Origin of the sequence: Phycicoccus sp. Soil803 (assembly GCF_001429685.1) — a bacterium.
Taxonomy (GTDB): Bacteria; Actinomycetota; Actinomycetes; order Actinomycetales; family Dermatophilaceae; genus Pedococcus.
Genome location: NZ_LMST01000001.1, coordinates 2,809,745 through 2,922,863, shown reverse-complemented (window position 1 = coordinate 2,922,863; position 113,119 = coordinate 2,809,745). Strand labels below are relative to the sequence as shown.

At 70.8% G+C, this 113,119-nt stretch carries 104 protein-coding genes, 1 pseudogene and 2 riboswitches (1 of these 107 only partly in view); of the genes and pseudogenes, 66 read left to right on the top strand and 39 right to left on the bottom strand.

Annotated features, from left to right (window positions below):
- Both ASG95_RS21395 and ASG95_RS21390 read left to right on the top strand, forming a co-directional pair.
- Positions 1-908, top strand: partial view of a patatin-like phospholipase family protein gene (locus ASG95_RS21395; RefSeq protein ID WP_157582074.1) — the 3' portion only. It extends 385 nt beyond the left edge of the window; the window shows 908 of its 1,293 coding nt (coding positions 386-1,293); the start codon falls outside the window, past its left edge; its stop codon occupies positions 906-908.
- 31 nt (positions 909-939) lie between these two features.
- Positions 940-1,782, top strand: coding sequence for an NAD-dependent protein deacetylase (locus tag ASG95_RS21390; RefSeq protein ID WP_057377794.1), 843 nt, complete (start codon positions 940-942; stop codon positions 1,780-1,782).
- A 25-nt stretch (positions 1,783-1,807) separates the two neighbouring features.
- On the opposite strand, the gene ASG95_RS13415 is transcribed toward ASG95_RS21390, so the two are convergent.
- Both ASG95_RS13415 and ASG95_RS13410 read right to left on the bottom strand, forming a co-directional pair.
- A complete protein-coding gene (locus ASG95_RS13415; RefSeq protein ID WP_057377793.1) occupies positions 1,808-2,566 on the bottom strand; it encodes a hypothetical protein in 759 nt (252 codons plus the stop codon).
- Between the two features lie 299 nt (positions 2,567-2,865).
- The gene (locus ASG95_RS13410; protein WP_082592615.1) at positions 2,866-3,528 is read right to left on the bottom strand and encodes a bifunctional 2-polyprenyl-6-hydroxyphenol methylase/3-demethylubiquinol 3-O-methyltransferase UbiG; all 663 of its coding nucleotides are present in this window, start codon (positions 3,526-3,528) and stop codon (positions 2,866-2,868) included.
- An 18-nt stretch (positions 3,529-3,546) separates the two neighbouring features.
- Here ASG95_RS13410 and ASG95_RS13405 point away from each other — a divergent pair, with 18 nt between their 5' ends.
- On the top strand, positions 3,547-4,080 hold the full coding sequence (locus ASG95_RS13405) for a GNAT family N-acetyltransferase (protein WP_235543868.1): 534 nt from the start codon (positions 3,547-3,549) through the stop codon (positions 4,078-4,080).
- Positions 4,081-4,152: 72 nt separating this feature from the next.
- On the top strand, positions 4,153-4,566 hold the full coding sequence (locus tag ASG95_RS13400) for a DUF4259 domain-containing protein (protein WP_056922687.1): 414 nt from the start codon (positions 4,153-4,155) through the stop codon (positions 4,564-4,566).
- Positions 4,567-4,668: 102 nt separating this feature from the next.
- On the opposite strand, the gene lexA is transcribed toward ASG95_RS13400, so the two are convergent.
- Entirely contained in the window at positions 4,669-5,394 is a 726-nt protein-coding gene (lexA, locus tag ASG95_RS13395) for a transcriptional repressor LexA (RefSeq protein ID WP_057377792.1), read from the bottom strand.
- 270 nt (positions 5,395-5,664) lie between these two features.
- On the opposite strand from lexA, the gene ASG95_RS13390 reads away from it, so the two are divergent.
- Positions 5,665-6,111 (top strand): LysM peptidoglycan-binding domain-containing protein, encoded by a 447-nt coding sequence (locus ASG95_RS13390; protein ID WP_162259406.1) that lies wholly within the window; start codon positions 5,665-5,667, stop codon positions 6,109-6,111.
- Positions 6,112-6,142: 31 nt separating this feature from the next.
- Here the strand turns inward: ASG95_RS13390 and ASG95_RS13385 are convergent, their stop codons facing one another.
- Both ASG95_RS13385 and ASG95_RS13380 read right to left on the bottom strand, forming a co-directional pair.
- Positions 6,143-7,387, bottom strand: coding sequence for a CHAP domain-containing protein (locus tag ASG95_RS13385; protein ID WP_057377790.1), 1,245 nt, complete (start codon positions 7,385-7,387; stop codon positions 6,143-6,145).
- A gap of 222 nt (positions 7,388-7,609) precedes the next feature.
- Positions 7,610-8,761 (bottom strand): winged helix DNA-binding domain-containing protein, encoded by a 1,152-nt coding sequence (locus ASG95_RS13380; protein ID WP_057377789.1) that lies wholly within the window; start codon positions 8,759-8,761, stop codon positions 7,610-7,612.
- 47 nt (positions 8,762-8,808) lie between these two features.
- On the opposite strand from ASG95_RS13380, the gene ASG95_RS13375 reads away from it, so the two are divergent.
- On the top strand, positions 8,809-9,234 hold the full coding sequence (locus ASG95_RS13375) for an SRPBCC family protein (RefSeq protein WP_057377788.1): 426 nt from the start codon (positions 8,809-8,811) through the stop codon (positions 9,232-9,234).
- A 78-nt stretch (positions 9,235-9,312) separates the two neighbouring features.
- A complete protein-coding gene (locus ASG95_RS13370) occupies positions 9,313-9,927 on the top strand; it encodes a dihydrofolate reductase family protein (RefSeq protein WP_057377787.1) in 615 nt (204 codons plus the stop codon).
- Between the two features lie 101 nt (positions 9,928-10,028).
- Here the strand turns inward: ASG95_RS13370 and ASG95_RS13365 are convergent, their stop codons facing one another.
- A complete protein-coding gene (locus tag ASG95_RS13365; RefSeq protein ID WP_157582068.1) occupies positions 10,029-10,730 on the bottom strand; it encodes a hypothetical protein in 702 nt (233 codons plus the stop codon).
- Between the two features lie 192 nt (positions 10,731-10,922).
- Between ASG95_RS13365 and ASG95_RS13360 the strand changes: the two genes are divergently transcribed.
- The 3 genes from ASG95_RS13360 (at position 10,923) to ASG95_RS13350 (ending at position 14,484) form a co-directional block, all read left to right on the top strand.
- On the top strand, positions 10,923-12,032 hold the full coding sequence (locus tag ASG95_RS13360; RefSeq protein ID WP_057377785.1) for an NAD(P)/FAD-dependent oxidoreductase: 1,110 nt from the start codon (positions 10,923-10,925) through the stop codon (positions 12,030-12,032).
- Between the two features lie 13 nt (positions 12,033-12,045).
- Positions 12,046-12,732, top strand: a complete 687-nt coding sequence (locus ASG95_RS13355; RefSeq protein WP_082592614.1) for a DUF998 domain-containing protein — start codon at positions 12,046-12,048, stop codon at positions 12,730-12,732.
- 126 nt (positions 12,733-12,858) lie between these two features.
- The gene (locus tag ASG95_RS13350; RefSeq protein ID WP_057377784.1) at positions 12,859-14,484 is read left to right on the top strand and encodes a helix-turn-helix transcriptional regulator; all 1,626 of its coding nucleotides are present in this window, start codon (positions 12,859-12,861) and stop codon (positions 14,482-14,484) included.
- Between the two features lie 432 nt (positions 14,485-14,916).
- Here ASG95_RS13350 and ASG95_RS22445 read toward each other — a convergent pair whose 3' ends face one another.
- Positions 14,917-15,522 carry a GNAT family N-acetyltransferase gene (locus ASG95_RS22445; protein ID WP_057377783.1) on the bottom strand — a complete coding sequence of 202 codons (606 nt, stop codon included), beginning with the start codon at positions 15,520-15,522 and terminating at the stop codon, positions 14,917-14,919.
- 121 nt (positions 15,523-15,643) lie between these two features.
- Complete coding sequence (locus ASG95_RS13340) at positions 15,644-17,626, bottom strand: hypothetical protein (RefSeq protein WP_157582065.1); 1,983 nt, start codon at positions 17,624-17,626, stop codon at positions 15,644-15,646.
- Positions 17,627-18,073: 447 nt separating this feature from the next.
- Between ASG95_RS13340 and nrdR the strand changes: the two genes are divergently transcribed.
- Together nrdR and ASG95_RS13330 are read left to right on the top strand one after the other, a co-directional pair.
- Complete coding sequence (gene nrdR / locus ASG95_RS13335) at positions 18,074-18,586, top strand: transcriptional regulator NrdR (protein ID WP_057377781.1); 513 nt, start codon at positions 18,074-18,076, stop codon at positions 18,584-18,586.
- 141 nt (positions 18,587-18,727) lie between these two features.
- Entirely contained in the window at positions 18,728-21,667 is a 2,940-nt protein-coding gene (locus tag ASG95_RS13330; RefSeq protein WP_057377780.1) for a vitamin B12-dependent ribonucleotide reductase, read from the top strand.
- Positions 21,668-21,841: 174 nt separating this feature from the next.
- Here the strand turns inward: ASG95_RS13330 and ASG95_RS13325 are convergent, their stop codons facing one another.
- From ASG95_RS13325 to ASG95_RS13305, 5 genes are all read right to left on the bottom strand, one after another.
- On the bottom strand, positions 21,842-23,080 hold the full coding sequence (locus tag ASG95_RS13325) for a helix-turn-helix domain-containing protein (RefSeq protein ID WP_057377779.1): 1,239 nt from the start codon (positions 23,078-23,080) through the stop codon (positions 21,842-21,844).
- Between the two features lie 36 nt (positions 23,081-23,116).
- On the bottom strand, positions 23,117-23,617 hold the full coding sequence (locus ASG95_RS13320; protein WP_157582062.1) for a hypothetical protein: 501 nt from the start codon (positions 23,615-23,617) through the stop codon (positions 23,117-23,119).
- A 97-nt stretch (positions 23,618-23,714) separates the two neighbouring features.
- On the bottom strand, positions 23,715-24,611 hold the full coding sequence (locus ASG95_RS13315) for an HNH endonuclease (protein WP_057377777.1): 897 nt from the start codon (positions 24,609-24,611) through the stop codon (positions 23,715-23,717).
- A gap of 72 nt (positions 24,612-24,683) precedes the next feature.
- Positions 24,684-25,778 (bottom strand): hypothetical protein, encoded by a 1,095-nt coding sequence (locus tag ASG95_RS13310; protein ID WP_157582059.1) that lies wholly within the window; start codon positions 25,776-25,778, stop codon positions 24,684-24,686.
- A complete protein-coding gene (locus ASG95_RS13305) occupies positions 25,742-28,027 on the bottom strand; it encodes an FG-GAP-like repeat-containing protein (protein ID WP_157582057.1) in 2,286 nt (761 codons plus the stop codon). The genes ASG95_RS13310 and ASG95_RS13305 overlap by 37 nt, the downstream gene beginning before the upstream one ends.
- A gap of 355 nt (positions 28,028-28,382) precedes the next feature.
- Between ASG95_RS13305 and ASG95_RS13300 the strand changes: the two genes are divergently transcribed.
- Positions 28,383-29,147 carry a DUF4352 domain-containing protein gene (locus tag ASG95_RS13300; protein ID WP_057377774.1) on the top strand — a complete coding sequence of 255 codons (765 nt, stop codon included), beginning with the start codon at positions 28,383-28,385 and terminating at the stop codon, positions 29,145-29,147.
- Positions 29,148-29,425: 278 nt separating this feature from the next.
- Here the strand turns inward: ASG95_RS13300 and ASG95_RS13295 are convergent, their stop codons facing one another.
- The gene (locus ASG95_RS13295; RefSeq protein WP_057378914.1) at positions 29,426-30,172 is read right to left on the bottom strand and encodes a DUF5995 family protein; all 747 of its coding nucleotides are present in this window, start codon (positions 30,170-30,172) and stop codon (positions 29,426-29,428) included.
- A 136-nt stretch (positions 30,173-30,308) separates the two neighbouring features.
- On the opposite strand from ASG95_RS13295, the gene ASG95_RS13290 reads away from it, so the two are divergent.
- Both ASG95_RS13290 and ASG95_RS13285 read left to right on the top strand, forming a co-directional pair.
- A complete protein-coding gene (locus ASG95_RS13290) occupies positions 30,309-30,866 on the top strand; it encodes a hypothetical protein (RefSeq protein ID WP_235543864.1) in 558 nt (185 codons plus the stop codon).
- Positions 30,863-31,363: a hypothetical protein gene (locus tag ASG95_RS13285; protein ID WP_157582054.1), complete on the top strand. Its 501-nt coding sequence runs from the start codon at positions 30,863-30,865 to the stop codon at positions 31,361-31,363. Before ASG95_RS13290 ends, ASG95_RS13285 begins: the two co-directional genes overlap by 4 nt.
- Positions 31,364-31,453: 90 nt before the next feature.
- Here ASG95_RS13285 and ASG95_RS21385 read toward each other — a convergent pair whose 3' ends face one another.
- Positions 31,454-32,251: a hypothetical protein gene (locus ASG95_RS21385; RefSeq protein ID WP_157582052.1), complete on the bottom strand. Its 798-nt coding sequence runs from the start codon at positions 32,249-32,251 to the stop codon at positions 31,454-31,456.
- Positions 32,252-32,544: 293 nt separating this feature from the next.
- Between ASG95_RS21385 and ASG95_RS13275 the strand changes: the two genes are divergently transcribed.
- The 3 genes from ASG95_RS13275 (at position 32,545) to ASG95_RS13265 (ending at position 37,856) form a co-directional block, all read left to right on the top strand.
- The gene (locus ASG95_RS13275; protein WP_235543862.1) at positions 32,545-34,689 is read left to right on the top strand and encodes an MMPL family transporter; all 2,145 of its coding nucleotides are present in this window, start codon (positions 32,545-32,547) and stop codon (positions 34,687-34,689) included.
- Positions 34,690-34,763: 74 nt separating this feature from the next.
- The gene (locus ASG95_RS13270) at positions 34,764-35,774 is read left to right on the top strand and encodes an aldo/keto reductase family protein (RefSeq protein ID WP_057377770.1); all 1,011 of its coding nucleotides are present in this window, start codon (positions 34,764-34,766) and stop codon (positions 35,772-35,774) included.
- A 177-nt stretch (positions 35,775-35,951) separates the two neighbouring features.
- Positions 35,952-37,856 (top strand): S8 family serine peptidase, encoded by a 1,905-nt coding sequence (locus ASG95_RS13265; RefSeq protein ID WP_057377769.1) that lies wholly within the window; start codon positions 35,952-35,954, stop codon positions 37,854-37,856.
- Positions 37,857-37,965: 109 nt separating this feature from the next.
- Here the strand turns inward: ASG95_RS13265 and ASG95_RS13260 are convergent, their stop codons facing one another.
- The 3 genes from ASG95_RS13260 to ASG95_RS13250 form a co-directional block, all read right to left on the bottom strand.
- On the bottom strand, positions 37,966-38,301 hold the full coding sequence (locus ASG95_RS13260) for a hypothetical protein (protein WP_057377768.1): 336 nt from the start codon (positions 38,299-38,301) through the stop codon (positions 37,966-37,968).
- 119 nt (positions 38,302-38,420) lie between these two features.
- Positions 38,421-39,395, bottom strand: a complete 975-nt coding sequence (locus ASG95_RS13255) for a TIGR03086 family metal-binding protein (RefSeq protein ID WP_057377767.1) — start codon at positions 39,393-39,395, stop codon at positions 38,421-38,423.
- Positions 39,392-39,697 (bottom strand): helix-turn-helix transcriptional regulator, encoded by a 306-nt coding sequence (locus ASG95_RS13250; RefSeq protein ID WP_056920631.1) that lies wholly within the window; start codon positions 39,695-39,697, stop codon positions 39,392-39,394. Before ASG95_RS13250 ends, ASG95_RS13255 begins: the two co-directional genes overlap by 4 nt.
- 299 nt (positions 39,698-39,996) lie before the next feature.
- On the opposite strand from ASG95_RS13250, the gene ASG95_RS13245 reads away from it, so the two are divergent.
- The 3 genes from ASG95_RS13245 to ASG95_RS22440 all read left to right on the top strand — a co-directional run bounded on the left by ASG95_RS13245 (position 39,997) and on the right by ASG95_RS22440 (position 43,020).
- A complete protein-coding gene (locus ASG95_RS13245) occupies positions 39,997-41,397 on the top strand; it encodes an HNH endonuclease signature motif containing protein (RefSeq protein WP_057377766.1) in 1,401 nt (466 codons plus the stop codon).
- Positions 41,398-41,535: 138 nt separating this feature from the next.
- Complete coding sequence (locus tag ASG95_RS13240) at positions 41,536-42,858, top strand: nuclease-related domain-containing protein (RefSeq protein WP_057377765.1); 1,323 nt, start codon at positions 41,536-41,538, stop codon at positions 42,856-42,858.
- A gap of 90 nt (positions 42,859-42,948) precedes the next feature.
- On the top strand, positions 42,949-43,020 hold the full coding sequence (locus tag ASG95_RS22440) for an excalibur calcium-binding domain-containing protein (RefSeq protein ID WP_082593203.1): 72 nt from the start codon (positions 42,949-42,951) through the stop codon (positions 43,018-43,020).
- 154 nt (positions 43,021-43,174) lie between these two features.
- Here the strand turns inward: ASG95_RS22440 and sigJ are convergent, their stop codons facing one another.
- The 3 genes from sigJ to ASG95_RS13225 form a co-directional block, all read right to left on the bottom strand.
- A complete protein-coding gene (gene sigJ, locus ASG95_RS13235; protein WP_235543860.1) occupies positions 43,175-44,116 on the bottom strand; it encodes an RNA polymerase sigma factor SigJ in 942 nt (313 codons plus the stop codon).
- Positions 44,113-45,066 carry an NAD(P)-dependent oxidoreductase gene (locus tag ASG95_RS13230; RefSeq protein ID WP_057377764.1) on the bottom strand — a complete coding sequence of 318 codons (954 nt, stop codon included), beginning with the start codon at positions 45,064-45,066 and terminating at the stop codon, positions 44,113-44,115. Before ASG95_RS13230 ends, sigJ begins: the two co-directional genes overlap by 4 nt.
- 86 nt (positions 45,067-45,152) lie before the next feature.
- Entirely contained in the window at positions 45,153-45,500 is a 348-nt protein-coding gene (locus ASG95_RS13225; protein WP_057377763.1) for a MerR family transcriptional regulator, read from the bottom strand.
- Positions 45,501-45,626: 126 nt separating this feature from the next.
- Between ASG95_RS13225 and ASG95_RS13220 the strand changes: the two genes are divergently transcribed.
- Entirely contained in the window at positions 45,627-46,049 is a 423-nt protein-coding gene (locus tag ASG95_RS13220) for an Hsp20/alpha crystallin family protein (RefSeq protein ID WP_057377762.1), read from the top strand.
- A 201-nt stretch (positions 46,050-46,250) separates the two neighbouring features.
- Here the strand turns inward: ASG95_RS13220 and ASG95_RS13215 are convergent, their stop codons facing one another.
- A complete protein-coding gene (locus ASG95_RS13215) occupies positions 46,251-47,603 on the bottom strand; it encodes an MFS transporter (RefSeq protein WP_057377761.1) in 1,353 nt (450 codons plus the stop codon).
- A gap of 198 nt (positions 47,604-47,801) precedes the next feature.
- Between ASG95_RS13215 and ASG95_RS13210 the strand changes: the two genes are divergently transcribed.
- The 4 genes from ASG95_RS13210 to ASG95_RS13195 all read left to right on the top strand — a co-directional run bounded on the left by ASG95_RS13210 (position 47,802) and on the right by ASG95_RS13195 (position 50,287).
- Entirely contained in the window at positions 47,802-48,677 is an 876-nt protein-coding gene (locus tag ASG95_RS13210) for a LysR substrate-binding domain-containing protein (protein ID WP_057377760.1), read from the top strand.
- Positions 48,678-48,853: 176 nt separating this feature from the next.
- Complete coding sequence (locus ASG95_RS13205) at positions 48,854-49,372, top strand: hypothetical protein (RefSeq protein WP_056920638.1); 519 nt, start codon at positions 48,854-48,856, stop codon at positions 49,370-49,372.
- Between the two features lie 135 nt (positions 49,373-49,507).
- Entirely contained in the window at positions 49,508-49,933 is a 426-nt protein-coding gene (locus ASG95_RS13200) for an SRPBCC domain-containing protein (protein ID WP_057377759.1), read from the top strand.
- A gap of 75 nt (positions 49,934-50,008) precedes the next feature.
- Complete coding sequence (locus ASG95_RS13195; protein WP_057377758.1) at positions 50,009-50,287, top strand: hypothetical protein; 279 nt, start codon at positions 50,009-50,011, stop codon at positions 50,285-50,287.
- Between the two features lie 42 nt (positions 50,288-50,329).
- Here the strand turns inward: ASG95_RS13195 and ASG95_RS13190 are convergent, their stop codons facing one another.
- Together ASG95_RS13190 and ASG95_RS13185 are read right to left on the bottom strand one after the other, a co-directional pair.
- The gene (locus tag ASG95_RS13190) at positions 50,330-51,328 is read right to left on the bottom strand and encodes a hypothetical protein (protein ID WP_057377757.1); all 999 of its coding nucleotides are present in this window, start codon (positions 51,326-51,328) and stop codon (positions 50,330-50,332) included.
- Between the two features lie 169 nt (positions 51,329-51,497).
- On the bottom strand, positions 51,498-51,830 hold the full coding sequence (locus tag ASG95_RS13185; protein ID WP_057377756.1) for a TfoX/Sxy family protein: 333 nt from the start codon (positions 51,828-51,830) through the stop codon (positions 51,498-51,500).
- 121 nt (positions 51,831-51,951) lie between these two features.
- Between ASG95_RS13185 and ASG95_RS22080 the strand changes: the two genes are divergently transcribed.
- Complete coding sequence (locus ASG95_RS22080; RefSeq protein ID WP_157582046.1) at positions 51,952-52,560, top strand: DUF6318 family protein; 609 nt, start codon at positions 51,952-51,954, stop codon at positions 52,558-52,560.
- Between the two features lie 314 nt (positions 52,561-52,874).
- On the top strand, positions 52,875-53,432 hold the full coding sequence (locus tag ASG95_RS13175; protein ID WP_157582043.1) for a hypothetical protein: 558 nt from the start codon (positions 52,875-52,877) through the stop codon (positions 53,430-53,432).
- Positions 53,433-53,471: 39 nt separating this feature from the next.
- On the opposite strand, the gene ASG95_RS13170 is transcribed toward ASG95_RS13175, so the two are convergent.
- Positions 53,472-53,696: a hypothetical protein gene (locus ASG95_RS13170; RefSeq protein WP_057377753.1), complete on the bottom strand. Its 225-nt coding sequence runs from the start codon at positions 53,694-53,696 to the stop codon at positions 53,472-53,474.
- Between the two features lie 151 nt (positions 53,697-53,847).
- Positions 53,848-54,147 carry a hypothetical protein gene (locus ASG95_RS13165; protein ID WP_057377752.1) on the bottom strand — a complete coding sequence of 100 codons (300 nt, stop codon included), beginning with the start codon at positions 54,145-54,147 and terminating at the stop codon, positions 53,848-53,850.
- 147 nt (positions 54,148-54,294) lie between these two features.
- Between ASG95_RS13165 and ASG95_RS13160 the strand changes: the two genes are divergently transcribed.
- Positions 54,295-54,723: a hypothetical protein gene (locus ASG95_RS13160; RefSeq protein WP_057377751.1), complete on the top strand. Its 429-nt coding sequence runs from the start codon at positions 54,295-54,297 to the stop codon at positions 54,721-54,723.
- A gap of 67 nt (positions 54,724-54,790) precedes the next feature.
- A complete protein-coding gene (locus ASG95_RS13155; RefSeq protein ID WP_057377750.1) occupies positions 54,791-54,994 on the top strand; it encodes a DUF4177 domain-containing protein in 204 nt (67 codons plus the stop codon).
- 56 nt (positions 54,995-55,050) lie between these two features.
- On the opposite strand, the gene ASG95_RS13150 is transcribed toward ASG95_RS13155, so the two are convergent.
- The gene (locus tag ASG95_RS13150) at positions 55,051-55,866 is read right to left on the bottom strand and encodes a TetR/AcrR family transcriptional regulator (protein ID WP_057377749.1); all 816 of its coding nucleotides are present in this window, start codon (positions 55,864-55,866) and stop codon (positions 55,051-55,053) included.
- Positions 55,867-56,034: 168 nt separating this feature from the next.
- Here ASG95_RS13150 and ASG95_RS13145 point away from each other — a divergent pair, with 168 nt between their 5' ends.
- The 5 genes from ASG95_RS13145 to ASG95_RS13125 all read left to right on the top strand — a co-directional run bounded on the left by ASG95_RS13145 (position 56,035) and on the right by ASG95_RS13125 (position 61,474).
- The gene (locus ASG95_RS13145) at positions 56,035-58,266 is read left to right on the top strand and encodes an efflux RND transporter permease subunit (protein WP_057378911.1); all 2,232 of its coding nucleotides are present in this window, start codon (positions 56,035-56,037) and stop codon (positions 58,264-58,266) included.
- A gap of 166 nt (positions 58,267-58,432) precedes the next feature.
- A complete protein-coding gene (locus ASG95_RS13140) occupies positions 58,433-60,007 on the top strand; it encodes a hypothetical protein (protein ID WP_057377748.1) in 1,575 nt (524 codons plus the stop codon).
- Positions 60,008-60,191: 184 nt separating this feature from the next.
- Positions 60,192-60,590, top strand: coding sequence for a hypothetical protein (locus ASG95_RS13135; RefSeq protein WP_057377747.1), 399 nt, complete (start codon positions 60,192-60,194; stop codon positions 60,588-60,590).
- Between the two features lie 64 nt (positions 60,591-60,654).
- Positions 60,655-61,020, top strand: a complete 366-nt coding sequence (locus ASG95_RS13130) for a hypothetical protein (RefSeq protein WP_057377746.1) — start codon at positions 60,655-60,657, stop codon at positions 61,018-61,020.
- 85 nt (positions 61,021-61,105) lie between these two features.
- Complete coding sequence (locus tag ASG95_RS13125) at positions 61,106-61,474, top strand: hypothetical protein (protein ID WP_057378910.1); 369 nt, start codon at positions 61,106-61,108, stop codon at positions 61,472-61,474.
- Here ASG95_RS13125 and ASG95_RS13120 read toward each other — a convergent pair whose 3' ends face one another.
- A complete protein-coding gene (locus ASG95_RS13120) occupies positions 61,475-61,912 on the bottom strand; it encodes a nitroreductase family deazaflavin-dependent oxidoreductase (RefSeq protein WP_057377745.1) in 438 nt (145 codons plus the stop codon).
- A 112-nt stretch (positions 61,913-62,024) separates the two neighbouring features.
- On the opposite strand from ASG95_RS13120, the gene ASG95_RS13115 reads away from it, so the two are divergent.
- The 3 genes from ASG95_RS13115 (at position 62,025) to ASG95_RS13105 (ending at position 65,203) form a co-directional block, all read left to right on the top strand.
- Positions 62,025-62,318: a hypothetical protein gene (locus ASG95_RS13115; RefSeq protein ID WP_057377744.1), complete on the top strand. Its 294-nt coding sequence runs from the start codon at positions 62,025-62,027 to the stop codon at positions 62,316-62,318.
- Positions 62,318-63,565 (top strand): hypothetical protein, encoded by a 1,248-nt coding sequence (locus ASG95_RS13110; RefSeq protein ID WP_057377743.1) that lies wholly within the window; start codon positions 62,318-62,320, stop codon positions 63,563-63,565. The genes ASG95_RS13115 and ASG95_RS13110 overlap by 1 nt, the downstream gene beginning before the upstream one ends.
- A 48-nt stretch (positions 63,566-63,613) precedes the next feature.
- Positions 63,614-63,729: riboswitch (SAM riboswitch) on the top strand.
- Positions 63,730-63,883: 154 nt separating this feature from the next.
- Complete coding sequence (locus ASG95_RS13105; protein ID WP_057377742.1) at positions 63,884-65,203, top strand: bifunctional o-acetylhomoserine/o-acetylserine sulfhydrylase; 1,320 nt, start codon at positions 63,884-63,886, stop codon at positions 65,201-65,203.
- Between the two features lie 74 nt (positions 65,204-65,277).
- Here ASG95_RS13105 and ASG95_RS13100 read toward each other — a convergent pair whose 3' ends face one another.
- Entirely contained in the window at positions 65,278-66,585 is a 1,308-nt protein-coding gene (locus ASG95_RS13100; protein WP_056920657.1) for a hypothetical protein, read from the bottom strand.
- A gap of 4 nt (positions 66,586-66,589) precedes the next feature.
- On the bottom strand, positions 66,590-67,249 hold the full coding sequence (locus ASG95_RS13095) for a bifunctional 2-polyprenyl-6-hydroxyphenol methylase/3-demethylubiquinol 3-O-methyltransferase UbiG (protein ID WP_056920658.1): 660 nt from the start codon (positions 67,247-67,249) through the stop codon (positions 66,590-66,592).
- Positions 67,250-67,377: 128 nt separating this feature from the next.
- Between ASG95_RS13095 and hrpA the strand changes: the two genes are divergently transcribed.
- Positions 67,378-71,340, top strand: a complete 3,963-nt coding sequence (gene hrpA / locus ASG95_RS13090; protein WP_082592604.1) for an ATP-dependent RNA helicase HrpA — start codon at positions 67,378-67,380, stop codon at positions 71,338-71,340.
- Between the two features lie 77 nt (positions 71,341-71,417).
- Here hrpA and ASG95_RS13085 read toward each other — a convergent pair whose 3' ends face one another.
- Positions 71,418-72,971, bottom strand: a complete 1,554-nt coding sequence (locus tag ASG95_RS13085) for an MFS transporter (protein ID WP_056920659.1) — start codon at positions 72,969-72,971, stop codon at positions 71,418-71,420.
- Positions 72,972-73,021: 50 nt separating this feature from the next.
- Entirely contained in the window at positions 73,022-73,666 is a 645-nt protein-coding gene (locus ASG95_RS13080; RefSeq protein WP_056920660.1) for a TetR-like C-terminal domain-containing protein, read from the bottom strand.
- A 225-nt stretch (positions 73,667-73,891) separates the two neighbouring features.
- Here ASG95_RS13080 and ASG95_RS13075 point away from each other — a divergent pair, with 225 nt between their 5' ends.
- Positions 73,892-74,857: a PAC2 family protein gene (locus ASG95_RS13075; protein WP_235543858.1), complete on the top strand. Its 966-nt coding sequence runs from the start codon at positions 73,892-73,894 to the stop codon at positions 74,855-74,857.
- 101 nt (positions 74,858-74,958) lie between these two features.
- On the opposite strand, the gene ASG95_RS13070 is transcribed toward ASG95_RS13075, so the two are convergent.
- On the bottom strand, positions 74,959-75,759 hold the full coding sequence (locus tag ASG95_RS13070) for a DUF1206 domain-containing protein (protein ID WP_056920661.1): 801 nt from the start codon (positions 75,757-75,759) through the stop codon (positions 74,959-74,961).
- Positions 75,760-75,828: 69 nt separating this feature from the next.
- Positions 75,829-77,547, bottom strand: coding sequence for a DNA polymerase (locus ASG95_RS13065; RefSeq protein ID WP_057378907.1), 1,719 nt, complete (start codon positions 77,545-77,547; stop codon positions 75,829-75,831).
- A gap of 159 nt (positions 77,548-77,706) precedes the next feature.
- On the opposite strand from ASG95_RS13065, the gene ASG95_RS13060 reads away from it, so the two are divergent.
- Positions 77,707-79,278, top strand: coding sequence for a S8 family serine peptidase (locus ASG95_RS13060; protein ID WP_057377741.1), 1,572 nt, complete (start codon positions 77,707-77,709; stop codon positions 79,276-79,278).
- Between the two features lie 135 nt (positions 79,279-79,413).
- Here the strand turns inward: ASG95_RS13060 and ASG95_RS13055 are convergent, their stop codons facing one another.
- Both ASG95_RS13055 and ASG95_RS13050 read right to left on the bottom strand, forming a co-directional pair.
- Positions 79,414-79,848, bottom strand: a complete 435-nt coding sequence (locus ASG95_RS13055) for a SufE family protein (RefSeq protein ID WP_056921185.1) — start codon at positions 79,846-79,848, stop codon at positions 79,414-79,416.
- Positions 79,849-79,894: 46 nt separating this feature from the next.
- Entirely contained in the window at positions 79,895-80,800 is a 906-nt protein-coding gene (locus tag ASG95_RS13050) for a sulfurtransferase (RefSeq protein WP_057377740.1), read from the bottom strand.
- A 123-nt stretch (positions 80,801-80,923) separates the two neighbouring features.
- On the opposite strand from ASG95_RS13050, the gene ASG95_RS13045 reads away from it, so the two are divergent.
- From ASG95_RS13045 to ASG95_RS13020, 7 genes and pseudogenes are all read left to right on the top strand, one after another.
- Complete coding sequence (locus tag ASG95_RS13045) at positions 80,924-81,640, top strand: EcsC family protein (protein ID WP_056920663.1); 717 nt, start codon at positions 80,924-80,926, stop codon at positions 81,638-81,640.
- A 94-nt stretch (positions 81,641-81,734) separates the two neighbouring features.
- On the top strand, positions 81,735-82,118 hold the full coding sequence (locus tag ASG95_RS13040; protein ID WP_056920664.1) for a YkvA family protein: 384 nt from the start codon (positions 81,735-81,737) through the stop codon (positions 82,116-82,118).
- Positions 82,119-82,284: 166 nt separating this feature from the next.
- Positions 82,285-82,830: pseudogene (locus ASG95_RS22435) on the top strand (DUF4192 domain-containing protein); the annotation flags it as partial.
- Positions 82,718-83,470 (top strand): DUF4192 family protein, encoded by a 753-nt coding sequence (locus tag ASG95_RS20930; RefSeq protein ID WP_157582040.1) that lies wholly within the window; start codon positions 82,718-82,720, stop codon positions 83,468-83,470. The pseudogene ASG95_RS22435 and the gene ASG95_RS20930, both read left to right, overlap by 113 nt.
- An 88-nt stretch (positions 83,471-83,558) precedes the next feature.
- Positions 83,559-83,669: riboswitch (SAM riboswitch) on the top strand.
- Between the two features lie 17 nt (positions 83,670-83,686).
- Positions 83,687-84,823 carry a homoserine O-acetyltransferase gene (locus ASG95_RS13030; RefSeq protein ID WP_056920666.1) on the top strand — a complete coding sequence of 379 codons (1,137 nt, stop codon included), beginning with the start codon at positions 83,687-83,689 and terminating at the stop codon, positions 84,821-84,823.
- Between the two features lie 128 nt (positions 84,824-84,951).
- Positions 84,952-85,353 (top strand): universal stress protein, encoded by a 402-nt coding sequence (locus ASG95_RS13025; protein WP_056920667.1) that lies wholly within the window; start codon positions 84,952-84,954, stop codon positions 85,351-85,353.
- Positions 85,354-85,610: 257 nt separating this feature from the next.
- On the top strand, positions 85,611-87,251 hold the full coding sequence (locus ASG95_RS13020) for an RNA polymerase sigma factor (RefSeq protein WP_057377738.1): 1,641 nt from the start codon (positions 85,611-85,613) through the stop codon (positions 87,249-87,251).
- Positions 87,252-87,370: 119 nt separating this feature from the next.
- Here the strand turns inward: ASG95_RS13020 and ASG95_RS13015 are convergent, their stop codons facing one another.
- The 3 genes from ASG95_RS13015 to ASG95_RS13005 are packed head-to-tail and all read right to left on the bottom strand — an operon-like array spanning position 87,371 to position 92,082.
- Positions 87,371-89,758 carry a transglutaminaseTgpA domain-containing protein gene (locus ASG95_RS13015; RefSeq protein ID WP_057377737.1) on the bottom strand — a complete coding sequence of 796 codons (2,388 nt, stop codon included), beginning with the start codon at positions 89,756-89,758 and terminating at the stop codon, positions 87,371-87,373.
- Positions 89,755-91,017 carry a DUF58 domain-containing protein gene (locus ASG95_RS13010; RefSeq protein ID WP_056920670.1) on the bottom strand — a complete coding sequence of 421 codons (1,263 nt, stop codon included), beginning with the start codon at positions 91,015-91,017 and terminating at the stop codon, positions 89,755-89,757. Before ASG95_RS13010 ends, ASG95_RS13015 begins: the two co-directional genes overlap by 4 nt.
- Positions 91,018-91,026: 9 nt before the next feature.
- Complete coding sequence (locus ASG95_RS13005; protein ID WP_369820381.1) at positions 91,027-92,082, bottom strand: AAA family ATPase; 1,056 nt, start codon at positions 92,080-92,082, stop codon at positions 91,027-91,029.
- Between the two features lie 401 nt (positions 92,083-92,483).
- Here ASG95_RS13005 and mraZ point away from each other — a divergent pair, with 401 nt between their 5' ends.
- The 18 genes from mraZ (at position 92,484) to ASG95_RS22275 (ending at position 112,661) form a co-directional block, all read left to right on the top strand.
- Positions 92,484-92,915: a division/cell wall cluster transcriptional repressor MraZ gene (mraZ, locus tag ASG95_RS13000; protein WP_056921187.1), complete on the top strand. Its 432-nt coding sequence runs from the start codon at positions 92,484-92,486 to the stop codon at positions 92,913-92,915.
- A 255-nt stretch (positions 92,916-93,170) separates the two neighbouring features.
- Complete coding sequence (rsmH, locus tag ASG95_RS12995; RefSeq protein ID WP_082592596.1) at positions 93,171-94,181, top strand: 16S rRNA (cytosine(1402)-N(4))-methyltransferase RsmH; 1,011 nt, start codon at positions 93,171-93,173, stop codon at positions 94,179-94,181.
- Positions 94,178-94,825 (top strand): hypothetical protein, encoded by a 648-nt coding sequence (locus ASG95_RS12990; protein WP_057377736.1) that lies wholly within the window; start codon positions 94,178-94,180, stop codon positions 94,823-94,825. The genes rsmH and ASG95_RS12990 overlap by 4 nt, the downstream gene beginning before the upstream one ends.
- 76 nt (positions 94,826-94,901) lie before the next feature.
- Positions 94,902-97,034: a penicillin-binding protein 2 gene (locus tag ASG95_RS12985; protein WP_235543856.1), complete on the top strand. Its 2,133-nt coding sequence runs from the start codon at positions 94,902-94,904 to the stop codon at positions 97,032-97,034.
- A 17-nt stretch (positions 97,035-97,051) separates the two neighbouring features.
- On the top strand, positions 97,052-98,635 hold the full coding sequence (locus tag ASG95_RS12980; RefSeq protein ID WP_056920674.1) for a UDP-N-acetylmuramoyl-L-alanyl-D-glutamate--2,6-diaminopimelate ligase: 1,584 nt from the start codon (positions 97,052-97,054) through the stop codon (positions 98,633-98,635).
- Entirely contained in the window at positions 98,632-100,080 is a 1,449-nt protein-coding gene (gene murF / locus ASG95_RS12975) for a UDP-N-acetylmuramoyl-tripeptide--D-alanyl-D-alanine ligase (RefSeq protein ID WP_056920675.1), read from the top strand. Before ASG95_RS12980 ends, murF begins: the two co-directional genes overlap by 4 nt.
- Positions 100,077-101,159, top strand: coding sequence for a phospho-N-acetylmuramoyl-pentapeptide-transferase (mraY, locus tag ASG95_RS12970; protein ID WP_056920676.1), 1,083 nt, complete (start codon positions 100,077-100,079; stop codon positions 101,157-101,159). Before murF ends, mraY begins: the two co-directional genes overlap by 4 nt.
- Positions 101,156-102,640, top strand: a complete 1,485-nt coding sequence (gene murD / locus ASG95_RS12965) for a UDP-N-acetylmuramoyl-L-alanine--D-glutamate ligase (RefSeq protein WP_235543854.1) — start codon at positions 101,156-101,158, stop codon at positions 102,638-102,640. The genes mraY and murD overlap by 4 nt, the downstream gene beginning before the upstream one ends.
- Before the next feature lie 2 nt (positions 102,641-102,642).
- A complete protein-coding gene (gene ftsW, locus ASG95_RS12960; RefSeq protein ID WP_056920678.1) occupies positions 102,643-103,923 on the top strand; it encodes a putative lipid II flippase FtsW in 1,281 nt (426 codons plus the stop codon).
- Positions 103,923-105,038 carry an undecaprenyldiphospho-muramoylpentapeptide beta-N-acetylglucosaminyltransferase gene (murG, locus tag ASG95_RS12955; RefSeq protein WP_056920679.1) on the top strand — a complete coding sequence of 372 codons (1,116 nt, stop codon included), beginning with the start codon at positions 103,923-103,925 and terminating at the stop codon, positions 105,036-105,038. Before ftsW ends, murG begins: the two co-directional genes overlap by 1 nt.
- Positions 105,035-106,471, top strand: a complete 1,437-nt coding sequence (gene murC / locus ASG95_RS12950; protein WP_057377734.1) for a UDP-N-acetylmuramate--L-alanine ligase — start codon at positions 105,035-105,037, stop codon at positions 106,469-106,471. Before murG ends, murC begins: the two co-directional genes overlap by 4 nt.
- Positions 106,468-107,235 (top strand): cell division protein FtsQ/DivIB, encoded by a 768-nt coding sequence (locus tag ASG95_RS12945; protein ID WP_057377733.1) that lies wholly within the window; start codon positions 106,468-106,470, stop codon positions 107,233-107,235. Before murC ends, ASG95_RS12945 begins: the two co-directional genes overlap by 4 nt.
- Before the next feature lie 342 nt (positions 107,236-107,577).
- Positions 107,578-108,828: a cell division protein FtsZ gene (gene ftsZ, locus ASG95_RS12940; RefSeq protein WP_057377732.1), complete on the top strand. Its 1,251-nt coding sequence runs from the start codon at positions 107,578-107,580 to the stop codon at positions 108,826-108,828.
- 115 nt (positions 108,829-108,943) lie between these two features.
- Positions 108,944-109,669 (top strand): peptidoglycan editing factor PgeF, encoded by a 726-nt coding sequence (gene pgeF / locus ASG95_RS12935; protein ID WP_057377731.1) that lies wholly within the window; start codon positions 108,944-108,946, stop codon positions 109,667-109,669.
- Positions 109,666-110,373: a YggS family pyridoxal phosphate-dependent enzyme gene (locus ASG95_RS12930; protein ID WP_057377730.1), complete on the top strand. Its 708-nt coding sequence runs from the start codon at positions 109,666-109,668 to the stop codon at positions 110,371-110,373. The genes pgeF and ASG95_RS12930 overlap by 4 nt, the downstream gene beginning before the upstream one ends.
- Positions 110,374-110,467: 94 nt before the next feature.
- Positions 110,468-110,947 (top strand): cell division protein SepF, encoded by a 480-nt coding sequence (locus tag ASG95_RS12925; protein WP_056920685.1) that lies wholly within the window; start codon positions 110,468-110,470, stop codon positions 110,945-110,947.
- Positions 110,948-110,989: 42 nt separating this feature from the next.
- Positions 110,990-111,280, top strand: coding sequence for a YggT family protein (locus ASG95_RS12920; RefSeq protein ID WP_056920686.1), 291 nt, complete (start codon positions 110,990-110,992; stop codon positions 111,278-111,280).
- An 85-nt stretch (positions 111,281-111,365) separates the two neighbouring features.
- On the top strand, positions 111,366-112,661 hold the full coding sequence (locus tag ASG95_RS22275; protein ID WP_057377729.1) for a DivIVA domain-containing protein: 1,296 nt from the start codon (positions 111,366-111,368) through the stop codon (positions 112,659-112,661).
- The last annotated feature ends 458 nt before the right edge of the window (positions 112,662-113,119 follow it).

Genomic DNA, 113,119 nt, shown 5'->3' with positions numbered 1-113,119 from the left:
TGCTGGCCAAGGTCAAGCCGTGGAACTGGACGGCCCGCGACGCCGCCATCCGGGCGCTGGCCGATGAGCTGGCCGACGCAGTGACCTGGTGGTCGACGCCGTTGCGCGACAACGCCGGCGCGGGTCCGGCGGTGGTCACCTGCGCGACCGAGATCGGCTACGGCGTCGACTGGGTCTTCGAGGACGCGACCGCCCACCGTCCCCACGGGCGGGTCGGCGACTACCGCCTCGGGTATGCCGCGCCGCCGGCCGACCTGCGGCTGGCCGACGTCGTGGCGGCGTCCTGCGCCTTCCCCCCGTTCTTCGCCCCGATGGTCCTCGACGGGGTGGCCATGCACCTCACCGGCGGGAAGAAGGGCCTCGAGTCCGACGACGAGCGCGCCGCGATCCTGCGCCGCGTCCGGCTCACCGACGGCGGCGTCTACGACAACCTGGGCCTCGAGCCGGTCTGGAAGCGCCACGCCACCGTCCTGGTCAGCGACGGGGGTGGGGTGTTCCGAGCCCGCACCGAACGCACGGTCGTCGGCCGCACGCTGCGCATCCTCGGGATCGCCACCAACGGCGGCCAGTCGGTCCGCAGCCGCTGGCTCCACGCCGGCTACGCCCGCGGCGCCCTGCACGGCACGTCGTGGGCGCTCGACACCGTCGTCGACGGGTCCTATCCGCGCGGGACGACCGAGCTGGTCAACGCGGTCCGCACCGACCTCGACGTCTTCAGCAGCCAGGAGCAACACGTCCTGGAGCGCCACGGCTACCTCATCGCCGACGCCCAGGTCAGGGCACACTGCCCCGAGCTGGTCACCGAGGACGCCCCGGCGGCCCCACCCCACGACGACGTCGCCGACCCCGCGGTGGCGTCGGCCGCGCTCGTCGACTCGGCCAAGCGCCGGCTGCTCGGTCGGTCCTGACCTCCGCGACAGCTCGACGTACCCTTTCCCCGTGACCACGACCGCCGCCGCGAGCACCCAGCTGGACGCCGTCGCGGCGCTCCTCGAGCGCGGCGACGTGCTCGTCCTCACCGGTGCGGGCATCTCTACCGACTCGGGCATCCCCGACTACCGGGGCCCGGACGGCACCCGTCGGGTCACGCCCATGCAGTACGCCGAGTTCCTCGGGTCGTCGCAGGCGCGCCAGCGCTACTGGGCCCGCAGCTACGTCGGGTGGCAGCGGTTCAACCTGGCCAAACCGAACTCCGGGCACGAGGCGGTGGCCCGCCTCCAGCGCTGCGGGCTGGTCGGACCCGTCATCACCCAGAACGTCGACGGCCTCCACCAGCAGGCCGGTGCCATCGACGTCGAGGAGCTGCACGGCTCCCTCGCCCGGGTGGTCTGCCTGACCTGCGGCGACCGCTCTTCTCGGTGGGACCTCGACGACCGGATGCGCGAAGCCAACCCGACCTTCACCGTGACCAGCGACGAGATCAGGCCGGACGGCGACATCGTCCTCAACGAGCTCGATGTCGACGCGTTCCGCACGCCGCTGTGCCTCGTCTGCGGTCACGACACCCTCAAGCCCGATGTCGTGTTCTTCGGGGAGTCGGTGCCGAAACCGTTGGTGGAGAAGTGTTTCCGGCTCACCGAGGAGGCCCGTGCCCTCGTCGTGCTGGGATCGAGCCTCAAGGTCATGAGCGGCTACCGCTTCGTCCGCCGAGCCGCTGCGCTCGACATCCCCGTCGCGATCATCACCCGCGGGCCCACGAGGGGTGACGAGCAGGCCTCGGTGCAGGTCGACGCGCCCCTTGGCCCGACCCTCGCCGCCCTGCTCGACCGCGTGGCCGCCTAGCCTGGGCGACCGTCCCAGGCCCGGCTCAGCCCAGGCCCATGGCCTTGGCCACCGCCGGCCAGATCGCCGCCGCCCACTCCCGGTGCCCGAGCACGGAGGGGTGACCGAGGTCGTTGCCCAGCTCCTCCAGCCGTTCGGCGTGGTGGCGGGCCAGGGCGCCGCCGTCGGTGTGGCACTGGGGAATCCCCGCACAGGCCCGGCCGAGCTCCGCCTCGTACGCCTCCATGATCGACGTCAGCCGCTTCACCTCAGCAGTGTTGATCTTCTTGTTGGCCGAGAACATCGCGCACGGCTCGTGCCCCACGAGGTCCACCGGCGTGGTGGGGAGGGTGGCCATCGCCTTGGCGTAGTCGGCTGGGCGACCGGCTCCGGTCGCCAGCACGACCGTCACCTTGGGGGAGGCCTCGACGATGGACTGGACGGCAGACCTGACCTGCGTCCGGAACTCCGGGAGGTGTGCGGGATCGGTTCCGTCGCACCGGATGTCGTTGTCCATGATCATGATGAGCGCCAGCGAAGGTGTCGGGACGATGGCCAGCGCGGCTGGCACCTGGAACTCCAGCCCGTCGGCCTTCTCCCCGTTGCGCGATACGTTGGCCACCAGGCCCTGCGTCTTGGGACGGACCGCGACCAGCCTCTCGTAGACGCTGTTGACCTCGGGGTTGCTGCCCGTGGCCCACGAGTTGTCGACGACGTTCTCACCGGGGTGTTCGGGATCGGACTGGAAGCCGGTCATTCCCGAGTGGCCCAGGGCGATGACCCCCTCGGGGTGGTCCGCGTCCACGCCGGAAGGGGCGCCGGTCGCCAAGGTGGTGGCCGTCGTCCCCGAGTGATCGACACTCGCCCCGGTCGGAGTAGCCCCACCGCTGCACGAGCAGAGCGCGAGGGCTGCCGCCACCGCCGCCGCTGAGGATGACGATCGCAGGTGCATGGATCCCTCCTCGAGGACGACCCTGCGTTCCACGGTAGGGCCGTGGCTCGCGGCAGCCCTCCCGCACCTGGCGTAGATCCGCGCCTCGTGACCTCGTGACCGCGGGACCGCGGGACCGCGTGACCTCCCAGCCGCTGACCGGTAGGCGACGGTCAGGTCGGCCGTCGGGCGACCAGAACCACGTCGATCGCGTCGCCGTGCTCGGTCGGGCGCAGGTACTCCTCGCAGCGCTCGATGGCCAGGTCGCCCGCGGCCGCGCGCAGCTGCTCGGGGGAGTGCAGGAGTGCGGGGTCGGACGGGCCACCGACGCCCTCCGTGAGGTTGCGCAGGCCGTGCCCGACCACGACCAGCGCACCACCGGGCGCCAGCCAGCTGCGGGTGCGCGACACGACGTCGGACGGCAGGTGCAGGTAGGAGACCAGCACCAGGTCGTAGAGGACCTGCGGCGCGGGGTGCCACGACCGGGCGTCCGCGACGACCCAGTCGATCCGGTGGCCCAGGCGCGACGCCTCCTTCTCGCCCTTCGTCAGCCCGACCGAGGAAAAGTCGACAGCCGTCACCCGCCAGCCGAGCGAGGCGAGCCACACGGAGTGGCGACCCTCGCCGGCCCCGAGGTCGAGCGCCCGGCCCGGCGGCCACCCACCCACGATCCGCTCGACCTCGGCGTTGGGGGTCGCGCTCCAGACGTGCTCGTGCGCGGCATACCGCTCGTCCCACAGCGCTTGACGGGTCGTGGGGGTGCCGCGGTCGGGGTCGGGCAGGTCCCCTCCACCGGTCGCGCCGTGCCTGTCGGAGTGCTGGTGCCCGTCGCTCATCCCCCTAGCATCGCCGATATGAGCAGCATCGTCCCCGCGGGAGACCCGACGATCGTGGTCCGCGACGCCACCCCTGCCGACCTGCCGGCGATGGCGGCCGTCTACGACGACCAGGTGCGCACCTCGCTGGCGACCTTCGACACCGAGCCGCGCGGCGCGGCATACCTGGGCGAGAAGCTCGTCGCCGCCGACGAGGGCAACGTGGTCCTGGTCGCCTGCACGGCGCAGGACGAGCTCCTCGGCTACGCCTTCTCCGGACCCTTCCGCCCGCGCCCCGCCTACGCGGGCACCAAGGAGGTCTCGGTCTACCTCGCCGAGACCGCACGCGGTCGGGGCCTCGGCCGCACCCTGTATGCCGCGTTGCTGGCGCGGCTCGACGCCGCACCGGGCGTGCACACCCAGGTGGCCGTGGTCGCCCTCCCCAACGACGCGAGCGTGGCGTTGCACCTGGCGGCCGGCTTCGAACGGGTGGGGGTCCTGCGGGAGGTGGGGCACAAGTTCGGTCGTTACGTCGACACCGCGTGGTACCAACGGATGAGCCCGACGGATTAGGGCTGGCGTGTCGCGCCCGCGCGCGGCACTCTCGGAAGCGAACCCGTAGTTGCAGGCTGTGGAGGTTTCGAGATGGGCGCCATCGGAGCTGGGCCGTTCGAGAACGACGACGCACTGGACTTCCTCGACGAGCTCGAGGAGTCGGAGCAGGACGTGCGCCGCCGCAAGGTGGAGACCGCCCTCGCCCGGGTGGTCCGCGCCTCCGGCTACATCGAGGCGCCCACCATGTCGGAGGCCGTGGCGGCGGCGGCGGTGGTGGCAGCCTGCGACGACTTCGAGGCCGTGATCGGGGAGCGGAACGTGCCGCGCTGGATCGACGAGGACCCGATCGAGGTCGACGAGCGGCTCGAGGAGCTCGCGACGCAGGCCCTGCACCGCGCGCTGAAGTCCGACGACAACGAGCTCTGGGAGCTGTGGGCCGACGGGGACGGTGGCGAGCGGTTCGCGACCAAGGTCACCCACCTGCTCGACGCGCTGGGCGACTGACCGGCCCCCACACGCACAACGGCAGTTGCGTCGCCTGACCCGCAACAACAGCTGCCGGGTTGACGACGCAACTGCCGTATGGCGCGCGCCTAAGGGTCGAGGTCAGATGCGGCGCAGCACCGCGGTGACCTTGCCGAGGATGGTGGCGTGGTCTCCGTCGATGGGGTCGAACGCGGCATTGTGCGGCATCAGCCACACCTTGCCGTCTTTGCGCTTGAAGGTCTTGACCGTGGCCTCGTTGTCGAGCATCGCGGCCACGATGTCGCCGTTGTCGGCGCTGGGCTGCTGCCGCACGACGACCCAGTCGCCGTCGCAGATCGCGGCCTCGATCATCGAGTCGCCGACGACCTGGAGCAGGAAGAGCTGGCCCTCGCCCACGATCTGGCGGGGGAGCGGGAAGACGTCCTCGACGGTCTCCTCGGCCAGGATCGGCACCCCGGCGGCGATCCGACCGAGCACCGGGACGTAGGACGCCTCGGGCCGCTGGTCGTTGACCCCGGTCTCGTCGTAGGTGGCGGTCTCGTCCTCGACGCTGGCGCCGCCGCGGTAGCCGCGCATGTCAGCGGGCGAGTCGGGCGAGACGACCTCGATGGCGCGCGGCCGGTTGGGGTCGCGACGCAGGAAGCCTTTGCGCTCGAGCGTGGAGAGCTGGTGGGCCACCGAGCTGGGGGAGGTGAGCCCCACGGCCTCGCCGATCTCGCGCAGGCTCGGCGGGTAGCCACGCCGGTCGACCGAGTTGCGGATCACCTCGAGCACCCGCCGCTGCCGGACGGTGAGTCCGTCGCCGCGATCGCGGTCGGGCAGTTCCTTGACGTTGTCGTCGCTCATGCCGCTTCCTCACTTGAGCAGTGCCGGGTGCTGGTGCTTGTCCACGTGCTGGTGCAGGTCAGGTGTCGTGCGCCGGGCGGGCCAGAGGTGATCTGTGACAGGTGCGCCTGCTGTTCAGGAAGCGTTGTCAGTGGCCTCTGGTGTGCTTGGGGCATGAACACAGCGTATGGCCTTCGAACGTCTGTGCCAAACATGTGTTCGACGCGTGTCTTGATTGGTTCGAACATGCGTGCTAGAAATCACCCAGGCAGTTCTTCGCACACCCGTTCGATGGACGCAACCACGAGCCCCCGGCTCACCGCCCCGATGGAGGACCAGATGAGTGCAGCAGTCGCGTGGGACGTCGCCCCCGCACCAGTGCGGGTCCCCGTTCGCCCGGCTCGCCCGCAGCTGGTCTCCCTGCCCACCGGGACGGCCGTGCCCGAGGTGCCGGCCGCGCCGCTGCGGATCACCCGGGCCGGTCGGTTGGCGCTCACCCTCACCGTCGTCGTGGCGGCGGTCGCCCTGGCGGTCGCGCTGTTCTCCGGCGGCGCCTCGGCCACCGTCATCGACCACTCCACCACGGTGGGCACGGGCCAGACGCTCTCGGAGATCGCCACGCAGCAGCTCCCGCAGTTGCCGATGGCCGAGGCCGTGGCCCAGCTCCAGATCGCGAACGACCTCACCGGTAGCGACATCCACGCGGGTCAGACGCTGCTCATCCCGCGGGTTGGCTGAGGTCGCTGACCAGTCGGTAGGTCCGACGTTGTCAGTTGGCCTTGGCCAGGTGCGTCCAGCGGATCGCCGAGGTGTCGCCGGCCTTCGCAATGGCGACCTGGTCGACGCCCACGGCCGAGGCCGTCGTGGTGGTCCGGATCGGCACCCCGGCGGTGACCTTGTAGGACGCCGTCCCCGGCAGCGCCTTGATGAGGGTGCCGTCCTTGGGGTGGAAGCGCAGATGGTTGAACTTCACGCCTGACCCGGCCTGGTCGACCGCCAGCTGGTCGACGTAGATGGGCGTCCGGTAGCCGCCGACGTTGGCCCAGGAGCTGATCGCGATCGGCGCCCCGCCGCTCATCCGGTAGGCCTCGAGCCGCTGTCCGGTCTTGATAAAGGTCCCGTCGGCGGGCACCGCGTTGAGGTGGTTCCACACCCCGCCGGTGCCGGCCTTGTCGATCGCGTTCTGGTCGACCACGACGGTCGGCTTGGTGCCGCCGAAGACCGCCCACGAGGTCACGATGACCGGAGCGCCACCGGCGATGCGGTAGGCCTCCTTGCGCTGGGCGCCCTTGATGAAGGTGCCCTCGGCCGGTCGCACCGGCAGCGTGGCCAGCGAGGTGCTGGAGACCAGGTAGGTCGGCTGGGTGCCGCCGAAGGCCGCCCAGGTGGAGACGTAGACCGGGGCCTTGCCAACGAGGCGGAAGGCCTGCGAGGTCTCGCGCACCTTGATGAAGCTGCCCGAGGGCGGGGGCTGGTAGGCCTTGTCCTTGAAGTGGATGAAGTTCGTGGGCCAGTTGCGGTCACCACGGGGCACCCGCCAGCGCGAGGAGTAGCCGCCGCCGTAGGACGAGTCGGAGATGACGATGTAGGCGGACGTCACCTCCTCCACGTAGCCGACGTGGCCGTAGCTGGGGGCGTAGGCGCTGCCGTAGCCCCACTGGGCCACCGAGCCCACGGTGGCGGTCTTGTCGACCCTGAAGCCCCGCTTGGTGGCGTTGGCCGCCCAGCTGCCGCCGTTGCCCATCGCGCTCTGCTGCGCGACGCCGTTGCGGGAGAGTCGGTAGGCCACGTAGTTGACGCAGTTGTTGCCCGAGGTGCTGACCGGGTAGCCCCAGATCGGCTTCCCGGCGTACCCGGAGAAGGCGATGCACGAGACGTTCGACGCCTTGCACTCCCGGACCATCGTCTCGGCGTGCGCCGGCGCTGCCACGGTGCCGGTGAAGGCGACTGCTGCGCTGGCGGTGAGGGCGAGCGCGGCGAGGCGTGCGGCAGCGCGGCGGAGGTGACGTCGCATGACTTCCCGGGGGTAGGGGGGACCGGGCGGGGGTGCCGGATGGTGCTCGGCGCCAAGGGGCCCGGTCGGGGCCTTGGACAGGGTGCCCTACCTCGGATCGTCTTGTCCCATTTGCCCGGAGAACACCGCCGGTGTAATTCGACGGCTCGTGCTCAGGAGGGCCGGACCGCATCGGCCGAACGGGCTAGGCGGCTGGAGCGGTGGTTGTCCGACCTGGTCGGCTCAGCGGTCCGCCCTGCGCGGTCGCCGGGCCGGGTGCCCCAGCTCACCGCCCCACAGGTGCGGGGTGCCTTCGTTCTCGACGTAGGAGAGGTCGCGCCCCAGGAAGTGCGCGAGCCGCTGGGCTGCCACGCGTACCTGTGTGCGGCCGTCCTTGGTGACCCCCGGAGCCAGCCGCACCTCCACCTCGACCACGTCGGGGCGCACGGTCCGCTTCCACAGGCCGACGTTGACCGAGTCGAGCACGACCCAGGCCCAGAACGGGTCGTTGTGCTCGGCGTACGGATGGTCGGGCAGCGACGGGAAGTTCACCTGCGGATAGCTCAGCACCACCTCGTCATAGGTGGGGAAGAGGTATGCCGCGGGGGCGGCCGGGCTGCGCCGGCGCACCTGGGTGGGATCGAACCAGTGCGGGAGACCGTCGACCTCGACCTCCTCCAGGTCGTCGCCGATCTCGGCCAGCGCCGCCTTGGTGTCGCTGATGGTCAGGGTCGCCCAGCGGGTGAAGTCCTTGATGGTGGTCGGGCCGTGCCCGGCGACGTAGCGCCGGACCAGCTCGACCATGGCCTCCTCACGGGTGCGCGGGGGAGTGGGCGGCACGACCTCGTCGACGAGGGCGTAGGAGTGGTGCACGCCCTTCATCGGCCCCGAGCAGATCAGGCCCTGCAGCTCGGCGACGAGCAGCAGGTGGCCGAGCTGCTCGCCCGGCTTGATGGGCGACCGACGGTTGGTGAACTCGTCGTTGAGCTCGGGGCGGGTGCGAAAGATCTTGTCCTGCAACAGCTTGCACAGCAGGTCGAGGCCGTCGGAGATGCGCCGCGGGTCGTCGAGCCCGAGCTGTCGGTGCCGCGCGGCCATGCTCGACAGCACTCTCGGCGAGGTCAGCTCGAGGATCCACCGCAGGTCCTCGGGCGCGACGAAGTGCCACGTCGGCCGCAGGATGTGCGTGCGCAGGAAGGCGCCGGAGTCGAACTCACGCTGCACCGCGGCATACGTGCCCTTGCGCGAGCGCAGGCCGAGCGAGAAGAAGGCGTGGTCGCGCTCCTGGCTCTGGACGCAGGTGAGCAGCCGCACGACGTCGGCCGCCTTGGCGGCGGGCGCCGACGACAGCCGCTGCGTGGCGAGGCGCTGGGCGAGGACGCGGGAGGAGTCCATGGCGCCATCCTCTCGAAGACCGCCGACAGGTGCGCGACCATGGGGTGATGGAGCAGAGCACGACCATCGAGATCGCCGCACCGCCCGAGCGCGTCTGGGAGGTGATGGTCGACGTCGAGCGCTGGTCGGACTGGACCGACACGGTCACCTGGGTGCGCCGGCTCGACGATGGTCCGCTGCGCCCCGGGTCGCGGGCCAAGATCAACCAGCCGAAGGTCCCGGAGACCGAGTACGTCGTCACCGAGCTCGAGCCGGGGCGGTCGTTCACGTGGGTGGCCACCGGTCCGGGCGTGCTGACCACCGCTCGGCACACCATCGAGGCGCTCTCCGGCGGCGGCTCCCGGGTGCGGCTGTCCGTCGAGCAGGCGGGCTGGCTCGGGTCGTTGATGGGGCGGTTCTACCGGGGGCTGACCGACCGCTACCTCGCGACCGAGGCGGCCGGTCTGAAGGCCCGGTGCGAAGGGCACCGATGAGTTCGGGCGGTCGCGTGGGTCGGTACGGCTGACAGCACCTGACGGCGACACCACGTCCCACGACAGCAGGAGGCAGACATGACCAAGGTGTGCGCGAGCATCACGACCTCGGTGGACGGCTACGTCACCGGGCCCGACGACGGCCCCGGCAAGGGGCTCGGGGAGGGCGGCGAGCGGCTGCACTACTGGGTGTTCGGCGGGCCGTGGTCCTACGACGCCGAGCCTGCAGGAGCACCGGGCGACGGTCTGGGCGGGGTCGAGAAGGAGTACCTGGACGCCGCCTTCGCACGGCTCGGTGCCTCCGTGGCCGGCCGGAACATGTACGAGGCGGCGGGGCACTGGGGCGACCAGAACCCCTGGGGCGTCCCGACCTTCATCGTCACGCACCGTCCGGAGGAGCAGCCCGAAGGCGACGCCTTCATCTTCGTCGACGGAGTGGAGGAGGCCATCGAGCGGGCCAAGGCCGCCGCCGGCGACAAGGACGTCAGTCTGAGCGGGGGAGCGGACGTCATCCGCCAGGCCCTCGCTGCCGGCCTGGTGGATGAGCTCAGCATCATCGTGGCGCCGGTGATCCTCGGCCGTGGCAAGCTCCTGTTCGAGGGCTTCGACCACGACATCGAGCTCATGCCGAAGGGCGTCCGGCAGTCCCCGCTGGCCACCTTCATCGACTACGAGGTCGTCACCAAGCGCTGACCCGACCACGACCCTCCCCGACTTCTGGCCACCGGTGTGGCAGGGGACCCCCGGAACGGGGCTCGCACCCAGCAAAGGTGGCCAGAAGTGCCGAGTCGGCGCTAGCCGACCTTCGCGGCGTAGCGGCAGGTGGCCCACGGGTTCATCGCCGCCAGCACCCCGTCGGGGTTGTTCTTCCAGACCCAGGCGTGCAGGGCGTAGAACGCGGACAGGTCGTAGCGGTTCGGCGCCGCGACGTACATGAACTCCTGGCCGAACAGCTGCGGTGCCGGGCGGGTGCCGTGGGTACCCCAGTCGGCCTCGAAGACGACGTACTCGAGTGCGACCAGCTCGAGCTGCCCGTTGCGCTTCGGCTCGTAGACCAGCACCTCGGGCTTGCGGACGTCGACGGTGCCGTCGAGCAGCCCGCCGTTGACCCAGTGGATGCCCATCGCCGGTTTGTCGTCCTGGTCGTCGAGGTCGACGTCCGCGTCGATGCACTCATGCAAGGGCGCGGGCGCGGGCAGGCGGGAGTAGCCGGCGGCCTCGGCGGTGCCCACGCCGTGGAACTGCGCGGTGGCGGCTCGGGCGGCGGACAGGCCGCGGAACTGAGCGTGGCCGTGGCTGTGGCTCGCGTGGTCGTCCCCCACCGCAGCCGAGGTCTGGTGAGACACCGAGGTCCGGTGGGTCACCGAGCCCTGGTCAGGCGTGAGGGCGGACGCCGCCGCGACCGTGCCCACGGCCGGGAGGAGGGCCGTGGCTCCCAGAGCCACCGCGGCGGCGGCGGCCCTCATGACGCTTCTTCGCTCAGCTGGTCTGGGCATGTCGTGCTCCTCTGCGTGTGCGCACTGGTGTCAGTGCAGTTGGCTGATGCCAGAACGCTAGGAACGCCGGTGCACCCCGGACATCGGCAGCGACTGCCCATGTGCCGTGGGTCGATCTGCCCATCCCGCCCGCCGCAGGGATGGGCGGTTCGGCCGACGCGGGCAACCCGCCCCGGTTCCTAGCGTCGAGGCATGAACACTCACCTCGAAACCATCGTGATCGGCGCCGGGCAGGCTGGGCTCGCCACGGCATACCAGCTGAAGCAGTCGGGGCACGACTGCCTGGTCCTCGACGCCGGCGCCCGCGTGGGCGACGGGTGGCGGCACCAGTGGGACTCGCTGCGGCTCTACAGTCCCGCGAAGCACGACTCGCTGCCCGGCATGGCCTTCCCCGCAGACCCGTGGCACTTCCCGGGCAAGGACGAGGTGGCCGACTACCTGGAGACCTACTCGCGCGAGTTCGCCCTGCCGGTGCGACTGGAGACTCGGGTGAGCCGGCTGGCTGCGGCGTCGACCGGCGGGTTCCGCGTCGAGACCGACCGCGGCGACTACCTGGCCGACCACGTCGTCGTCGCCACGGGCACCTTCGGGCGCAAGCCGCACGTGCCCGACTTCGCCGGCGAGCTCGACCCGGGGATCCTCCAGCTGCACTCCAGCGCGTACCGACGTCCGTCGCAGCTGCCGGACGGACCCGTGCTCGTCGTCGGCGCCTCGCACTCCGGCTTCGACGTCGCCTACGAGGTGGCGCCCGACCACCCGACGATCCTCGCCGGCATGGGGCACGGGGAGATCCCGGTGCCGCACGGCTCGCGTCGGTTCCGGATGGCCATGCCGGTGCTGTGGTTCGTCTGGGGCCACGTCATCAACCGGCGAACCCCGGTGGGGCGCAAGGAGATGCAGGAGATCCGGTTCCACGGTGGGCCGGCTCTGAGGGTCAAGGTGGCCGACCTCGAAGGGCGCGGCGTGGAACGCGTGGAGGAGCGCGTGACCGGCGTCGAGGGTGGCCGTCCGGTGCTCGCCAGCGGCCGGGTCCTGGACGTGGCGACCGTGGTGTGGGCGACCGGGTTCACCCAGGACTTCGGCTGGATCGACGTCCCGGGCGTGATCGGCGAGGACGGCTGGCCGCGCGAGCTGCGGGGTGTGGTGCCGGACGCGCCCGGTCTGTACTTCTGCGGGCTGTCGATGCAGAGCTCGTTCCGCTCGATGCTCATCGGCGGCGTGGGAGCGGACGCGGCCTTCGTCGCCCAGGAGATCGCGGCACGGTCGTCTCGAGGGCTGCGGCCCGCGCGGGCCGCTGCGTGAGTGGGGGCGTGCGATGAACACCACGAGCACCACGGCGCTGGCCCCCACGTCGACGGCCCTCAGCAACGGGTCCCTGCGCTGGCTGGCCCGGGCCGGCATGACCGGCCCGATCCTGTTCACTGCCACCTTCGTGGCCCAGCAATGGCTCCGGCGCGACACCTACGACTGGGTCGCCGAGCCGGTCAGCAACCTGGAAGCAGGACCGCAGGGCTGGGTCCAGCAGGCCAACTTCGTGGTCTTCGGGTTGCTCATGGCCGCCTTCGCGGTGGGCATGGCGCGCGAGGTGTCCGGGCGCCGGCTCGGCCGGTCCGGCCCCGCGCTCCTCGGACTGTCCAGTGCCGGGCTGTTTCTCGCCGCGGTCTTTCCGCTGGAGCAGGACGCGCAGGGTGTTGCCTACGATCCCGGCCTGCACTTCGTGGCCGGGGTGACCTTCTTCCTCAGCTCCGGGCTGGCACTGCTCGCACTGTCGCGCAGCTTGGCTGGGGACGCCCGGTGGGGCCGGCTCCCGGCCTACGCGCTGGTCGCCGGGTTGCTCGCCTTCGCCGGGTTCGTGGTGATGGGAAGGCTGGCGATCCCCGACGGGGCGGCCTTGCACCCGTATGCCGGACTGGCCCAGCGCGTGGTCATCGTCGGCGTCACGTTCCCGTGCCTGGTCCTGCTCGCGGCGCGGCTGCACCGCCTCGCTGACGCGGGCGGCTGACGAAACCGGGCCCGGCTGCACCGAGTCGCTGACGCGGGCGGCTGAGGAAACCGGGCCCCGGCGTCGTCCGACAGGCTGATCCGCGGTCGACCCGTCGCGCGTATCCTCCGAGGTGGAGGTACCGCGATGGGCGTCGTGGATGAGCTGGTCCGGGCGCGGGAGACCTACGAGCGCGGCGACTGGGTCGCCGCGTTCCAGACCTGGTCCGACGTCGAACCCGAGGCGCTCGACGCTGCCGACCAGACCCGGCTGGCCTACACGGCCTACCTGCTCGGGCGCCGCGGGGACTGCGTCGCCGCGCTGCAGCGGGCGTTCAAGACGCACCTGGACGCGGGCGACTCAGCGGCAGCGGCCCACTCGGCCCTGTGGCTGGCGATGGTGCACGCGCGGGCGGGGGAGCTGTCGGTCGGCGGCGGGTGGGCGATGCGGGCGCAGGGCCTCCTCGCCGAGGCGGGTGACGTGGTGGAGCGCGGCTACCTGGCCAACCTCCAGATGCACCGCCACATCGAGCAGCACGAGTGGCCGCAGGCGCTGGCCTGCGCGCAGGAGACGACCGCCGTCGGGCGCCGGTTCGGCGATGCCGACCTCATCGCGCTGGGGCTGTCCGCGCAGGGTCGGCTCACGCTCATGTCGGGCGCGGTGCCGCAGGGGCTGGTGCTGTTCGACGAGGCGATGACCGGGGTGGCGTCGGGTGAGGTGTCGCCGGTGTGGGCGGGTGACATCTACTGCCTGATGATCGAGGGCTGCCAGGAGGTGTCGGACTTCGGGCGGGCCGCGGAGTGGACCGATGCGCTCACCCTGTGGTGCGACCGCCAGCCCGGGCTCGTGCCGTGGGCCGGCCAGTGCGCCGTGCACCGTGGCCAGATCATGGCGCTGCGCGGGGCCTGGACCGAAGCCCTGGAGGAGCTCGAGCTGGCCCTGCAGCGCTACGTGCGTGCCGAGGCGACCGAGGCGAGCGGGTTGGCGCTCGCCGAGCGCGGCGACGTGCTGCGACTGCAGGGGGAGTATGCCGCCGCTGACGCCGCCTACACCGAGGCCGGCACCTTCGGCTTCGAGCCGCAGCCCGGGCTGGCGCTGCTGTGGTTGGCCCAGGGCCGCCAGGAGGTGGCGCACGCTGCGGTGGTGCGCCTGCTCGCCGAGACGGAGGGGCCGGTCGGGAGGGCGAGGTTGTTGCCGGCCGCGGTGCAGGTGCTGCTCGCGGTGGGCGAGGTCGACCGTGCCCTCGAGTGCGCCACGGAGCTGGCAGCGATCGCGCAGGGCTTCGGCTGCGCGGCTGTCACGGCGGAGTCGCGGGACGCAGTCGGCTTGCTGCGTCTCGCCGTGGGCGACCCCGCGGGTGCGCTGCCCCACCTGCGGGCGGCCCGCAGCGGGTGGTCGCAGCTGGGCTGCCCCTACCGGGTCGCCCGCACCCAGGGGCAGCTCGGCCGGTGCCTCGCCGAGCTCGGCGACGCCGAGTCCGCGACCCGCGAGCTCCGGGCCGCGCTGTCGACGCTGACCGGTCTGGGGGCAGGGCCCGACGCGGAGTCGGTGCGCCGGCTGCTGGCGCCCTCGCAGCTGCCCGGTGGGCTCACCGAGCGCGAGGCGCAGGTGCTGCGGCTGCTCGCCTCGGGTCGCAGCAACGCCGAGATCGCCGCCGAGCTGGTGCTCAGCCACAAGACCGTGGCCAGGCACCTGAGCAACATCTACACCAAGCTCGACGTGACCACTCGGACCGCTGCTGCGGCCTACGCGTTCGAGCACGAGCTGGCCTGAGACCGCCACCGGTCACCGCGCACCGCTCACGGCGCTCCGGCGACGCGGTCGGCCCACGACGCTGGGTAGATCGACCCACGGCCTCGTCACACGAGATGGGGCGACGCACCGATGAGGTCTCGCGACCCGCGCACCTACCGTCGAAGGCATGCACACCACGCTGCCACTGCTCGCGGGAATGGTCTCGACGACCATCTTCGCCGGCAGCGTGCTGCCCATGCTGGTCAAGGCGGTTCGCAGCCGCGACCTGTCGTCCTACAGCCTGGGCAACCTCGCGCTCGCCAACGTCGGCAACGTCGTCCACTCGGTCTACGTCTTCAGCCTGCCTGCCGGGCCGCTGTGGGTGCTGCACTCCTTCTACCTGCTGAGCACCGCCCTGATGCTCGGGTGGTACCTGCGCTGGGGTCGCGGGGCAGAGCGCTCGCCGAACCCTCAGGACGTGAGGTCGCGACGCATCACCAGTCGGGGCAGCTTGCTGGCCACCGCAGCGGTCGTCCCCACCACCGAGAACCCGTTCCGCTCGAACATCGCCCTGGTCCCCACGAACGCCATGGTGAGGTCCATCCGCTGATCACCGGGGTCGACCGGGTGGGCCTCGACGGCGGGCGCGCCGTGGGCCGCGGCATACTCCACCGCACCCTCGATGAGGTGGGCGGTGACGCCGCGCCTGCGGAAGCCGGACCGCACCACGACGCAGACGATGCTCCAGACCGGCACGTCGTCGACCGGCAGCATCAGCTTCGACTGCGCGAGCCGCGGGATCTCCGCGCGCGGGCCGATGTTGCACCAGCCGACAGGCTCGCCGTCGAGGTAGGTGACGACTCCGGGCGGGTGCTCGCGCTCGCAGAGGGAGCGCATGGCCTTCTCCCGGGCGTCCCTGCCGGTGCCGCCGAGCTCGGTGATCTCCTTGGCCTGGAGGCGGTGCGACAGGCACCAGCAGTGGGTGGGGCGACGGTTCTTGTTGATGACGTCGGCGAAGTCCTCGAACCGGTCGGGCGTCACCGGGTGCGTCTCCCAGCTCGGCTCAATCACGCTCATGCCCCCACCTTGGCAGCCCTTCCGGACACCCGCTGTCCGGTATGCCGCGGGGCGGCACCGCTACTGGCCGTCGAGTGAGCGCCAACCCACTCTCAGGCCTCCGTCGAAAGTCGGTTGGCGCTCACTCGGCCATGGCGGAATCGGCCGGTTCGGGGGCAGCCGGCTGGGAGTCGACTACCGGGACGGCGGGCGCTGCCTTGCGACGCGTGCGGCGCCGGACCACCAGCGCCACACCGGCGCCCGCGAGGAGCAGGACGAGGAGGATCGCCGCCCCGGCCCGGGTCGACCACGAGCTGCGCGACGTGGCCGTCTCCAGCGCCCGGTCGGCAGCCTTGGTGTCGCCCTTGACGACCGCCGCGCGGGCGTCCGCCAGGGGTTCGGCGGGGCGCAGGACCAGTGCCCCCAAGCGAGCGAGCGGGTTGGGGGAGTCGGTGTCTGCGCGCAGCTGGGCGTAGCGGCTGGCCTGGCTGGTGAAGGCGGTCAGCTGGGCGGCGACCACCTTGTAGTCGTCCACATCAGCCGCGAGCTCGTAGGCGTGCCGCACTCCGGTGACGGGGAGTCCGGACCGGGTGGCTGCCTGTTGCGCCGCAACGGCTTTCGCGGCGAGCTCTCCGGTCCGCGCCAGCTCGCGCGTGGCGTCGGCAAAGCTCCACTCGTACATCGCGGACCGCACCCCGCGCGGAGGTGCCCAGTCGCCATCGGCACGGTCGCGTGCGGCATACGCGGTGCGCGTGGTGCTGCGCAGCGCGATGGCGGAGGCGTCGCCCTTGCCCAACACCCACGTGGTCATGGACGCCTTGGTCGCGCGGTTGCCGCCCTCGACCTCGAAGGCGTCGTAGGCCTGCTTCCAGCTGCTCGCGTGGGTCGCCACGCTGCGGTCGCCCGCGGCGTCGTAGACGGAGTGGCTGGAGGTGAGCATCCGGACGACGTCGGGTCGCTGGGCGGCCGGGACGCCGGCCATCAGCTCGTGGACCGCTCGCCAGGACGCGGGGTAGCCGTAGGCCTCGGCGGCGGTCGCGGAGGACGAGTCCCAGGCCCAGTCGTTGAGGGCGAAGGCGCCCTTCTGGGTCGGGCGGACGGTGGGGCGCGGGGAGTCCTTGGCCTTGAGCGCTTTGGTGGTCTGGGTGGCCAGCTCCTGGGCGAGGCCCTCGAGCAGCCAGCGCTCGTCGAGGTGCTCGGTGTCGGCCCAGGCGTGCGCCAGCTCGTGGGCCAGCAGGGCGTGGTCGAGGGTCTCGTTGACGGTGATGCCGGTGGTGGTGAACTGGCCGTCCCAGCCGTAGACCTGGGCGCTGTAGTCCTCGGTGATGATCGTCCGGGCCTGCGGCCACTGCTGTCCGGTGAGCTTCTCGAGCGTGGTGACCGTGGTGGGCAGCCGGTCGGCGACGAAGGTCTGCCAGGCCCGGTCGCCGGGGAAGGCCTGGACGGTGAAGGTCGCCTTGCCGACGGTGACCTTGCGGGACGTCGACTGGGAGATGTCGCGCATCGAGACGGCGGACATCAGCCCGCCGGTGCCGCCGCCGGTGATGGTGGCGACGCGGGTGTCGCCGTTGGTCACCTCGGTGAACTTCTCGCCCACGTCGAGGGTCAGCCACCGCGGCGACTCGAGGTCGATGGTGGCCTGGCCGGCGTCGCCCGGGGCGTAGGTGTCGATGGCGACGAAGCCGGGGCCGACCCGACCGGAGGCCTTGGAGCGGGGAGGGGCGCCCTTGACGCTGTAGGTCACCGTGATCGTGCGGCTCTGGCCGTAGAGCAGCTGGCTGGGGAAGTCGATCTCCGCGAACGTGAGACCACGCCGGGTCGCGACCTTGGCCGGCAGGGTGCTGCCCCGCGAGACCGCCTTGAGCCCGGTCGCGCCGTTCGGGAGCCACAGCGCGTAGCCGGTCCAGTAGGAGTAGCGGCCACCGGACGGCGGCACCTGGTTGGTCACCGTCACGGTCGTCGTCACCCGGACGGGAGTGCCCTTGTCGGAGACGACGTAGCGGCTGTGCCCCTTCTCGCCCAGACCGTTGTCGGCAGCGGCCGGCGTGGCGGTGGCCAGGACTGCGGCGCAGCCCAGGGCCGTGGATGTGAGCACAGCGGCATGGAGCCGTCCCCCCGTTTTCATGCCGTGCAGTATTCCCGGGCGAGCCGACAGGCGCGTACAGAACCGGACGAAACGTCCGGGAAAACTGCCGGTTCGCGCGTCGTCCGGCGTCCACACCACATGTGGGGGAGGCAACGTTGGACAAACCCCAGATGTGGGCGCCTCTGACGTCACATCAGTCACAGCAGCACCAGTTTGAACGTCGCTGCGGCGTGTCGCGCCGCGCCCTCACAGGCCGCTGACCTGCGGCGATGCAGACTCAGCCAGCAGTTTCGGTGAACCGCTTGCGTCCTAGGTCACAGCGAGGCAGACTATCCCTACATCTAGTGGTTACACCGCTGTAGTTCGTCCACATGTAGTGCACAGGGCGAGGCGGGTTACCCACACGTTGTCCCCAGATCGTCCACACCGCAGTCCACAAGCACGGCGTCCCCAGCACGGGAAAACGCACGAGGGAGGAGAGCCAGCATGCACTGTCCGTTCTGCCGGCACACCGACTCCCGCGTGATGGACTCGCGCACCACCGACGACGGCAGCTCGATCCGCCGGCGTCGCCAGTGCCCCGAGTGCGGGCGCCGCTTCACCACCATCGAGACGGCCAGCCTGACGGTCACGAAGCGCTCCGGCGCGAGCGAGCCGTTCAGCCGCAGCAAGGTCCTCGTCGGGGTCCGCAAGGCCTGCCAGGGCCGCCCGGTCACCGAGGACGACCTCGCCCTCCTGGCCCAGCGGGTCGAGGAGTGCATCCGCCAGCAGGGCCAGGCCGAGGTCGACGCCCACGAGGTCGGGCTCGCCATCCTGGGGCCCCTGCGGGAGCTCGACGAGGTGGCCTACCTGCGCTTCGCGAGCGTCTACCAGGCGTTCGAGAGCCTCGAGGACTTCGAGGGCGCCATCACCCTGCTCCGCGCCGAGCGCGAAGCCACCGGCACCGAGCCTGAACACCGTGCTCGACCACAAACCCAGGCCGGTATGCCGCCGGGCTGAGCCCCCCGGCATACCCACCGTCCGCATCGCCCGCGTCCGCAGCCCGCGATGACAGCGGACCACCGCACGACCGCGGCACTGTCAGTGCCGCACGAGACAATCATCAAGAAGAAACACCAGGGGCTAGGGAGGCCACCAGAAATGACTGAAACCGCAGGGGCACGTGCAGGTGCCCGGAAGACGTCCGGCAAGGGCGTCAAGGTAGAGCGGATCTACACCACCCCTGGTGTGCACCCGTACGACGAGGTGACGTGGGAGAAGCGCGACGTCGTCCAGCAGAACTGGAAGACCGGCGAGACGATCTTCGAGCAGCGCGGGGTGGAGTTCCCCGACTTCTGGAGCGTCAACGCCTCCACGATCGTCACCACGAAGTACTTCCGCGGCGCGCTCGGCACCGACAAGCGGGAGACCGGGCTCAAGCAGCTCATCGACCGCGTCGTGCTGACGTACGTCAAGGCGGGCAAGGACCACGGCTACTTCGCCAACGCGGAGGACGCCGAGGTCTTCGAGCACGAGCTGACCTACGCCCTGCTGCACCAGGTGTTCAGCTTCAACTCGCCCGTGTGGTTCAACGTCGGCACGCAGAGCCCGCAGCAGGTCAGCGCCTGCTTCATCCTGGCCGTCGACGACTCGATGGACTCGATCCTCAACTGGTACAAGGAAGAGGGCTTCATCTTCAAGGGCGGCTCCGGCGCCGGTCTCAACCTCTCCCGGATCCGCTCCTCCAAGGAGCTGCTGTCCTCGGGTGGCACGGCCTCCGGCCCGGTCTCCTTCATGCGTGGCGCCGACGCGTCCGCAGGGACGATCAAGTCCGGTGGCGCGACCCGTCGCGCGGCCAAGATGGTCGTCCTCGACGTCGACCACCCCGACATCGTGGAGTTCGTCGAGACCAAGGCGCGCGAGGAGGACAAGATCCGCGCGCTGCGTGACGCCGGCTTCGACATGGACCTCGGCGGCAAGGACATCGTCAGCGTCCAGTACCAGAACGCCAACAACTCGGTCCGCGTCAGCGACGAGTTCATGAAGGCGGTCGAGGACGGCACCGAGTTCGGGCTGCGCGCCCGCGACACCGGTGAGGTCATCGAGAAGATCGACGCCCGCGAGCTGTTCACCAAGATGGCGCAGGCCGCGTGGGAGTGCGCCGACCCGGGCATCCAGTACGACGACGTCATCAACGACTGGCACACCAACCCCGAGACCGGCCGGATCACCGCGTCCAACCCGTGCTCGGAGTACATGTCGCTCGACAACTCCTCGTGCAACCTGGCGTCGCTCAACCTGCTGAAGTTCCTCAAGGACGACGACACGTTCGACGCCAAGACCTTCCAGAAGGTCGCCGAGCTGGTCATCACCGCGATGGACATCTCGATCTGCTTCGCCGACTTCCCGACCGAGGCGATCGGCGAGACCACCCGTGACTACCGCCAGCTGGGCATCGGCTACGCCAACCTCGGCGCCCTGCTCATGGCGACCGGTCACGGCTACGACTCCGAGGGTGGCCGCTCGCTCGCTGCCGCCATCACGTCGCTGCTCACCGGTGCCGCCTACAAGCGCTCCGCCGAGATCGCCGGTGTCGTCGGCCCGTATGCCGGGTACGCCCGCAACGCGGACGCCCACAAGCGGGTGATGCGCAAGCACCAGAGCGCCAACGACGCGATCCGTCCGCTCGACACCATGGACACCGCGATCCACCGTGCGGCCACGAAGGCCTGGGACGACGTGGTCAAGGTCGGCGAGAAGAACGGCTACCGCAACGCGCAGGCCTCGGTGCTCGCGCCGACCGGCACCATCGGCTTCATGATGGACTGCGACACCACCGGCATCGAGCCCGACTTCTCCCTGGTGAAGTTCAAGAAGCTCGTCGGCGGCGGGTCGATGCAGATCGTCAACCTGACCATCCCGCGTGCGCTCAAGAAGCTGGGCTACACGGGCGAGACCATTGAGGCGATCGTCGAGTTCATCGCCGACAAGGGTCACGTCATCGACGCTCCCGGCCTCAAGCCCGAGCACTACGAGATCTTCGACACCGCCATGGGCGCCCGGTCGATCTCGGCCATGGGTCACGTGCGGATGATGGCGGCGGTCCAGCCGTTCCTGTCCGGCGCGATCTCCAAGACGGTCAACCTGCCTGAGAACGCCACGGTCGAGGAGATCGAGGACGTCCACATGCAGGGCTGGAAGATGGGCCTCAAGGCGATCGCGGTCTACCGCGACAACTGCAAGGTCGGCCAGCCGCTGTCCGATGGTGGCTCGACTGCCAAGGACGCTGCGGCGGACAAGCTCACCGCGGCCGCCGAGGCCAAGGTCGAGAAGGTCATCGAGTACCGTCCGGTGCGCAAGCGCCTGCCGAAGCGCCGGACCTCGCAGACCACGTCGTTCGCGGTCGGTGGCGCCGAGGGTTACCTCACGGCCGGCACCTATGAGTCGGGCGACCTGGGCGAGATCTTCCTCAAGTTCGGCAAGCAGGGCTCGACGCTGGCCGGCGTGATGGACGCCTTCTCGATCGCGGTCTCGATCGGCCTGCAGTACGGCGTGCCGCTGGAGACCTTCGTCGAGAAGTTCACCAACCTGCGGTTCGAGCCGGCTGGTCTGACCGACGACCCGGACGTGCGGATGGCGCAGTCGATCATGGACTACGTGTTCCGTCGCCTGGCGCTGGACCACATGGACTTCGACACCCGGTCGTTCATGGGCATCCACACCGCTGCCGAGCGCGCTCGCCAGCTGGAGACCGGTTCCTACCAGGACACCGACACCGACTCCGAGTCGGCCGAGGAGCTCGAGGACGAGCTGGAGAACTTCAGCCAGTCCGCTCCGGTCACCAAGCCGGCCGCTGTTGCCTCGACCTCGACCGCCACGGTCGAGGGCAAGGCACTCGACGCCGACTCGGTGAAGTCCGGTGCCGGTGCAGCCAGCGCCCGCGAGGTCTCGGTCGAGGTCCACTCGTCCGCAGAGCTCCTGGAGAAGTTCCAAGGCATCTCCGCCGACGCCCCGATGTGCATGACCTGCGGCACCAAGATGCGTCCCGCCGGCTCCTGCTACGTCTGCGAAGGCTGCGGAAGCACCAGCGGCTGCAGCTGATGTCAGTTCTCATCTGAGTGGCACGGGAATCTCACGGAACTGGCACGGTTGCTCACGAAACTGGCACAGATTCTCACGAGAGTGTCACAAGGGTGAGGTCCTGGCAGGGGCCACAAACGCCAAGGGCGGGAACCGAAACCGGTTCCCGCCCTTGGCGTTTGTGTATTGGGTCAGTCAGACGTCAACCATGGACGCCCGAATGTCCCTGGTGCCGATATCCAGGATGCCGCCCTGGTTGACGAGGTCTGTTGCGATTTCTCGCAAGGCGCTGAGGATCGCTTCGTCTCCTGAGGTTGGCTCGATGGCTCCGTCCACGGGGATGAAGCGAGGGATCGGGGCGAGTTGGTCTAGCGGTACGGGGCGTCCTTGCCTGTCCAGCGAACGAACGTAGATCGCATCAGGAGAGTCTGTGAACATCGTGAGGCGCAGTACATACCCGCTGTCCAGTTGCAGAGCCCGTGCGGTGGCAACGAGGAGCGAAACCAGGTTCGACGCGAATAGCAGCACCTCGCTCATCCCGATGTGATTGTTCTTGAACCCGTCTCTACCGCCCGATGCCCAGTTGTAATCGGCGATACCGACGCCCCCATCGTCGTGTACTTCGATCACCCGTTCTGCTCTACCTGCCAAAGCCTCGTACGCGCGCCATCTCCTCAGCCCCCGGCGCGGGTTGATCGAGAACGAGCCCGCTGACGGCCGTTCCGCGCTGTAAGGACTTCCTGTCTCATACGTGGTCAGCAAGTCGACGATCACGTTCCGCTCCACGCGTCCTTGGTGAAGTGGGCGGGGTTGAAGCGGGACGGCTGAACCGATCATCCAGACTCGGTCTGGGCCGCTGACCACCTGGCGTAGTTGTTCGATGCGTTCGTCGAGGGTGGCGTCGAGCCCGGCATAGGAGTCGAACCGCGCCCGGTATGCGCGTTCGATTTCGCGCTCCCTCATGAACTCAGTTTGGGCGCCGTATCGGATTGGAGCGGTGAATCCGGTCCCAGTCCAGACCAGATGAGGGCTGTCGGCGCTGCCGGGGATGCTGAGCGCGACGACTTGCGAGTGTTCATGTTGGAGCAGTCGGAACGTTAGGCCGTGCACAGGTGGCTGGATGCCGCTGTAGGCGATCTGGCGCAGCCGTCGTTCTTCCCCGTCGTCCCACTGCTCGATGCCAGTGACGGCGGCGGCTGCTGAGGAACCGCCACCTTGCTCCTGCACGCCGTACACGATCATGCCGCCACCGCTGTTGGCCATGGCGGCCACGTCCTTGGCGAACTCGGTGCGGGCCTCCTTGGCGGGGAGGGCGGATTTCCAGTCGAGGGCGTCTGTTTCTTCGAGCCGCGTGTCGATGGCTTCCTGAACGAGTTCCCAGGTCAGGTCGCTGGGTTCGCGGCCGAGGGCGAGGTGAAGTGGTGTGGTGGGCATGACTCTCATCATGTGGCTTGTTGGCGCCGTCTTGCGCTACTCGGGGATGTCGAATGCGAACGTGGCGGACTCGCTGAGGGCGTACCTGGTCTGGCCGACTCCGCCGAAGGTGATGGCGTCGCGGCGGCGGAGGGCTGCGAGTTGGACGCGGTGGTCGTTCTTGGTCTCCTGGGCGGACAGGGTTCCCGCGTACGCCGCATATAGGACGCGGGCCATGCCTTGGTGGATGCCGTCTTCCGCGTCGCGGTAGGCCTCCAGCCGGGTGGTGGCTTCGTCGGCGGCGGTGTCGGCTGGCCGGACGGCAATGCCCATGCTGTTCTCGTGCAGCCGTAGCCCCAGCGGTGCTAGTTGTCCGTCCAGGACCCGTTTTGCGGCGTGCAGGCGGTCCATGGTCCAGCCGAGTGCCATAGCGAGGCGCTCTTGCAGATGCATCCGCTTCTGACTGATCAGGACCTTGGCGAGGGTTTGTGCGTCCTCGTTGACCGTTCTCACCAAAGTGACAGTTGGAATGACAATTGGATAAGAACTGACAGCCATGCTGCGAGTGTGCCATCGCGATGACAACGCCTGTCCGGCGTAGGGCAACGAGACTTCCGATGGGGTGCGTCAGCCAACTCTGAGATCGCTTGCGAATCTAAACGGCAATGAACGCATTGAACCGCGTCGAGAGGCGTCCCGGGTCTGGGCGGTCCGCCTCCACGCGAGGAAGGGTTAGCGCCCGACCATGCATCTCTTGCAGACCGTGTCGAAGCATCGGGCCGTCGATCTCGTTGAGAAGACGCTGGTTGATCCGGACCTCGTAGTCGGGCGTAATTCCCAGCAGTGACCGGTCATAGGCGGCGTGATGGATCTTGCAGAGGCTCAGGCCATTCGTCACGACCGGATCGCCGCCCTCATTCCCGTCTTCGATGATGTGGGCAGCATCCAGCAGCTCTGGGTGCTTCAACGTGCACACCGCACAAGTGCCTTCGTAGGCCAGCATCACTCGCGCTCGGAAGGCAGGCTGATGGACCCGCTGACTGACGAGCCGCTGCGCATAGGCCTTCTCGATGGGGGAGAGCGGTTGTGAGCTGGGGAGTGCGCGCAGCACCTCGTCCAGAGTCAGCGTGAACTCTCGCGCGATGGGGTTGTCGCCTACGACGAAGACCGGATAGATCAGCTGGTACGTCGCCTTGGCGATCTTGTCGAAGCGAAGAACCGGGAGACGGTGCTCCATCGCCGCGCGGAGTTTCAGGTTCTTTCCGCCGTCAGGTCCAGATTGGTAGCTGTACGTGAGGAAGCCGTCCGTCTCGCGGTCGGCGTAGGGACCGTCGGGGGATGTGAGGATGCTCAGCGTCGCGACGAGGTCCTTCGGGTTCCAGATGCCACCACGGCCAGGGTCGACTAAGCGCACACTGGTGCCGTCGGGCAATGGGAAGTCGGTGAGTTCGGTCCACGGAAGGTACCCGCCCAGGTCATCCGCTCGCCGCTGGACTGCGGCGGCTATGACCTCACGACGCAATCGTTCCTCGGCTATCCGGTCCCCTGCCATGGGGCGAGCTTAGAGCGCACAGGCCGCCGGGAGGGACCAATGTGCCGTGGCGTGTGAGCCAGTTGCCGGGGATCAGAAGCAGGGTCCGGCGCCAAGACGGCGGAGGCCTTCGCGATCGCCGGGACCGAAGTCGGTGATGCCGGAGTCGTTGTCTCCGTCCATCAGTTCGGCGTCCGAGTCGACGTGGGCCAGGCCCACCATGTGTCCGAGCTCGTGCATGACGATGGCCCGGCTCTGGGCCCAGCCGTTCTTGCGCAACAGGATCTGCGAGATCGACGGGCCATCCAGGTAGACGATGCCGCTGACGAAGTGCCGGCGAGTGGGATAACCCGCAGGACCCTCCCGAGGACCCCCGATACCGGCGACCTTGTCCTTCAGTGCCGGAACGGCTTCTGGTGTCGTCCAGGCGATCAGGGCCGGAGCCCAGAGGCCCTTGAGCGGGTTGCGGCTCTGCGCTGGACGGTTGGGGATGGGTTCTTCGTCGGTCTCGCCATCGACCACGAAGGTGAGGCCGCTCAACTCAGACACCCGGTCGAGCGACTCTTGCAGCAGCCGGTCTGCCTGTGGGGGAGCGGAGGCCTTATTCACCACGACGTGGATGGGGTCGCAGGAGCTCCACGCCACAGGGTCCTTGCTGTCGACCCCCTTCGTCTGCATGAACGCGAAGTGCGTCGAGTCAGAGCCTTGCGGAATCTGACGCTCGAGGCCACGGGTGGTTGCACCCGGGAGCTGGCTGATGCCGAAGGCGCGGAGGATGGAGTCATGGCCGAGCACCACGTTGTCGGCGTACACCAGGCCCACCAGGATGGCGAGGGTCAGCAGCAGTGTCACTGTCGTGCGCGGCGATCGCGACCGGCGCTGGCGCCCCGACGACGAGCGGCCTCGTGCGCGCCGGGCCGGGCTAGCGACCCTGATCAGGGTGACTGCCGGCGTTGCCGTGACCCGTCGACGCGGCGACGCGCGACCAACCTTGCGGTCGGCCAGACACCAGAGGCAGATCACCCTGGAGGTCACCGGGTCCCAGCCGGCGCGCTCGCCCGGCGACAGCCGCTCCCCGCAGGTGCAGGTCGCGCAGTCGGGGACAGTCCTCAGCGAGAACTGGTCGTCGTCATCCAAGCCAGACACGCGACTCAGCGCACTCCCACAATCCGGGTGGTGGCGCCCCACGGGGCGGTGAAACGCTTGGGTGCGGCGAAGGTTCCCTTGCCGGTGCCGGCGTATACGTAGTCGACGTTGGCCGGCGTGCGGCCGATGAGGTCGGCCTTGCCGTCGCCGGTGAGGTCCGCGGTGGAGAAGACCGTGTTGTAGGTCTGCCAGCCGGTCGAGACGAAGACCCCGGGCAGGTAGCCGGTAGCGGTGGCGGTGCCGATGCCGGTGCCGCGGTAGAGGTAGAGCTTGCCGGTCGGGGTGCGTCCCAGCAGGTCGGCCTGGCCATCCCCGGTGACGTCGCCGGGCGTGATGACCTGGGCGAGCGTCTGCCAGTTGGTGCCGATGCGGGTCCAGGTGCCGGTGAAGCCGCTCTTGCCGTCGCCGACGATCATCCAGAGCTCGCCGTTGGCCTTGCGCGCCAACAGGTCTGGCTTGTGGTCGCCGGTCCAGTCTCCGGGCGTGAGCAAGTCGGTGTAGGCCTTCCACGACTGGGACAGCAGGATGCGGGTGCCCATGACGCCACCCTTGCCGTTGCCCTTGTAGAGGTAGGCCCAGCCCTCCGGGGTGACGGCGACGATGTCGGCGAGTCGGTCGCCGGACAGGTCACCGGGGGAGACGACCTGGCTGTAGATGTTCCAACCGGTGCCGATCCGCGTGGGAGTGCCGATGCCGCCGATCTTGGTCGGGTAGAAGTAGAGGTCGCCGGCCGCCGTGCGACCGATGACGTCGCCGCGCCCGTCGGCGTTGAACCCGACGATGGGCAGCGCCGGCACGACCGGCGTGGGCGCCGGGACCGTGGGCACAGGCGGGGGAGGCGGGGGAGCGCCGGTCTTCGTGTAGGTGAGGCCTGACAGCGCGCGCCAGTCGTTGGCCGCGACCTTCCCGGTGACCGTGAGCACGGCGGCCTTCTGAAAGCGCTGCACGGCGCCAGCCGTGCCGGTGCCGAACGCGCCGTCTGCAGTGCCCGCGGCATACCCACGGCGGTTGAGCTCGAGCTGGAGGTCACGCACCGCCCAGCCCTTGGAACCGGTGGCCAGGGTGAGGGTGCCGTAGGTGGCGAACAGCTTCGACGTCGGGACCGGGGTCGGGGGTGGCGGCACCGAGGTCTTCGCGTAGGCGGTGGCCTTGCTGCGGATGGTCGCCATGAGCGGGTAGAGGTACTGGCCTGGGCACAGCGTGTAGGACGTGTTCTGGTGGGCGTTGAGGGTCTGGAGGGTGGCGACGACGCCGGCGGCGTACTTGGTGCCGGTGCCGCCCGCGGAGGTCAGCTTTGTCGTGGCGGAGGGGTCGACGCCGTACTGCGAGAGCTTCCAGCCGGCGACCTTGGCGAGTGAGTCGACCATGACGGCCGGGGGCTTGGCGGTCTGGTAGTTGCCGAGTGCGGCGACGCCCATCGTGTTGGTGTTGAAGCCCATCGCGTGGGCGCCGCGCACCGCCGAGGTGATCGAGCCGGCGCGACCCTCGTAGATCCGGCCGAACTTGTCGACGAGGAAGTTGTAGGCGATGTCAGACCAGCCGAGGCCCTTGGTGTCGTAGGCGTAGATGCCGCGGATCTGGGCGGCGGCGGTCGCCTCGGTGTAGTCGTTCGAGCTGGCGGTGTGGTGGATCGTGATCGCCTTGACGGTGGTGTTGTAGGTCGTTGACCCACGAAGCGACTCGTCGGCGCCCCACTGCTTGCGGGTGATGATCGTGGGCATCGCCGCGGCGGCTGAGGCGGACGCGGCGGGCGTCTTCGGGGTGAGGTCGTCGTCGGCGGACGAGGTGCCCGGGTTGATCGTCGTGACGCGGACGTCGGGGAGCGGCTGACCGTTCGGGGTATCGACTCGCACCTGGATCGCCGTGGCGCCGTCGGTGACGAGGGGGTTCGTGCCGAGGCGTGCGGTGACGGACTCGCCGGTCCCGCTCTGGGGGCCCTCGTCGGTCACGCCGGGCGTCTCCCAGGCGCTCCAACCGGAGTCCTCACGCACACGCAGCTGCACGATGACGTCGTCGTTGGTGAGCCCGGTGCTGCGTGACCACGAGACACCCGCCACGGTGAACCGCGACCGCTCCTGCACCGGCGTCAGGGTGCTGATGGCACGGCCGGGCACGACTCGGAGAGTCCAGAGCTGGCCCTTGGCGACTGCGTCCACACCGTGGATCGCGGTCGACTGCACGCGCGGGGCAACTGGATGGGCCGTGTCCGTGGAGGCGAACGACACCGTAGGGAGGGCCACGAAGACGGGGGTGATGGCCAGGACTGCGAGGGAAGCGGGGAGAAGGCGCACGAGTTACGTCCGGGGGGATCGTGGGAGGCGGGGGGCTGGCGTGACGACAGTGAAGAGTGGCATCCGCAACGATCTGGCGCCCCATTGATCCCGGAAAGATGGCCGTTCGGACGATCCGGCTTCCGCGTGTCGCTGGCGTGTCGGCACGACTCGCCGCGAGTCGACGCAGTGAGCCGCAAACGGAAGGGTGCTCGTCCGTTCGGCTGACCCGCCGATCGGCTGAAAGCGCTTCCTAAGCCACTAACCACGCCTTTGGGACTGAGGTGCGTGATTCTGTGCAAGACCCGCAAATCGGGCATACGCATTGGCCGCTTCCGCAAACAGTCGGCCGCCCTAGTCCTGGAGGAAAGACGACATGAGCACGCCCGCGGGCTGGTACCCGCAGAACGACGGTCAGCAGCGCTACTGGGATGGTCAGCAGTGGACGGAGCACTTCGCTCCGGGAAACCAAGAGGCTGCTGCTCCCGCCGCCGCAGCGACCCAGAAGCCGGCCCGCGCCTGGTACACGAAGAAGCGCGTCCTGATCCCCGCCGGAGTCGTCGTGCTGGCCATGATCGGCGGCGCCATGGGTGGCGGCGATGACCCGACCACGCCAGTCTCGGCGTCGAGCCCCACCTCGTCGGCGGCCAAGGCAGCGGCTCCCGCTGCGACCAAGGCAGCTGCGCCCGCGCCCTCGGCAGCCAAGGCGGCGGCACCGAAGCCGGCGCCCAAGCCGGCACCTCTGGGATCGCAGATCGGCAAGCCGTTCCGCGACGGCAAGTTCAAGTTCACCGTGCGCAGCGTCAAGTGCGGCATCGCCAAGGTCGGCGACTCGGTCTACCTCCAGAAGAAGGCCCAGGGCCAGTTCTGCGCGGTCACCATGTCCATCTCAAACATCGGCGACGAGGCCCAGTCGATGTTTGCCGACAACCAGGTTGCCTTCGACAGCAAAGGCCGCAAGTTCTCTGCCGACAGCGAGGCGTCCATCTACGACGGCAGCTCCGAGGTCCTGTGGGAGGAGATCAACCCCGGCAACAGCGTGAAGGGGAAGGTCTACTTCGACATCCCCAAGGGCGCGAAGCTCACCAGCCTCGAGCTGCACGACTCGATGTTCTCCGGGGGCGTGAAGGTCCGCCTCTGAGCTCTCTGAAGTAGCGGTGCGCTGGATGGGCTGAGCCTGTCCGGCGCATCGCGCTTTCAGGAGGCTGCCGGGGGAGGGCGACGCCGAAACCGGGCCCGGCCGCTCCCGACTTGTTGCCACTGATGCCCCACGAGAGGGCCGAATCGGCCAGTCGGTTAGGTGCAGGTGGCAACAAGTCGTGGGGGTGGCCGACTTGTTGCCACTGGTGCCTCACGAGGGGCCCGGATCGGTGGGTCCGTGAGGGACAGGTGGCAACTAGTCGGGGAGGGGGGCGACCCTCAGGCTGATGGCGGCAGGGTGACGCCGAAACCGGCCACGGCCAGCCGCAGCAGCACCTGACCCGGCGCCAGCAGGTCGGCGATGCGGGCGGCGCTGAGCACTTCGAGCTCGGCCAGCCGCGCGGCATACGCCTCGGGCCCGGCGACGCGCGCCTGCTGGAGCTCGATGGTGTTGTGCCACACCTTCTGTCGCGCTTCGCGCAGGAACCGCTTGCTGCTCAGGCGGTTCAGCGGTTGGAGCACCCGGTCCACGAGCGATCGCGCTGACAGGGCGCCGAGCTCGTCGTCCTCGTCGGCGACACGGGCCGAGAGCACGCCGTCGATGCGTTCGTGGTCGCGCTGCCTGCGGTCCAGCACCACCGGGTCCCCGAACTCCGCGTCGCTGATCACCGCCAGCAGCGCCTGGGGCAGGTCGTAGTTGATGTGCGCGTTGATGCCGAGCAGCACGTGCCGCAACGCCGGCAGGGACTCCGGCGCGTCGAAGGCGAGCCGCCACGGTCGCGGCACCTCATGGCTGCCGACGAGGTCGAGCTCGAGCGCGGCCAGGTAGAGATCGGCGAACGCCACGTCCCAATACTCGACCCACTCGGGATCCTCGAACTGCGCGTCCGCGATCGCCTTGCCGACGGCGATGGTCGTGCGTCGGTAGGTGTCGAGGAAGACGCGTTGGGCGGTGCGTTCGGGAGGCATCCGGTCAAGCCGGGCATCCATGGCAGCAACGACCGTGGCGATGTCGCGCGTGGGCATCTGCACCCCCTGACCGGCTGGGCCTGCGCGACTAGTATCCGACCGAGGACCCGCGTTGTCAGCGGCCCGGAGGCGGAGAGTCAGGTGCGCCGTGACCAGGATGTGTAGCCACAGCCCCCGAAACTTCGATCCGGTCGTGCTCGGGCAACACGAGACCCTTGCCTGGGCCAGCTACTACCGGCGCGAGTGGTGGCCGGCGCTGCGCTCGTTCGTCGGGATGATCGACCAGGGCTTCGGGCTCGGACCACGCCGCACCCTCATCGGCGCGTGGCACGTGCTGAAGGCCAACAAGGCGTGGGCGCCGGTGCCCACCAACGATCCTGACGCCGCGCGTGCCTCGATGCGCCGGTTCTACGAGCTCGTCCTCGCGCACTCCGACCTCGACTTCGACCCGGTCCGCGCCTCGGAGCTCGAGGTCGAGTGGTGGCGGGTCCACCGGGCGCACCAGCGCGACGACGCAGCCACCAGACCGGAGCTCGAGCGCGCCCTCGTCGACCTCTACTCCTATGTCTACTCGGCGCCGCCCGAGTCGATGCACGAAGCCGCCCGCTGGCGTGCCGAGGCGATGGACCTGTCGGATGCCTGGGTCGACGCCGGCTGCGACGTCGACGACCCACGCCTGGCCGCCGAGCGCCGCGCGTTGGTCGCCTCCTACGCCGCGTTGCTCGACTCGGTCTCCCGGGTGCCGCCATGAGGCGCGACGACCGAGTGCTCACTGCTACCAAGGCACTCTCCGCGTTCATCGCGCCCTTCCTGCTCGTGGCGTTCGTGATCCTCTACGGCTTCCCGGGCGAGACCGCGCGCCTGTGGTCGTGGCAGATCCAGTCGCACATGACCTCGATGCTGCTGGCCTCCGCCTACCTCGGCGGCTGCTACTTCTTCCTCCGCGTCCTCCTGGTGGAGCGGCGGTGGGCCGAGGTGCGCGCCGGTTTCGTGTCGGTCGCGCTGTTCGCCAGCCTGCTGGGCATCGCCGGCAAACCCACTGCGGCGACACGGTGGCGGGGTCGCCTGCGAGTAACAGGCTCAGGGCTCAAGCGATGTCGGACCCCGGTGGGCTCTGCGCCATCGAGCCCACGCCAGTCGTCCGACGGACGTTGCAATCCACCCCATGCTGAGCAAGCCCATCGCCCACCATGTGGGAAGGTCAACCTCCATGACCATCGCTCCAACAACCCACAACGGCAGGAGTAGTGAGAGCTCCAGCATCGCCAGCTCAATGGTTCCGCGCAGGGTGACGGGATCGTTGCCTTTCAGCGCTTGTAGAAGCATGCAGTGCTCCCTCTAGCAGGTCACGTAGTAAGAATCGTAGGCAGGAAGGGCTATTGCGCCACCCAATGCGGGCAGACGCACCTTGTAACACTTTCCGGCAGCGATCGCCCGGTTGACCGTGTCGATGATGTCCGCGCGGACCAAGATGAAGATGGCCTGGCAAGTCGTCCTACCAACCGTCGTCGGCACGAAGTTGCAAATGAGAGCCGCAGCGAGCGTCCTGTTGTCGTCGATGTAGTTCTTGAGCTTCCACGTGCCCGACCAGTCGTACTTGAGGTAGTACACGGGCGTCGTGAACCACCATCCCGTCGTCACCGTCGGGTCCATGACTATGGGATAGGCAGCGTGTCTCGTGTCCACGGTTTGCTCCAGGTCATTCCCTGCCGGGGTGTATTGCGTCTTGAGGGCCCGGTGGTCGGAGTCCAGAGCCCAGGGTGGCTCGACGTGGCCTTGGACTCGGCCATCTTGATCGTGGATCGCTAGCGAACCGTCAGCTTGAGCCTCGAAGTGCCAACCTTCCGGAATCACGTCTTCAAAGGTTCCTTTGGATTGTCCTTCATCAAGCTCGGCCACCAGACGGATGCGGCTGCTGTCACGCTGAAGCCACGTGCGCAGGCCGCGCGCTGGCTTGATGGGTATGCCACCGCGACTGGAGCCCCCGGGCGGAACAACCTCACCCAAGGAGCCGGTCTTGGCTGTGATCAGGCGCTCGGCAGGATCCAGGCCGTCGGCAAAACCCGCCTGACCTCCGACGACCAACATCGCGAGGGTTGTCACAGCGGCAACAACTGCTCTCTTCGTGAACTTCACATGTCCCCCTAAGTCGTGGCCATCTCTGCCACAGAACATGCCATAAAGGCAGCCAAGTAACAAACTATAAAGCTAGTCAGTCGGGTGCTCGACGCAGGGTCCCGCGTCCAGTGCTGAGCTGCGCGGCATACGCCCTGATTTGCCCGAACCCTCCTCAGGGTCACCCCTGAACGACCCCTGAACCCGCGCCCAACTCGCGCGAAATTCGTTGTCCGTCAAAGCAACCGCGGCCTACGGTGGATGACAACGTCGCCGGGCAGGAGGTGCGACCAACTCGAGGTGAGGGACAGACGATGGCACAGACACGCATGGCAGACGTGGGGCGCTTCGCCTGGTTCCCGTCGAGCAAGGTCACCAAGTGGTTCGTCGTCGTGTTCTGGCTGGCGATCCTCGCCGCGGCGTTCAGCCCGGCCGGCAAGCTGCAGGGCGTCCTCAACAACGAGGCCGTCGCCTGGCTGCCCGCTGACGCGCAGTCGACCCAGGTGGTCAAGCAGATCGAGGCGTTCCAGAGCAAGAACGAGTTCCCGGCGGTCATCGTCTACGAGCGCCCGGCCGGCGTCACGCAGCAGGACCAGCAGGCCGTCGCCGCGCAGGTCGCGAAGTTCAACGCGCTCGAACCGGTCAAGAGCGAGACGGTCGGCCCGATCCCGTCGCAGGACGGCAAGGCGTTGCAGGTCATCGTGCCCGTCGACGCGGGGGAGGGCGGCTGGGACACCCTCGGTGACACGGTCAAGGACCTGCGCGCCGTGGCCGACCAGCGCCCGGATGGCTTGTCCATGCACGTCACCGGGCCGGTGGGCTATGCCGCTGACTCGTCCGAGGCGTTCTCCGGCATCGACGGCAAGCTGCTCTACTCCGCGATGGCCGTCGTCATCGTCATCCTGCTGCTGACCTACCGCAGCCCGGTCCTGTGGCTGATCCCGGTGATCTCGGCCGGCACCGCACTCTTCGTCGCCCAGGCAGTCATCTACTTCCTGGCCAAGGGCGACACGCTCACGGTCAACGCCCAGAGCTCCGGCATCCTCACCGTCATCGTCTTCGGCGCGGGGACCGACTACGCCCTGCTGCTCGTCGCGAGATATCGAGAAGAGCTCAGGCGGCACGAGGACCGGCACGAGGCGATGGCGTTCGCGCTGCACCGCGCCGGCCCGGCCATCCTCGCCTCGGGCGCGACCGTCATCGCCGGCATGCTGTGCCTGCTCTTCGCCACGATGAACTCGACCAAGGGCCTCGGCCCGGTCGCCGCCATCGGCGTCGCCGTCGGGCTGCTCGTGATGTTGACCCTGCTGCCCGCGCTCCTGGTCGTCTGCGGCCGGTGGATCTTCTGGCCGGTGCGCCCGACCTATGGGTCGGTCGACCACACCCGCGACGGGTTCTGGGCCGGGATCGGACGCCGGATCGCCAAGGCTCCCCGCCGCACCTGGGTCGTCACGTCGCTGCTGCTGGCCATCGCGTCGCTGGGCATCCTGCAGCTCAACGCGACCGGCCTCGAGAACAAGGACGTCTACTACGGCACCCCCGACTCGATCGGGGGGGAGCAGGTCGTGGCCCGGCACTTCCCGGCCGGCACCGGCTCACCGGTGATGGTGCTCGCCAACGCCGACAAGGCAGCCTCGGTGAAGACCAAGCTCGAGACGGTCAAGGGTGTGTCTACGGTCGCCGACCCGGTGACCAAGGGTGGGCGGTCGCTGATCATGGCCACCCTCACCGACGCCCCCGACTCCGACGCGGCGACCGCGACCGTCGACCGGATCCGTGACGACATCGCCGCGATCCCGGGAGCCAATGCCATCGCCGGTGGTGACACCGCTACGCGAGCCGACACGCTGCGCGCCTCCGCCGATGACAACGTGCGGATCATCCCGCTCATCCTCGGCGTGGTGCTGCTCATCCTGATCCTGCTGCTGCGCGCCCTCACCGCCCCGCTGATCCTGGTGGCGACCGTCGTGCTCTCCTACGGCGCAGCCATGGGTCTGTCGGCGCTGATCTTCCGGCACGTGTTGGGCTTCGCCGGAGCGGACTCGTCGCTGCCACTCTTCGTCTTCGTGTTCCTGGTGGCCTTGGGGATCGACTACAACATCTTCCTCATGACCCGAGTGCACGAGGAGGCCAAGGAGATCGGCACCCGCCGCGGTGCGCTCGTGGGCCTCGCGGCCACCGGTGGCGTGATCACCTCGGCCGGCCTGGTCCTCGCGGGCACGTTCGCGGTGCTCGGGACGCTGCCGGTGGTGACCTTCGCCGAGATCGGGATCGCCGTGGCGCTCGGTGTCCTGCTCGACACGCTGGTCGTCCGCTCGGTGCTCGTGACCGCGCTCAACCTCGACGTCCGCGGACGGATGTGGTGGCCGAGCGCGCTCGCCAAGCGCGACGCCGACCTCGACCGCGCGACGCCGGCCGCCGAGGAGACGGAGGGCGCGGAGCTCCAACCCGCCCACTAGCCCTTCGGGCGCAGTCTGGCGACCGAGCTCCACCCCGCGCGGCACGTGTCAGCGGCGCGGCATACGGTTGAAGCATGGACTATCGATACCTGGGCAACAGCGGACTCAAGATCTCGGAGATCACCTACGGCAACTGGCTGACGCACGGCTCGCAGGTGGAGAACGACGTCGCCGCGCAGTGCGTTGCCGCTGCGCTCGATGCGGGCATCAGCACGTTCGACACCGCCGACGTCTACGCCAACACCAAGGCGGAGACCGTGCTCGGCGAGGCCCTCAAGGGCGAGCGGCGCGAGAGCCTGGAGATCTTCACCAAGGTCTACTGGCCGACCGGGCCGGGTGGGAAGAACGACACCGGCCTGTCGCGCAAGCACATCATGGAGTCGATCAACGGCTCGCTGCAGCGCCTCCAGACCGACTACGTCGACCTCTACCAGGCGCACCGCTACGACACCGAGACGCCGCTCGAGGAGACGATGACGGCGTTCGCCGACGTCGTCCGCCAGGGCAAGGCGCTCTACATCGGCGTCAGCGAGTGGACCGCCGAGCAGATCCGTGACGGCGTCGCGCTGGCCAAGGAGCTCAACATCCAGCTCATCTCGAGCCAGCCGCAGTACTCCATGCTGTGGCGCGTCATCGAGGACGACGTCGTGCCGACGTCTCGCGAGCTCGGCGTCAGCCAGATCGTGTGGAGCCCGATCGCGCAGGGCGTGCTGACCGGCAAGTACCAGCCCGGCCAGAAGCCGCCGGAGGGTTCGCGCGCCGCTGACGAGAAGGGCGGCGCCGACATGATCAGCCGCTTCATGAACGACGACGTGCTCACCCGCGTGCAGGGCCTCAAGCCGGTCGCCGACGAGGTCGGCCTGACCATGGCGCAGCTCGCCGTCGCCTGGGTCCTCCAGAACGACAACGTCGCCGCCGCACTCGTCGGCGCCTCGCGTCCCGAGCAGGTGCACGAGAACGTCAAGGCCGCCGGCGTGAAGCTCGAGCCCGCGCTGATGGCCAGGATCGACGACGTCCTCGGCGACATCGTCGAGCGCGACCCCGGCAAGACCAAGGAGACGTCGCCGCAGGAGCGCGTCGCCTGACCCAGCACCACAGCCGAGGGGTATGCCGCGTGGTCACCACGCGGCATACCCCCTCTGTTTGCGTGGCTGGCCGCCGGTCGTGCCCGCTGAGGGTCGCCGCCGGTTTCGCGGCGGCCGCGTAACCCGGAGCACCCGCGTCGCGTTGAGGCAGGGCACCTACTGCTCCGTGGAGGAACCATGCTTCGCACGTCCCACCGCGCGACCACAGCCGCGCTCACCGGCGCGACAGCCCTCGCCCTCATCATCACCGGCGGGTATGCCGCCGGCGCGGCCTCCGCGACGACCGTCACCCTCAGTCCGGGAGACGCTGCCGCGGCAGCGCTCGCCGGGGACACGCCGGGCCTGGCCCGGCTGCTCGACAACGGCACGCCGACTGGACGCGCGATCGCGACCTTCGACGGCACCCCCACGGCGACGCAGGTGACCGCCCTCAAGGCCCTCGGCCTCACGGTCCAGCCCATGAAGCGGCTCCCGCTCGCGCTGGTCAGTGGCACGGTGGCGCAGTTCCGCTCGGCGGTCACCACGGGCGTGGCGAACGACGTGTACCCCGACGAGAGCATCGACCTGCTCGACACGACCTCCTCCGACGCGATGGGCGGCGCCGCGCTTCGGGCCAAGGGGCTCACCGGCAAGGGCGTCACGGTCGGTGTCGTCGACTCCGGTTGCGACGCAACCCATCCCGACCTCGCCCAGCGGGTGAAGCACAACGTCTCCCTCGTCAGTGGTGAGTACGCCAACCTCCCGGCCGACTCGTCGACGACGCTCGTCGTGCCGGCGGACCAGGGGCCGTACTCGAACACCGACCTCGGCTCGGGACACGGCACCCACGTCGCCGGGATCATAGCCGCCGACTCCAGCTCGGTCACCGACGGCTCGCGCTACGGCGTCGCCCCGGATGCGGACCTGGCCTGCTTCGCGATCGGTGCGGTGCTGTTCACGACCGCTGTCGTCACCGCCTACGACTACATGCTCGACCAGCCCGACCTGCTCGGCATCGACGTCGTCAACAACAGCTGGGGCAACTCCTACCGGCAGTACGACCCGCGCGACCCGGTGGCCGTGGCGACCAAGGCCGTGGTGGACCAGGGCGTCACCGTCGTCTTCGCGGCCGGCAACTCCGGCTCCGAAGACGCCGAGCTCAGCCTCAACCCGTTCAGCCAGTCTCCGTGGGTCATCTCGGTGGCGGCCGGTTCGGTGGACCGGCACCGCGGCGACTTCTCCTCGAACGGGCTCACCCACGACAACTCCCAGCCGACCGGCATCACGGCCGGTGGCCACACCGTCTACACGGGCGACCGGATCGGGCTCGTGCACCCGGACGTGACGGCGCCGGGCGTCGACATCTCCTCGACGTGCGACACCACCGGCACCGTGGTCGGTCCGTGCCCGCCCGGTGAGAACACCACCGCCTCCGGCACGTCGATGGCCTCCCCGCACATCGCCGGGGCAGCGGCCGTGCTCAAGCAGGCCAACCCGGCGCTCACGCCCGACCAGGTCCGGCTCGCGCTCCAGGCGACCGCCAGCCCGGTCTCGAACGACGACGACACCGGCACGTTGCCGTTCTGGCAGATCGGCTACGGCTACGCGAACCTCGACAAGGCCGTCGCCCTGGTCAGCAGTCGCAGCTGGGCCAAGGACCTGGCCAGGGCAAGCACCCAGGCCGACGCGCGGGTCCTGTCGGCTGACGGCTGGAAGGTCGCCCGCGGTGACTTCTGGACCTACGACAGCCCGCGCGCGACGGTCGGCGGCACGGACAGCCACACCTACACCGCACCGGTGGGCGCGGGCGTCACGTCGCTGAAGGTCTCGCTGTCCCACCCGTCGCTGGCTGCCGTCGGCATCAACGGCACCAGCTACACGGTCACGGTCAAGGACCCGTCGGGTGCCGTCATCGGCACCTCGACCGAGTCCTTCACCGCAGGTGCCGGCACGGCGACCGTCCAGGTGCCGGTGACCTCGGCGGGCACCTACACCTTCGACGTCGTGGGCAACTACGCCGTCTCCGACCCCGACACGCTCGACTCCGACAGTGTCGGCGGGCGGATGGTGACCCTGCACGTGGCCCAGCTGCAGAAGGGCTGAGCCACCCGGGACTGACGGAGCGGTATGCCGCGTGGCGACCACGCGGCATACCGCTCCGTTTTGCGCGGGCGCGGTGTGGCGGGCGCGGACCGGCGTCGCGCCCGCTCGGTCACATACCGGGGACGGGCTGGGCGGCGTGGATCTCGATCGTGCACCCGCCGGGCATGTTCAGGTGCGGGTGACCCTCGGCCAGCGCGAGCGCTGCCTGCTGGTCTGCGGCCTCGATGATGCTGTAGCCCACGACGTCACTCGTCGCCGGCGAGCTGCCCTCGGGGGTGACGCGCACGCCGTCGGCCAGGGGCGTGCCGAAGTCGACCATGCCCTCACCGACGCGCCCGGCCCACTCCATCCACTGACCCATGACGGCTTCCATCTCGGCGGGGTCGGTGGGGGTGTTCTCGGCGGGCGTGGTGGGCGCGTGATAGATGAAGAGGAACTTGCTCATGACGGGATCTCCTTGGTGGGTGGGGCGCTGTCGTGGGTGGGGCGCTGTCCTGTTTGGGACTGGCGATGAGGTCAGACCGTGACGCGTGGTGCGCTCAGGCGGAGGGGGGCGCGGCTCGCTCAGGCGGGGATGGGGGCGCGGCCGGCATAGGCGGCGAAGCGCTCGACCGCGTCACTGTCGGCGCCGGCGGTGACCTCGTCGGCGAAGGAGCGGCCCCGGCCCTGGGCGATGACGTCGCGGGTCAGGTGGTGGATGTAGGTGACGACCTCGTCGGAGACGTTGAGCTTCTGGCCCGAGGCCTGGGCGAGGTCCCAGCCGTGCAGCAGCAGCTCCAGCGGCAGGATGCTGGCGAGGAACGCGGCCGGGGCGTCGCCACGGGGGGTGGCGAGGGTGCCGTCGAGGTCGACTGCCCGCCACGCGGTGATCGCCTGGCCGGTGAGGGTGGAGATCTTGTCCTCCAGCGAACCCTGCTCGGGGACGGTCAGCGAGGCGCCGGCCATCCCGCCGAGCCGGACCAGCGAATCCAGCAGGTGCACGGCGAGCTGGTGGGCGGTGAAGTCGGCGCAGGGGGTGGGCTTGGGCTGGTCCTCGGGGGTGAGGGCCCGCAGCACCGGCTGGATGGCGGCCAGGGCTGCCTCGGCGGCCACCAGCGGGGTGAGGCTTTCGGGTGCCCACGCCCACTCGTCCTGACCGGCGTCGCCGGTGGTGGCAAGGCGCTCGAGCCGCTCGAAGAAGTGGTCCCAGCCTTCGGCGTGCATCGCGGCCTGCTCCTCGGTGAGCCCTTCGTGCACGAGCGTGACCTGGGAGCCCTCGGCGACCGGCTCGATGGTGATCGTCACGGTGGAGGCGTCCTTGGGGAGCTCCGGGTTCTCGTCCCAGCCCCAGCCGAACACCACGCGACGGCCGGGCTCGACCTCGCGGTAGGTGCCTTCCGCGACGTGGCCCGGGGTGACGGTCCAGCGGTAGGACCCGCCGGCCCGGAGGTCGACGGTCGCCGTCACGGTCTGCCAGCGACGCAGCCGCTCCGGCTCGGTGACGAGGGCGAACGCCTCGTCGGGGGAGACGGGCAGGACAACGGACTTGGTGAAGCTCATGGTGTTCCCTTCAGGCGATGCGCGTCGGCGACGAGCTGGTCGAGTTCGGAGGTCCAGAACCGGTCGATCTCGGCCTGCAGCTGCTGCAGCCCGGTCGGCACGACCCGGTAGATCCGCGTGCGCCCGACCTTCTCCGCCTCCACGAGGCCGGCATCGGCGAGCACCAGGAGGTGCTGGCTGATCGCGGACCTGGTCACCGTGAACTCGCCGGCCAGGTCCGTGACGCCCCGTGGCCCTCGGGCCAGGAGCTGCAGGATCCGGCGGCGGCTCGGCTCGGCGGCGGCGGAGAGTGGGTCAGTCACAACGCCAAATACGTTAGTCGTCACTAACGCATCTGTCCAGACCGGAGGTCTGAAGTCGGTCGGTGGAGGTCGCCTTGGAGGTGGCGTTGGAGGTCGGTTTGGAGGCCGCCTTGGAGGTCGCCTGACTGGTGTCCTGTGGACAACTGATGCCGATACGGCGCCGTATCGGCGCGATATCGCATCACTGGTTCACAGACGTCACACGCGGTCGCATCCGTCGTGAATCTGACTGTGGTGTAACGGAATTCGCTTCCCCTGCCTCGCGTTCGGCTGTCAGTGGTCCGGTCTACGGTTGTTCCATGGCACTCGCACCCGACAGCGCGTCAGCCGGCGGACTCGGTCCCGACCGGCCGGTGCTGACTGCCGCCCACGACGCGAGCGACGCCTTGGCGGGTGCTCAGCCGGAGCGGCTGTGGGCGCTGTCCGACGCCGAGCTCGAGGAGGCGCTGACCACCATGGGTCAGCTGCACGGGAGCGTCGAGGCCCAGCTGGCGGCGATGGTGACTGAGGCCAGGTCTCGGGGGCTGGGGGTCCGCGAAGGTTGGGGTCCTCAGGACTGGGCTCGGATGAAGGCGCCGGGCCTGGGCACGCGGTTGTTGGCCGACCTCGACACGGTCGCCACGGCGGCCGACGAGCCTCGCCTGGAGCAGGTCCGGGAGGCCGTGGCGGCGGGGACAGATCCGGGCGCCACCGATGCTCTTCCCGTGGCCAAGGCGGCGATGCTCGTGCGGTTCCACCGCGGGGCGCGTGGGCTGGCCGATCCGCAGCACCTGGAAGACGCCACCGCCGAGCTGCTCTGGGGAGCGCGAGGCCATGACGGGATGCCGGAGAAGACGCTCGCGATCGCGATCCGCCGCACGGCCGACCTGCTTCGACCTGACCAGCTGGTGGAGCACGAGGCCGAGGTTCGACGCGCGCACCGCTCGTTGGACAAGTCGAAGGGCGCGCTCGGCATGTGGCGCTACACCCTGCTGCTCGATGACGAGGGCGCCGCGATCGTCGACGCCGCCGTCGATGCGCTGGCCAAGCCCCAGAAGGATCCGGAGACCGGCGACTACGACCCACGCACTCCGGGTGCGCGACGGGCGGACGCCATGCTCGATCTGGTGCGGCGAGCGGTGGGCGCCCCGGAGGGCGTGCCGCGTCAGGCCAAGACCAGCCTCCTGGTCACGATCAAGCTCGACGAGCTCCAGCAGCTGTCTCGTGGTGCCGGACTCACGATCGGCGGCGAGCCGCTGCCCATCGAGACGGTGCGGCGCCTGGCGTGTGACGCCCAGGTCATCCCGGCCGTGCTCGGCGCCCACGGCGAGATCCTCGAGCAAGGTCGGGCCGAGCGGCTGTTCAACCGTGCGCAGATCCGCCATCTCTGGCTGCGGGATCGACACTGCACCTTCCCGGGGTGCACCAGACCCGCGAGCTGGTGCGACGCCCACCACCTCCTGCACTGGGCCGACGGCGGTCCCACCGACACCAACCATGGCGCGCTGCTGTGCCAGCGGCACCACACCGTCGTGCACACCAACCGCTACGCCGGCGAAGTCGTCGAGGGATCGAGCGGCCCGTTCGTGAGGTGGGACCTGACGCCGGGGTCCTACGACGTCCAGCTCGCGCAGTGGCGCAGCGCCCAGCCTCCTGGGGATCACGGAGCGGATAGCGCCGACCCCCGCACGCGCGAAGGCGAACCGCCGCCGCAACGATGACCCCGCTCCACACCCCGCCCGGACCGGCGGGGCGCGAAGCATGTCTCGGCCATGGTGTGCTGCGTGGACGATGGCCCGAATGGGTGAATGTGCACCAAAGCGACCGCGCCTGGGTGCCTGCCGCGACACCATCTGTCCGTGGGAAATGCAGGGGGAAGCGCTGACGAGCACGCCAAGCGACTGATCGACGAGGCCGGCGCATGGGCCGCGGGTGCCGAGGGCGAACGTCGGGTCGCAGCAGCGCTCGAGGATCTGCCGGGCAGGTGGGTCGTCGTCCATGACCGGCTCCTGCGCCCGGGACGGTCAGAGGCGAACCTCGACCACATTGCCATCGGCCCTGGGGGCGTCTACCTGATCGATGCGAAGAACCGCGCCGGCACGGTGACCGAGCACGAGGGCGGACTGTTCCAGCACCGAACGCGTGACGGAGTCCGGGAGACGGCCAGCCTCGCGGCCGAGCTGAAGAAGGTGCACGGTATGGCCGCGTACATGGCCGCCGAGAGTGATGCCGCCGTGGTCCCCGTGCTGTGTCTCGCCGGCACACGCGCTGACGACTTCGGTGACCCGCGTCTGGTCCGTGGGGTCTGGGTCGTCCCAGTCGCAGCCTTGTCCGGATGGCTGCGCGCTCGTGATCTGGTGATCCCGTCGGACCGGCTGGCAGCACTGGCGACGAGAGTGATCACGGAGTTTCCCTCCACGACCACCGACCTCGCGCTCCTTTCCGCGATGGGTGGCGCAAAGAGCCGAGGTCGGGCCGTCCGATCACGAGCTCCTCGCGCTGCTCGCCCTCCTCGGTCACGTCCGCGTCGCAGCAGGCGAGCCGTTTCGGTGCTTGGCCGGTTGGCGCTGCTCTGTGTGGCTGTGTCGTTGTGTCTCACGCGCCTGCCACGCCTGCCGGTCATCTTCGGCGGGATATATGACGCTCGACCCGGAAGTGGGGCCACCTCGTCGGCGGCGCCTTTCGCAACCGGCGCACCCACTCGAGACCTCACGAGCGCGGCGAAGAAGGGCACCGCCACCAAGCGCCCGGCCGCGACTGTGTCAGCCACACCGCTGGGACCGCCGGACTGCTCCGATGCCACGGCTGCTGAGATCAAGTCGATCATCCACCGCACGGTCAAGCCGATCGCCACGAGGCAGGGCTGCGCGTGGGGAACGCGCCTCGACGACGCGGGTACGGAGCTCGTGAGCATCGTCATGACAGACGACCACGCTGCCTACGACGTGGAACTCACCACCTCGGTCAAACAGAAGCGGGTGGTCTTCGGCGGGGCGTATGACTCGACCTACCGACCCGCCACCAAGGCATCGGTGGCGTCAGGGCAGTGGATCAGCCGAGGCCCCAAACCGGTGCGCGCGAGGGCCGACACGGTCGTTGTTGTCGCCACGACCAAGCTCGGGATCTCCGACGACAAGGCCCGCGCCATGGCGGTGGCCATTGCTGCCGCGGCCAGCTCCTGAGCCCCGCGCTGGGTGGGTTGGGTTCCCGGTGGACGGTTGCTGCGGGTCGGCTTCCTCACCATGGTGCGGTAGGGCGGGCGGCCCCCTGCGATGGTTTGGGCGCGGCAGGCGCACGGTCCTGCGCTCGACCGCGATGGCGACGGGGTGGGCTGTGAGTCCTGACGTCAATGCTGACGCGGCCCCTAGCCAACGCGATGCGCCGCTGACGCGGTCCCGATCCAACGCGGGTCCACGCTTTGCCAGGTGTGACGCACCAGTGACCGCCGTGGCGGGGTATGCCGCGTGGTGACTACGCGGCATACCCCGCGCCGCTGGCTCAGCGAGCGGACTGGATGATCGCCACCACGTCGCCGACCTCGCCGAGGTGGGCGAGCTTGTCGGGGTTGACGATCGAGCGGATCCCGGTGATCTCGCCGTCGGTGATGTCGAGCGACCACACCCCGAGCACGCGGTCCTGGTCGTCGACGTAGATCGCGCCGGGCCCGCCGTTGATCTCGACCGGCCGCATCGACACCTGCGGGAACCGCGCCAGCGCCCGCAGCCAGTTGCCCAGGGTGTGCGCGACTCGGGTGCGGCCGCGCAGCGACCGGGCCAGGGCAGGCACCTTGCCGCCTCCGTCGCCGGTCAGCTCCACGTCATGGGCGAGCAGCGACTCGAGCGCGGCGAGGTCGCCGTCGTGGGCGGCGGCGAAGAAGCGCGACGCCAGCTCGCGCTGCTGCTCACGCGTGGTGGCGAACCGCGGCCGACGCGTCTTGACGTGCTGACGGGCGCGGCTGGCGAGCTGGCGGACGTTGTCCTCGGTCTTGCCGACGATGTCGGTGATCTCGGAGTACCCGTAGCCGAACACGTCGTGCAGCAACAGCACCGCGCGTTGTTCGGGGGAGAGGCTCTCGAGCAGCACCAGCATCGCCAGCGACAGCGAGTCGGCGGTCTCGGCCTGCCGCGCCGGGTCGTCGGGCGCACCCGAACCGTCGGTGATGATGGGTTCGGGCAGCCACTCGCCGACGTAGCGCTCGCGGCGGGCACGGGCCGACTTCAGCTCGTTGATCGCCAGCCGGGTGGTGATGGTGGCGACGAACGCGCGCGGCGACGCGATCTCCTCGCCGGCGTCGAGCGACTGGTGCACCCGCAGCAGCGCCTCCTGCACGACGTCCTCGGCCTCGGAGACGCTGCCGAGCATCCGGTAGGCGATCGCGAACGACGTCGGGCGCAGCTCGTCGAGCAGCTCCTCGCGATCCGTCAGGGGGCCGTCGGTCACGTCCGCACCCGTTCGGTGGAGGTCAGCTCGGCGAACCCTTGTCGCCAGCTCGGGTGCGAGGGCTCCCAGCCGAGCTCGCGCTTGGCCTTGGCGTTCGAGGCGCCGCGCAGCTCGGTCATCATCGCCACTCCGATCTCCCCGGTCAGCAACCGTCCCACGAATCGCGGCACGTGCATCGGCTCCTTCGCCCCCAACGTACGCGCCAGGACGGGCAGCCACTCGGCGACCTTCGCGGGTTCGTCGTCGACGACGTTGTAGACCCCGCGGTGACCGTGGTCGATCGCCGCGACGGTCGCCTCGGCAGCGTCGGCGATGTGGATGAACGACCACACCGCATCGCCGTTGCCCACGACCGGGAACTTGCGCCGCCGCACGGCGTCGGTCTGCTCCCCGTCGGGTCCGAGCGAGGTGCCGGGCCCGTAGAAACCGCCATAGCGCAGCACGATCCCCTCGGTCCAGGTGGCCGCGAGGACTGCGTCCTCGACGTGCTTGATGGCCGCGACCGTCTGGCGCATCTCCTTGGCCGCCCCGACGCCGAACGTGTCCTCTTCGGTCTTCACCAGTCCGCCGACGCGTTCGTATGCCGCGAAGAAGCTCTGCGCGACGAACCGCCTCACCCCGACGGCCTGACCGGCCGAGAGCAGGTGGTCGGTGCCCTCGCGCCGGAGCCGGTTGGTCATCGCGAACGCCTGGTCGAAGTGGCGCAGGTCCAGTGGGCCGATCGAGGTCAGCTGGTGGACGATCACGTCCGGCTGCGCCCGCCCGACCGCTTCGGCGACCTGGTCGGCGTCGAGGGCGTCGGCCACGACCGGCTCGGCACCCAGGTCGCGGAGCAGCTGCTGCTTGGACGCACTCCGCGTCATCCCCGTGACCTCGTGGCCCGCCCGCACCAGCAACGGCACGAGCTGCTGGCCGATGGCTCCGGTGGCTCCTGCGACGAACACCTTCATGGTTCTCCCTCGTCTTTCGATCTCGACTCGATCCTCGGTGATGTCCTGCACCAACTCAGACAAGACAGCTCGCCCGGCTGTGACAGTCAGGGTTGGTCGTGCTGCCGACGCAGGCGTGCGTTGTCCTCCTGCAGCTGGGTGTTGCGACGCCTGAGACCACGGTTGCGGTGGCTGAGGTCCGCGTTGTCGTCCTGCAGGTCGAGCACCATGGCGACCGCGGCGAGGGTCACCCCGGAGTCGACCAGCTCACTGACCCGGGCGATGCGGGCCAGGTCTGCGTCGCTGTAGCGGCGGGTCCCGCCCTCGGTGCGCTCGGGAGTCACCAGACCCTTCTCCTCGTAGAGACGCAGGGTGGGGACGGGCAGGCCGACGAGCTCGGCCGCGACCGAGATCGCGTACAGCGGACGGCTCGACGGCTGCGGTTGCTCCGTCACGACTGCCTCACTCGAGCGCTTGACAAAACGGCACTTGTCGATTTACAAAATCTATAAGCCATGACTGAGATTCTAGAAGACGCAGTCAGGGAAGGAAATAGGCCCTCATCCTTGGAGGTGATTGTGATGCTGATGCGGACTGACCAGTTCCGCGAGCTGGACCAGCTGGCCCAGCAGGTCTTCGGGACGATGGCTCGTCCCACCGTGATGCCCATGGATGCGTGGCGCGAGGGCGACACCTTCGTCGTCGAGTTCGACCTCCCGGGCATCGACCCCGGTTCGATCGACCTCGACGTCGAGCGCAACGTGCTCACCGTCAAGGCCGAGCGCCAGCGGCTCGGCGACGACGTCGACACCATCGCCAGCGAGCGTCCGCGCGGGGTGTTCAGCCGGCAGCTGTTCCTCGGCGACACCCTCGACGTCGACCGTGTGGAGGCGGCGTACGTCGACGGCGTGCTCCGGCTGACCATCCCGGTGGCCGAGCAGGCCAAGCCACGCAAGATCGAGATCAGCTCAGGCGACCGCCAGCAGCACGCGATCTCGGCCTGACGCTGCGGCCGCGCCAGCTGTCCCCGTCGACCCAGCCGCTCCGGGTGCCGCACCCCCGGGGGCGCTGTCGGCTCAGTGGGCTCCTTCGTGAGCCCCGGGGTCGGCGGGGACTGGCTGCTCCCAGCCGGCCTCGTGACGGTGACGTCGAAGCCAGGGCCCCGGGGAGCAGGGCCGGACTAGGGGCGCGGGAGCAGGGACGGACTAGGGGCGCGGGAGCAGGGACGGGCGGGGGAGGTGGATCGCCACCGAGGTGAGACCGAGCCGCAGCGATGCGGCCCGGGCGAGGTGCCGGCACACCAGGAGCGTGACGACCGCCGGGACCGCCCCGGACGCGAGCAGGGCGGTGCGGGCGCCGTAGGTCTCGGCCAACCACCCCACCACCGGTCCGCCCACCGCGCCGCTGCCGATGAAGACCAGCAGGTAGAGCCCGACGACGCGGCCACGCAGGTGGTCGACGGCTGCGAGCTGGACCAGGGACTGCGCCGACGTGAGGAAGCCGAGGTTGGCCGCGCCGACCGTGACCAGAAGGATCGTGAAGACCTCCTGTCCCGGTGCGGCCGCCGTCACGAGCAGGGCTGCGGCCAGCGTCGAGCCGGCGACCCCGACCGTGCGCAGCCGCGGCTGCTGCCGACGACGCGCCGTGGTCAGCGCGCCCGCGAGGGCGCCCAGCGCGACGACACCGTTGAGCAGACCCAGCCCCGAGGCCCCGGAGTGGAACACGTCCTTGGCGTAGGCGGCGAGCGTCACCGGCAGGCTGATCGTGAAGAAGCCGAAGGCGCCGACCATGACGACGGGCCACAGGACGCTCGGGGTGTGCACGGCATACGACAGCCCGGCCCGGACCCCGGGGGTGCGACCACTCGCGCCCAAGCGCGCGGCAGCCGCACGGCGGGCGGCGCGGACCTCCGCTCGGGTCGGCGTGCCTCGCATGCACAGCATCGCGGCGACGGGTCCCACGAAGGACATCGCGTTGACGACGAAGGCCCAGCCGGCACCGACCGTGCTCATCAGGAGGCCGCCGAGGACCGGCCCGGCCATCGCCCCGATCTGGAAGGTGCAGGAGACGAGGCTGATGGCGTTCGCGAGGTGCGGGCCGTCGACCACCTCGGAGACGAACGACTGGCGCACCGGGTTGTCGAGCGCCGCGACCGTCCCGAGGACGGCGGCCAGCAGGAAGACGTGCCAGACCTCGACCCGGCCGCTGAGGGTCAGCACGGCCAGGGCGGTCGCGGTCAGCATCATCGAGACCTGCGTGCCGAGGAGCAGCTGGCGCTTCGGCAGCCGGTCGGCCAGCAGGCCGGCGTGCAGCCCGAACAGCAGGGTGGGCGCGAACTGGAACGCCGTGACCACACCGACCGCGGTCGGGCTGTCGGTCATCGTCAGGACGAGCCAGTCCTGGGCGATGCGCTGGACCCACCCGCCGGTGCCCGAGAGCAGCAGACCGGACAGCAGCAACCGGAAGTTGCGGTTGGCGAGGGAGGGGAAGGTGCGCGAGAAGTGTTGGGGGAGTAGTGGTGTGGAGATGCGGACAGAGGCAGCGTCGGTGGAGCTCAAGGGTCGTCCCGGGAAGGTAGCGTCGTGGTCGGGTGGAGTCGGTGGCGGGGATCGGGTGCGGTCAGGCTGGCCGCACGAGGTCCAGTCTCGCCCGGTCAACGGCGCGGCGCAGTATTCTCATCCAGAATCAGTCGTATAAGTGTCATGCAGCATCGCAATGACAACTCGCAATGACACGTCGTCGAGAGGACCAGTGCCGTGTACGACCCCGAGCTGCTGCGCACGTTCGTCGCCGTCGCCCAGTCGCTGAGCTTCACCCGAGCCGGCGAGACCCTGGGGCTGCGTCAGCCGACGGTCAGCCAGCACGTGCGTCGCCTCGAGGACGCGGTGGGGCGGCCGCTGTTCGTCCGCGACACCCGGAGCGTCGCCCTGACGTCCGACGGCGAGGCGATGGCGGCGTTCGCCCGCGACATCCTCGCCGCGCAGGAGCGCGCGGTCGGCTACTTCACCGGCTCCCACCTGCAAGGGCGGCTGCGGTTCGGGGTCACCGACGACCTCGCCCTCACGCCGCTGCCGCGCATCCTGCGCGACTTCCGCCAGCTCTACCCGCGGATCGACCTCGAGCTCGCGGTCCTCCAGAACGAGTCCCTGGTGCGGCGGATCGAGTCGGGCCACCTCGACGTCGCGTTCGTGAAGCGCGGCGCCGACGCTGCGCGGACCTCCCGCGGGCAGCTCGTCCGGCGCGACCAGCTGGTCTGGTGCGGCATCAGCTCTACCCGGATCGACCCGGAGCAGCCGGTCCCGCTGGTCGTCTACCAGGCGCCGAGCCTGAGCCGCGCGGTCAGCGTGCAGGCCCTCGAGAAGGTCGATCGACGCAGCCGGATCACCTGCACGGTCCGCGGGGTCAACGGCGTGCTCGCAGCTGTCCGCGCGGGGCTCGGGGTCGCCGTGATGGCCCGGACCCTCATGCCGGCCGACCTCGTGGAGGTGCCGTCGACGGTCGGACTGCCCAAGCTGCCGCACCTCGACCTCGTCCTGCTCACGAACCGCAGCGCCCCCGCCGAACCGGCCAAGGCCCTCACGTCCGCCATCCTCGCGAGCGGCGCGCCCCTCACCACCGTGACGGCCGGCTGAGCCGCTCGAGGCAAGGTATGCCGCGTGGTGCCCACGCGGCATACCCCGGGCGCCTCAGGCATCCGTCGCAGGCACGGTCACCCATGCGTGGGAGCCGGGCGCCGACGACCGCGCCTAGCGTCGGCCGAGGGCTGACACCCAGCCCGCTGGACGACACGAGGCCCGAGGAGACACCTATGAGACCTGCCCGCGTCGCAGCCGCCGCCGTACTGGCACTGGCCGCTGCCATCACCATCCCCGCCAGCTCCGCCTCCGCGGCGGAGCTGCCCGCACCCGAGATCGCCTGGGTCGGCCAGCAGGTCGTCGCCAACGGCAGCGACGCGTACATCCAGGCGAAGTTCCGCTGCTGGGGTGGCGAGACCGGCACCCACCTCTGGGCCTCGATCAAGCAAGGCGGCGCCGACCCCACCGCGGAGGGCTCCGGCATGCTGTCGGACGCCTGGTACGACACCAACTACCAGTACGCGAACGACCCTGCTGGGCAGACGATCCAGTGCGACGGCCGGTGGCACGTCAACCGCTTCACGGTGAAGCTCGTCGACCACCCGTTCGGGGCGCCCTACGTCTCGGGCACGCTCGCCAACGGCGCCGCCTGGGTGCAGTTCTGCGTGTTCGACTCCAGCGCCACCGACGACAACTTCCCGACCGGCTTCGCCTACGACTACGGCTGGAAGACCGTCATCGCCCAGCACTGACCGCGCCCGGAACTTTGCACGGCAACCCCGAGAAATGATGCGTCGAGGGGTTGCCGTGCGGGGCCACACGCGGTCGACTGTCGGGTGTGGGTCACGCCCACCCGGGGCGCGGCCAGCTCGGACGGAGGTCTGCACATGAGCAGTGAGGTCGACACGCTGACGGACGACGACGTCGACGACCTGGAGGCTGGCGTGCACGCCAGCCACGCGGTCTCGGCGCCGCCCACCCAGGTCTGGCAGCACCTGGTCAGTCCCGCCGGCACCGAGGCGCTCCTCGGCGACGGCGCGCGGATCGGCAACAAGGGCGAGCCGTGGCGCGCGTCCGACGGTTCGTACGGCGTGGTGCGCAGCATCCACCCCGTCGAGCAGGTGCGCGTGACTTGGCACCCGCACGACGACGGGCCGCTGAGCATGCTCGACGTCCAGCTCCATCCCGACGGCGACTCGACGCGGGTCGAGGTCTACCACGAGGGCCGTGGCATCGCCGGTGACCCGCGCGGCGACAAGGCGCACTGGGACGAGGCGCTCGGCCGGTTCGTCGGAGGGGTGCCCGGCGCCTGACCCGAGCATCCGCGCGAGAGCGTTCTCCATCGATCGACGGAGGCGCGTCTCGTCCGGCAGGAGCACCATCAGGTCATGGCTGAGGTGGACAGGATCGATTCGGGTGACACCTGGGTGATCTACGAGGGGCCGCCGTTCGTCGACCCGACGATCGGGCGGCACGGCTCCTTCGTCGACATCTGCTTGTCGCTCAACGACGCCGAGCTCGTGCAGCTGTGCGGTTACTGGGAGTGGCGCGCCGACCTGGCGGCCAGGGACATCGACCGCTGGTGGTGCTGGACCGTCGTGCGGTTCGGCCGTCGTCTCCTCGCCAACCAGGGCGGGGCGCAGCAGCGTCGACACCAGCCGCACTGACCAACGAGCTCCGCGACGGACCTGCGAGAGGATCGGCGCGGCTCAGGGCGCGTCCGGCGTGACGTCGTAGGGGCACCCGCCTGACCCCAGCGCGGCCAGGCCCGCGAGGTCGCCCCTCCCGAACTCCGTGGCCGTGCCGTTGCTGGCGACCATCACCTGCGTCGGGTTGTCCACGTGGGTCAGGCCGACCAGGTGCGCCAGCTCGTGCATGACGACGGCGCGCGCCCGGGCGTGCCCGTTGGGACGCTGCAGGATCTCGGCGAGCTGCGGCCCGTCGAGGTCGACCGAGCCGCCGACGTACTTCTCCCGGTCGAGGGTGTTCCCGAAGCGGTGCACCGGTCCGCCCAGTCCGACGATGGAACCCTTGAGGCCCGGCACCACCTCCGGCGTGGTCCAGGCGATGAGCACCGGTGCGCGAGCACTGCCCGGCAGCCCGTTGGTCAGGTCGCGGGCGCTCTTCGCCGGCCTCGGGACCTGGGTCGTGGGGCCGGCGACGTGCAGCCGCAGGCCGCTCGCCGCGTTGACGCGTTCGACCGCCTCGGCCAGCAGGGTGTCGGACCCCTTGGGCGCCGCGGCGCTGTTCACGACGAGCTCGATGGGCAGGCACGGGTCCCACGTCACCGGCGCCCCGCGTGAGGTCGTGTTCATGAAGACGTAGGCGGTGGGGTCGTCGTACGCCCTCGTCGCAGTGCGAGGGGCCAACCCCACGGCCCGGAACACGACCGCGCCGCCCACCAGTGCGACCACGATGGCGGCGACCAGCACGGTGGTGAGGGTGCCCGGGGTGCCGGACCGTCGGGGGGTGGGCCGCGGCGGGACCCAGGCGCCGGGGTAGTGCGCCGGGACCGGTGCTGGCGCCGGCTGGCGGCGCTGGAGCACCTGGGGACGCCCGGCGCGCCGGTCAGCGAGGCAGTGCAGGCAGATGACCTCGTCCCGCACGGGGTCGAACCCGGCGCGCTCGCCCGCACCCATCTGCTCGCCGCACCGGCACACCGAGCCGTCCGGCACCGAGACCACCTTGATCCCGTCGCTGTCCCGCACCCCGCCCACTCCTTGCTCACGCCCCTGGCCGCTCGACCTCAGTGTCGAGGACCCGAGGAGTCTGGACCATCCCTCGTGGTCGGTATGCCGCTTCCGTGCACTTACGTCCGAACGGCCGACAGGTGGTCCGCAAGCCTCGCGCCCCCTCGGGGCGTCCTCCTGGCCCTGCCTACTTGTGCGGCAGGGTCCGGGCGTACTCCACGCTTCGCTCGACCCACTCGCGCAGGTCGTCGTCGCCCTCGAACCCTGCGTCGTCGACGCGCAGCCACCCCTTCATCGCCTTGCCGCGCATCTCGAACGGCCGCACCGCGTCCCGCTCGAGCAGCTGCTCCGCCTCGTCCTCGTCGAGCCGCACCATCAGTCCGCCCTTGCTGCTCGCGGCCACCGACATGTTGCCGTTGACCAGGAAGGCCAGCCCGCCGAACATCTTCTTCTCGGTCACGTCGAGGTCCCCGACCACCAGGTCCCGGATCCGCTGTGCCACCCGCTCGTCGTACGCCATGTCGTCATTGTGGCGGCCGCTGGGCGTCCAAGGGTGTGGACAACGAGAGTTCGGATGCGCGAGTTTGCCTACACTGGCCTGCGTTCGAGTTGACTGAGTGGTCGGGAGGGGGAGTCCACGAGTGAGTTCCAAGCACGGGTATGCCGCGGCGCTCAGCCTGCTCGTCGCGTGCGGGTTGGGTGCGCTGGCAGGTTGCACCGGTGGGGCAGCCGACCCACCCGCGACCGGCAACGGCACGGCGGCCACCGGTGCGACGACCCGTCCGCCAGCCAGCTCCTCCCCACCGACCACGACGACCTCCACCACCACGGCCCCCGGAGCGGTCCAGATCCCCGAAGCGGCCAGAGTCCACACCAAGGCCGGAGCCGAAGCCTTCGTGAAGTTCTACATGGAGACAGCCAACCGGGCATGGGTAGAGCCGAATGCAACCCTGCTTCCGCCATGGAGCGACTCTGGGTGCCTCTCCTGCAAGGAGATTCAGAAGACGGCCGTGGCGCTGGTCCGCGATGGTCAGCACTACGAGAGCAGCCCGGTGACGGTGACCAGAGTGGCCGCGTTCGATGGGGCGCCGAAAGGTCAGCAGTACGTGCGACTGTTCATGACTCAGCACAAGGTCAACGTCGTTGACTCGGCAGGCAAGGTGGTGCTGACGGACCCGAAAGAGTCTTTGGCCCGCACGGCCGGAGTTATCTGGAAGGAGACGTCATGGCGCATGTACGACATCGGGTAATAGGCAGCCTGACCACCTGTGTGGTCGTCATCCTCCTCGGCGCAGTGCCAGCGGTGGCCGGAATGGGCGGCTCGACTCTGCCGGGAGGGACGCGCCTCACCTTCAAGGATCGCATCGAGTTGAAGCAGATTCGGGCGGCCGCAGCCGCCTCCAAGGCGGGGCCGCGCTTCGAGTACGCATCCGTCGCGGACTGCGGAAACAACAGCCCGGATTCTGCCAACACTGACGACCTCTGCAGGGATGCGGCGTTGGCCTGTGCTGGGAACACGCCGGAGCAGGGGCTGGGACCGAGTGTGCGCTTGTTCCGTCGACCGGTGAACGCCGCCGGGGCGCCCACCGGCCCCTGGGTCCAGTACGGCTCAACCTGTTTCCCCGAGGATGCGCCCGGCCCGGTCCGACCGCGGGTGACGATGGCCATGGTGCTTGCCGCCTTCCACGACACGGACTTCGCCAGACCCACCCTCGACGTGCAGCCCCGCGGCAACGTCACCCTGGTCACGCTGCCCACCTACTTCCAGACCAGCTGGCCGCAGGGCGGGTACCAGCCGGGGGAGATCGACCAGGTCGACCCGGCGCGCATGGCGGGGTTCCGGGTCGAGATCCGGCCGAGGGTCAAGAGCATCACCTACGACTACGGCGACGGTTCCACGAGTGGTGCGACCACCTCACTCGGTGGTCCCTACCCGGAGGGCGACATCACCAGGACCTACACCCGCGCCGGCGACTTCACCGTCCGGGCGGATGTCACCTACTCCGGCCAGTTCCGCGTGAACGGCGGCCAGTGGATCGACATCCCGGGAGACGTGACCATCCGCGGGACCCCCGAGGACCTCACCGTCAAGACGGCCCACGCCCGCCTGGTGTCGCACTGAACCACCAGGGGCGCGACCTGGCCGGGTGGCCCGGTCGGGTCAGACGGACAGCGGCCGGAGCTCGCCGTCGAGGGTCCCCATGAGCACGATCGCGCGCAGCCGGTTGAGGAGCTGGTTCGCGTTGTCCTCGACCCGGGCGCTGTGCTGGACGGCTGCGTCGCCAGTGCAGGTGCGGTGCACGCCCTCGTCGAGGGACGTGCCGCACACGCACCTGAAGAGGTGCGCACCGGCCGTGCGGTCTGGGGTGACGAGGTTGCTGTCCACGAGGAGGACGCTATGAGCGGCTTCTGGCGACCAGCCTCGCATTGGCGAGCACCCCCTCCGTTCGTCTGAGGCGAAGCTGACCGAACAGGGTGAGTTCGGGGAGATTCTGGTCGGCTGAACAGACCACCTGCACCCGGCACACACGGGGTGATCAGCGCTTTTGCATCGCCCAGGCCAACCGGATCGCCGTGCGGATCGCGTCGGGATCGCCGTCGAGGTCGGCCTGCACCTTCATGTGCTTCTCCCAGCGGGGCGGCAACCCGAACGTGTCGGGGTGGTCGTCCAGCAGCCGTTCGCGGTCCTCGAACCCCACCCTCACCAGCACCGTCCCCGGCTCGTCCTGCCGGACGACGAGGCGGTCGTCGACGTACCACGCGACCCGCCCGGGGTGGCCCTTGCGCTTGCACCCAGCCAGCGACGTGGCGTACTCGTCGATCTCGTCCAGGGTCACGGTTGGCACGCTAGCGCGGGCGACCGACGTCGGCACGTGTCGCACGAGAGGCGCGACCGAGTGCTCGCTGCTGACGCCTGCGCCGCATCCGCTGACCGGCTGGGGATAACTTCGGGGCGAGGGCCTCGGGTGCGGCAGCATCAGGCCATGAGCTACCACGACCTTCCGCCCGACGCCCGCTCGATTCCGTTGACTGACAACGTCATCCAGTCCGACGTGATCGACCTGATCCTCGATCTCGAGCAACGTCGCGGCGGCGCCCTGGCGCTGATGCTGTGCGACGAGGCAGACCGCGGGGTGCAGCCGATCGTGCTGTCCGACCTACCACCCGACGCGCCGGCCGCCGAGCTGCGCACGCTGCTCGACCTGCTGCTGCCGATGATCGGCGAGGCCCACGGTGCGGTGCTGGTCGGGCGCGGCCGGCGGCGTGGGCTGCTACCCACCGACAACGACCGCGCCTGGCACCAGGAGACCGTCGAGGCGTGCCGGCGCCACGGGGTGCGGCTGCTCGGCTTCTACCTCGCCTCACCCGATGGCGTCGAAGCCCTCCCCGAGCCGCTCACCAGGGCCAGCTGAGCAAAGCGCGCCGACCTCGGCGCCGGAGACCCGGCGGGCTGGTGACCGCGGGCCCTAGGCTGCGGCCATGTACGAGTACAAGGTGGTCCAGGTCCGCGAAGGCCTGATCGGCGGCAAGATGTCGGCGGACAAGCTGGAGAAGGTCCTCAACGAGTGGGCCGGCAAGGGCTGGCAGGTGAAGTCCGTGACGGCCGTCGAGGTGAAGGGCCGGATCGGTCCGGGTGGCACCGAGGGCGTGCTCGTGACCTTCGAGCGCCAGCGCCCCGCCTGAGCGACGGTTCGCTGGCCGTCCGTTCTCGGCTGAGCGTTCGCGGGCGATTCCGGCGGTCAGGCAGAGGTGGGGACGCGCTCCGCCTCGGCCCGAGCCACGGCTTGCAGCCGGGGCCACTCGTCACTGATGTTGAGGTCGGCGCCGATGTCGAGCAGGGTCGCGGTGAACAACGCCCCGGTGCTGATCATCCCGGGGTGCACGTGCCCGAACACCTCGAGCGTCACCGTGCCGTAGAGCCGGGCCCAGGCGCGTTCGAACATCCAGACCATCCCCGGTGTGGGTGACCCGAGTCCGTGGGTCACCTCGTCCGGCTTGAGCTCGCTGCGCAGGATCTCAAGGAGCTCGGGGTCGAGCTCGTCGTCGGACGGTACGGCGAACTGGTACTTCACCCAGAGCCGTCCGAAGATCTCGCTGAAGAACGCCGCGAACAGGTGCACCCCCGAGTCCTCGGGGAGGCAGTCGGCGAGCGAGGTCATCGGCGCGGTCTTCTTGGCGCTGAGCGCCTCGTCCGAGTGCATCGCGTGGCCCGACGCGAAGACCATCTGGAACTCCGGGCGGTGGCGCAGCGCCCACGCCCGGAACGCCGCGGACGCCGCGACCACCTGCGCCGACGGGTCGTCCGCCGCCTGGTCGTCACGCGCCACCGTCATCGCGTCGACCACGTCCTCGAAGATCGACCTCGCGACGAGGGTGAGCAGCTCGGCGTGGCTGTCGACGTAGCGGTACAGCGCCGGGGGAGTGAGCCCCATCTCCTGGGCCACGGCCCGGATCGAGACGTCCTCGCCGGTGCGCAGGAGTCGCCGCGACACGTCGACGATCTCGTCGAACGTCGCCTGCCGCTGGCGCTCGCGCCGCGTTGGAACCGCCGTCATCCGCCGTCTCTCCCGTTCGTAGGGACCCACCATCGCGGGTCACGAAGAGTTAACCATGGACGATCGGATTAACCCTTGACATTTGAGTTTACACCCATCACTGTTACTGGCGTAAACATCCGTGACGTGGAGTAGCAAGGACGGGATCCAGATGAAGGCGTGGTCAGCATGAAGACATGGGGTCAGTTCGTCGCTCGGCGGTCCTGGGCCGTCCTCCTCGGTGGGCTGGCCGTGGTCCTGGTGGCCGCGGCATACGGGATCGGGGTGTTCGGCAGCCTCTCCAACGGCGGGTTCGACGACCCGGCCACCGACTCGGCCAAGGAGCTCGCCCTCGAGCAGGCGACCTTCCCGGGCCGCGAGACCGACCTCGTGGTCGTCTACTCCAGCCCGACGCTGAAGGTGTCGGACACCGCCTTCCAGAAGGCCGTGACCGACACGCTCGCCGCGCTGCCCGCGAGCGACGTTGCGGGCACGGTCACCTGGTACGCCACCCAGTCCCCGGGCCTGGTCAGCACCGACGGGCACGCCACCCGCGTCATCATCACGCTGGCCGGCGCCACCCAGGACGAGAAGAGCGCCGACTGGGACGCCGTCAAGGACGACCTGTCCGCGCCCGGCCTCAGCACCAGCGTCGGCGGTCGCTGGGCGGTCTTCGGCGACGTCAACGAGCAGGTCTCCAAGGACATCGCCCGCGCCGAGTCGATCTCGCTGCCGATCGTCTTCCTGCTCAGCCTGCTCATCTTCGGCAGCCTGGTCTCGGCCCTGATGCCCACCCTCGTCGGCGGCATCGCCGTGATGGGCGCGTTTGCGGTGGTCCGGCTGATCACCGGCGTCACCGACGTGTCGATCTTCTCGATCAACGTCATCACGCTGCTCGGCATGGGCCTGGCGATCGACTACGCGCTCTTCGTCGTCAGCAGGTTCCGGGAGGAGCTCGCGGTCGCGCCGGACACCTCTCGGGAGAGCGTGCGGGCCGCGGTGGTCCGCACCATGACCACGGCCGGGCGCACGGTCCTGTTCTCGGGGCTGATCGTGGCCGCCTCGCTGGCCTCCCTGCTGCTCTTCCCCCAGAACTTCCTGCGCTCGATGGGCTACGGCGGCATGGCAGCCGTCCTCGTCGCGATGGTCGCGGCCCTGACCGTGCTCCCCGCGCTGCTGGGCGTGCTGGGTCCGCGCATCGAGTTCGGTCGTATGCCGTGGCGCCGCGGCTCCCGCGCCCGGCTCAGCGACGCCCGCACGCCGGACGAGCTGCACGGGACCGACCACGAGGTCGTCCACGGCGCGTGGGCCCGGGTCGCGCACAGCGTGATGCGCCGCCCGGTCGCCTACCTCGTCGTCATCGTGATCGGCCTCCTCGCCCTCGGCAGCCCGTTCCTCGGGGCGACGTGGGGGAGCGTGGACGAGCGGGTCCTGCCGGTGAGCTCGCCCAGCCGCCAGGCCGCTGACCTCCAGGCGGAGCTGTTCGGTGGGGAGACCTCAACGGCGTCGATCATGCTGCGCGGGGCGGACGAGGCGGCCACGGCGGCCTACGTCAGCCGGCTGCACGGCGTCGACGGCGTCACCCAGGCGCAGGCGGTGGCCAGCAAGGCCGTCGACGGCTCCCCGCTCACCCTCCTGCAGGCGACCTGGAAGGGGAACTCCCAGACCTCGGCCAGCCAGGACGTCGTCAAGGGCATCCGGGCCGTCGAGACCCCGCCGGGCAGCACCGCGCTGATGGGCGGGCCCACGGCCGATGCCGTCGACCTGATCGACTCGATCGGCGACCGCCTCCCGTGGATGGCCCTGACCGTCGCGGTGGTCATGCTCGTCCTGCTCTTCGTCGCCTTCGGCTCGATCGTGCTGCCCCTCAAGGCGATCGTGATGAACGCGGTGTCGATCGCGGCGTCGTTCGGGGTCGTCACCTGGATCTTCCAGGATGGTCACCTGTCCGGCCTGCTCGGGTTCACCTCGCCCGGCTACCTCGACGTGACGCAGCCGATCCTGATGCTGGCGATCCTGTTCGGGCTGTCGATGGACTACGAGGTGTTCCTGCTCAGCCGGGTCCGGGAGGAGTGGGACCGCACCGGCGACAACACCCGGGCCGTCGCGGCAGGGGTGCAGAGGTCGGGCCGGATCATCACCAGCGCCGCCCTGCTGCTGGCCGTCGTCATCGGCGGTTTCGCGACCAGCGGGATCATCTTCATCAAGATGATCGGGGTCGGCATGCTCGTCGCCGTCCTGCTCGACGCCACCGTGGTGCGGGCGCTGCTGGTGCCCGCGACGATGCGGCTGCTCGGTCGGGCCAACTGGTACGCCCCCGGTCCGCTGGCCCGCTGGTGGGACCGCCACGGGCACCGGGAGGAGCCGGTCGCGGCGCCAGTGGGCGCACTGCCGACTCCGGAGCTCGTGCCGGCCCCCTGACGGGCCGGTTCACAGCCCGGCGACCGGGGCAGACCCAGCCGCGCGACCGACCCACCGGGTCGGCCGCGCGGCTGGTCGTTGAGCACGAATTCGACCCAATGATGGAGTTTCGACTCGGGCCGAAAGTATGAGGGGATGGAGAGCCCTTCGCCTCGATACTTGAAGGGTGCTGGGTACCGACTTCGCGCGCACCATGCGCGCCGCTCAAGCCGGCGAGGAAGCTGCCTTCGTCCGGCTGTGGCGTGATGCCAACCCGGCGATGGTCCGCTACCTGAGGGTGGTCGGGCACGACGACCCCTACGACGAGGCCTGCGAGGGCTGGGTCACCGTCGTCCGAGGGCTACCGGGTTTCACCGGTGACGAGACCGACTGGCGCATCTGGGTGCTGGCCTGTGCGCGCCAGCGTGCCGAGGAGGGCACCCTGCGTCGCACGTGGGGCTCGGCGACCGGCTACGAAGGCTTCCAGGTGGAGGGGGACGGCGACATCGACCTCGAAGAGGTCCTCGAACCCGAGGACGCCGTGGACCCCACCCATCGGGGGATCTCCGACACCCTCACCGCCCTGCGCGAGCTGCCGCTGGGACAGGGCGAGGTCGTGGTGCTGCGGCTCGGTGCCGAGCTCCCACCTGGCGCTGTGGCGAGCGTCGTCGGCGTCGACGAGGAGAACGTCGAGCGGGCCGAGGCGAGGGCGCTCGAGCGACTGGGCGCCGAGGCCGAGCTGGTCTCCTGGTCGCTGACTGCTCCGCCGTCCCGCGCCGAGCTGGCCGACGAGAGCGTCGCCGTCGGCGCGTTCCACAAAGTGCTCTCCCGGGCTCGGGCGGACCAGGTCAAGGTCGTCGCCATCGGCACGGCCAAGCGCCGCGCCGCCACCCGCCAGACGTCGTCCGGCCTCGTGCTCATCGACCCGCTGCGCACGTCGTCGTCCAGCGCATCCCGCCGCACCAACGCCAGCGTCGCCGTGGGTCGGTGGGCGCCCAGCACCGCCGACACCCGAACCCGCGTCGTCGACCTCCGAAGCCGATCCGGTGCACGCGGCGCCGCTGTCGCGGGCCGGTCGCGCACGGCCGCGCTGACCGTGGCCGCGTTGTCGTTGTCCCTCGCATCCATTGGTGGGTTCAGCGCCGCGGCCTACGTCGGCGTGCTCCCGACCCCGGTGCAGCAAGCCATGCACGACGCCGTCGGCGCGCCCGCTCCCGGGGTGCGCGACGGGGGTTCGTCGTCCACTCGTCGCCAGCCGGTGACCTCGCCCACCGCCGGGGTCGGCCCCTCCGCGACGAGCGCCGCGGCCGCGGGGCTCTGTCGCGCCTGGTCCACGGACAAGGCCAAGGGCACCGCTCGCGAACGCTCGGTCGCGTTCCGGAACCTCGCTTCGGCAGCGGGCGGCTCGGCGAACGTCGAGGCCTACTGCGCGACTGCGCTCGCCGCGACCCCCCCGCACGGTGCCCCGACGGCCTCCGTCGGTGGCTCGGGCAAGCCCACCGACAAGGGCACCAGCAAGCCCACCGACAGGGGCACCGGGAAGCCCACCGGCAGGACCACCACGAGAAGCGCGTCCGACAGCACCCGCACGCCCCAGGGGACGCCCGCGAAGCCCGCGACGTCGACGAACGGGAAGCCCACGTCCGAGGCGGCGTCGACCCAGGAGGCGCCGACCACCAAGGGCAACAAGTCGGGCACCAGCCCGGCCCCGGGCAGCGGTGCCGGCAACGCGAGCGGCAAGGGCGCCCCGAGCGGCGGATAGCGATCGCGCACCTCAACCCCCAGGGCCCAGCCAGGCGAGGGACGACCCGGGTGCGGTGCTGTCCGCGGTGGAGAATCACGTAGTCAGAACCACTGATGCGCCGGCCCGGCCGCGCGTCCCACACTGGGACCAGGACGGCTGCACGGGTCGTCCGGGGGTGCGGGGGGATGCGTGGGGTAGCGCCATGAGCAGTTTCGACCTGGTGCCGATGCTGAGGGCGCCCGAGGGCTGGCCGGGGGCGGTGGTGGCCACTGTCGCGATGGTGGCCCTGGCCGCGCTGGACCTGGTCGGCGCGTTCGCCGCCAAGGAATGGGCCGAACACCGGTCGCCGGTGCCGATGCTCCTGGGGCTGGTCGCGTTCGGGGTGCTGTTCTGGGTGTACGCCTCGTCGCTGCAGTACGCCGAGCTGGCCCTGGTCACCATGGGGTGGATCGTCATGCTGCAGGTCGGGCTCGTCGTCATCGACCGGGTCCGCTACGGCATCGAGCTGCCACCGGGCAAGTGGGTGGCGATCGTGGTGCTCCTGAGCGCGCAGGCCTACCTGCTGCTGGCCCCGGCGGCCAGCTCGACCAGCTCGGCCTGACCGGCGGACTCCGGCGACGGGTGCCGGCGTGGCCGCCCCACCACCCTCGCGTAGGCTTCCCGCCGTGCTCTACCCGCTGACCGTCGCGCTGCTCGTGGCGTCCGTCGTGCTCCTGGCCGTCGCCGCGGGGTATGCCGCGCGCCGGCGTCTCGTCGACGACCGCCTCCTGCTCGTGGCCGCGGTGGTCGAGCTCGGGCTCGTCGTCCAGCTCGTGGTCGCCCTCGCACACCTGGGGAGCGTCCCCGGCGACAGCGCGGAGCAGGCGACGTTCGCGGCCTACGCGATCACGTTGCCGTTCGTCCCGCCGGCGGCGGTCTTCCTCGCCCTCAAGGAGAAGACCCGCTGGGCCATGGGGGTCGTCGCGGTGGGGGCGTTCGCGGTCGCCGTGATGACCGCGCGGCTCCAGCAGATCTGGAACCTCGGTGGCTGAGCCCCAGCCCGAGCGCCAGCCCGAGCGCCAGCACGAGCGCCAGGGCGAGCTCCGGACGCCACGCTCCACGCGCTCCGGACCCGGGGTGGTGCTGGTCGCCGTCTACGGCCTCCTGGCGCTGGCCGCCACTGGCCGGTCGGTGCTCCAGATCAGCGAGTACTTCTCCCGGGCGCCGCTGGCCTACCTCCTGTCAGCACTCGCCGCGGTCATCTACGTCGTGGCGACCGTGGCGCTCGCCCGCGGGGACCGCACGTCACGCACGGTCGCCCTGGTCGCGATCAGCATCGAGCTGGCCGGCGTCCTGGTGGTCGGGCTGGCGTCGTACCTCGCGAGGGACGCCTTCCCCGACAAGACCGTGTGGTCGCACTTCGGCTCGGGCTACGGCTTCGTGCCGCTCGTGCTGCCGGTGCTCGGCCTGCTCTGGCTGCGCCGCACTGCGGCCCCAGCCGCCTGACTACGCCTCGACGGGCTCGAGCACGAACACCGGGATGAGCCGGTCGGTCTTGACCTGGTAGTCGGCGTAGGGCGGGAACGCCTCGACACAGCGCGGCCACCACTCGTCACGCTCGGCACCCTCGAGCTCCCGGGCGCGGACGGTCCAGGTGCGCTCGTCGTCCTGGAGGTCGAGCACCGGGTTCTTGCGGATGTTGCGGTACCACTTCGGGTGCTCGGGCGCGCCGCCCTTGCTGGCCACGGCGGCATACACCCCGTCGTGCTCGACCCGCATGAGCGGCACCTTGCGGACCTTGCCCGAGACACCGAGCATCGTGAGCAGCACCACCGGGCGCCCCTGGATGTCGACGGCGCGGGTGGTGCCCGCCTGCTCGATCTTCTCGACCTGGGTGCGGACCCACTTCGTGGGGCTGGCTGCGTAGTCGCCGGAGATGGTCATGGGCCCATCACAACATGCGTCCCTGACGCCCGCGCGAGCACCCCTCGCCACAGGCTCGGTGGCCTGTGGACAACTCGACGGGCCGCGCTGGGCACCTGCCTACCCTCGGTGGATGACCAGCATCGAGGTGGACCCCGAGATCCTCGCCGACCTCGGCCGCTCCCTCACCGAGGTCGGCGCAGACCTGCAGTGGCAGGCGACCAGCGCCGCCGAGCAGGCGTGGGGGCTCGGTCCGGGCGACAGCGCCGGGGCCCTGGCGGCGGTGCTCGGGGACTTCGAGCACCAGCGCCAGGTGCTCGGCCGCGAGCTCGACGACCTGGCGGGTTGCGTCACCGACGCCGGACGGCTCTACGCCGAGGTGGAGCTCGAGGTCGGCGGGTGGCTCGACCCGGCAGCTGAGCAGTGATGGTCCTGCGGGCGCTGGACGGCGACCCCGCGACCGTGCGGGCGCTGGCCGACCGACTCCAGGGTCAGAGTGAGCTGCTCCTCACCCGCGCCGAGATCCTGCGCGGGCTGGCCGGTCCCGACGTGAGCTGGGACAGTCCGGCGGGGGAGGCCTTCGCCACGCGCTCGCACGCCGCCGCCGCCCTGCTGGTCTCGGTGGGTCGCCGGCACGGCGTGTCCGCAGCGGCCCTGCGTCCGCTGGCTGCCGCCCTCGAGCACGCCCAGCAGGTGGTCGGTGCGGCCGTGGCCGAGCACACCATCGCCCATCCGCGGGCGGTGGCCCTCGGCACCGCCCGCGTCGAGGCCGAGCAGTCCGCCGACCCCGCGCAGCGCGCGACCGCCGGGGCGCTGCACTGCCGGGAGGTCGCCGAGCTCGAGCGGGCGCAGGACGCCGAGCGCCGGCACGCCGAGGCCTGGCGCCAGTTCGACGAGGCCGACCGCCGCTGTGCCGCGGTGCTCCGCCAGCTCGTCGAGGACGGGCTCGCCGACTCACGCGTCTACGACGCCCTGACCGGGCTGAGCCGAGCCGCCGGCGGGGTCGAGGGCATGGCGGGGTCGATCGCGCTGGTGCCCACGCCGGCCACCAAAGCCGTCGGGGTGGTTGCCGGGGCCGCCGGGGCGACGAGGGCGCTCACCGACACGGCGGTGAAGGTGGCCTACGGCGACGGCGACTGGACGTCGATCGGCCTGTCGGCGACGGCGATGGCCACCGGTCGGGCGTCGGCGGTGCTCAAGCGGGGTGCGCTCGCGACCAACCCCGCGGCCCGGGCGGCGGCCACCCGCACCGAGCGCCGCCTGCTGCGTCACACCACCAGTGAGCGGCTGAGGCTCGCGGCGGTCGCAGAGCTCCGCCAGGTGGGCCGCACCGGAGGCAAGCGCCCGCTGCGCCCGTTCCGGCCGACCCGCACCCTCTCCACGGCGAGCTCGCCCACCGCGGCCGCCCACTGGCTCGCCGAGCAGGTGGCAGGACGCGCCCAGCACGCGGTGCGGGTCCGGTGGCTCGACGACCTCGCGCTCGCGACCCGCGACCCCGCGCGCTCGCGCACCATGCTGCTGGGTGGGTGGAGCGCTGAGGCGGCGTCGGGAGGCGTGGGCGGGGCGGAAGCGCTGCGCGACCATCTCCAGGGCGAGGAGGAGGACGAGGCGAAGCGGCTCCGTGAGGAGCGCTCCGGCGTTCCGGGTGCGTCGGATCCACATCGTCCGCGATGAGAGATGGGTATGCCGGGCGCTCACCGCCGCGGCGTACGCTCCCGAGTAGGTCATGAGTGTCAGCGACAAGCCCCGGCTCGCTGGCCGGCAACCCTCCTCCGCGGTGGGGTGCCCCGGGTGAAGACCTGGCGGACGGCACCGGTTGCCGGCCGCAAGCGCGGGAGACCCACCACGTGTCCCGCACCGTCTCCGGCGGTGTCGCCGGTGCACCCTCAGCGGAGGTGGCACCAGCAGCTCGGTCAGCCAGTCTCGATCGGGACCCACCGGCATACGGGCCCCGACGTCGCAGCGCGGCACACGAGAGTGAAGGAACTTCAGATGAGCTCCACCAACTGGTCGTTCGAGACCCGCCAGGTCCACGTCGGACAGGAGCCGGACGCCGCCACGGGCGCCCGCGCCCTGCCGATCTACCAGACCACGTCGTACGTCTTCAAGGACACCGAGCACGCGGCGAACCTGTTCGCGCTCAAGGAGTTCGGCAACATCTACACCCGCATCATGAACCCCACGCAGGACGCGGTCGAACAGCGCGTCGCCTCGCTCGAGGGTGGTGTCGGCGCGCTCCTGGTCGCCTCGGGCCAGGCCGCCGAGACGCTCGCGATCCTCAACATCGCGGAGGCCGGCGACCACGTCGTCGCGAGCCCCAGCCTCTACGGCGGCACCTTCAACCTGCTGAAGCACACACTGCCGAAGTTCGGGATCGCGGTGACCTTCGTCGAGGACCCCAACGACATCGCCTCGTGGAAGGCGGCGGTCCAGCCCAACACCAAGCTGTTCTTCGGCGAGACCATCTCCAACCCCAAGTCGGAGGTCCTGGACATCGAGGCCGTGGCGGCCGCGGCCCACGAGGCCGGCGTCCCCCTCGTCGTGGACAACACGATCGCCACGCCGTTCCTCATCCGGCCGCTGGAGTGGGGTGCCGACATCGTCCTGCACTCCGCCACCAAGTACCTCGGCGGGCACGGCACCTCGATCGCCGGGGTGATCGTCGACGGCGGCACCTTCGACTTCGGCGCCGACCCGGAGAAGTTCCCCAACTACAACACGCCGGAGGAGAGCTACCACGGGCTGGTCTTCGCGCGGGACCTCGGCGTCGGCAGCCCGTTGGGCGCCAACCTGGCCTTCATCCTCAAGGCCCGGGTGCAGCTGCTGCGCGACCTCGGTCCGGCGATCTCGCCGTTCAACGCCTTCCTCATCGCCCAGGGCATCGAGACGTTGAGCCTGCGCCTCGAGCGGCACCTCGAGAACACCCACAAGGTGGCGGCCTTCCTCCAGGGACACGAGCAGGTGGAGCAGGTCGTCTGGGCCTCGCTGCCCGACCACGAGTCCTATGCCAAGGCGCAGAAGTACACGCCGCGTGGCGCCGGTGCCGTGCTCGCGTTCGAGATCGCCGGCGGGGTCGAGGCGGGTCGCCGGTTCGTCGAGTCGCTCGTCCTGCACAGCCACGTCGCCAACATCGGTGACGTGCGGTCGCTCGCGATCCACCCGGCGTCGACCACCCACTCGCAGGGTCCGGACGGCGACCGGCTCAAGGCCGGCGTCACGCCCGGGCTGGTGCGCCTGGCCGTCGGGATCGAGCACATCGACGACATCATCGCCGACCTCGAGCAGGGCTTCATCGCCGCCAAGGGCGCCTGAGGTCGGCGACTCAGCCGCTGCCATGACGGTGCCCGCCACCCCGAGGGGTGGCGGGCACGGTCGTGGCTCGGTCGTCAGCTGCCGGTGGTGGCGGGTTTGCGGCCACCGGCCAGGTCGGCGTAGGCCGACCGGTCCCAGGTGTGCCGGAAGTTGGGGTCGGGGTGCCGCCACCCGGCGCCATAGAGCCGCTCGAGGTAGACGAGCGGGTTGCGGGGCAACGGGCAGGTGACGCCCATCAGGGGAGCGCTCGAGGCCGGGAACATCATGTCCCTGGTGAGCGCCCCGCGGGCGCCCGGGTACCAGGACACGACGTCGCCCTCGAAGAGCCCGACGAAGACGTCGACGTGCTTCGCGCCCGGCTTGCGCACGTGGCGGTGCGCCGAGAAGTTGCCGGTCACGGTGAACCCGAGCGGCCGCAGGTGCTGCTCGACCAGGGCGAGGCCCTCGGCCAGGGTGCTGGCCTCGTGGGGGTCGAAGGCGATGATGATGTCGAGGTCGTCGTCGTGGGGGATCAGCGCGCCGTCGCGGACGACGGAGAGCGCCGCCCCGAACCCGAAGCAGACGTGCGGGGTGAGGCTGGCCAGCGCGTCGGTGATCTCGACGGCCGACCCGATGTAGCGGACCTTCTCCTGCTCGGTCCAGAACCGGAAGCACCGCTGCGGGCCATGCACGGTCCACTCCATCGCCCGGTCGGCGAGGAGGGCGTGCGTGACCACGGTGCGGAAGGCCGAGCGCTGCTGGTCGGGCACGTCGGTGAGGGCGTCGAGGGCCTTGCGGGCCTCCTCGTAGAAGCCGCCGAACGTGTCGCCGAGGATCGGCAGCAGGGCGCTGAGCTCGGGCGACGCGCCGTTGCTGGCGGGCGCGGCGAGGGTCTGGCGCAGCTGGTCCACCCGGGCGAGGTGGTCGTAGACGACGACCCACCCGTCCGGTCCCTCGACGAGCACCCGGACCCCCCGGAGCCGCCGTGCGGTGGACCCGGAGACGTTGCGCAGGCGCACCCGCCGCAGGTCGACCGGCTTCTTGAAGGACAGCTCCACCCACCCCGGGCTGTCGGCGCCGGTGTGCAGGGCGGTGCCGGACGGGTGCTCGACGTCGAGCAGTCGCACCGAGTTGAAGGCGTCGCCGAAGTTCTTGTGCCAGCTGCTCGTGGTCACCTTGGCGTCCCGTCGCCCGACCGAGCCCTTGGTGGTGTCGACGCCCAGCGACTGCAGGTGCAGGAACTGCTCGTGGGCACCCTCGACCCGCAGCCGACGGATGCCGTCATGGGCGAGCTGCAGGTCGAGCAGCCCGTCCGGGCCGATGACGTCGAGGTCCGGGAACAGGGCGCGGCCCGCCCGGATGATGTCCTCCAGGTCGGCCAGGGGCTGGGCACCGGCGGTCATCGGCTCAGACCCGGGTGAAGAGCTCGCGGGCGCAGTACGCGTCGTCCTGGCGGTACTTGGCGAAGCCGAACCCCTCGGTGGCGTAGGTGACCTCGAAGCCGTTGCTCAGCGCGCGGGCCTGGAAGGTCGCCGGGGCGACGAACCGGCGGTAGTGCGCACCGGTCACCTTGGCTCCGGTCTGGTCGCGCACCGTGCGGTACTCGACGGCCAGCAGGTCGCCGGGCGAGGTGAGCCCGGCGGCCAGGGTGAGGAAGTCCTGCTCCTCGCGGTCGGTGATGGCGTGCACGAAGAACCGGGCGTAGATCGTCAGGGGCCCGGAGGCGGCGCCGAGCCGCTCGGGCAGCGCGGGGTCGTCGATCGACGAGACCAGGAAGCTGGCCTGCACGCCGTGCGCCTTGGCCGTCGCGCTGGCGGCGGCGACCGCCGACTCCGAGCCGTCGACACCGGTCACGTCGTGACCGTAGGACGCGAAGAAGATGGAGTCCCGGCCGTTGCCGCAGCCGAGCTCGATGACGCGGGTTGGGCCCTTGAGCTCGCCAGCGACGAAGGCCGCGAACTGGGAGGGGAGCGGACGCTGCGTCGCGGCGCTGGAAGCGTAGTAGTCGTTCCAGTACCCGCTGCGGTCGCCGGTGGCGGCCTCGGGCGTCAGGTCAGGGGAAGTCACAGCAGGAAACCTCGTCTTGGGGTGCGGAGAGATGTTCACCGGGTGTTCATCGTCAGGTCACCTTAGAGGAGGAGGGGTCGTTCCCGCCTCGTCCGCGAGGGCGGACCCGCCGAACGTATGCTGCGCCCATGTCCTCCGCCGACTCTCCGCAGCCCCGTGCTGCCCGGAACCGGGGTCGCCGCAAGCGGCCGGGAGGACAAGGACAAGGGCTTTCGTCTCGCCGGCAGGACCTCCCGGTCCCCGAGCTGAAGTACCCGCCGGACCTGCCGGTCGTCGCACGCAAGGACGACATCGCGGCCGCGATCCGGGACCACCAGGTCGTCATCGTCGCGGGGGAGACGGGTTCGGGGAAGACGACCCAGCTGCCCAAGATCTGCCTCGAGGTGGGGCGTGGGCGGGCCGGGCTGGTCGGGCACACCCAGCCGCGGCGCATCGCGGCCCGCTCGGTGGCCGAGCGGATCGCCGAGGAGCTCGAGGTCGAGCTCGGGGGCGCGATCGGCTACCAGGTGCGCTTCACCGACCAGAGCAGCGACAACACCCTCGTCAAGGTGATGACCGACGGCATCCTGCTCAACGAGCTCCAGCGCGACCGGCTGCTGCGCAAGTACGACACGATCATCATCGACGAGGCGCACGAGCGGTCGCTCAACATCGACTTCATCCTCGGCTACCTCAAGCAGCTCCTCCCGCAGCGCCCCGACCTCAAGGTCGTCATCACCTCGGCCACGATCGACCCGCAGCGCTTCGCGGAGCACTTCGGGGATGTCGTGACGGGGGAGCCGGCGCCGATCATCGAGGTGTCGGGGCGCACCTACCCCGTCGAGGTCCGCTACCGCCCGCTCGTCGACCCGGAGAAACCGGAGGCGGACGAGCGGGACCAGGTCACGGCTGTCTGCGAGGCGGTCGAGGAGCTCTGGACCGAACGCGCCGCCGATGGCACCGGCCACGACATCCTCGTGTTCCTGTCGGGGGAGCGCGAGATCCGTGACACCGCCGACGCGCTGGAGTCGATGAAGCTGCCCCAGACCGAGGTGCTCCCGCTCTACGCGCGACTCTCCGCCGCGGAGCAGCACAGGGTCTTCGGACGGGCGACCGGACGCCGGATCGTGTTGGCCACCAACGTCGCCGAGACGTCGTTGACAGTCCCGGGCATCCGGTATGTCGTGGACGCCGGCACCGCGCGCATCTCCCGCTACTCCCAACGCACCAAGGTGCAGCGTCTGCCGATCGAGGCGGTCTCGCAGGCCAGCGCCAACCAGCGCGCCGGGCGCTGTGGCCGGCTCGCCGACGGCATCTGCATCCGGCTCTACTCCGAGGACGACTACCTTGCGCGCCCGGAGTTCACCGAGCCCGAGATCCAGCGCACCAGCCTGGCGTCGGTGATCCTCCAGATGACCTCCCTGGGCCTGGGCGACGTCGGCCGGTTCCCGTTCGTCGACGCGCCCGACGCCCGTCAGGTGGCCGATGGGGTGCGCCTGCTCGAGGAGCTGGGCGCCTTCGCCATGTCGGACGCATCGGGCTCGGAGTCGCCGGAAGCGGCGTCCGACGAGACTGGACCTCGGCCACGCTCGCGCGGTGGGCGCCGTGAGGGACGTCAGCTGACGGCATACGGACGGGCGCTGGCCCGGCTGCCGGTGGACCCGCGGCTGGGACGCATGCTGATCGAGGCGGGAAAGCTCGGCTGCGCCCGCGAGGTGCTCATCATCGTCGCCGCCCTGTCGATGCAGGATCCCCGGGAGCGGCCCGCGGACAAGCAGACGCAGGCCGACCAGTCGCACGCGCGGTTCCGTGACGAGCACTCCGACTTCGTGTCGCTGCTGAACCTCTGGGCCTACCTCAAGGAACAGCAGAAGGCGTTGTCGCACAGCGCCTTCCGCAGGATGTGCCGCACCGAGTTCCTCCACTACCTGCGGGTCCGTGAGTGGCAGGACCTGCACAGCCAGCTGCGCAAGGCCTGTCAGGACCTCGACATCGACCCCAGGTCGGCGACGTCCGCCCCGGGGGAGCCGCCGAACGCCGACCTCGTCCACCAGGCCCTGCTCGCGGGGCTGCTGTCCCACATCGGGCTTCGCGACGAGGCGAAACGCGACTACCTCGGCGCGCGGGGCGCGCGGTTCGGCATCTCGCCGGGGTCGACCCTGTTCCGCCGCCAGCCGACCTGGGTGATGTCGGCCGAGCTCGTCGAGACGACCCGGCTGTGGGCCCGCAGCAACGCGCGGATCGACCCGGTCTGGGCCGAGCGGCTGGCCACCCACCTCGTGAAGCGCACCTACTCCGAGCCGCGCTGGTCCCGGAAGCAGGGAGCCGTCGTCGCCACCGAGCGAGTCACCCTCTACGGCGTGCCGCTGGTGGCCGCGCGCACCGTGCAGTACGCCCGGATCAACCCCGAGGAGTCGCGCGACCTGTTCATCCGGCACGCGCTCGTCGAGGGTGACTGGGACACCCACCACGAGTTCTTCAAGGGGAACCAGGCTCTCCTGCAACGACTCTCGGAGCTCGAGGAGCGGGCCCGCCGGCGCGACATCCTCGTCGACGAGGAAGACCTCGTCGCGTTCTACGACGCGCGGGTCCCGCCGGAGGTGGTCTCCCAGCGCCACTTCGACCGGTGGTGGAAGGACGCGCGCAGGCAGACGCCACAGCTGCTCACCTTCACCGAGGAGCTCCTGACCCGTGACACCGCCGAGGGCGTCTCGGCCCGTGACTACCCGAAGAGCTGGACGCAGGGCGGCATCGAGCTGCCGGTGACCTACCAGTTCGAGCCGGGGGCGGCGGCCGACGGCGTGACGGTCCACATCCCCGTGCAGGTGCTCAACCAGGTCACCGACGACGGGTTCGACTGGCAGGTGCCGGGACTGCGGGAGGAGCTGGCGACGGCCCTGCTGCGGTCGCTGCCGAAGGCGACCCGGGTGCACTTCGTGCCGGCCCCCGACCATGCCGCCGCCGCGCTGGCCCAGGCGCAGCCCGGTGGTGGACGCAGGCTGGCGGACGAGCTCGCCCGGGTGCTGCACGCCCGCACCGGGATCGCGGTGCCGCCCGAGCAGTTTGCTCCCGACCGGGTGCCCGACCACCTGCGCATCACCTTCTCGGTCGAGGACGGCACCGGCCGGGTGCTCGGCAGCGGCAAGGAGCTCGCCCTCCTGCAGGACGAGCTGGCCGGTCAGGTGCAGCGCCGGGTGTCCCGCGCAGGGGCTGCGGTCGAACGAAAGGGCCTGCGACAGTGGGACTTCGGCGACCTGCCGCGCACCTTCGAGTCGACCTCCGGGGGTCGCACGGTCCAGGGCTATCCAGCGCTCGTGGACCGTGGCGACGCCGTCGACCTCGTGGTGCTGACCGGTGAGCGGGAGGCTGAGGCCGCGACCGTCCTGGGCGTGCGCAGGCTGCTGTTGCTCAACACCACCGCGCCGTGGAAGCGGGTGCTGGCCTCGCTGGGCAACGCGCAGAAGCTGGCCCTCGGCAACAACCCCCATGGCTCGGTGCCCGCCCTGCTGGAGGACGCCCTGGCCTGCGCGGTCGACGCGATCGTCCTCGAGCGTGCGGCCGACGGACCTGCCGGCGGTGGGGGTGTCCGCGACGCCGCTGCCTTCGGGGAGGTGCTCAGCGCCGTCCGGACGCACGTTGCGACCCGGGTCCTCACCGTCGTCGCCGAGGTCGAGCCGGTGCTGTCGGCAGCCAACGAGGTCCGCCTGCGGCTCGACAGCCTGACGGCGCCGGCCACCTCCGCCCTCGTCGCGGACGTGCGCGCCCAGCTCGACAGCCTCGTCTACGCCGGCTTCGTGGCCGACACCGGTCTGGCCCACCTCCCGCACCTGCGGCGCTACCTGCGAGCCATGCTGCAACGGCTCGAGAAGGCGCCCTCCTCGCCGGCTGCCCTGGCGCGTGACGAGGCCAACCAGGAGGTGGTCGACCGGGTCGAGACCGCGTATGCCGACCTGCTCGACTCCCTGCCCGTCGTCGAGCGGCGCTCGGCACCGGTCCGCGACGTGGGGTGGATGGTCGAGGAGCTGAGGGTGAGCCTGTTCGCGAACGCGCTCGGCACGGCATACCCGGTGTCGGAGAAGCGGATCCGCGCTGCCATCGGCGCCCTGGGCTGACCCGCGCACCGCTGCAGACAGACGGACGAGGGCCCCGACCACGGTGGTGGTCGGGGCCCTCGTCGGTGCGGTGACGGTCAGGCGAGGTGCACGTTCTCGTGGCCCTCGGACGACAGCGACTCGTGCTTGACGTTGAGGAACCCGAAGGTGACCAGCGAGCCGACGAGGATCATCACGCCGGCCACCAGGTAGGCGTGGCTGGAGCCGAAGGTCTGCGCCTGGAGGGCGATCTGGTGCTGGGCGGCCTGGATCTGCTCGGGGGAGAGCGCGCCCGACGCCGCCTTGGCCTGCAGCGCGGCGCCGAGCTCGGCACCACGGTCCTTGGCGCCGTTCGCGAACACCGTGCTCAGCGTGGCCAGACCCAGTGCGCCACCGACCTGCTGCATGGTGTTGAGCACCGCGGAGGCGACACCGGAGTCCTCCGAGGCGACCCCGGCGGTGGCTGTGAGGGTCATCGGCACGAAGGTCAGGCCCATGCCGACCGCGAGGACGACGATCCACGGGAGCAGGCCCGTGGCATAGGCGCTGTCGACGTCGAGCTGGGCGAATCCGAACATGCCGGTCGCGGCCAGCAGGGTGCCGACACCGGAGATCCAGCGCGGGTCGACCCGGGTCATCAAGGTGGAGGCGACCTGGGCGGCGACGACGATGCCGAAGGAGAACGGCAGGAAGGCGAAGCCGGACTTCAGCGGTGAGTAGCCCAGCACCTGCTGGATGTAGAGGCCGAGGAAGTAGAACATCGCGAACATCGCGGCACCGACGATGAGCATCACCGCGAAGGACGTGCCGCGGGTGCGGTCGGCCAGGATGCGGATCGGCATGAGGGCGTGCGAGGAGCGCATCTCCACGACCACGAACGCGACGAGCATCGCGACACCGGCGATCAGCGTGGTGAGGGTGGTCGCCGAGGTCCAGGAGTCACTGGCGGCGTTGGTGAGGCCGTAGACGAGGGACACGAGGCCACCGGTGCCCAGGATCGCTCCGGGGACGTCGATCCGGCCCTTGCCGGGCTCCGACTCGGAGAGGAAGCGCGGGGCCAGGAAGGCGACGAGGAGACCGATCGGCACGTTAATGAACATCGTCCAGCGCCAGTCGATCTCGGTCAGCGCGCCGCCGAGGATGAGGCCCACGGCCGCACCGGCACCGGACATCGCGGCATACACGCCCATGGCGCGGTTGCGCGCCGGTCCGGCAGGGAACGTCGTGGTGATCAGGGCGAGGGCGGTGGGGGAGGCCAGCGCGGCGCCGATGCCCTGCAGCGCGCGGGCGCCGAGCAGCATGCCCTCGGTCTGCGCGAGCCCACCGAGGAGGGAGGCGCCGGCGAAGACGAGCACACCGGTCATGAAGACCCTGCGGCGACCGAACAGGTCACCGAGGCGGCCGCCGAGGAGCAGCAGCCCACCGAAGGCCAGGGTGTAGGCCGTGACGACCCACGAGAGGTTCTCCTGGGTGAAGCCGAGGTCGGCCATGATGTGCGGCATCGCGATGTTCACGATGGTGCCGTCGAGCACGACCATGAGCTGGGCGGCCGTGATGACGGTGAGGGCGATGCCCAGGTGCCGGCCCTTGCCGCTGGGTGCGGCGTCGGGTCCCGGGGTCGAGACAGGCTCGACGACAACAGTCGAAGACATGGGTGTTCCTTGGGGTGTGGGTGGTGCGTGGCTTGGGTGGTGGTGCGTGGTCAGTCGCGCTGCAACGTCGCGGCGCAGGCGGGGAGGACGACGCTGTCCACCAAGGTGATGAGGCGTTCCTGCGACGGGTGCGCACCCGTCAGCATCGCCTCGTGGATGGTGATCGCCGGCAGCAGTCGCGCCAGCAGTTCCAGATCGGCGTCCTTGCCGATCTCCCCGCGCCGCTGGGCGGCGCGGAAGGTCTTGAGGGTGACCGCCAGCTTGGGGGCCATCAGGCGGGTCATGATGGCGTCGCGCAGCTCGGGGTCGCGGTGCAGCGAGCCGAGCAGCGCGGCGAAGACCTGCAGCGGCAGGTCTTCCCCGATGCCGCCCTTGGCGCAGGCCTGGGCGATCAGGTCACCGCGCAGCGAGCCGGTGTCGGGGTAACGGTCCGCCTCGACGCCGACCATCAGCTGCAGCGCGTCGACGACGAGGTCGACCTTGCCGGGCCAGCGGCGGTAGAGGGTGGCCTTCGACGCCTTGGCGGCACTGGCCACCGCGTCGAAGTTGAGCCGGTCGTAGCCGACGTCCGCCAGCGTGACGAGAGCTGCCTCGAGGATCTCCCGCTCGCGGTCACCTTCGACGCGGGGACGGGTGCGCGCCGGCTCGGCGGACTCCTGGGTCTCCGGTGCGGCGGTGGTGCGGGTGGGGGTCACGGGTGCTTCCTCGGGTGGGGGCTGGCGCTGGACGGTACGAAACTGTTTCGTTTCATCGAACCGTACGCCGGTCCGGGCCATTCCGCAAAGTCGCTGGGTGTGACCGGCGTCACACTGAAGTTGCTCCGCGACCTCCCGACGGTGGTGGAGGTGGCCGACGGAATCCCCTGTCATGCTGAAGCGTTGGCACTGTGGACCGGGTCGCACCCAGCGACCCACGTCGAAATGCAGATCGTCGAACCGACCGCTGGAGTAGCCGTGCTGAACCCGTCCGAGCTCTACCACTTCGAGACCGACACCGACCCGCAGGAGCTGCGGGCGTCGGTCCTGCTCGTCGCGCTGGGCGGGTTCATGGACGCCGGCCACACCCAGCGACTCCTGACCGACCACCTGCTGGCCACTGGAGAGTCCACCGTCTTCGCGTCCTTCGACATCGACCAGATGGTCGACTACCGCAGCCGCCGACCGGGGATGGTCTTCGACTCCAACCGCTGGCTCAGCTACGACGACCCGTGCCTCGCGCTGCACCGCCTGGTCGACCGCGACGGAACCCCCTACCTGCTCCTGACCGGTCCCGAGCCGGACTTCCAGTGGGAGCGCATGACCGAGGCGGTCCGCCAGCTGGTCGTGCTGCTCGGGGTCAACCTCGTCGTCAGCGCGCACGGCATCCCCATGGCCGTCCCGCACACCCGGCCGATCGGGCTCACTTCCCACGCCACCGACCCGCGACTGATTCCGTTGCAGGACAACCCGTTCGGTCGCGTCGAGGTGCCTGCCAGCCTCTCGTCCCTGCTCGAGCTGCGGCTGGGGGAGTCGGGTCACGACGCCCTCGGGTTCGCCGTCCACGTGCCCCACTACCTGGCTCAGGCCGAGTTCGCCGACGGCGCGGTGACCGCGCTCAACGCCATCACCGCAGCCACCGGCCTCAACCTCCCGATCGACGACCTCATCGCGCAGGCCGGCCTCAACCGGGCCGAGATCGCCCGCGAGATCGAGGGGTCCGACGAGGTGTCCCAGGTGATCGCGGCGCTCGAGCGCCAGTACGACACCTTCAGCGAGGGCCGCCAGAAGCCGAGCCTGCTCGCCACCGACGTGAGCGAGCTGCCGTCAGCCGACGAGATCGGGGCCGAGTTCGAGCAGTTCCTGCGTGACCTCCCCGACGAGGACGCCGGCGAGGGCCACCCCAGCTGACCGTCGCGCCCGCCGCGCCGACCACCAACGCCCGAGACCCTGACCCGCAGCACTGCGGGTCAGGGTCTCGGGCGTGCGGGGCCGCCGGGTCGTTCGGTGGCTCAGACCTTGGCGTGCTTGGCGCGGGCGAAGCTGTAGAGGCCGAAGGCGGCGAAGCCCACGGCCATCACGACCAGCAGCACGGGGCCGAACGGCTCGTCGCGCAGCGACTTCAGTGCTCCGTCCAGCCCACTGGCCTCCTTGGCCTGCTTGTGGACACCGGCGGCGACGAAGAGGAACCCGACGATGACCAGGGCGATGCCCTTGGCGATGTAGCCGACCCGGCCGGCGCGGGTGGCCCACGTGCCCGGGTGGTCCTTGAGGTCCTCGAGGAACTTCTTCTTGGCGCCCTTGTAGACGTGGTAGATCCCGATCCCGATCACGACGAGGCCGACGACCACCACGAGGGCGCGCCCGCCGGGCTTGTCGAGCAGCTTCGAGGTGAAGTCGACGCTCTGGCTGCGGCTGTCGCTGGACTTGCCGCGGGCGAAGTTGAAGGCCGACCAGGCGAGGGCGAGGTAGACGAGGGCCTTGCCGACGGCCTTGGCCCGACCGCCCCACGCGTCCTTGTCGCCACCCGGGTGCCCGACGATGGCATCGGCGACCTGCCAGATCGCCAGGCCGAGGAAGCCGATGACACCGACCCACAGGGCTGCCTTGCCCGCGCCGTTGCCGGCGAGGGACGCCAGCGCGCCGCTCTGGTCGGCGTTCTTGCCGCTGCCGCCGAAGGCGACCTGCAGGGTGATCCACCCGATGAGCAGGTGCAGCAGCCCGCTGACGGCGTAACCCACTCGGGCGACGGCCTCGAGGGCCGGGTGGTCGGCCGCCTTGGAGGCGGCCTGTTTCACGTCCTGATGATCCATGCCCCCACCTAACCACGCGTTGCCGCAGGTCAGCGCCTTGTTGGCCGACAATCCTCGGCCGGGTCCTCGCTAGTCCTTGGCCTCGGACCAGCGGTGGATCACCGACGCGTCGGCCACGAACCGCACCCGGGTCGAGCCGGTCCACCGGCGGGCGCTGTCGGTGAGGGCTTGCTCGAGCCGGCGCCGGGTCTCCTCGGCGTTCTCCTGCGGCACGTGCACGAGCAGCTCGTCGTGGAGGCAGAGCACGATCTGGGCGCCGAGGTCTCGCGTGGTGGCCCGCACCGTCGCGGCCCACGCCTTGAAGAGCTCGGCGGCCGAGCCCTGGATGACGGCATTGCGCGCGAACCGTCCCCGCGCCGCGTCGGAGGCGGCGACGGCCTCGGCCGGCCCGTCGGCCAGGACGTTGTCGAGCCGGATCAGGCGGCCCCCGTAGGTGCGCAGCGGCTCGCGCCGCAACCCCGCGGCATACGCGGCGTCGAGGTAGCCCATCGCGACGGGGTAGGTGCGTTCGAGGCCCTTGAGCGCCTCGCCGGCTGCTCCGCTGCGCTGGCCGTACATCGCCGCGAGCACCGCGATCTTGGCCACCGGGCGCTCCACCCCGAGGGCGGAGGCGACCGGTGCGTAGAGGTCGTCGGCGCGGGTGGCGGCCGCGAACGCCTCGTCGCCCGAGACCGCAGCCAGCACCCGCGGCTCGATCTGGCCGAGGTCGGCGCGCACGAAGACGTGGCCCTCGTGGGCTGCCACCGCGGGTCGCAGGGCCGTGGGCAGGTTGTGCAGGCCGTTCTGGGCGGTCATCCGCCCCGCCGCGCCGTCACAGGCGGTCCAGCCGCCGCGAAGGCGGTCGTCAGGTCCGACGTGGGCATCGAGCCACGGGTAGCCGTAGGTGGTGGCGATCCGCTCGGCCTTGCGCCACTCCAACAGGGCCTCGACGACGGGGTGGGTCTCGCGGAACGGCTCGAGGACCCACTTGCGGGTGTTGGGGACGACGACCCCCACGGAGGCGAGGAGCTCCTTGACCTGCAACGGGTTTCGCAGGTCGGTGGTCTCACGGCCGGGCGTGTGCTCGAGGACGGCGCGATCGCGCTCGGCGCGGATGCGGCGCGCGTCTGCCTCGTCCTCGGGACGCACTCCCGCCGCCTCGGCGATCATCCGCTCAGCCGTCGCGCGGTCGACCGGCAGGCCGTCGCGGGCCAGCTCGAGGCAGAGGTATGCCGCCGCGGACTCCGAGTGGGCCGCTGCCACGGCGCGCGGTGCGACCTCGCCGAGGGCGGCTTTCTGCGCGCGGGCGCAGTCGAGCGCGGCGCGGCCCCAGGCCAGGAGGGTGGCATCGTCGGGGCGCCAGCTCGCGGTGCCCGCGTCGGGGTCGAGGTAGCTGTCGGCCCGCACCACCCGGCTCGAACCCGTGGCGTCCGGCGCCTGCTCGGTGGGGTGGGCAGCGCTGAAGTCGAAGAGGTCGCCGCGGGTGGCCTCGGGCAGGCCGGCGCGGGCCAGCCCGTGGGCCGCGGCCCAGGCCACCTGGGGAGTCGCCTCCCAGCCGCCCACGAGGAGGCGGTGTGCCTCGGCCACGTCCCAGCAGCGCGCCACCGGGAGGCCGGCCGAGACGAGCGGCACCGCGTCGGCCGCGGCAGACCACCACACCCAGCGCGTCGAGCCGGCGGCCTCCAGCTCCTGGGCGCGGTCCACGAGGGGGGCCAGCGCCCCGACCAGCTCGAGCGAGGTCTCGCCGCCCCCGGCGACGAGGGCGCCCCGACCGTCCGGTGCGGTGACGAACGCGACGAGGGCAGCCATGGCGGGCTCATCCTCGCACCCCGCACCGACGGTCCCGGCGACCCGTGCCACCCGCCACCTTCCATACCCACTCCTTACCCAAATTCGGGCAGAGTCCTGAGAACTGGACATTTCCGATCGGAACCCCAGTGACTCCATCCCCACCCAGGAGGAAAACCCATGCACCACCGTTCCCCGCACGGACGTGGCCTCGCCCTCGTGGCGGCTGGCGGCCTGTTCGCCGCGTCGCTGCTCGCGGCAGGAAGTGCCACCGCGTCACCGGCCGACGACACCGGCTCCAGCGCCGCGTCCACGGCCACCACCACGACGACCGGCACGGCGGAGGACGCCTCGACGCCGGTGCCCGTGGTGACCCCCGACGGCTACCTGATGAGCTACGTCGTCAACGCCAAGGTGGCCAACCCCGGCCAGACGCGGCTGGTCGAGCGCGCCGTGGTCGCGTCCGGCGGCGTCGTCGTCCAGTCCTGGCCTCAGATCGGCGTCGTCGTCGCCCACTCCGACCGCGCAGCGTTCCGCACCGACGTGGTCCGCCTCGGCGGCAACGCCGTGAGCTCCGTGGGTGCGTCGCGCACCGCGGCCGTGAGCGAGGGCACCCCGGCCGACCTGTCGCCGTCCTGGGGGAACGGAGCCTCGGGCTACCAGAAGGGCCACGCCAAGCCCGCCAACGGCGACCTCTCCGACGCGTTGACCAGCGAGGCCGCCCCGGCCCCGGACCCGCGGGAGACCGAGCAGTGGGACCTGGTCCAGATCAAGGCCGACCAGGCCCACAAGATCACCGACGGTGACCGCTCGGTGGTCGTCGGCGTGCTCGACAGCGGCATCGACCCCGACCACCCGGACCTGGCCGCCAACATCGACGTCGCCGACTCCGTGAGCTGTGTCGGGGCCGGCCGTCCCGACCAGAGCGCGGGCGCGTGGTACCCGACGACCTCCGACCACGGCACGCACGTGGCCGGTACGATCGGCGCGGCCCGCAACGGCACCGGCATCGTCGGGGTCGCCCCGAACGTGCGTATGGCGTCGGTCAAGGTCGTCAACGACGACGGGTTCATCTACCCGGAGTACGCGATCTGCGGCTTCATCTGGGCCGGCGAGCACAAGATGGACGTGACCAACAACAGCTACTACATCGACCCGATGGAGTACTGGTGCGGCGACCAGCCCGACCAGGCTGCCGTCCGCACGGCCGTCGAGCGGGCCGTCGCCTGGTCCACCGAGCAGGGCGTCGTGCACGCCGCCGCGGCGGGCAACTCCGCGAAGGACCTCGCCAACAAGACGACCGACAGCGTGAGCCCGAACTACACCAAGCCGATCACCCGGCAGATCAACAACGACTGCCTGGACATCCCCACCGAGCTCCCCGGGGTGGTCACCGTCTCCGCGACGAACCGCACCGAGCAGCTCGCGTCGTTCAGCAACCGGGGCCTGGGCGTCATCGACGTCGCGGCACCGGGTCGGACGATCCTGTCGACGATCGTCACCAACAACGGCTACGGCACCAAGAGCGGCACCTCGATGGCATCGCCGCACGTCGCCGGTGTGCTCGCCCTGATGAAGTCGGTCCACCCGGACTGGACCCCGGCCCAGATGGTCGCCAAGCTGCGCGCCCAGGCCGACGACCGGGCCTGCTCCGCCCCTGAGGGTGGCACCAGCATCCCGTGCACCGGTCCGGCGACGGACAACAGCTACTACGGCGACGGCATCGTGGACGCCCTCGACGCGGTGAGCTGACCGCCCACGCGTCTTCGCGCCAGGGTTCACCCGACAAAGGGCGGCTTCACCCCGGGAAGTTTCCGGGGTGAAGCCGCCCTTTATCGGGTCACCCGATAAAGTTGGGACTCGGGGGAGGGGCGCGGGAAACCGTTGCTAGGAGCGGGTTTTCAGGGCTACCTGGCGCTTGATCCGGCTCAGCATGCCGACCATGCCGCGCAGCCGCAGCGGTGAGACCGCCTCGCCCAGCGAGAACCGGTACGGCGCGTCCTCGGGCACCGCGAGCACCTCGTCGACGGTGAGCCCGTCGAGGCCCTCGTGCAGGATCCCGGCGAAACCCCGCGTGGTCGGCGCCTCCTGGGGGGCCGAGAAGAACAGGTGCACAGGGCGGTCTCCCGGGGAGTCCGCCGGGTCGTCCCCGACCTCCACGGCGAGGAAGATCGGCGACTGGCACTCGTGGACCTGTTCCATCTCACCCAGCCGACCGGCATACCTCTCCGGGAGCTCGGGCAGCCCCTCACTGAACTCCAGCAGCAGCTCCAGCCGTTGCGGCGCAAGGAGATCGGCGAAGTCGTCGGCGATCTCCTGCATCGCCGTCGGCAGCTCCGCGCGGGCCGTGTCCTGGGTCACCGGGGCCTCACTTCTCCACGGGCACGCGGACCGCGTTGCCCCACTCGGTCCACGACCCGTCGTAGTTGCGCACGGTGTCGAAGCCGAGCAGGTGGGTCAGCACGAACCACGTGTGCGACGAGCGCTCACCGATGCGGCAGTAGGCGATCGTGGGGTCGCTCGGCGAGAGCCCCTGCTCGGTGAGGTAGATGGCCTCGAGGTCCTCGCGGGACTTGAAGGTGCCGTCCTCGTTGGCCGCGCGGGCCCACGGCACCGACTTGGCGCCGGGGATGTGGCCGCCGCGCATGGCGCCCTCCTGCGGGTAGTCGGGCATGTGCAGCAGCTCGCCGGAGTACTCGCCGGGGGAGCGGACGTCGACCAACGGCCCCCCGAGGTGGGCCAGCACGTCGTCCTTGAACGCCCGGATCGGTGCGTCGTCACGCTCGACGACCGGGTATGCCGCGTCGCCGGACAGCGGCGTCACCTGCGGCACGTCCTTGGTCAGCTCGCGGCCCTCGGCGACCCACTTGGTGCGGCCGCCGTCGAGCAGCCGGACGTCCTCGTGGCCGAAGAGGCTCATCACCCACAGGGCGTAGGCCGCCCACCAGTTGTTCTTGTCGCCGTAGATCACGACGGTCGTGTCGCGCCCGACCCCGCGCGCCGACATCACGGCCGCGAACTGCTCGGCGTCGACGTAGTCGCGCATGACGGGGTCGTTGAGGTCCTGGTGCCAGTCGAGCTTGAGCGCCCCAGGGATGTGGCCGGTCTCGTAGAGCAGCACGTCCTCGTCGGACTCGAGGACGACGACGCCGTCGGGGCCGCCGACCTTCCCGGCAGCGAGCTGCTCGGCCAGCCACTCGGTGCTGACCAGCCGGTCGGGGTGGGCGTAGGCGGAGAAGGGGGACGGGTCGGTGGACGCAGCGGACTCAGGCATGTTCCAAGGCTAAACCTGCTGGTCATCGGGCCTCGTGGCAGGATGGCGAGCAGAGCCGTCAGGGCAGGTCACAGGGCCGGTCCGACGCAGGACAGGTCGCCGGACGACATCAGGGAGAGTGGCGTGGGGTTCCTCGGATTGGGCAAGGACGAGTCGGAGGTCGCACCGGCCTCGGCGCTCGAGCAGGCCAAGGCCGGGCGGGAGGACTCCGGGATGTTCGCCGGCGCGGTCACCGGGCTGATCGAGAGCCTCCTCGACGTGGGGATCGACGGCAAGGGCCCGTTCGACTCCGCCCAGAAGGTCGCCGACGTCAAGCGCGCCGAGAAGCCCGAGGCCGAGGAGGCCGTCGACGCCGTCGTGCGGGGCCACCTCAAGCTCGCTGCGGCCGGTGGCTTCGTGACGGGTCTCGGTGGCTTCATCACGCTGCCCGTCGCGCTGCCGGCCAACGTCGTCGAGTTCTACGTCGTGGCGACCCGCATGGTGGCCGCCATCGCGTCGCTGCGCGGCTACGACATCAAGCAGCCGGAGATCCGCTCGGCCGTGCTGCTGACCCTGGTCGGGGCCGATGCCGACGACCTGCTCAAGAAGGCCGGCGTGGCCTCGACCGGACGCCTCGCCAACCTCGCGGCCCAGCGCTTGCCGGGTCCGGCGATGATGGTGGTCAACAAGGCGGTCGGCTTCCGGCTGCTGTCGACCGCCGGCAAGAAGACGCTGACCAGGTTCGGCAAGGGAGTCCCGGTCATCGGCGGCGTCCTGGGAGCCGGTCTCGACGGGTTCCTCCTCAAGAAGATCGCCGACCACGCCCGGCACGAGTTCCCCCGCAGGAACACCGGGATCTGAGCGTGCTCGCGGCGCTGCGTGGGAATCACCACGGCCCTCGGGTCGTTGGCACCGTGTCCGGGCCAGCTGGCGTCCGGGAGCAAGGAGGACGTCCATGCCCATGAACCGATTCGGTGCCCTGCGCACCATCGCCACCGCGGTGCGTACCGCCACCCGTCCCGGGTCGCCCGGCATGGGCGAACGTCTGATGAGCCTGCCCAGGCTGTTCGCGGCCACCTTCCGCGGTGAGTATGCCGGGACCACCCGCGGGCGGCTGCTGATGGTCCTCGGGGCGGTCGCCTACGTCGTGTCCCCGATCGACCTGGTCCCCGAGCTGGCCCTGTCGGTGTTCGGGCTGGCCGACGACGCGGTCGTCGTCTCGTGGATCGCGGCGACCGTGGTCAACGAGACCGAGTCGTTCCTCGCGTGGGAGCGGCTGGACCCGACTGCCAAGGGCGCGGCCGCGCGCGAGACCGTCCAGGGCGACGTCCTGCGGTAGTGCGACGCGGGGCCTCTGGTCCCAGCGGCTCGAAGGGGCGGTACGGCGCGGATCCGGCGCCGTACCGCCCCTTCGCGGTGCACAGGGGTGCGCCCTGAGCCGTCCTGTCCACAGGGCTGCGGCACGACGGTGTCGGGTGACCGCACGGACGGGCACGGTGGGCCGCATGAACTCCATCAGGTTGCGCAGCCCCGGCGACGTCGTCGCCGTCCTGCCCTACCAGCTCGGCTACCACCCGCACGACTCGCTGGTCGTCGTCGCGCTCCGCGACCGGGCCGTCGTCCTGGTCGAGCGGGTCGACCTGCCCACGGCTGCAACGGCTGACGAGGCGTCGCGGATGCTGGTCCCGCCGCTGCTGCACGAGGAGCCTGATGCGGTCCTGCTCGTCGCCTACGAGACGCGCAGGGGCGCGGGCCGGCCTGCGCTCGACGCGGTCCGCGGTCACCTGCTCCGGGCGGGGGTGCAGGTGCTCGACCGGGTGGTGGTGCGGGACGGCCGGTGGTTCGCCGTCGACTGCGTCTCGGGGTGCTGTCCTGCCGGTGGTTCGCCGGTCCCTGCACCGGCTGACACGCCCGCGGTGGCCGAGTTCGTCGGCATCGGTGTCGCGCCGCTGCCCGGTCGGGGAGCGCTCGCGGCCCTGGTGGCCGCAGACCCCGATCGCGCCGGGCCCGTGGCGGCTGCCGTGGCCGAGCGGACCGCCCGCGCCGAGCGGACCGCCCGCGCCGAGCGGACCGCCCGCGCCGAGCGGACCGCCCGGGCCGGGCGCTCCGCCCGGCCACGGCACCGCCCGGGCCGAGCGCACCGGCAACGGCCGGGGCCTGGGCCGGGCTGCGCACCGGTTCGAGGCGTTGTCCGCCTGGGCTCTGGCGCTGGGGCTCCGGGGCACCGGGGACGACCAGCTGACGGTGGAGGCGTTGCGTCCCGACCAGGTCGCGCTGCTCGTCGACAGCCTCCGGGACCTCGAGCTCCGCGACGCCCTGGTGGCGTGGCTGTGCCCGGGGTCGCTGCCTGCGGACTGCCTGTCGCCCGACGTGGTCGATGCAGTGCGCACCTGCCTACCTCGGCCGGACACCGATCGTCGCGACCAGGGTGCGGCGCTGGCGGGGAGGCGACACCTGGTCCGGCTCCAGCACCTGGTCAGGGCCGTCCCCGACGAGCATGCCGCGGCCCCGCTCACGGTGCTGGCGAACCTTGCGTGGTGGCTGGGCGACGGCGCGCTGGCGAGGACCTGCCTGGAGCGCGCGCTGGAGGCCTCGCCCGGCTACCGGTTGGCGCTGCTGCTCGAGCGGATGCTCGATCTCGGGGTCCGCCCGGGCGGCGGGGTCGCTCGAGACGACGCACGGGCGGGGTGAGCGAGCGAGCCGTGGTGGCCGACGGTGCGCACGTCCACGCAGCGGACGCGGCGGACAGCGGGGGGCCCGCCTCGTATGATGAGCGGCAGGTTATGAGTCCCAGCGCCAAGCCCCGGCTTGCTGGGCGGCAACCCTCCTCGCGGTGGGGTGCCCCGGGTGAAGACCCGGCCGACCCTCACCTGGGCGGCAAGCGCGAGCGCCACAGGAGCAGTTTCGATGACCACGACCTCCCCACCACAGGCCACCTCCGGGGCGTGGCGGGACGGCGACCCGGTCGGCCGACGCCAGTTCGTCGACCTCGGCGCGGTCGAGCTCGAGCGCGGGGGTGTGCTGCCCGCTGTCCGGGTGGCCTACGAGACCTGGGGCGAGCTGAACGCCGCCGGCGACAACGCCGTCCTCGTGGAGCACGCCCTCACCGGGGACAGCCACGTCGACGGGCCGACCGGTCCCGGTCACCCCACCCCCGGGTGGTGGGACGGCCTCGTCGGGCCGGGCAAGCCCCTCGACTCCGACCGCTACTTCGTCGTGGCCGCCAACGTGCTGGGCGGCTGCCAGGGCAGCACCGGGCCCTCGAGCCCCGCGCCGGACGGCAGGCCGTGGGGCAGCCGCTTCCCGTTCATCACGGTCCGCGACCAGGTGCAGACCGAGGCCCTGCTGGCCGACGCCCTCGGGGTCGACCGCTGGCACACGGTCCTCGGCGGCTCGATGGGGGGCATGCGTGCGCTCGAGTGGGCCGTCACCCACCCCGAGCGGGTCGGCACGGCGATCGTGCTGGCCAGCACGGCATACGCGACCGCGGAGCAGATCGGCTGGTGCCAGGCCCAGCTGCTGGCCATCCGCGCCGACACGCACTTCCACGGCGGCGACTACTACGAGCACGTCACCGGGCCCGAGACCGGGCTGGGGATCGCCCGGCGCATCGCGCACGTCACCTACCGCAGCGAGCTCGAGCTGCACGAGCGCTTCGGTCGCCAGCCGCAGCAATCCGAGGACCCGCTGGGTGGCCGCGGTCGGTATGCCGTGGAGTCCTACCTCGACCACCACGCCGGCAAGCTGGCCGGCCGCTTCGACGCGAACTCCTACGTGGTCCTCACCGAGGCGATGAACTCGCACGACATCGGTCGCGGTCGTGGGGGAGTGGCGGCAGCGCTCGAGCGGGTGACCGCCGACCTCGTCGTGGTGGCCGTCGACTCGGACCGGCTCTACCCCCCGAGGCTGTCGCACGAGATCGCCGACGCGGTCCCCGGGACGGCGCTTCACACGGTCCACTCCGACTACGGCCACGACGGCTTCCTGATCGAGATCGAGCAGGTCGGTGCGATCGTGGCGAAGGTGCTCGCTGGCCCTGCCTGACCCGGGGATTTCCGGTACGGTCGGCGCAGCGGCTGCCGCCGCTCAGGCACCTGGTCGGAGCAACGAGGCTCCGGTCGACAGTGCCCCGGCCGAATCTCGGCCGACCAAGAGACCGTAGGAGGTCCCCCGTGGCCATCGTTGTTGGATACGTCCCGACGAAGGAAGGTCGCGCGGCCCTGCGTCGCGCTGCTGACGAGTCCCTGCTTCGCAAGTCGAAGCTCATCGTCATCAACTCCCAGCGTGGTGGGCGCGACTTCGACGGTGAGGAGGCCAACCGCTTCGAGACCGAGCTCAGGCGCATCCAGGGCGAGCTCGACGAGGAGGGTCTGGAGCACGAGGTGCGCCAGCTGGTGCGGGGCAACGAACCGGCCGAGGACCTCATCGCGGTCGCCGAGGAGGAGAACGCCGACTTCATCGTCATCGGGCTGCGTCGACGCACCCCGGTCGGCAAGCTGATCCTGGGCTCCAACGCCCAGCGCATCCTGCTCGATGCCTCCTGCCCGGTGCTGGCCGTCAAGGCTGACGACTGACCAAGCAGTCCGATCGGCCCGCTCCTGCCGTCGACCACCGGTGTCGCCGCGACCATCGGCGTCATCCGTGGCGCCGATGCGGGATCTGGGGGCATCTCGTTTTACAATGTCACCAACGAGGTCTCGACGGGTCAGCCCGAGCGGTCTCCGCAATACTTCCACTCCCGCCGTTGTTGTCACAGACATCCCCTCAAAGCATGGCTGTGATGACGTGCGCCGTGCCGCGAGTCCGCGACGAAAGGTAGTCCGTGTCGCCTGTGTCCAAGAAGGCTGCGAGCCCCGCACCGTCTCTCCCCCAGGAGTTCTCCCACCCCGCGCTGCAGAAGCTGCTCAAGCAGGGCCGTACCAACGGCTCCGTGGACAGCGCGCAGCTGCGTGACGCCCTCGAGGGGGCCGAGATCGCCCCGAAGAGGATGAAGGCCGTGCTGCGTTCGCTGGACGAGCAGGGGATCCACGTGACCCTCGACTCGGCGACCGCCTCGCGTGCGGTGGCTGCGACCAGCACCCGCAAGAAGACGGCCACCGCGCCGGCCAAGAAGGCTGCCCCCAAGACCGCCGCGGCGACCAAGACCGCGACCAAGGTCGAGGCCAAGGCCGAGGAGAAGGCCCCGGCCAAGGCGACCGCGGCCAAGACCGCCACCAAGGCGGCGAAGGCTGCTCCGGCCAAGGCGACCACGACGAAGAAGGCGGCCGCTGCCGCCGCAGGCGAGTCCGCACCAGCCGCCAAGAAGACGGCTGCGAAGGCCGGGGCGAAGACCGCCAGCAAGACGGCCGCCCCGGGCACCGCAGCCGACGAGGCCGCCGCCACCGGTGACGACGAGGTCGTCGATGCCGAGCCGACCGAGGTGGTCGAGTCCGAGCTCGAGGACGTCGTCGTCGAGGACGACGCCGACGACGACAAGAAGGACGAGGAGTCCGAGGGCGCAGGCTTCGTCCTGCGCGACGACGACGAGGACGACGCGCCGGTGCAGCAGGTCGTCACCGCGGGCGCCACCGCCGACCCGGTCAAGGACTACCTCAAGCAGATCGGCAAGGTCGCCCTCCTCAACGCCGAGCAGGAGGTCGAGCTCGCCAAGCGCATCGAGGCCGGCCTGTTCGCCGAGGAGCGCCTCAACTCCGGCGACAAGATCGAGATGAAGCTCAAGCGCGAGCTCTGGTGGATCGCCCAGGACGGCAAGAAGGCCAAGAACCACCTGCTCGAGGCCAACCTGCGGCTCGTGGTCTCGCTGGCCAAGCGCTACACCGGCCGCGGCATGCTCTTCCTCGACCTGATCCAGGAGGGCAACCTGGGTCTGATCCGTGCGGTCGAGAAGTTCGACTACACCAAGGGCTACAAGTTCTCGACCTACGCGACGTGGTGGATCCGCCAGGCGATCACCCGCGCGATGGCCGACCAGGCCCGCACCATCCGCATCCCGGTGCACATGGTCGAGGTCATCAACAAGCTGGCCCGCGTGCAGCGCCAGATGCTCCAGGACCTCGGGCGCGAGCCCACCCCGGAGGAGCTCGCCAAGGAGCTCGACATGACCCCGGAGAAGGTCGTCGAGGTCCAGAAGTACGGTCGCGAGCCGATCTCCCTGCACACCCCCCTGGGTGAGGACGGCGACAGCGAGTTCGGTGACCTCATCGAGGACTCCGAGGCCGTCGTGCCTGCCGACGCGGTCAGCTTCACACTGCTGCAGGAGCAGCTGCACTCCGTGCTCGACACGCTGTCCGAGCGCGAGGCCGGGGTCGTCTCGATGCGGTTCGGCCTCACCGACGGCCAGCCGAAGACGCTCGACGAGATCGGCAAGGTCTACGGCGTGACCCGTGAGCGGATCCGCCAGATCGAGTCCAAGACGATGAGCAAGCTGCGCCACCCGAGCCGCAGCCAGGTGCTGCGCGACTACCTGGACTGAGCAAGGCAGTACGTCGGTTGGTCCGTGCACGCTGGACTGACGCGGCATACCAAGGCAGTGACCAAAGGCCCCGAGACCATCTCGGGGCCTTTCGTCATCGCGGTATGCCGTCCAGCGAGCTAGGCGCGGTAGTCGCGGCGCGCGTCGCGCCAGTCCTGGAACCGGTCGAGCGGGCGCCGCACCAAGCGAGCGACGGCGGCGCGCCGGTCGCGCCACTCGAGCAGGCCCTCGGTCGGCCACCAGGTGGCGCGCAGCCGGTCCTTGCGGCGGCGCACGCCGGAGACGGCCTTGACGACGGTCTGGGTGTCGACGCGGATGTCGGTGACGGTCGACCCCGGTGGGGCGTAGCGCGAGGTCTCCACCCCGGAGACGACCCGGCGCAGCGCCTCGGTCTGCTCACCCTCGAGGTAGGCCTCCCGCTGGTAGAACCGGCCGGCCTGACGCGGGGTGCTGCCGCGGGGCGGGATGACGCCGAGGTCGCCGATCCGCTCGGTCATCGCCTGCCACTCGATCTCGACCCGGGTCGACTCGTCCGGAGCGTGCCGCAGCCTGCGGCGGAACCGGCTCCGGGCGGCGAGGGGGACGGCCAGCGAGCCGAACAGGCCGATCACGATCCCGAGCAGGACCCACAGCACCAGGGTGCGGGTCTGCGGACCGAACCAGCTCGCGAACCCCGAGTCGCTCCCGGTGCTCCTGGTCGGGTCGGTGGCTCCGGGGTCGTTGCGTCCCTCCGGGCGGGTCGGGTTCGCCGTGGCTCCACCCGTCGCGGTGCTGGTCGAGGTCGGGTCGGTGCCGGGGGTGGTCGGCGCCAGCGAGTAGGGCGGGGCGACCGTGCTCTGGGTGCCGGACGGCGTGGGTTCGAACCGCAGCCAGCCGATGCCCTCGAAGTACAGCTCGGGCCAGGCGTGCGCGTCGGAACCCCGCACCGTGTAGGTCCCGCGGTCGGCCGTGCCGGGCAGGAAGCCGATCGCCATGCGCGCCGGGATCCCGGCCTCGCGCGCCATCATCACCATCGCGGTGGCGAACTGGACGCAGTAGCCGACCTTGCTGCGCAGGAAGAGCGTGATCGGGTCGGGCGCCTCGTCCTGGCCGAACTCGTTCTTCACCGTCTCGGGGAGCTCGAGGGAGTACCGGAACCCCCCGTCGGTGCGCAGGTACTTCTGGATGGCCCGCGCCGCCTCGATGCGACTGGCGTCCCGGGGCACGACCTCACCGACCGTCTTGCTGACGATCTCCTGCGACTCGGGGTCGACCCGCAGGTCCTCGCGCAGGAAACCACCCGTCGGTCCCTGCCTCGACTGGGCGAGGGACGCCTGGGTCGGGTTGAGGGCGAGGTAGGTGAAGCTGTAGGAGCTGACCGAGCGGTTGACGACGGCGACCGAGGTGTTCCGGTCCAGGCCCCAGCTGACCCGGCCCAGGTCGGCGGTCACCAGGGGAGTGGGCGCGGCGATCTGCGGAGCCTCGAGCCGGGAGTCCTCGACCGAGATCCGGTAGGTCTCACGGGGCACGTCGTCGCCGAGCTCGCTGGGCAGGGGCACCGAGCTCTGTCGGCCGAAGTCGACCTCGTCGCGCTCGGGCCGCCAGCTGTCGCCCTGGTAGTTCTCGAGCACCCCGACCCGCAACGGCGTCAGGATGGCGGCGTTGGTGGTGTAGCTGAGGACCGGCGCCTTCGACAGGGTCTTGAGGCTCTTGGTCAGGTCGAGGGTGGACTTCAGCCCGACCTGGCCGTCGCTGAACCCGGTGGCCTCGTTGGAGCGGCCGAGGCCGTCGATGAGGTAGCGGGTCGGGAAGTGCGGGATGACCACCGGCACGACGACCGCGGCCACGAGCCCGGCGACGGCCAGGCTCCGACCCACGGCGGCATAGCCGTAGGCCCCGTCGTGGTCGTCGTTGTTCCGGCGCCCGGTGGTGCTCATCGGCACGGTGGTGCTCCACCGCCGGAGCGAGGCGATTCCCTGCCGCCCCAGCATGAGCAGCCACAGGCCCCCGGACGCCACGAAGAACATCGGGTGCAGGGAGTTCCCCGAGTTGGAGGCCGAGATGAGGAAGGCGGTCAGCAGGGGCAGCCCGGCCAGCGCGGGGGACCGGCGCATCACCGCGAGGTGGTCGACGATGACCGCGACCACGCCGATCGCCAGGCCGATGGCCAGCGTGATGCCGCGGCCGGTCGGGGCGGGTGCGGCGTAGTTCTGGATCGTCTCCCGGGCCTCGATGAGCAGGTTGTTGAAGGCGAGGACGGTGTCGGGGTAGGGCAGGCCGTACCAGAGGTGGCCCCGCCCGTAGATCCAGCCCGCGGCCAGGACGACCCCCACCAGCTGGGCACCGGCGACGGCGACCCAGGAGCTGGTGAGCATCCGGCCCACCACCCCGACCACGACGACGGCGAGCACCATGGCCAGGGTCGGGCGGATCCAGGTGCTCGGCGTGAAGAGGGTGGTCAACGGCCAGGCGACGACGGCGGAGCAGGCGCCCGCGATCAGCGAGTCGGCGAGCCGTCCGCGGGTCATGCCACACCCACCCGGCTGGTCGACCCGGAGAGCACTCCCCAGACCGAGGGCAGGTCGTCACCGGCGCCGACGACGGTCACCGTCCAGCCGGCACCGCGCAGCACGGGCACGCAGGCGAGCTCGTCGCTGCTGCCGGGCCGGTGTCGCCTGGTGGCGGTGAAGCCGTCGGGGTCCAGCACGATGGCCAGCGCGGTCCCGCCGGGCTGGCGCAGCGAGGCCACCCGCCGGGCGAGCTCCTCGTCGAGGTCGGTGACGACGGCCAGGACCAGGCCGCCGGAGGCGGTCACCGGGTGGGCGGACTGGAGGACGTCGGCGAACTGGTCGTCCGAGCCGGTCTCGGCCATCGCCAGCACGTCGAGCAGCGGGTCGACCTCCATCGCGCTGGCAGCCCGGCTGTCCTCGGCGGTCTCGTCGCTGATGAGGTGCACGGCATACCCCTGGTCGATCAGGTGCGCTGCGACGGAGGCGCACGCGGTCACGCCCCACTCGAACGAGCCGGAGGTGCCCGAGCCGTGGTGCCCGCGGGCTCGTGAGTCGAGGACGATCGCGGCGCGGCGGCGCGCGGGTCGGTCCTCCTGGCGGACCATCAGCTCGCCGGTCTTGGCGGTCGCCGGCCAGTGGATGCGACGCAGGTCGTCGCCGTCGCGGTAGGACCGGATCGACACGTCGTCCTCGCCGTGCAGGGCGACCATGTGGGGGATCGCACCCTCGGCGCCGACCCCGCTGCCCGGGGGCTGCCCACCACCGAGCGGCACGATCTTGGGCAGCACCAGGATGTCGCTGGACCCCGAGATGGCCGCCACGCGGGTGCTCAGGCCGAACGGGTCACGCAACCGCACGCCGAGGGGCCCCAGCCGGTGCCGGCCCCGCACGTGGGAGCGCACCGAGTAGTGCACCTCCTGCCGGTCGCCGCGGCGCAGACGTGGCACGACGAAGCGCGGCCGGTCGCCGAGGGCGTAGTCGAGCTGCTCCTCGGCCATCAGCAGGGGGCTGGCTCCTCCGCCGGCGTTCTCGATGGCCAGCGTGACCAGGGACTGCTCGTCGACCTGGATGCGCCCGGGCACCGCGGTGCGCTCGAGCGCGAACCGCAGGTCGTGCCGGCGCATCAGCAGACCGCTGAGGAGGGGGAGCGCGACGAGCAGCACACCGATCCGGGTGAGGTCGGTGAAGCCGAGCCCGATCCCGCACAGCACCAACGTGATTCCCGCCGCGACGAACGCACGGCCTCGGGTCGTGAGCAGGTCTCGGAGTCGACGCACGGCCGCCCCTCAGCGGCCGGAAGCCGGGACGGGCACCCGCCGCATGAGGTCCTGCAGGACCTCCCCGGTGCTGCGCCGTGCGAGCTGCGTCTCACCGGTGGGGATGATGCGGTGGGCCAGCACCGGCAGCACGATCGACTGGACGTCGTCCGGCAGGACGTGGTCGCGTCCCTCGAGCGCGGCGTGCGCACGGGCTGCGCGGAGCATGTGCAGGGTCGCACGCGGCGAGGCCCCGAGCCGCAGGGCCGAGCTCGAGCGGGTGGCGGCCGACAGGTCCACGACGTACTGCTTGATCGCGTCGCTGGTGAACACCGAGCGCACCGCCCGGACCATCGCCGAGACGGTCGCGGCGTCGGTGACCGGCTGCAGCGTCTCCAGCGGCGAGACCTGGCCGTGGCTGTCGAGCATCGCGACCTCGGCGCGCGAGGACGGGTACCCGAGGGAGATCCGGGCCATGAAGCGGTCGCGCTGGGCCTCGGGGAGGGGGTAGGTGCCCTCCATCTCGATGGGGTTCTGGGTCGCCATCACGATGAACGGCTTGGGCAGGTCGTAGGTCTGGCCGTCGACCGTGACCTGGCCCTCCTCCATCGACTCGAGCAGGGCCGACTGGGTCTTGGGTGAGGCCCGGTTGATCTCGTCACCGACCACGACGTTCGCGAAGATCGCACCCGGCCGGAACTCGAAGTCGCGCACGTCCTGGTTGAACACGCTGACGCCGGTGATGTCGCTGGGCAGCAGGTCGGGGGTGAACTGCACCCGTCGCACTGAGCAGTCGATCGACCGGGCCAGGGTCTTGGCCAGCATGGTCTTGCCGACTCCGGGCACGTCCTCGAGCAGGAGGTGGCCCTCGGCGAGCAGCACGGTGATCGCCGTGTGCACGACGTCCGGCTTGCCCTCGATGACGGTGTTGATCGCCCGAGCCAGCCGCCCGGCGACCTCGGTCACCTGCCCCAGGGAGGCGGGCGACCCCGCGGGGAGGGAGAGCAGGCTCTCCGGCTTGGTGGTGCCCACGGGTGTCGTGGGTGCTGCCTGCGTGATGCCGTCGTCCTCGTGCCTGGCTTGCACCGGATGTCCTTCCGTCGTCCCCATGGCCGCCACGTTGCGTCCCGTCCGGGTGGTCGCTCGATCTTCCCCCACAACGCACCACCAAAACAGGGGGTATGCCGTGTCGTGACCTGTGAAGTCCGCTCGACCAGTCGTCCGGCGCCGCGGCGCCGCCGGATGCGAGCTCCCGGGGATGCCTGGCGCGCTCGTGGCCGGCCTTGGCGGCGGAGCCACGAGCCCCTGTGCGGCTCGGTTCTGGGAATTCCACACCACTTTCCACCACCCCTCTGACCTGCTAAAACATCGAACTAGGTGGGGGAATTGCGCCAAAGTGGCTGACCTGGCGGGTAACGGTGGAGTAAAGTGGGGGAAACGAGAGGGCCGTGGGGTCCTCGACCGGGTCGGCAGGGGAGGTGGGCGCGATGTTTCTCGGGACGCACAGCCCCCGACTCGACGACAAGGGCCGCCTGTTCCTGCCCGCCAAGTTCCGCGACCGGATGTCCGACGGGCTGGTCGTGACCAGGGGCCAGGAGCGCTGCCTCTACGTCTTCCCGATGGACGAGTTCCTGAAGGTGACCCAGCAGATGCAGGCGGCGCCCACCACGAGCAAGGCGGTCCGCGACTTCACCCGTGTCTTCCTCTCGGGCGCCTCCGACGAGGTGCCGGACAAGCAGGGCCGCGTCACGATCCCGGCCAACCTGCGCGCCTACGCGGGGCTGACCCGCGAGTGCACCGTCATCGGCGCCGGCTCCCGCGTCGAGGTCTGGGACACGAGCGCCTGGAACGCCTACCTCGAGTCCACCGAGCAGGGCTTCTCCGACCAGTCCGAGGAGGTCATCCCCGGACTCCTCTGACCCTGCCCCTGACCCAGCCCAACCCTTCTCACTGCAGTGCCCCTGGAGCCAGGTCTCCAGCCGCTTCGCTTCCCGGGACGACTTCCCCCGCCCCGGGCCGCATCCCTTGGAGCGGATGGAGACCTGACCGCAGGGCCACCCCAGCGCCGAGCCGAGCACCAGACCAGCAGCGCACCACCCGCAGCACCGCACCGAGACCACGCAGCACCAGCACCGAGACCACGCAGCACCAGCACCGTCCAGCAGGAGATGTCGATGAACGCACGAGGAATGGCCGCCGACCGGCACGTTCCCGTGCTTCGCGACCGAATCGTCGAGCTGCTGGCCCCGGCCCTCGAGGCGCCCGGCGCCGTCTACCTCGACGGCACCCTGGGCATGGGCGGCCACGCCGAGGCCATCCTCGAGCGCTGCCCCACTGCGCTCGTCGTGGGCATCGACCGCGACCAGGAGGCGCTGGGCCTCGCGGCCGAGCGGCTCGAGCCGTATGCCGGTCGCGTCACCTTCGTGCACGCCGTGTACGACGACGTGCCGCGGGCCCTCGAGGAGGCGGGCGTGGACCACGTCGACGCCGCCCTCTACGACCTGGGGGTGTCCTCGCTCCAGCTCGACGAGGCCGACCGCGGCTTCTCGTACAGCCAGGACGCACCACTCGACATGCGGATGGACCAGTCGGCCGGGCTCACCGCCGCCGAGGTGCTCAACACCTACGACGCGAGCGATCTCGAGGCGGTGCTGCGCGACTTCGGCGAGGAGCGGTTCGCCCGCAAGATCGTCGCGGCGATCGTCCGCGAGCGCGAGGCCGAGCCGTTCACCACCTCCGGCCGACTCGTCGACCTGCTCAAGAAGGTGGTGCCGGCCGCGTCGCAGAAGAGCGGGGGACACCCGGGCAAGCGCACCTTCCAGGCGCTGCGCATCGAGGTCAACGCCGAGCTGTCGGTCTGGGCGGCCGCCCTGCCGAACGCGATCGACGCCCTGGCGGTCGGTGGCCGCATCGCGGTCCTGTCGTACCACTCGCTCGAGGACCGGATCACCAAGCGCGTCCTCACCGCCGGCGCCAAGGGCAGCAGCCCCCAGGGGCTCCCGGTCGAGCTCCCCGAGCACGCGGCATACCTGCGGCTGCTGACCCGCGGCGCCGAAGAGGCGAGCGCCGAGGAGCAGGCCAGCAACCCCCGATCCGCCTCGGTGCGCCTGCGCGCCGCCGAGCGCACCCGAAGCACTCCTGCCACCGCTACCAACCGCAGCACCACGAAGGGAACGCACCGATGAGCCAGCAGACTGCGACGGCGAGGGTCGCATCTCGGGCACCTGCCCGGAGGGTCGCCCCTCCGCAACCGCTGCGGGTCGTCCCGGCCGCCGTCGGGCACCCGGGCAACGGCGTCTTCGCCGCGCTGTGCATGACCCTGCTGTGCGCGGGGCTGGTCGGGCTGCTCATGCTCAACACCGCCATGGCCGAGGGGTCGTTCACCCTCCACAACCTGCAGTCCACCTCCGGCGAGCTCGCCGACACCCAGGACGCGCTGACCCAGGCCATCGACGCCCAGCGCAGCCCCGCGCACCTCGCGACGCGGGCGACCCGGCTCGGCATGGTCCCGGCCGACTCCGCCGCCTTCCTGCGCCTCTCGGACGGCAAGGTCCTCGGCGTGGCGAAGCCGGCCAAGAAGGACCGCGGCTTTACCGTGGTGACGGCTCCTGCGGTGGCTTCGGCCAAGGCAGTGCAGGCAGGGACGACCAAGCGCACCGAGCCGTCGACCCGCGTCACGAAGAAGGGGGATGTGACGACGACGACCGTGGTGGTCACCAAGCCCGACGGCTCGGTCCAGACCACCGTGACGAGTGTCAACGCCAAGACCAAGACGACGACGAGCACCACGACCACCAAGGCGAAGCAGCCGGTCACCCCCGCTCGCTGACCCGAGCGCACCACACCCCCGACCACCCTCACCGACCACCCTCACCGACCACCCAGGACAGGACGCGAGGTACCCAGTGACGCAGACCCGAGGCAGCCGCCCCGGAGCCCCGCGCCCCACTGCGTCCTCGGGTCCGCGCCCGGCCCGCGCCGGCGCGCCACACCCCAAAGCCGGTGACCCGCGCAGCACGGCGGCGCGCAGGCCGCCCGGTGCCGGCCAGGCCCCCACGCCGGGCCCGAAGGCCACCAAGCCCACCAAGGCCACCAGACCCACCAAGCCAAAGCCGGCCAAGCCGGCCAAGCCGGTCAGGGCCGCATCGGCCAAACCGGCCCGCGCGGGCCAGCGACCGGCCTCGCCGCCGCGCCCGCCGGGTCGGCGGAAGGTCAGCCTCGACGGGTCCAGCCCGCGTCGCCGGATGCGCACCATGACGGTCGCGGTCCTGTTCATCTTCAGCATCTTCGGCGCCCAGCTGCTGCGCCTGCAGGGCTTCGACGCCTCGGCGGTCTCCAAGGACGCGCAGTCGTCGCGCACGGCGACGATCCCGCTGCCCGCCCTGCGTGGCTCGATCACCGACCGCAACGGCACCATCCTCGCCTCGAGCATCGAGCGACGCACCGTGACCGTCGACCAGACGGCGGTGCCCTTCTACAAGAAGACCGTCAACGGAAAGCTCAAGACGGTGGGCGTGGCCGGTGCCGCAGCCGACCTGTCGCCACTGCTCGGCATCCCGGTGGCCACCCTCACCAAGGAGCTGACCGGCGAGGCGAAGTACCGCATCCTGCAGAAGAACGTCACGCCGCTCAACTGGCGCAAGATCTCCGAGCTCGGCGTCAACGGGATCTACTCCGAGGCGACCTCCGACCGCGTCTACCCGACCTCGACCGCGGCCTCGGCCCTGGTCGGCTTTGTCCAGTCGGACGGCTCGGCCGGCGGCGGGCTCGAGGTCCTGATGGACAAGACCCTCAAGGGCAAGTCGGGCAAGACCATCTTCGAGCAGTCCCAGGACGGCCGGCCGATCCCGAACGCCCGCCAGGAGACGATCAACCCGGTGCCCGGTCGTGAGGTGCAGCTGACCATCGACTCCGACCTGCAGTGGTTCGCCCAGAATGCCGTGGCGCAGAAGGTGATCGAGACCCAGGCCCTCTCCGGGACGGTGGTCGTCGAGAACGTCAAGACCGGCGAATTGCTCGCCGTCGCGTCCTACCCGACCTTCGACCCCAACCAGCCCGGGCAGTCCAGTTCGAACTGGACCAACAAGGCGTTCAACGACGTCTACGAGCCCGGCTCGACCGGCAAGGTGATGACCGCCGCCGCCGCGATCGAGCAGGGGGTGGTCACGCCGTCCACCGTGGTCGAGGTGCCCAACCGGATCCGTCGCGCGGCCACCGAGTTCAAGGACAGCCACGACCACCCGACCGAGTACCTCACCTTCGCCGGGGTCCTCGCGCAGTCGAGCAACATCGGCACCATCCTGGCCGGCGAGAAGGTCAAGGCGTCGACGATGTACGACTACTTCAAGAAGTTCGGCCTGGGCCAGACCTCGGGGATGGGGTTCCCCGGTGAGGGGCCCGGCCTGCTGACCAACGTCAAGGACTGGAACGGCTCGCAGCGCTACACGGTGCTCTTCGGTCAGGGCCTGTCCGTCAACGCCCTGCAGGCCGCCGGGGTCTTCCAGACGATCGCCAACAACGGCGTCCGGATCCCCCCGCGGATCGTGGCCGCCACCGGTGACGGCAAGGGTGGTTTCACGCCTGCGGAGAAGCCGGCTCCGGTGAAGGTGGTCTCGCCCGAGACGGCCAAGCAGGTGCGCGACATGCTCGAGGGCGTCGTCGGCAAGGAGGGCACCGCGCCGGAGGCCAAGATCCCCGGCTACCGCGTGGCCGGCAAGACGGGCACCGCCGACCGCTACGACGCGCGGGTCGGTGGCTACTCGGGCAAGACCGCCAGCTTCATCGGGTTCGCTCCGGCCGACGACCCCGAGATCGTCGTCGCGGTCACGCTCCAGCGGCCGATCAAGGGCTACTTCGGTGGCGTGGTCGCCGGCCCGGTGTTCCACGACGTGATGACCTACGCGCTGCAGGAGCTCCAGATCCCGCCGACCGGCACGACCTCCCCGGTGGCGAAGATCCGCGTCGACAAGACCCCGGCCGCGGGTGACACCACCGTGCTCCGCGACCGGAGGTCTGGCGCATCCGGCGCGTCCCACTGACGGTAGGCTCGCTGTCCGTGTCATCACCCCGTCCGTCGTCCCCGCACGCCACCCTCGCGGCGGTCGCCTCGCTGGTCGACGGTGAGCTGGCCGGCGCCGACCGGGTGGTCACGGGCGTGACCCTCTCGTCGCAGGACGTGGTCGAGGGCGACCTCTACGCCGCCCTCCCCGGGGCCAACACCCACGGCGCGAGGTATGCCGCGGGGGCACGGGACGCCGGCGCGGTCGCCGTGCTCACCGACGCCGAGGGCGCCGCCGCGCTCGCCGCCGAGGGCCTCGACCTCCCGCGGGTCGTGGTCGAGGACCCGCGCAGCCACGTGGGCCAGGTGGCCTCGCTGGTCTACGGGACCGTCGACCTCCCGCTGCAGATGTACGGCGTGACCGGGACGAACGGCAAGACCACCACGGCCTACCTCGTCAACTCGGCCCTCATCGCGTTGGGCCACACGACCGGCCTCATCGGCACGGTCGAGACCCGCATCGGGGACGAGCGGATCAAGAGCGTCCGCACGACCCCCGAGGCCACCGTCCTGCACGCCCTCCTCGCGGTGATGACCGAGCGCGGCATCGACTCCTGCGTGATGGAGGTCTCGAGCCACGCGCTGAGCCAGCACCGGGTGGACGGGGTCGTCTACGACATCGCGCTGTTCACCAACCTGTCCCAGGACCACCTCGACTTCCACCCGACGATGCGCGACTACTTCCTGGCCAAGGCCGACCTGTTCACCCCCCAGCGGTCACGCACCGGCATCGTCTGCGTCGACGACGAGTGGGGCCGGGAGCTGGCCGCCACGATCTCCACGGTGCCCGTGACCACCGTCACCTCGCTGGCCGACGTCGACGCCGACTGGCGGCTCGTGGCGGGCGAGGAGGACCCGGCCACGTTCACGCTGTCCGACGGGTCAACGGCGCTGCACCTGCGCTCGGCCCTGCCGGGCGACTTCAACCGGGTCAACACCGCGATGGCCGCGCTGGCCCTGCTGGCTGCAGGGATCCCTGCCGACGACGCCGAGCGGGCCCTGCTCGTCGACCCGCACGTCCCGGGCCGGATGGAACGCGTGGTCGTGGAGCCGGCGGAGGGTCCCGCGACCGGCCCGGGCTCGGCCGACCTGCCGCTCGTCGTCGTCGACTACGCCCACACGCCCGATGCGGTCGCCGCGGCGCTCAAGGCGCTGCGGCCCGCGACGAGCGGACGTCTGGTCGTCGTGCTGGGCGCCGGGGGAGACCGCGACCGTGGCAAGCGGGCCGCGATGGGACGAGCCGCGGCCGAGGGCGCCGACCTGGTCGTCGTCACCGACGACAACCCGAGGTCAGAGGTCCCCGGAGCGATCCGCGCCGCGGTCCTCGACGGGGCCCGCGCCGCGGGCACCGCCGCAGAGCTGCGCGACGTCGAGGGGCGCGCGAGCGCCATCGCGCAGGCGGTCCGCGCCGCCCACGAGGCCGGCCCGGGCAGTGTCGTCGCCGTCGTCGGCAAGGGCCACGAGACCGGGCAGGAGATCGCCGGGACGGTGCACCCCTTCGACGACCGGGACGAGGCAAGACGCGCCCTCGACTCCCTGCTGGACCAGACCCCTCACGACCCGGACGGGGGAGCGCGATGATCCCGATGTCCCTGGCGCAGGTCGCCGAGGTCACCGGTGGACGCCTGCACGGTCTCGACGACCACGCCGCCGCGTCCCTGGTCGTCGACGGACCCGTCGTCACCGACTCCCGCGAGGCCGGTCCGGGTGGGCTCTACATCGCCCGGGTCGGTGAGCAGCTGGACGGTCACCAGTTCGTCGCCTCCGCCGCCGCGCTCGGCGCGGTGGCGGCCATGACCACCCGGCCGGTCGACGAGCTGCCCTGCGTGGTCGTCGACGACATCCAGGACGGGCTCGCGTCGCTGGCGCGCGCCGTCGTGGACCGTCACCCCGACCTCACCGTGATCGGCATCACCGGCTCGTCGGGCAAGACCTCCACCAAGGACCTGCTCGCCAGTGTGCTCTCCAGCGCCGCGCCCACCGTCGCCCCGGTCGGGTCGCTGAACTCCGAGGTGGGGGTGCCGCTGACCGTGTTCCGGGTCGAGCCGCAGACCCGGTTCCTCGTCGTGGAGATGGGCGCCAGGGGCGTCGGCCACATCGCCTACCTCACGCGAATCGCCCCGCCCCGCATAGGGATCGAGCTCAACGTCGGCTCCGCCCACGTGGGTGAGTTCGGGTCGCGCGAGGCGATCGCGGTGGCCAAGGCCGAGCTCGTGCAGGCACTGCCCGCCACCGGCCTCGCGGTGCTCAACGTCGACGACCCCGCCGTCCGAGCCATGGCCGCCAAGACCGACGCCCGCGTGCAGCTGGTGGGGTCCGGCGCGGAGGCCGACGTGCGGGCCACGGAGACCACCCTCGACGAGTCCGGACGGCCGAGCTTCCGGGTGACGACGCCCGACGCCAGCGCCCAGGTGACCCTGCCGCTGCACGGCGAGCACCACGTCGGCAACGCCCTGGCCGTCGTGGCCGCCGCCCTCGAGTGCGGCCTGGACCTGCCCGACATCGTCGCCGCCCTGGCCACCGCCACGCCTGCCTCGCGCTGGCGGATGGAGGTCACCGAGCGCGCCGACGGGGTGACCGTCGTCAACGACGCCTACAACGCCAACCCCGACTCCATGCGCGCCGCCCTCAAGGCGCTCGTGGCCATGGGTGGCGGGCGCGGCGGCGCCGACACCGCCCCGTCGCGACGGACCTGGGCCGTGCTCGGGTCGATGCTCGAGCTGGGTGACGACTCCACGGCCGAGCACGACGCGATCGGCCGGCTCGCCGTGCGGCTCAACATCGGCAGGCTCGTCGTGGTGGGGGACACCGCCAGGCCGATGGCCTCGGGTGCCCAGCACGAGGGATCGTGGGGCGACGAGGCGGTCTGGGTGCCCGACGCGGATGCCGCGTACGCCCTGCTCACCGAAGAACTTCGTCCCGGGGACGTCGTGTTGTTCAAGTCCAGCCGCGATGCCGGACTACGGTGGCTCGGAGACAGACTGGCCGGCAAGAGCGGCGACAACAGCGAGGAGGGCACGACGTGAAGGCGGTGCTGCTCGCTGCCGTCATCTCCCTCGTGGGCGCGCTGTTCGGCACCCCGATGTTCATCAAGTTCCTCGTCCGCCGCGGTTACGGCCAGTTCATCCGCGACGACGGACCCACCTCGCACCACACCAAGCGCGGCACGCCCACCATGGGTGGTGCGGTCATCATCGGCTCCAGCCTCGCGGCATACGGGCTGGCGCACGTGATCACCGGCACGCCACTGACGTGGAGCGGTGTGCTGGTGCTGTTCCTCATGGCCGGGCTGGGGCTGGTCGGGTTCCTCGACGACTACATCAAGATCACCAAGCAGCGCAGCCTCGGGCTGCGCTCGCGCGAGAAGCTGGCCGGCCAGACCCTCGTGGCGGTCGTGTTCGCCGTGCTGGTGCTGCAGTTCCCCAACACCAAGAACCGCACCCCGGGGTCGACGCACATCTCGTTCGTGCGTGACACACCCATCGACCTGGCCTTCGCCGGGACGCTGCTGGGCCTGATCCTCTTCATCATCTGGGCCAACATCATGATCGCGGGCACGTCCAACGGTGTGAACCTCACCGACGGCCTCGACGGGCTGGCGACCGGTGCCTCGGTGATGGTGTTCGCCGCCTACGTCCTCATCGGCATCTGGCAGGGCAACCAGAACTGCCAGACGACGCCGGGGCTCAAGTGCTACGAGGTCCGCGACTCGAGAGACCTCGCGGTGGTGGCCGCTGCCGCCATGGGCGCCTGCTTCGGCTTCCTCTGGTGGAACGCCTCCCCGGCCAAGATCTTCATGGGAGACACCGGATCCCTCGCGCTCGGCGGTGGGCTGGCGGGGCTGGCCATCACCACCCGCACCGAGCTGCTCGTCGTCATCCTGGGCGGCCTCTTCGTGACGATCACCCTCTCGGTGATCATCCAGGTCGGGTCGTTCAAGATGACCGGCAAGCGGGTCTTCCGGATGGCCCCGCTGCAGCACCACTTCGAGCTGCTCGGGTGGAACGAGGTCACCATCGTCATCAGGTTCTGGATCATCGCGGGGCTCTTCGTCGCGCTCGGACTCGGCCTGTTCTACGCCGAGTGGGTGGTGGGCGCAGCGTGAGTGGACGGCTCGACGGCCTCACCAGCGCCGGCGCCGACTGGAGCGGCATCCACGTGGTCGTCGCCGGTCTCGGGGTGAGCGGCTTCGCCGCCGCCGATGCGTTGCACGAGCGCGGCGCCCGGGTGGTCGCGGTCGACGGCGGGGACCCCGAGGTCAACACCGCCCTCGGGGAGCGGGCGCGGATCCTCGACATCCTCGGCGTGGACGTGCGCCTCGGTCCCGAGCACGTGACGGGTATGCCGGTCGGCCAGGTGCCCGACCTCGTCGTCACCTCACCGGGGTGGCGTCCCGACCAGCCGCTGCTCCTCGCAGCAGCGCAGGCCGGCCTCCCCGTCTGGGGCGAGGTCGAGCTGGCCTGGCGGATGCGCGCCGAGGTGGGCCCCGCGCCCTGGCTGACCATCACGGGGACCAACGGCAAGACGACGACGGTCGAGATGCTCGCCGCGATGCTGCGGGCCGCCGGCCTGCGCGCCACGGCGGCCGGCAACGTCGGCACCCCGATCCTCGAGGCGGTGCTCCACCCCCAGCCCTACGACGTCATCGCCGTCGAGCTGTCGAGCTTCCAGCTGCACTGGTCGGACTCGATCGCCCCCTACTCGTCGGCCTGCCTCAACGTCGCCCCCGACCACCTCGACTGGCACGGCTCGCTCGAGGAGTACCAACGGGCCAAGGGCAAGGTCTACGCGCGCACCAAGGTCGCCTGCGTCTACAACGTGCAGGACCCCGTCACCGAGCAGCTCGTCAGGGACGCGGAGGTGCAGGACGGCTGCCGCGCCATCGGTTTCACCCTGGGCACCCCGGGGCTGTCGATGGTGGGGGTCGTCGACGACATCCTCGCCGACCGCGCCTTCGTCGAGCAGCGCAAGACCTCCGCCGCCGAGCTGGCCACCCTCGACGACGTCCGTGGTGCTGCGGCGACGCTGGCGCCCCACAACCTCGCCAACGCCCTCGCGGCCGCGGCGCTGGCGCGGTCCTACGGTGTGGCGCCCCTGGCGGTCCGCGACGGGTTGCGTGCCTTCACGCCCGACCCGCACCGCATCGCCGACTGTGGTGAGGTCGACGGGGTCCGCTACGTCGACGACTCCAAGGCCACCAACCCGCACGCGGCGGCCGCGTCGCTGCACGCGTTCGAGCACGTGGTCTGGATCGCCGGCGGGCTGCTGAAGGGGGCCGAGGTCGACGACCTCGTGCGCGACGCCGTCGGGCAGCTGCGTGGCGTGGTGCTGATCGGGGCCGATCGCGCCAGGCTCGCCGAGGCGTTGGCCCGACACGCGCCGGATGTGCCGGTCGTCGAGGTGCCGAGCACGGACACTGGGGTCATGGAGACCGTCGTCGCGCGCGCAGCGGAGCTCGCCCAGCCGGGCGACGTCGTGCTGCTCGCGCCCGCGGCCGCCTCGATGGACATGTTCCCCAACTACGGTGCCCGGGGCGACGCCTTCGCCGCGGCGGTCGCCCGCCGCGCCGGGTCCGCGGGGGAGTAGCCGTGAGCAGTGCCACCGCCGCACCCCCACGGGCGCGGACCGCGTCGCGCGCCTCGGGGACGCCGGACGAGCAGGGCCGGGTCGGCGGCTGGCTCCAGCGGCTCGACTCGCCGGTGACGAGCTACTACGTGCTGCTCAGCGTCACGGTCGTGCTCGTGGTCATCGGGCTGATCATGGTGCTGTCCGCCTCGTCGGTGAAGTCCCTGGTGCAGACCGACAACGCGACGCCCTACGTCTTCTTCCGCAAGCAGCTGCAGTTCGCCGCGATGGGCGCGATCGCCATCATCGTGGCCTCGCGGGTGCCCCTGCGCGCGTGGAAGGCGCTGTCGGTGCCGATCCTCGTGGGCGCCCTCTTCCTCCAGCTCCTCGTCTTCACCCCGCTCGGCGTGTCCGTGAACGGCAACCGCAACTGGCTCGCCGTGGGCCCGATCTCGCTCCAGCCGTCGGAGTTCGCCAAGGTCGGCCTCGTGCTGGTCGGGGCCACGGTGCTGACCGCCAAGCGCAAGCTGCTCGGCCGGATGGGGCACGTGGTCATCCCGTTCCTGTTCCCGGTGTCGGCCGTGACGATCGGGCTGGTGCTGCTCGGCCACGACCTCGGCACCGTCATGGTGATGGGCGGCATCGTCGCGGCCCTGCTCTTCGCGGCGGGAGTGCCGCGCCGGATGTTCGTCTACGGCGGGGCGCTCTTCGGTGCCCTGGCGGTGACGATGGTGATCACGAGCGCCAACCGGCTGCAGCGCTTCGACGTGTGGCTGGGCAAGGACACCAACCCCTACGGCGGCTACCGCCAGACCCTCCACGGGCGCTACGCACTGGCCGACGGCGGCTGGTGGGGTGTCGGCCTCGGGGCCAGCCGGGAGAAGTGGCAGTGGCTGCCGGAGGCGCACAACGACTTCATCTTCGCGATCCTCGGCGAGGAGCTCGGGCTGCCGGGCACCCTCGTGCTGCTCGGGTTGTTCTGCGCCCTGGCGCTGGTCTGCTACCGGATCGTGGTGCGCTCCGACGACACCTTCGTCCGGGTCGCGACCGCCGGGGTGATGGCCTGGATCGTCTGCCAGGCCACCATCAACATCGGCGCGGTGATCGGGCTGCTGCCCGTCATCGGTGTCCCGCTCCCGCTGGTGTCCTACGGCGGGTCCTCACTGATGACCACGATGTTCGCCCTCGGCATGCTGCTGTCCTTCGCCCGCCAGGAGCCCGGCTGCCGTGAGGCGCTGTCGGCGAAGCCCTCCGTGGTCCGCCGTTCGCTGGCTGTCCTGCCGGGGCGTCGGGGACGTCGCTGATGCCTGCTGACTCTCCCTCGTCGGTCCTGCTGGCCGGTGGTGGGACGGCTGGTCACGTCTCGCCCCTGCTCGCCCTGGCCGACTGCCTGCGTCGCCGCGACCCCGACATCACCGTCACCGCCCTGGGCACCGAGTCGGGCCTCGAGGCGCGGCTGGTCCCCGAGCGCGGCTACCCGCTGATGACCGTCCCGAAGGTGCCCCTGCCCCGCAGGCCCTCAGCGGACCTGCTGCGCCTGCCCGGCAACCTGCGCGCCGCCGTCGCCGCGGCCGAGCAGGCCATCGAGCAGACCGGTGCCCAGGTCGTCGTCGGTTTCGGCGGCTACGTCTCCACCCCCGCCTACCTCGCGGCCCGGCGTCGGCACGTCCCGGTGGTGGTGCACGAGCAGAACGCCCGACCGGGGCTCGCCAACCGCCTCGGGGCGCGGATGACGCGGTTCGTCGCGACCACGTTCGCGAGCACCAAGCTCCCCCACGCGACCGCCATCGGCATGCCGCTGCGCCGCGAGATCACCCAGCTCGACCGGGTCGCCGCGCGCGGCGAGGGACTCGCGCACTTCGGCCTCGACCCGCTGTGGCCCACGGTCCTGGTGACGGGCGGCTCGCTCGGGGCACAGCGCCTCAACACCGCCTTCGAGGCGCGCGTGGACGCGTTGCGGGCATCGGGGGTGCAGGTCCTGCACCTGACCGGTGCCGGCAAGGAGTTCGAGGTCGCCACCGGCGGTCCCGGAGCCCCCTACGTCGTCGCTCCCTACGCCGACCGGATGGACCTCGCGTATGCCGCGGCCGACCTCGTGGTGGCCCGCGCCGGTGCCAACACCGTGTGCGAGCTGACCGCGGTCGGGCTCCCGGCGGTCTACGTGCCCCTGCCGATCGGCAACGGCGAGCAGCGCTTCAATGCTGCTGACGTCGTGGCCGCTGGTGGTGGGCTGCTGGTGGAGGATGCGGCGCTGACCCCGGCCTGGATCGACAGCACCCTGGTGCCGCTGGTGTCCGACCGCGAGCGCCTCGATGCCATGGCGGCGGCCTCGGCAGCGACGGGGGAGCGGGGCGCCGACGAGCTCCTCGCCGACATGGTGGTCGCCGCCTACGCACAATCCGTTGCGGGGCAACGATGAACGGCTCCAACGACCGCTTCGACTTCACCGCGCCAGTCCCTCCGCTGGACGAACTGGGGGCGATCCATTTCATCGCCATCGGCGGGGCCGGCATGTCCGGCGTGGCCCGCGTGATGCTCGCGCGCGGCTGCTCGGTGAGCGGGTCCGACGCGAAGCAGTCGCCGGTGCTCGCGGCGCTCGCCGCCGAGGGGGCGGACGTCCACGTCGGCCACGACGCGGCATACGTGGAGGGCAAGGACACCGTCGTGATCTCCTCGGCGATCCGCGAGTCCAACATCGAGCTCGTGGCAGCGCGCGCAGCCGGCCTCCGGGTGCTGCACCGCTCGCAGGCGCTGGCCAGCACGATGGCCGACTCGCGCCGGGTCGCCGTCGCCGGCGCCAACGGCAAGACGACGACCACGTCGATGCTCACCGTCGCACTCCAGCACTGCGGCGTCGACCCGTCGTTCGCCGCCGGCGGGGAGCTCGCGAAGCATGGCACCAACGCCCACTGGGGGACCGGTGAGGTCTTCGTGGCCGAGGCCGACGAGAGCGACGGCTCGTTCCTCGTCTACCGACCCGAGGTCGCGGTCGTGACGAACGTGCAGCCCGACCACCTCGACTTCTACGGGACCTTCGAGCGGGTCAAGGAGGCCTACGCCGCGTTCGCCGCCACGGTCCTGCCCGGCGGCCTGCTCGTGGCCTGCGAGGACGACGAGGGCTCCCGCGAGCTCGCTCGGCTGGCCCGCGCCTCGGGCACCCGCGTGCTGACCTACGGCTGGTCGACCGACGCCGACGTGGTCCTGCGCGGCGAGGTGTTCCGCGGCCTGATGGGCCGGGTGACCGTCACCGGTCAGGACCTTGTCGACCGCAACCTGCGGATCAACATCCCGGGACGGCACAACCTCCTCAACGCCGCTGCCGCCTACACCGTGGCCGTCGACGGGCTCGGCCAGGACCCCACCCGCGTCCTCGACGGGCTGTTCGGGTTCACCGGCACGCGCCGCCGGTTCGAACCCAAGGGGGCGGCGGCCGGGGTCTCCGTGGTCGACGACTACGCGCACAACCCCGGCAAGGTCGCCGCGGTGGTCGGCACCGGCGCCGAGCTGGCGGGTGACGGCCGCCTCGTCGTGGTCTTCCAGCCGCACCTCTACTCCCGGACCCGCGACTTCGCCCACGAGTTCGCCGCGGCCCTCGCGCCGGCCGACGTGGTCGTCCTCATGGAGGTCTACGCCGCGCGCGAGGACCCGATGCCGGGGGTCTCGTCGCAGCTCGTCGCCGACGCCCTGCGCGAGCTGCGTCCCGACGCCGACGTCTCGGTCGTCTCCTCCTGGTCGGCCGTGGCCGGCCACGTGGCGGGGCTGGCCCGGGCCGACGACCTCGTCCTCACCGTGGGGGCCGGGGACGTGACGATGATCGGGCCCGAGATCCTGCGCGCCCTCGGCCAGGCATGAGCCAGCACCCCGGTTCGTCGGGTCACCGACCGGCGACCCGCACCGGTCTCGCGTCGTCCAGGGCCAGGTTCCAGCGGCGCGCCCACGAGGTGCGCCAGCGACCGCTGCGGCTCCTCGGGTATGCCGCGGCGGCCCTCGTCGTGGTCGCCCTCCTCGGGTGGGTGGTCGGTTTCAGCCCGGTCCTGGCGGTGCGCACCGTGGAGGTCGTGGGGGTGCCCGAGTCGGAGGTGGCCGCCATCCGCGCGGTGGCGAAGGTGCCACTCGGCCAGCCCCTGGCCCGGGTCGACAGCGCCGCCGTCGCGGCCCGGGTGGCCGAGCGGGCGACCGTCGCCGACGTGTCGATCGAGCGCTCCTGGCCCAGCACGCTGGTCATCCACGCGAGCCCGCGCCAGCCCTTCCTCGTGGTCAAGAACCCTCAAGGTCAACTACAGGTTGTGGATGAGACGGGGGTCGCGTACGCCCACGTCAGCAAGGCTCCGGCCGGGGTGCCGACCGTCAACGCCGCCACCCAGGCGGCCCTGTCACCCGACGCCCTCGCAGCGGCGGTCAGCGTCGTGAAGGTGCTGCCCGCGACCCTGCAGAAGCGGGTCGGCAACGTCACGGTCAGCAGCGCCAACCTGGTCACCCTCAAGATCGGGCGCACCTCGATCGTCTGGGGCGGGGTCGACGAGCCCGAGCGCAAGCTGGCCATCATGACGGCCTTGCTCAAGGGCCACCCGAAGCTCATCGACGTGAGCGCTCCGAGCACGCCGGTGACCCGCTGAGGCCCGAGCGAGACGGTGGTCCGGGGGGCAGTCCGAGCCGTGCCAGAATGGGGCTCGTGGGGCGGATGTGACCACTGTTACGGCCTGTGGCGTGCCGGTCGTGACAAACCTCGAAATCGGGCCAATCCGTGCTGCGACACGCGGCCGACCTCGTTGCCTGCGACCCATGTGACACATAGCGTCGGCGCCATCAGATCGTGGGCGATTTGTAACCCTCAACTAGACGTCGAGGCTCAGTTCGCCCGAAAGACGCTCCACCTCAGCACCCACCACAGCCCCACCACGGACTTCGTCCGCAGGGACGACCACCACCAGCACCGCATTCAGGAGAGGCCCACCGCCGTGGCAGCACCGCAGAACTACCTGGCCGTCATCAAGGTCGTCGGCATCGGCGGTGGTGGCGTCAACGCCATCAACCGCATGATCGAGGTCGGCCTCAAGGGCGTCGAATTCATCGCCATCAACACCGACGCGCAGGCGCTGCTCATGAGTGACGCGGACGTCAAGCTCGACGTGGGTCGCGAGCTCACCCGTGGCCTCGGTGCGGGCGCCGACCCGGAGGTCGGCAAGAAGGCCGCCGAGGACCACGCGGAAGAGATCGAGGAGGTGCTCAAGGGCGCCGACATGGTCTTCGTCACCGCCGGTGAGGGTGGTGGCACGGGCACCGGGGGTGCGCCCGTCGTCGCCAAGATCGCCAAGGGTCTGGGCGCCCTGACGATCGGGGTCGTGACGCGGCCGTTCACCTTCGAGGGTCGTCGGCGGGCCAACCAGGCCGAGACCGGTATCGCCAACCTCCGCGAGGAGGTCGACACCCTCATCGTCATCCCCAACGACCGACTGCTGTCGATCAGCGACCGCACGGTCAGCATGCTCGACGCCTTCCGCTCCGCCGACCAGGTCCTGCTCTCCGGTGTCCAGGGCATCACCGACCTGATCACCACGCCGGGCCTGATCAACCTCGACTTCGCCGACGTCAAGTCCGTGATGCAGGGAGCCGGCTCGGCCCTGATGGGGATCGGCTCGTCCCGCGGTGACGACCGGGCCGTCCAGGCCGCCGAGCTGGCCATCTCGAGCCCGCTGCTCGAGGCGAGCATCGACGGCGCCCACGGGGTCCTGCTCTCGATCCAGGGTGGCAGCGACCTCGGCCTGTTCGAGATCAACGAGGCGGCCCGACTGGTGCAGGAGGCCGCCCACCCCGAGGCCAACATCATCTTCGGTGCCGTCATCGACGACGCCCTCGGTGACGAGGTGCGCGTGACCGTGATCGCTGCCGGGTTCGACGGGGGCGCCCCGCTGAAGCGCGAGAACGACCGCGCGATCGGCCAGATCCAGGGATCGCAGCGGGCGGCCCAGGAGACCGCCGGACACTCGACCCCGGCCGCCGCTGCTCCGCCCGCCCCGGCAGCGCCCGCCCCGGCACCGCAGGCTGCTCCCCAGCCGGCCGCCCCGGCCCCGGTCGAGGACGGCCCGGTGACGACGTCACACCCCAACGGGGTCGAGCCGGTGACGCCGCGCGAGCCCGCCGGTCGGCCGCCGAGGACCGTCACGTTCGACGAGGGCGACGACCTCGACGTGCCCGACTTCTTGAAATAGGCACCGTGTGAAGTAGGCACCGTCTGGAGTAGGCGCAGCCTCGAGCAGGCAGCCACACACTCCGACAGGGGCGCCGGACCGCACTGGTCCGGCGCCCCTGTCGTAGGTTGGGCCGGTGTTCTACTGGCGCCAGCAGACTGGTCGTGTGTCGTGGGCCTTCACCGACCGTGGCGGTGGCAGCAGCTCCGGCGACTTCGACTCCCTGAACCTCGGTGGTCACGTGGGTGACGACGAGGCGGCGGTGGAGGCCAACCGCAAGGCGGTGGCCGGCGTGACCGGTGTCGAGCGCGACCACCTGCTCTTCCTGCAGCAGTGTCACGGGGCGGACGTCGTCGTGGCCGACGGACCGTGGGACGCGGGTGGCCCGCCACCGGCCGACGGAGTGGTCACCGCGACGGCCGGGCTCGCCCTGGCCGTGCTGGTCGCCGACTGCACGCCGGTCCTCCTCGCCGACGTCGACACCGGAGTGGTCGGTGCGGTGCACGCCGGCCGGCCGGGGATGACCGCCGGGATCGTCGACGTCGCGGTCGAGCGGATGCGCGAGCTCGGCGCCCGCGACCTGCGTGCCGTCGTCGGGCCCTCGATCTGCGCCCGCTGCTACGAGGTGCCGGAGGAGCTGCGGGCCGCGGCCGCCGCGGTGGCGCCCGAGGCGTCAGCGCGTTCGTGGTCGGGCACGCCCGCGATCGACGTGGCCGCCGGCGTGGTCGCGCAGCTCGTGGCGAACAACGTTGCGGTGCAATGGGTTCCGGGGTGTGCGCGCGAGGACGAGAGACTGTTCTCCTACCGTCGCGACGGGCGCACCGGGCGGTATGCCGGTGTCGTCGTGGCCGGTGCGCCGTGAGCTCCGACGCGGGTCGGCGCGCCGAGCTCGAGCGCAACCTCGCGACCGTGCGCGCTCGCGTCGAGGCCGCGTGCGACCTCGCGCGGCGCGACCCCTCCGAGGTGTCGTTGGTCGCGGTGACCAAGTTCTTCCCGGCCAGCGACGTCGACCTCCTCGCCGAGCTCGGGGTCGGCGCGATCGGCGAGAACCGCGACCAGGAGGCCTCGGTCAAGGTCGCCGAGCTGCGCAGCAGGGGAGACCTCGAGGTGCACTTCATCGGACAGCTCCAGACCAACAAGGCGAGCTCGGTCGTGTCGTATGCCGACGTCGTCCAGTCGGTCGACCGCCCCAAGCTGGTCGCGGCCCTCGACCGCGCCGCGGCGGCGCGCGGGGTCCGGCCGGCCGTCCTCGTGCAGGTCTCGCTCGACGAGCCGCCCGACCGTGGCGGGGTCGAGCCCGGGGGAGCGGCAGCCCTCGCCGACCAGGCGGCGGCGTGCGAGCACCTCGAGCTGCGCGGGGTCATGGCGGTGGCTCCCTTGGGAGGCGACCCCGACGCGGCCTTCGCCCGGCTCGCGGAGGTGGCCCGCGGCATACGGGAGGCGCATCCCGAGGCGTCGTGGGTCTCGGCGGGCATGAGTGGTGACCTCGAGGCCGCGGTCGCGCACGGCGCGACACACCTGCGTGTCGGAAGCGCAATCCTCGGTTCTCGCCAGTCACACCGGTAACTTCAGTCCCGAACATGGTGACCTCGCGGATCGATGTCCGCCGCACGGGGAAACGCTGACAACGGTAGGCACGCAAACCAAAGGGAGCTCGCACATGGCTGGGGCGCTGCGCAAGACGATGGTGTACCTCGGGCTCGCCGAGGACGACGAGCGCTATGACGGGTACGACGAGTACGACTACGACGAGCCGGCCCGCCAGGAGGCCCCGGCCGAGCGTTCGGCTGCCGTCACGCCACTGCCGCAGCGCACGCCCGTGGCCCGGGTCGTCCGCGATGTCGAGGTGGGTGCCCTGAACCGGATCACCACGATCCACCCGCGCACCTACAACGAGGCCAAGAACATCGGCGAGAGCTTCCGTGACGGCACTCCCGTCATCATGAACCTCTCCGACATGGACGACTCCGACGCCAAGCGCCTCGTCGACTTCGCCGCGGGTCTCGTCTTCGGCCTGCACGGCCAGATCGAGCGGGTCACCTCGAAGGTGTTCCTGCTGTCGCCGGCTCACGTCGAGGTCTCGGCCGAGGAAGGTCCGGCGGCTCCCACCGCCGCCCGCGGCCTGTTCAACCAGAGCTGACCCACACAGCCCACGCCAAGCCCACCATGACAGGGTGAGCCCATGCAGCTGCTGGGTGACAACATCATCGCGAGCGTCGTTCGCTTCGCCGTCTTCCTGTTCTTCGTCATCCTGCTCGGGCGCCTGGTCCTCGACTGGGTGCAGGCGTTCGCCCGGGACTGGAGACCGCGCGGCCCGCTGCTGGTCGTCGCGGAGCTCGTCTACACGGTCACCGACCCGCCCCTGAAGGCGCTGCGTCGGGTCATCCCGCCGTTGACCCTCGGCACCCTGCGGCTCGACCTGGCCTTCCTCGTCCTGATGGTCGGAACCTCTCTCCTCATGAGCATCCTCTAGTCGCCGGATCCTCTAGGCTGGCCCCTGACCCAGACTCTGGGATGCTTGACCCGCTCTGCTCATGCCAGCCAACCGAGGTGACTACATGACGCTCACGCCTGAGGACGTCCTCAACAAGAACTTCACGCCGACGCAGTTCCGGCGTGGCTACGACGAGCGCGAGGTGGACGACTTCCTCGACGAGGTGGTCGCCGAGATGCGCCGCATCGTCAAGGAGGGTGACGACCTCCGCGACCAGCTCAACGACTGTCGCCAGACCAAGGGCATGCCCACGGTCGCCAAGGCCGACCCGAACGCCGCGGCCACCAAGGCAGCGGACGCCAAGGCGGCCGAGGAGGCCGAGGCCAAGGCGAACCGCGAGGCGCAGGACCGCCTCGCCGCGATCGCCGCCAAGGCCGAGGAGGCCGAGAAGGCAGCCCAGGCTCGGATCGCCGCGGCCCTCGCGAAGGCGGAGGAGGCCGAGAAGACCGCGCAGGCGCGCGCCGACGAGGCAGAGCAGGCCGCCCAGGGCCGGATCTCCGACACGGAGAAGGGTGCGCAGGAGCGCGCCAAGGCCGTCGAGGCCCGCGCCAAGGAGGCCGAGGAGCGTGCCGCGGCCGCGGAGCAGCGCCTCGCCGAGGCCCAGGAGCAGGCCGAGGCGGTGCAGCGCCAGGCCGAGGAGGCCCAGCGCCAGGCCGAGGAGGCCCGCCAGCAGGCGGAGGAGGCCCAGCGCGTCAGCGCCGAGCAGGTCGCAGCAGCGCAGGCCGCGCAGCAGCAGGCCGAGCAGGCCGCAGCGCAGGCGGCCCAGCAGGCCACGCAGGCGCAGGCGGCCCCGGTCGAGCAGAACGCCCCCGCAGCCCTCGGTGCCGCAGCGGCGGGCGGGGGCGCCAGCGCGGCGGCCCTGCTCGAGATGGCCCAGCGACTGCACGACGAGCACGTCGGCCAGGGTGAGTCCACCCGTGACCGGCTCATCGCCGAGGCCCAGGCCCGGCACGACGAGCTGGTCGGCGAGGGGCAGAACAAGCACGACGAGCTCCTGTCGGTCGGTCAGAACCGGCACGACGAGCTGCTCGCCACCGCGCAGAACCGGCACGACCAGCTCGTCAGCGAGGCCACCACCAAGCACGAGCAGATGATCACCGAGGCGCGCGAGCGGTCGACGGGGATGGTCCACGAGGCGCAGCAGAAGAAGGCGCAGATCCTCGAGGAGCTCTCCCGCGAGCGCAACCTGCTCGAGAAGAAGATCGACGAGCTGCGCACCTTCGAGCGCGACTACCGTGCGCGGCTCAAGAACTACATCGAGGAGCAGCTCGCTGACCTCGAGCAGACCGGTGTGGAGCCCGCGGAGGCCGGCGACGACGAGTCGCAGGGCGACGAGGAGCAGCACTCCGACCAGCAGTAGCCAGCCGGTCGGTCACTGGCAGCAGGGCCTGAGGAAGGGCGCTCACCGCATCGCGGTGGGCGCCCTTCGCCGTCCATCGGCCCCGCCACTGCAACGGATTCGGCCCCAAATGCGTTTTGGCGTTGAGTACGCAGCGTCCAGCGCTTATCCTCACCGCACCTGTGAGCGCTCGTCTAGGAGCGCCATGCGACCGAGGGGCCGGGCACACCATGGTTCAAAAGGCGAGAGCCGCAACGAAGTCTGCAGCGACCAGCAAGGCTTCCAGCGCCACCAGGACCGCCCCCGCGAAGAAGGCTTTGTCCGCCAAGAAGGCGGCCCCGGCCACGAAGGCTGCACCGGCGAAGAAGGCGGCACCCGCCAAGAAGGCGGCACCGGCGAAGAAGGCTGCACCCGCCAAGAAGGCGGCACCGGCCAAGAAGGCTGCACCGGCCAAGAAGGCTGCACCCGCCAAGAAGGCT

Coding starts and splice junctions, on each gene's coding strand:
- ASG95_RS13185 (WP_057377756.1), bottom strand. CDS start 51,830: ATGGCGTACGACGAGCGGGTGGCACAGCGGATCCGGGACCTGGTGGTC.
- ASG95_RS13355 (WP_082592614.1), top strand. CDS start 12,046: ATGAACACCACGAGCACCACGGCGCTGGCCCCCACGTCGACGGCCCTC.
- ASG95_RS13135 (WP_057377747.1), top strand. CDS start 60,192: ATGAGCAGTTTCGACCTGGTGCCGATGCTGAGGGCGCCCGAGGGCTGG.
- ASG95_RS13330 (WP_057377780.1), top strand. CDS start 18,728: ATGACTGAAACCGCAGGGGCACGTGCAGGTGCCCGGAAGACGTCCGGC.
- ASG95_RS13040 (WP_056920664.1), top strand. CDS start 81,735: ATGCCCATGAACCGATTCGGTGCCCTGCGCACCATCGCCACCGCGGTG.
- ASG95_RS13255 (WP_057377767.1), bottom strand. CDS start 39,395: ATGAGCTTCACCAAGTCCGTTGTCCTGCCCGTCTCCCCCGACGAGGCG.
- ASG95_RS12945 (WP_057377733.1), top strand. CDS start 106,468: ATGAGCCAGCACCCCGGTTCGTCGGGTCACCGACCGGCGACCCGCACC.
- ASG95_RS13085 (WP_056920659.1), bottom strand. CDS start 72,971: ATGTCTTCGACTGTTGTCGTCGAGCCTGTCTCGACCCCGGGACCCGAC.
- ASG95_RS13265 (WP_057377769.1), top strand. CDS start 35,952: ATGCTTCGCACGTCCCACCGCGCGACCACAGCCGCGCTCACCGGCGCG.
- murF (WP_056920675.1), top strand. CDS start 98,632: ATGATCCCGATGTCCCTGGCGCAGGTCGCCGAGGTCACCGGTGGACGC.
- ASG95_RS13065 (WP_057378907.1), bottom strand. CDS start 77,547: ATGGCTGCCCTCGTCGCGTTCGTCACCGCACCGGACGGTCGGGGCGCC.
- ASG95_RS22275 (WP_057377729.1), top strand. CDS start 111,366: ATGACGCTCACGCCTGAGGACGTCCTCAACAAGAACTTCACGCCGACG.
- ASG95_RS13195 (WP_057377758.1), top strand. CDS start 50,009: ATGGCTGAGGTGGACAGGATCGATTCGGGTGACACCTGGGTGATCTAC.
- ASG95_RS13075 (WP_235543858.1), top strand. CDS start 73,892: ATGCAGATCGTCGAACCGACCGCTGGAGTAGCCGTGCTGAACCCGTCC.
- ASG95_RS13350 (WP_057377784.1), top strand. CDS start 12,859: ATGGGCGTCGTGGATGAGCTGGTCCGGGCGCGGGAGACCTACGAGCGC.
- ASG95_RS13230 (WP_057377764.1), bottom strand. CDS start 45,066: ATGAAGGTGTTCGTCGCAGGAGCCACCGGAGCCATCGGCCAGCAGCTC.
- ASG95_RS13105 (WP_057377742.1), top strand. CDS start 63,884: ATGAGCTCCACCAACTGGTCGTTCGAGACCCGCCAGGTCCACGTCGGA.
- ASG95_RS13115 (WP_057377744.1), top strand. CDS start 62,025: ATGACCAGCATCGAGGTGGACCCCGAGATCCTCGCCGACCTCGGCCGC.
- ASG95_RS12990 (WP_057377736.1), top strand. CDS start 94,178: ATGAGCCAGCAGACTGCGACGGCGAGGGTCGCATCTCGGGCACCTGCC.
- ASG95_RS13245 (WP_057377766.1), top strand. CDS start 39,997: ATGGCACTCGCACCCGACAGCGCGTCAGCCGGCGGACTCGGTCCCGAC.
- ASG95_RS13060 (WP_057377741.1), top strand. CDS start 77,707: ATGCACCACCGTTCCCCGCACGGACGTGGCCTCGCCCTCGTGGCGGCT.
- ASG95_RS13295 (WP_057378914.1), bottom strand. CDS start 30,172: ATGCCCACGCGCGACATCGCCACGGTCGTTGCTGCCATGGATGCCCGG.
- ASG95_RS13285 (WP_157582054.1), top strand. CDS start 30,863: ATGAGGCGCGACGACCGAGTGCTCACTGCTACCAAGGCACTCTCCGCG.
- ASG95_RS13400 (WP_056922687.1), top strand. CDS start 4,153: ATGGGCGCCATCGGAGCTGGGCCGTTCGAGAACGACGACGCACTGGAC.
- ASG95_RS13360 (WP_057377785.1), top strand. CDS start 10,923: ATGAACACTCACCTCGAAACCATCGTGATCGGCGCCGGGCAGGCTGGG.
- mraZ (WP_056921187.1), top strand. CDS start 92,484: ATGTTTCTCGGGACGCACAGCCCCCGACTCGACGACAAGGGCCGCCTG.
- nrdR (WP_057377781.1), top strand. CDS start 18,074: ATGCACTGTCCGTTCTGCCGGCACACCGACTCCCGCGTGATGGACTCG.
- ASG95_RS13015 (WP_057377737.1), bottom strand. CDS start 89,758: ATGACCCGCGGACGGCTCGCCGACTCGCTGATCGCGGGCGCCTGCTCC.
- ASG95_RS13370 (WP_057377787.1), top strand. CDS start 9,313: ATGACCAAGGTGTGCGCGAGCATCACGACCTCGGTGGACGGCTACGTC.
- ASG95_RS13390 (WP_162259406.1), top strand. CDS start 5,665: ATGGACGCAACCACGAGCCCCCGGCTCACCGCCCCGATGGAGGACCAG.
- ASG95_RS13275 (WP_235543862.1), top strand. CDS start 32,545: ATGGCACAGACACGCATGGCAGACGTGGGGCGCTTCGCCTGGTTCCCG.
- ASG95_RS13150 (WP_057377749.1), bottom strand. CDS start 55,866: ATGACGGCGGTTCCAACGCGGCGCGAGCGCCAGCGGCAGGCGACGTTC.
- murG (WP_056920679.1), top strand. CDS start 103,923: ATGCCTGCTGACTCTCCCTCGTCGGTCCTGCTGGCCGGTGGTGGGACG.
- ASG95_RS13055 (WP_056921185.1), bottom strand. CDS start 79,848: ATGCAGGAGATCGCCGACGACTTCGCCGATCTCCTTGCGCCGCAACGG.
- ASG95_RS22445 (WP_057377783.1), bottom strand. CDS start 15,522: ATGAGCGTGATTGAGCCGAGCTGGGAGACGCACCCGGTGACGCCCGAC.
- ASG95_RS13325 (WP_057377779.1), bottom strand. CDS start 23,080: ATGCCCACCACACCACTTCACCTCGCCCTCGGCCGCGAACCCAGCGAC.
- ASG95_RS13110 (WP_057377743.1), top strand. CDS start 62,318: ATGGTCCTGCGGGCGCTGGACGGCGACCCCGCGACCGTGCGGGCGCTG.
- ASG95_RS13300 (WP_057377774.1), top strand. CDS start 28,383: ATGAGCACGCCCGCGGGCTGGTACCCGCAGAACGACGGTCAGCAGCGC.
- ASG95_RS12920 (WP_056920686.1), top strand. CDS start 110,990: ATGCAGCTGCTGGGTGACAACATCATCGCGAGCGTCGTTCGCTTCGCC.
- ASG95_RS13315 (WP_057377777.1), bottom strand. CDS start 24,611: ATGGCAGGGGACCGGATAGCCGAGGAACGATTGCGTCGTGAGGTCATA.
- ASG95_RS13410 (WP_082592615.1), bottom strand. CDS start 3,528: ATGAGCGACGGGCACCAGCACTCCGACAGGCACGGCGCGACCGGTGGA.
- ASG95_RS13375 (WP_057377788.1), top strand. CDS start 8,809: ATGGAGCAGAGCACGACCATCGAGATCGCCGCACCGCCCGAGCGCGTC.
- ASG95_RS13120 (WP_057377745.1), bottom strand. CDS start 61,912: ATGACCATCTCCGGCGACTACGCAGCCAGCCCCACGAAGTGGGTCCGC.
- ASG95_RS13200 (WP_057377759.1), top strand. CDS start 49,508: ATGAGCAGTGAGGTCGACACGCTGACGGACGACGACGTCGACGACCTG.
- ASG95_RS13320 (WP_157582062.1), bottom strand. CDS start 23,617: ATGGCTGTCAGTTCTTATCCAATTGTCATTCCAACTGTCACTTTGGTG.
- ASG95_RS13160 (WP_057377751.1), top strand. CDS start 54,295: ATGAGCTACCACGACCTTCCGCCCGACGCCCGCTCGATTCCGTTGACT.
- rsmH (WP_082592596.1), top strand. CDS start 93,171: ATGAACGCACGAGGAATGGCCGCCGACCGGCACGTTCCCGTGCTTCGC.
- ASG95_RS13365 (WP_157582068.1), bottom strand. CDS start 10,730: ATGCCCAGACCAGCTGAGCGAAGAAGCGTCATGAGGGCCGCCGCCGCC.
- ASG95_RS13030 (WP_056920666.1), top strand. CDS start 83,687: ATGACCACGACCTCCCCACCACAGGCCACCTCCGGGGCGTGGCGGGAC.
- ASG95_RS13155 (WP_057377750.1), top strand. CDS start 54,791: ATGTACGAGTACAAGGTGGTCCAGGTCCGCGAAGGCCTGATCGGCGGC.
- ASG95_RS13260 (WP_057377768.1), bottom strand. CDS start 38,301: ATGAGCAAGTTCCTCTTCATCTATCACGCGCCCACCACGCCCGCCGAG.
- ASG95_RS13220 (WP_057377762.1), top strand. CDS start 45,627: ATGCTGATGCGGACTGACCAGTTCCGCGAGCTGGACCAGCTGGCCCAG.
- ASG95_RS13050 (WP_057377740.1), bottom strand. CDS start 80,800: ATGCCTGAGTCCGCTGCGTCCACCGACCCGTCCCCCTTCTCCGCCTAC.
- hrpA (WP_082592604.1), top strand. CDS start 67,378: ATGTCCTCCGCCGACTCTCCGCAGCCCCGTGCTGCCCGGAACCGGGGT.
- ASG95_RS13070 (WP_056920661.1), bottom strand. CDS start 75,759: ATGGATCATCAGGACGTGAAACAGGCCGCCTCCAAGGCGGCCGACCAC.
- ASG95_RS12925 (WP_056920685.1), top strand. CDS start 110,468: ATGGCTGGGGCGCTGCGCAAGACGATGGTGTACCTCGGGCTCGCCGAG.
- ASG95_RS13145 (WP_057378911.1), top strand. CDS start 56,035: ATGAAGACATGGGGTCAGTTCGTCGCTCGGCGGTCCTGGGCCGTCCTC.
- ASG95_RS13270 (WP_057377770.1), top strand. CDS start 34,764: ATGGACTATCGATACCTGGGCAACAGCGGACTCAAGATCTCGGAGATC.
- ASG95_RS13340 (WP_157582065.1), bottom strand. CDS start 17,626: ATGAAAACGGGGGGACGGCTCCATGCCGCTGTGCTCACATCCACGGCC.
- lexA (WP_057377792.1), bottom strand. CDS start 5,394: ATGAGCGACGACAACGTCAAGGAACTGCCCGACCGCGATCGCGGCGAC.
- ASG95_RS13385 (WP_057377790.1), bottom strand. CDS start 7,387: ATGCGACGTCACCTCCGCCGCGCTGCCGCACGCCTCGCCGCGCTCGCC.
- ASG95_RS13380 (WP_057377789.1), bottom strand. CDS start 8,761: ATGGACTCCTCCCGCGTCCTCGCCCAGCGCCTCGCCACGCAGCGGCTG.
- ASG95_RS13205 (WP_056920638.1), top strand. CDS start 48,854: ATGAGACCTGCCCGCGTCGCAGCCGCCGCCGTACTGGCACTGGCCGCT.
- ASG95_RS13405 (WP_235543868.1), top strand. CDS start 3,547: ATGAGCAGCATCGTCCCCGCGGGAGACCCGACGATCGTGGTCCGCGAC.
- ASG95_RS13100 (WP_056920657.1), bottom strand. CDS start 66,585: ATGACCGCCGGTGCCCAGCCCCTGGCCGACCTGGAGGACATCATCCGG.
- murC (WP_057377734.1), top strand. CDS start 105,035: ATGAACGGCTCCAACGACCGCTTCGACTTCACCGCGCCAGTCCCTCCG.